General features: G+C 57.7%; 93 protein-coding genes and 3 tRNA genes (2 of these 96 only partly in view). 58 read left to right on the top strand and 38 right to left on the bottom strand.

Translation table 11 applies throughout. The features are described from left to right. The 9 genes from BMZ67_RS09310 to rluB form a co-directional block, all read left to right on the top strand. Positions 1-636, top strand: the final stretch of a protein-coding gene (locus BMZ67_RS09310) for a 2-oxoglutarate dehydrogenase E1 component (protein ID WP_092021859.1). It extends 2,202 nt beyond the left edge of the window; only the last 636 of its 2,838 coding nucleotides appear in the window; the start codon falls outside the window, past its left edge; its stop codon occupies positions 634-636. A 26-nt stretch (positions 637-662) separates the two neighbouring features. Next, positions 663-1,871 (top strand): 2-oxoglutarate dehydrogenase complex dihydrolipoyllysine-residue succinyltransferase, encoded by a 1,209-nt coding sequence (gene odhB / locus BMZ67_RS09315; protein WP_092021861.1) that lies wholly within the window; start codon positions 663-665, stop codon positions 1,869-1,871. Positions 1,872-1,907: 36 nt separating this feature from the next. Beyond that, complete coding sequence (lpdA, locus tag BMZ67_RS09320; protein ID WP_092021863.1) at positions 1,908-3,347, top strand: dihydrolipoyl dehydrogenase; 1,440 nt, start codon at positions 1,908-1,910, stop codon at positions 3,345-3,347. Between the two features lie 173 nt (positions 3,348-3,520). After that, positions 3,521-4,687: an ADP-forming succinate--CoA ligase subunit beta gene (gene sucC / locus BMZ67_RS09325; protein WP_092021865.1), complete on the top strand. Its 1,167-nt coding sequence runs from the start codon at positions 3,521-3,523 to the stop codon at positions 4,685-4,687. Further along, entirely contained in the window at positions 4,687-5,559 is an 873-nt protein-coding gene (gene sucD / locus BMZ67_RS09330) for a succinate--CoA ligase subunit alpha (protein ID WP_092021867.1), read from the top strand. The genes sucC and sucD overlap by 1 nt, the downstream gene beginning before the upstream one ends. Before the next feature lie 205 nt (positions 5,560-5,764). Further along, positions 5,765-6,979, top strand: coding sequence for a tryptophan--tRNA ligase (locus BMZ67_RS09335; protein ID WP_092021869.1), 1,215 nt, complete (start codon positions 5,765-5,767; stop codon positions 6,977-6,979). A gap of 22 nt (positions 6,980-7,001) precedes the next feature. Further along, on the top strand, positions 7,002-7,841 hold the full coding sequence (locus BMZ67_RS09340) for a segregation and condensation protein A (RefSeq protein WP_245749920.1): 840 nt from the start codon (positions 7,002-7,004) through the stop codon (positions 7,839-7,841). Positions 7,842-7,885: 44 nt separating this feature from the next. Further along, positions 7,886-8,560 carry an SMC-Scp complex subunit ScpB gene (gene scpB, locus BMZ67_RS09345; protein ID WP_092021873.1) on the top strand — a complete coding sequence of 225 codons (675 nt, stop codon included), beginning with the start codon at positions 7,886-7,888 and terminating at the stop codon, positions 8,558-8,560. Between the two features lie 61 nt (positions 8,561-8,621). After that, complete coding sequence (gene rluB, locus BMZ67_RS09350; RefSeq protein ID WP_092021875.1) at positions 8,622-9,578, top strand: 23S rRNA pseudouridine(2605) synthase RluB; 957 nt, start codon at positions 8,622-8,624, stop codon at positions 9,576-9,578. 39 nt (positions 9,579-9,617) lie between these two features. Here rluB and BMZ67_RS09355 read toward each other — a convergent pair whose 3' ends face one another. Further along, positions 9,618-10,550: a GGDEF domain-containing protein gene (locus tag BMZ67_RS09355; protein ID WP_092021877.1), complete on the bottom strand. Its 933-nt coding sequence runs from the start codon at positions 10,548-10,550 to the stop codon at positions 9,618-9,620. Between the two features lie 291 nt (positions 10,551-10,841). On the opposite strand from BMZ67_RS09355, the gene BMZ67_RS09360 reads away from it, so the two are divergent. From BMZ67_RS09360 to BMZ67_RS09380, 5 genes are all read left to right on the top strand, one after another. Further along, complete coding sequence (locus BMZ67_RS09360; RefSeq protein ID WP_092021879.1) at positions 10,842-11,525, top strand: GntR family transcriptional regulator; 684 nt, start codon at positions 10,842-10,844, stop codon at positions 11,523-11,525. Between the two features lie 61 nt (positions 11,526-11,586). Beyond that, positions 11,587-15,075, top strand: a complete 3,489-nt coding sequence (smc, locus tag BMZ67_RS09365; RefSeq protein ID WP_092021881.1) for a chromosome segregation protein SMC — start codon at positions 11,587-11,589, stop codon at positions 15,073-15,075. 112 nt (positions 15,076-15,187) lie between these two features. After that, the gene (zipA, locus tag BMZ67_RS09370) at positions 15,188-16,237 is read left to right on the top strand and encodes a cell division protein ZipA (protein WP_092021884.1); all 1,050 of its coding nucleotides are present in this window, start codon (positions 15,188-15,190) and stop codon (positions 16,235-16,237) included. 77 nt (positions 16,238-16,314) lie between these two features. Continuing rightward, positions 16,315-18,348: an NAD-dependent DNA ligase LigA gene (ligA, locus tag BMZ67_RS09375; protein WP_092021886.1), complete on the top strand. Its 2,034-nt coding sequence runs from the start codon at positions 16,315-16,317 to the stop codon at positions 18,346-18,348. 139 nt (positions 18,349-18,487) lie between these two features. Then, entirely contained in the window at positions 18,488-21,256 is a 2,769-nt protein-coding gene (locus BMZ67_RS09380) for a hypothetical protein (protein WP_092021888.1), read from the top strand. Positions 21,257-21,269: 13 nt separating this feature from the next. Here the strand turns inward: BMZ67_RS09380 and BMZ67_RS09385 are convergent, their stop codons facing one another. The 3 genes from BMZ67_RS09385 to BMZ67_RS09395 form a co-directional block, all read right to left on the bottom strand. Then, entirely contained in the window at positions 21,270-21,908 is a 639-nt protein-coding gene (locus tag BMZ67_RS09385; protein ID WP_092021890.1) for a CBS domain-containing protein, read from the bottom strand. 100 nt (positions 21,909-22,008) lie between these two features. Continuing rightward, a complete protein-coding gene (mnmC, locus tag BMZ67_RS09390; protein WP_092021892.1) occupies positions 22,009-23,925 on the bottom strand; it encodes a bifunctional tRNA (5-methylaminomethyl-2-thiouridine)(34)-methyltransferase MnmC2/FAD-dependent 5-carboxymethylaminomethyl-2-thiouridine(34) oxidoreductase MnmC1 in 1,917 nt (638 codons plus the stop codon). Next, positions 23,922-24,500 (bottom strand): peptidylprolyl isomerase, encoded by a 579-nt coding sequence (locus tag BMZ67_RS09395; protein WP_092022139.1) that lies wholly within the window; start codon positions 24,498-24,500, stop codon positions 23,922-23,924. Before BMZ67_RS09395 ends, mnmC begins: the two co-directional genes overlap by 4 nt. Before the next feature lie 306 nt (positions 24,501-24,806). Between BMZ67_RS09395 and BMZ67_RS09400 the strand changes: the two genes are divergently transcribed. After that, positions 24,807-25,556 carry a cyclic di-GMP-binding domain-containing protein, MshE-related gene (locus BMZ67_RS09400; protein WP_092022141.1) on the top strand — a complete coding sequence of 250 codons (750 nt, stop codon included), beginning with the start codon at positions 24,807-24,809 and terminating at the stop codon, positions 25,554-25,556. A 36-nt stretch (positions 25,557-25,592) separates the two neighbouring features. Here the strand turns inward: BMZ67_RS09400 and BMZ67_RS09405 are convergent, their stop codons facing one another. The 3 genes from BMZ67_RS09405 to flgA form a co-directional block, all read right to left on the bottom strand. Further along, positions 25,593-26,063, bottom strand: a complete 471-nt coding sequence (locus tag BMZ67_RS09405; protein WP_092021895.1) for a flagella synthesis protein FlgN — start codon at positions 26,061-26,063, stop codon at positions 25,593-25,595. Between the two features lie 8 nt (positions 26,064-26,071). Continuing rightward, positions 26,072-26,392 carry a flagellar biosynthesis anti-sigma factor FlgM gene (flgM, locus tag BMZ67_RS09410; protein WP_092021896.1) on the bottom strand — a complete coding sequence of 107 codons (321 nt, stop codon included), beginning with the start codon at positions 26,390-26,392 and terminating at the stop codon, positions 26,072-26,074. A 199-nt stretch (positions 26,393-26,591) separates the two neighbouring features. Continuing rightward, positions 26,592-27,293, bottom strand: a complete 702-nt coding sequence (gene flgA / locus BMZ67_RS09415) for a flagellar basal body P-ring formation chaperone FlgA (RefSeq protein WP_092021898.1) — start codon at positions 27,291-27,293, stop codon at positions 26,592-26,594. A 166-nt stretch (positions 27,294-27,459) separates the two neighbouring features. Between flgA and BMZ67_RS09420 the strand changes: the two genes are divergently transcribed. The 3 genes from BMZ67_RS09420 to BMZ67_RS09430 are packed head-to-tail and all read left to right on the top strand — an operon-like array spanning position 27,460 to position 30,443. Further along, positions 27,460-28,389 carry a chemotaxis protein CheV gene (locus tag BMZ67_RS09420; RefSeq protein WP_092021900.1) on the top strand — a complete coding sequence of 310 codons (930 nt, stop codon included), beginning with the start codon at positions 27,460-27,462 and terminating at the stop codon, positions 28,387-28,389. A gap of 38 nt (positions 28,390-28,427) precedes the next feature. Beyond that, a complete protein-coding gene (locus BMZ67_RS09425) occupies positions 28,428-29,255 on the top strand; it encodes a CheR family methyltransferase (protein ID WP_092021902.1) in 828 nt (275 codons plus the stop codon). 9 nt (positions 29,256-29,264) lie between these two features. After that, positions 29,265-30,443: an MFS transporter gene (locus BMZ67_RS09430; protein ID WP_092021904.1), complete on the top strand. Its 1,179-nt coding sequence runs from the start codon at positions 29,265-29,267 to the stop codon at positions 30,441-30,443. A gap of 16 nt (positions 30,444-30,459) precedes the next feature. On the opposite strand, the gene BMZ67_RS09435 is transcribed toward BMZ67_RS09430, so the two are convergent. Next, a complete protein-coding gene (locus BMZ67_RS09435) occupies positions 30,460-31,407 on the bottom strand; it encodes an AEC family transporter (protein WP_092021906.1) in 948 nt (315 codons plus the stop codon). A 115-nt stretch (positions 31,408-31,522) separates the two neighbouring features. Between BMZ67_RS09435 and BMZ67_RS09440 the strand changes: the two genes are divergently transcribed. After that, a complete protein-coding gene (locus tag BMZ67_RS09440) occupies positions 31,523-32,440 on the top strand; it encodes an ROK family protein (protein WP_092021908.1) in 918 nt (305 codons plus the stop codon). Between the two features lie 85 nt (positions 32,441-32,525). Here BMZ67_RS09440 and BMZ67_RS09445 read toward each other — a convergent pair. Together BMZ67_RS09445 and yccX are read right to left on the bottom strand one after the other, a co-directional pair. Then, positions 32,526-32,616 (bottom strand) — tRNA-Ser (locus BMZ67_RS09445). A gap of 132 nt (positions 32,617-32,748) precedes the next feature. After that, complete coding sequence (gene yccX / locus BMZ67_RS09450; protein WP_092021910.1) at positions 32,749-33,027, bottom strand: acylphosphatase; 279 nt, start codon at positions 33,025-33,027, stop codon at positions 32,749-32,751. Between the two features lie 189 nt (positions 33,028-33,216). Here yccX and BMZ67_RS09455 point away from each other — a divergent pair, with 189 nt between their 5' ends. The 12 genes from BMZ67_RS09455 to BMZ67_RS09515 all read left to right on the top strand — a co-directional run bounded on the left by BMZ67_RS09455 (position 33,217) and on the right by BMZ67_RS09515 (position 42,869). Continuing rightward, positions 33,217-34,827 (top strand): methyl-accepting chemotaxis protein, encoded by a 1,611-nt coding sequence (locus BMZ67_RS09455; RefSeq protein ID WP_092021912.1) that lies wholly within the window; start codon positions 33,217-33,219, stop codon positions 34,825-34,827. A gap of 45 nt (positions 34,828-34,872) precedes the next feature. After that, a complete protein-coding gene (locus BMZ67_RS09460; RefSeq protein ID WP_092021914.1) occupies positions 34,873-35,121 on the top strand; it encodes a YheU family protein in 249 nt (82 codons plus the stop codon). Positions 35,122-35,230: 109 nt separating this feature from the next. After that, positions 35,231-35,890 carry a UvrY/SirA/GacA family response regulator transcription factor gene (gene uvrY, locus BMZ67_RS09465; protein ID WP_092021916.1) on the top strand — a complete coding sequence of 220 codons (660 nt, stop codon included), beginning with the start codon at positions 35,231-35,233 and terminating at the stop codon, positions 35,888-35,890. After that, the gene (gene uvrC, locus BMZ67_RS09470) at positions 35,874-37,727 is read left to right on the top strand and encodes an excinuclease ABC subunit UvrC (protein WP_092021918.1); all 1,854 of its coding nucleotides are present in this window, start codon (positions 35,874-35,876) and stop codon (positions 37,725-37,727) included. The genes uvrY and uvrC overlap by 17 nt, the downstream gene beginning before the upstream one ends. 6 nt (positions 37,728-37,733) lie before the next feature. Beyond that, positions 37,734-38,330 (top strand): CDP-diacylglycerol--glycerol-3-phosphate 3-phosphatidyltransferase, encoded by a 597-nt coding sequence (gene pgsA / locus BMZ67_RS09475; protein ID WP_092021920.1) that lies wholly within the window; start codon positions 37,734-37,736, stop codon positions 38,328-38,330. Between the two features lie 107 nt (positions 38,331-38,437). Then, positions 38,438-38,513, top strand: a tRNA-Gly gene (locus BMZ67_RS09480). 99 nt (positions 38,514-38,612) lie between these two features. Then, positions 38,613-38,686 (top strand) — tRNA-Cys (locus BMZ67_RS09485). A gap of 568 nt (positions 38,687-39,254) precedes the next feature. Continuing rightward, the gene (locus tag BMZ67_RS09495; protein ID WP_175481877.1) at positions 39,255-39,653 is read left to right on the top strand and encodes a hypothetical protein; all 399 of its coding nucleotides are present in this window, start codon (positions 39,255-39,257) and stop codon (positions 39,651-39,653) included. Continuing rightward, positions 39,653-40,048, top strand: coding sequence for an HIT family protein (locus tag BMZ67_RS09500; RefSeq protein ID WP_092021926.1), 396 nt, complete (start codon positions 39,653-39,655; stop codon positions 40,046-40,048). The genes BMZ67_RS09495 and BMZ67_RS09500 overlap by 1 nt, the downstream gene beginning before the upstream one ends. Beyond that, on the top strand, positions 40,045-41,349 hold the full coding sequence (locus tag BMZ67_RS09505) for a protein NO VEIN domain-containing protein (RefSeq protein WP_092021928.1): 1,305 nt from the start codon (positions 40,045-40,047) through the stop codon (positions 41,347-41,349). Before BMZ67_RS09500 ends, BMZ67_RS09505 begins: the two co-directional genes overlap by 4 nt. A gap of 150 nt (positions 41,350-41,499) precedes the next feature. Next, the gene (locus BMZ67_RS09510; protein ID WP_139214355.1) at positions 41,500-42,162 is read left to right on the top strand and encodes a hypothetical protein; all 663 of its coding nucleotides are present in this window, start codon (positions 41,500-41,502) and stop codon (positions 42,160-42,162) included. Continuing rightward, the gene (locus BMZ67_RS09515) at positions 42,159-42,869 is read left to right on the top strand and encodes a hypothetical protein (protein WP_092021930.1); all 711 of its coding nucleotides are present in this window, start codon (positions 42,159-42,161) and stop codon (positions 42,867-42,869) included. Before BMZ67_RS09510 ends, BMZ67_RS09515 begins: the two co-directional genes overlap by 4 nt. Before the next feature lie 49 nt (positions 42,870-42,918). On the opposite strand, the gene BMZ67_RS09520 is transcribed toward BMZ67_RS09515, so the two are convergent. The 3 genes from BMZ67_RS09520 to BMZ67_RS09530 are packed head-to-tail and all read right to left on the bottom strand — an operon-like array spanning position 42,919 to position 47,788. Continuing rightward, on the bottom strand, positions 42,919-44,481 hold the full coding sequence (locus tag BMZ67_RS09520) for an FGGY-family carbohydrate kinase (protein ID WP_092021931.1): 1,563 nt from the start codon (positions 44,479-44,481) through the stop codon (positions 42,919-42,921). Next, positions 44,468-46,165, bottom strand: coding sequence for a glycerol-3-phosphate dehydrogenase/oxidase (locus BMZ67_RS09525; RefSeq protein WP_245749921.1), 1,698 nt, complete (start codon positions 46,163-46,165; stop codon positions 44,468-44,470). The genes BMZ67_RS09520 and BMZ67_RS09525 overlap by 14 nt, the downstream gene beginning before the upstream one ends. An 18-nt stretch (positions 46,166-46,183) precedes the next feature. After that, positions 46,184-47,788, bottom strand: coding sequence for an FAD-binding oxidoreductase (locus BMZ67_RS09530; protein ID WP_092021933.1), 1,605 nt, complete (start codon positions 47,786-47,788; stop codon positions 46,184-46,186). Positions 47,789-48,153: 365 nt separating this feature from the next. On the opposite strand from BMZ67_RS09530, the gene recC reads away from it, so the two are divergent. From recC to recD, 3 genes are read left to right on the top strand one after another with little or no spacing between them, the layout of a single operon-like run. Further along, complete coding sequence (gene recC, locus BMZ67_RS09535) at positions 48,154-51,768, top strand: exodeoxyribonuclease V subunit gamma (protein ID WP_092021935.1); 3,615 nt, start codon at positions 48,154-48,156, stop codon at positions 51,766-51,768. A gap of 1 nt (position 51,769) precedes the next feature. Continuing rightward, positions 51,770-55,522: an exodeoxyribonuclease V subunit beta gene (gene recB / locus BMZ67_RS09540; protein ID WP_092021937.1), complete on the top strand. Its 3,753-nt coding sequence runs from the start codon at positions 51,770-51,772 to the stop codon at positions 55,520-55,522. After that, positions 55,519-57,711 carry an exodeoxyribonuclease V subunit alpha gene (gene recD, locus BMZ67_RS09545; RefSeq protein WP_092021939.1) on the top strand — a complete coding sequence of 731 codons (2,193 nt, stop codon included), beginning with the start codon at positions 55,519-55,521 and terminating at the stop codon, positions 57,709-57,711. The genes recB and recD overlap by 4 nt, the downstream gene beginning before the upstream one ends. Before the next feature lie 17 nt (positions 57,712-57,728). Here recD and BMZ67_RS09550 read toward each other — a convergent pair whose 3' ends face one another. Continuing rightward, on the bottom strand, positions 57,729-58,385 hold the full coding sequence (locus BMZ67_RS09550) for a transglutaminase-like cysteine peptidase (protein ID WP_092021941.1): 657 nt from the start codon (positions 58,383-58,385) through the stop codon (positions 57,729-57,731). Between the two features lie 9 nt (positions 58,386-58,394). Further along, entirely contained in the window at positions 58,395-59,048 is a 654-nt protein-coding gene (locus BMZ67_RS09555; protein ID WP_092021943.1) for a type II secretion system protein N, read from the bottom strand. Between the two features lie 270 nt (positions 59,049-59,318). Here BMZ67_RS09555 and gspE point away from each other — a divergent pair, with 270 nt between their 5' ends. The 11 genes from gspE to gorA are packed head-to-tail and all read left to right on the top strand — an operon-like array spanning position 59,319 to position 69,225. Next, positions 59,319-60,830 carry a type II secretion system ATPase GspE gene (gene gspE, locus BMZ67_RS09560; protein ID WP_175481878.1) on the top strand — a complete coding sequence of 504 codons (1,512 nt, stop codon included), beginning with the start codon at positions 59,319-59,321 and terminating at the stop codon, positions 60,828-60,830. 6 nt (positions 60,831-60,836) lie between these two features. Beyond that, the gene (gene gspF, locus BMZ67_RS09565; RefSeq protein WP_092021945.1) at positions 60,837-62,048 is read left to right on the top strand and encodes a type II secretion system inner membrane protein GspF; all 1,212 of its coding nucleotides are present in this window, start codon (positions 60,837-60,839) and stop codon (positions 62,046-62,048) included. Positions 62,049-62,087: 39 nt separating this feature from the next. Beyond that, entirely contained in the window at positions 62,088-62,537 is a 450-nt protein-coding gene (gene gspG, locus BMZ67_RS09570; RefSeq protein ID WP_425434232.1) for a type II secretion system major pseudopilin GspG, read from the top strand. 12 nt (positions 62,538-62,549) lie between these two features. Further along, complete coding sequence (gene gspH / locus BMZ67_RS09575; protein WP_092021947.1) at positions 62,550-63,077, top strand: type II secretion system minor pseudopilin GspH; 528 nt, start codon at positions 62,550-62,552, stop codon at positions 63,075-63,077. Then, complete coding sequence (gspI, locus tag BMZ67_RS09580; protein WP_092021949.1) at positions 63,074-63,463, top strand: type II secretion system minor pseudopilin GspI; 390 nt, start codon at positions 63,074-63,076, stop codon at positions 63,461-63,463. Before gspH ends, gspI begins: the two co-directional genes overlap by 4 nt. Further along, the gene (gene gspJ, locus BMZ67_RS09585) at positions 63,460-64,251 is read left to right on the top strand and encodes a type II secretion system minor pseudopilin GspJ (RefSeq protein ID WP_245749922.1); all 792 of its coding nucleotides are present in this window, start codon (positions 63,460-63,462) and stop codon (positions 64,249-64,251) included. The genes gspI and gspJ overlap by 4 nt, the downstream gene beginning before the upstream one ends. Positions 64,252-64,259: 8 nt before the next feature. Further along, on the top strand, positions 64,260-65,249 hold the full coding sequence (gene gspK, locus BMZ67_RS09590) for a type II secretion system minor pseudopilin GspK (protein WP_245749923.1): 990 nt from the start codon (positions 64,260-64,262) through the stop codon (positions 65,247-65,249). Between the two features lie 20 nt (positions 65,250-65,269). Continuing rightward, positions 65,270-66,574 carry a type II secretion system protein GspL gene (gene gspL / locus BMZ67_RS09595; RefSeq protein WP_092021953.1) on the top strand — a complete coding sequence of 435 codons (1,305 nt, stop codon included), beginning with the start codon at positions 65,270-65,272 and terminating at the stop codon, positions 66,572-66,574. Between the two features lie 4 nt (positions 66,575-66,578). Then, positions 66,579-67,106 carry a type II secretion system protein GspM gene (gene gspM, locus BMZ67_RS09600; RefSeq protein ID WP_092021955.1) on the top strand — a complete coding sequence of 176 codons (528 nt, stop codon included), beginning with the start codon at positions 66,579-66,581 and terminating at the stop codon, positions 67,104-67,106. A gap of 53 nt (positions 67,107-67,159) precedes the next feature. After that, entirely contained in the window at positions 67,160-67,828 is a 669-nt protein-coding gene (locus tag BMZ67_RS09605; RefSeq protein WP_092021957.1) for a GNAT family N-acetyltransferase, read from the top strand. Positions 67,829-67,863: 35 nt separating this feature from the next. After that, positions 67,864-69,225 carry a glutathione-disulfide reductase gene (gene gorA / locus BMZ67_RS09610; RefSeq protein WP_092021959.1) on the top strand — a complete coding sequence of 454 codons (1,362 nt, stop codon included), beginning with the start codon at positions 67,864-67,866 and terminating at the stop codon, positions 69,223-69,225. A 39-nt stretch (positions 69,226-69,264) separates the two neighbouring features. On the opposite strand, the gene BMZ67_RS09615 is transcribed toward gorA, so the two are convergent. The 3 genes from BMZ67_RS09615 to BMZ67_RS09625 all read right to left on the bottom strand — a co-directional run bounded on the left by BMZ67_RS09615 (position 69,265) and on the right by BMZ67_RS09625 (position 74,344). Beyond that, positions 69,265-71,199, bottom strand: coding sequence for an ATP-binding protein (locus BMZ67_RS09615; RefSeq protein ID WP_092021960.1), 1,935 nt, complete (start codon positions 71,197-71,199; stop codon positions 69,265-69,267). After that, complete coding sequence (locus BMZ67_RS09620) at positions 71,196-72,191, bottom strand: ABC transporter substrate-binding protein (RefSeq protein ID WP_092021962.1); 996 nt, start codon at positions 72,189-72,191, stop codon at positions 71,196-71,198. The genes BMZ67_RS09615 and BMZ67_RS09620 overlap by 4 nt, the downstream gene beginning before the upstream one ends. Positions 72,192-72,271: 80 nt before the next feature. Continuing rightward, positions 72,272-74,344, bottom strand: coding sequence for a TonB-dependent receptor plug domain-containing protein (locus BMZ67_RS09625; RefSeq protein WP_092021964.1), 2,073 nt, complete (start codon positions 74,342-74,344; stop codon positions 72,272-72,274). 155 nt (positions 74,345-74,499) lie between these two features. Here BMZ67_RS09625 and BMZ67_RS09630 point away from each other — a divergent pair, with 155 nt between their 5' ends. Then, a complete protein-coding gene (locus BMZ67_RS09630) occupies positions 74,500-75,171 on the top strand; it encodes a hypothetical protein (RefSeq protein ID WP_092021966.1) in 672 nt (223 codons plus the stop codon). A 9-nt stretch (positions 75,172-75,180) separates the two neighbouring features. On the opposite strand, the gene BMZ67_RS09635 is transcribed toward BMZ67_RS09630, so the two are convergent. The 3 genes from BMZ67_RS09635 to BMZ67_RS09645 form a co-directional block, all read right to left on the bottom strand. Next, positions 75,181-76,176: a bile acid:sodium symporter family protein gene (locus tag BMZ67_RS09635; RefSeq protein WP_092021968.1), complete on the bottom strand. Its 996-nt coding sequence runs from the start codon at positions 76,174-76,176 to the stop codon at positions 75,181-75,183. A 22-nt stretch (positions 76,177-76,198) separates the two neighbouring features. Further along, a complete protein-coding gene (locus BMZ67_RS09640; RefSeq protein WP_092021970.1) occupies positions 76,199-76,879 on the bottom strand; it encodes a FadR/GntR family transcriptional regulator in 681 nt (226 codons plus the stop codon). Positions 76,880-76,988: 109 nt separating this feature from the next. Continuing rightward, positions 76,989-77,957 (bottom strand): beta-ketoacyl-ACP synthase III, encoded by a 969-nt coding sequence (locus BMZ67_RS09645; protein ID WP_092021972.1) that lies wholly within the window; start codon positions 77,955-77,957, stop codon positions 76,989-76,991. A gap of 215 nt (positions 77,958-78,172) precedes the next feature. On the opposite strand from BMZ67_RS09645, the gene BMZ67_RS09650 reads away from it, so the two are divergent. The 3 genes from BMZ67_RS09650 (at position 78,173) to BMZ67_RS09660 (ending at position 82,209) form a co-directional block, all read left to right on the top strand. Then, positions 78,173-79,675 carry a thymidine phosphorylase family protein gene (locus BMZ67_RS09650; RefSeq protein WP_092021973.1) on the top strand — a complete coding sequence of 501 codons (1,503 nt, stop codon included), beginning with the start codon at positions 78,173-78,175 and terminating at the stop codon, positions 79,673-79,675. A gap of 117 nt (positions 79,676-79,792) precedes the next feature. Further along, the gene (locus BMZ67_RS09655; RefSeq protein ID WP_092021974.1) at positions 79,793-80,710 is read left to right on the top strand and encodes a ribose-phosphate diphosphokinase; all 918 of its coding nucleotides are present in this window, start codon (positions 79,793-79,795) and stop codon (positions 80,708-80,710) included. 38 nt (positions 80,711-80,748) lie between these two features. After that, a complete protein-coding gene (locus tag BMZ67_RS09660; RefSeq protein ID WP_175481881.1) occupies positions 80,749-82,209 on the top strand; it encodes a TrkH family potassium uptake protein in 1,461 nt (486 codons plus the stop codon). A gap of 24 nt (positions 82,210-82,233) precedes the next feature. On the opposite strand, the gene BMZ67_RS09665 is transcribed toward BMZ67_RS09660, so the two are convergent. Next, positions 82,234-83,148, bottom strand: coding sequence for a pirin family protein (locus BMZ67_RS09665; RefSeq protein WP_092021976.1), 915 nt, complete (start codon positions 83,146-83,148; stop codon positions 82,234-82,236). Positions 83,149-83,461: 313 nt separating this feature from the next. On the opposite strand from BMZ67_RS09665, the gene BMZ67_RS09670 reads away from it, so the two are divergent. Continuing rightward, on the top strand, positions 83,462-85,045 hold the full coding sequence (locus tag BMZ67_RS09670; RefSeq protein WP_092021978.1) for an aldehyde dehydrogenase family protein: 1,584 nt from the start codon (positions 83,462-83,464) through the stop codon (positions 85,043-85,045). On the opposite strand, the gene BMZ67_RS09675 is transcribed toward BMZ67_RS09670, so the two are convergent. Next, positions 85,042-86,070 (bottom strand): AraC family transcriptional regulator, encoded by a 1,029-nt coding sequence (locus BMZ67_RS09675; RefSeq protein WP_245749924.1) that lies wholly within the window; start codon positions 86,068-86,070, stop codon positions 85,042-85,044. The genes BMZ67_RS09670 and BMZ67_RS09675 overlap by 4 nt on opposite strands. Positions 86,071-86,162: 92 nt before the next feature. On the opposite strand from BMZ67_RS09675, the gene BMZ67_RS09680 reads away from it, so the two are divergent. Together BMZ67_RS09680 and BMZ67_RS09685 are read left to right on the top strand one after the other, a co-directional pair. Further along, the gene (locus tag BMZ67_RS09680) at positions 86,163-87,224 is read left to right on the top strand and encodes a 2Fe-2S iron-sulfur cluster-binding protein (protein ID WP_092021982.1); all 1,062 of its coding nucleotides are present in this window, start codon (positions 86,163-86,165) and stop codon (positions 87,222-87,224) included. A 29-nt stretch (positions 87,225-87,253) separates the two neighbouring features. Continuing rightward, a complete protein-coding gene (locus BMZ67_RS09685; protein ID WP_092021984.1) occupies positions 87,254-88,453 on the top strand; it encodes an alkane 1-monooxygenase in 1,200 nt (399 codons plus the stop codon). On the opposite strand, the gene BMZ67_RS09690 is transcribed toward BMZ67_RS09685, so the two are convergent. Then, complete coding sequence (locus BMZ67_RS09690; RefSeq protein ID WP_092021985.1) at positions 88,440-89,333, bottom strand: LysR family transcriptional regulator; 894 nt, start codon at positions 89,331-89,333, stop codon at positions 88,440-88,442. The two genes, BMZ67_RS09685 and BMZ67_RS09690, sit on opposite strands and share 14 nt — an antisense overlap. Positions 89,334-89,542: 209 nt before the next feature. Here BMZ67_RS09690 and BMZ67_RS09695 point away from each other — a divergent pair, with 209 nt between their 5' ends. Continuing rightward, positions 89,543-91,867 carry an FdhF/YdeP family oxidoreductase gene (locus tag BMZ67_RS09695; RefSeq protein ID WP_092021987.1) on the top strand — a complete coding sequence of 775 codons (2,325 nt, stop codon included), beginning with the start codon at positions 89,543-89,545 and terminating at the stop codon, positions 91,865-91,867. 32 nt (positions 91,868-91,899) lie between these two features. Here the strand turns inward: BMZ67_RS09695 and fdhD are convergent, their stop codons facing one another. Continuing rightward, positions 91,900-92,739 (bottom strand): formate dehydrogenase accessory sulfurtransferase FdhD, encoded by an 840-nt coding sequence (fdhD, locus tag BMZ67_RS09700; protein ID WP_092021989.1) that lies wholly within the window; start codon positions 92,737-92,739, stop codon positions 91,900-91,902. 368 nt (positions 92,740-93,107) lie between these two features. Here fdhD and BMZ67_RS09705 point away from each other — a divergent pair, with 368 nt between their 5' ends. Further along, positions 93,108-93,413: a hypothetical protein gene (locus BMZ67_RS09705; RefSeq protein WP_092021991.1), complete on the top strand. Its 306-nt coding sequence runs from the start codon at positions 93,108-93,110 to the stop codon at positions 93,411-93,413. A 198-nt stretch (positions 93,414-93,611) separates the two neighbouring features. After that, a complete protein-coding gene (locus tag BMZ67_RS09710) occupies positions 93,612-93,941 on the top strand; it encodes a hypothetical protein (protein ID WP_092021993.1) in 330 nt (109 codons plus the stop codon). A gap of 3 nt (positions 93,942-93,944) precedes the next feature. Here the strand turns inward: BMZ67_RS09710 and pgaD are convergent, their stop codons facing one another. From pgaD to pgaA, 4 genes are read right to left on the bottom strand one after another with little or no spacing between them, the layout of a single operon-like run. Continuing rightward, the gene (pgaD, locus tag BMZ67_RS09715) at positions 93,945-94,436 is read right to left on the bottom strand and encodes a poly-beta-1,6-N-acetyl-D-glucosamine biosynthesis protein PgaD (protein WP_092021995.1); all 492 of its coding nucleotides are present in this window, start codon (positions 94,434-94,436) and stop codon (positions 93,945-93,947) included. Beyond that, positions 94,433-95,776: a poly-beta-1,6-N-acetyl-D-glucosamine synthase gene (gene pgaC / locus BMZ67_RS09720; protein WP_092021997.1), complete on the bottom strand. Its 1,344-nt coding sequence runs from the start codon at positions 95,774-95,776 to the stop codon at positions 94,433-94,435. The genes pgaD and pgaC overlap by 4 nt, the downstream gene beginning before the upstream one ends. Next, on the bottom strand, positions 95,773-97,782 hold the full coding sequence (pgaB, locus tag BMZ67_RS09725; RefSeq protein ID WP_092021999.1) for a poly-beta-1,6-N-acetyl-D-glucosamine N-deacetylase PgaB: 2,010 nt from the start codon (positions 97,780-97,782) through the stop codon (positions 95,773-95,775). The genes pgaC and pgaB overlap by 4 nt, the downstream gene beginning before the upstream one ends. A gap of 12 nt (positions 97,783-97,794) precedes the next feature. After that, the gene (pgaA, locus tag BMZ67_RS09730) at positions 97,795-100,272 is read right to left on the bottom strand and encodes a poly-beta-1,6 N-acetyl-D-glucosamine export porin PgaA (protein ID WP_092022000.1); all 2,478 of its coding nucleotides are present in this window, start codon (positions 100,270-100,272) and stop codon (positions 97,795-97,797) included. Positions 100,273-100,516: 244 nt separating this feature from the next. Here pgaA and BMZ67_RS09735 point away from each other — a divergent pair, with 244 nt between their 5' ends. Further along, a complete protein-coding gene (locus BMZ67_RS09735; protein WP_092022002.1) occupies positions 100,517-101,296 on the top strand; it encodes a response regulator transcription factor in 780 nt (259 codons plus the stop codon). Positions 101,297-101,325: 29 nt separating this feature from the next. Further along, positions 101,326-103,728, top strand: a complete 2,403-nt coding sequence (locus tag BMZ67_RS09740; RefSeq protein WP_092022004.1) for a hybrid sensor histidine kinase/response regulator — start codon at positions 101,326-101,328, stop codon at positions 103,726-103,728. Here BMZ67_RS09740 and BMZ67_RS09745 read toward each other — a convergent pair. The 5 genes from BMZ67_RS09745 to BMZ67_RS09765 form a co-directional block, all read right to left on the bottom strand. Beyond that, positions 103,698-104,981, bottom strand: coding sequence for an ABC transporter substrate-binding protein (locus BMZ67_RS09745; protein ID WP_217642477.1), 1,284 nt, complete (start codon positions 104,979-104,981; stop codon positions 103,698-103,700). The two genes, BMZ67_RS09740 and BMZ67_RS09745, sit on opposite strands and share 31 nt — an antisense overlap. Continuing rightward, entirely contained in the window at positions 104,965-105,909 is a 945-nt protein-coding gene (locus BMZ67_RS09750) for a diguanylate cyclase domain-containing protein (protein WP_217642478.1), read from the bottom strand. The genes BMZ67_RS09745 and BMZ67_RS09750 overlap by 17 nt, the downstream gene beginning before the upstream one ends. Continuing rightward, positions 105,896-108,277, bottom strand: a complete 2,382-nt coding sequence (locus BMZ67_RS09755; protein ID WP_092022006.1) for a response regulator — start codon at positions 108,275-108,277, stop codon at positions 105,896-105,898. Before BMZ67_RS09755 ends, BMZ67_RS09750 begins: the two co-directional genes overlap by 14 nt. A gap of 126 nt (positions 108,278-108,403) precedes the next feature. Beyond that, the gene (locus BMZ67_RS09760) at positions 108,404-109,321 is read right to left on the bottom strand and encodes an alpha/beta hydrolase (protein WP_092022008.1); all 918 of its coding nucleotides are present in this window, start codon (positions 109,319-109,321) and stop codon (positions 108,404-108,406) included. 3 nt (positions 109,322-109,324) lie between these two features. Then, positions 109,325-110,830: a flavin-containing monooxygenase gene (locus tag BMZ67_RS09765; protein WP_092022010.1), complete on the bottom strand. Its 1,506-nt coding sequence runs from the start codon at positions 110,828-110,830 to the stop codon at positions 109,325-109,327. A 133-nt stretch (positions 110,831-110,963) separates the two neighbouring features. On the opposite strand from BMZ67_RS09765, the gene BMZ67_RS09770 reads away from it, so the two are divergent. Continuing rightward, the gene (locus BMZ67_RS09770; RefSeq protein ID WP_092022012.1) at positions 110,964-112,007 is read left to right on the top strand and encodes an AraC family transcriptional regulator; all 1,044 of its coding nucleotides are present in this window, start codon (positions 110,964-110,966) and stop codon (positions 112,005-112,007) included. On the opposite strand, the gene BMZ67_RS09775 is transcribed toward BMZ67_RS09770, so the two are convergent. From BMZ67_RS09775 to BMZ67_RS09785, 4 genes are all read right to left on the bottom strand, one after another. Continuing rightward, positions 111,999-112,931 carry an NAD-dependent epimerase/dehydratase family protein gene (locus BMZ67_RS09775; protein ID WP_092022014.1) on the bottom strand — a complete coding sequence of 311 codons (933 nt, stop codon included), beginning with the start codon at positions 112,929-112,931 and terminating at the stop codon, positions 111,999-112,001. The two genes, BMZ67_RS09770 and BMZ67_RS09775, sit on opposite strands and share 9 nt — an antisense overlap. A gap of 501 nt (positions 112,932-113,432) precedes the next feature. Then, complete coding sequence (locus BMZ67_RS18835; RefSeq protein ID WP_139214356.1) at positions 113,433-113,546, bottom strand: DUF2474 family protein; 114 nt, start codon at positions 113,544-113,546, stop codon at positions 113,433-113,435. A 3-nt stretch (positions 113,547-113,549) separates the two neighbouring features. Next, positions 113,550-114,554: a cytochrome d ubiquinol oxidase subunit II gene (cydB, locus tag BMZ67_RS09780; RefSeq protein WP_092022016.1), complete on the bottom strand. Its 1,005-nt coding sequence runs from the start codon at positions 114,552-114,554 to the stop codon at positions 113,550-113,552. Between the two features lie 18 nt (positions 114,555-114,572). Then, a protein-coding gene (locus tag BMZ67_RS09785) for a cytochrome ubiquinol oxidase subunit I (RefSeq protein ID WP_092022018.1) crosses the window boundary here: on the bottom strand, positions 114,573-115,343 show its 3' portion. It continues 603 nt past the right edge of the window; 771 of the gene's 1,374 nt are visible here — the last part of the coding sequence; the start codon falls outside the window, past its right edge — the gene reads right to left on this strand; the stop codon is at positions 114,573-114,575.

Below are 115,343 nucleotides of genomic sequence, written 5' to 3' on the forward strand. Positions count from 1 at the left end.
CAGGGGCCAGAGCACAGTTCCGCTCGTCTGGAGCGCTTCCTGCAGTTGTGTGCCGAGCACAACATCCAGGTGTGTGTGCCGACAACGCCGGCCCAGGTATTCCATATGCTGCGTCGTCAGATCAAGCGCCCACTGCGTAAGCCGCTGGTAGCGATTACTCCGAAGAGCCTGCTTCGTCATAAAGAAGCGATTTCCAGCCTGGAAGACCTGACCGAAGGTACTTTCCAGACCGTTCTTCCGGAAATCGAACCTTCTGATCCGAAGAAGGTGACCAGGCTGATTCTGTGTAGCGGCAAGGTCTACTATGATCTGCTTGAGAAGAAGAAAACAGATGAACGTGAGGACGTGGCAATCGTTCGTTTAGAACAGTTGTATCCGTTCCCTGCGGACGATCTGGATGAAATTCTGGCGCAATACACCAAACTGAAGCATGTGGTTTGGTGTCAGGAAGAGCCGATGAACCAGGGTGCCTGGTACTGCAGTCAGCACCATATGCGTAATGCCCTGGCGCGCCACAATCAAAAGCTGTACCTCCAGTATGCCGGTCGTGAGGCCTCTGCGGCCCCTGCATGTGGACATACCTCTGTCCACATCGAGGAGCAGAAGAAGCTGGTTAACGACGCGTTTGAAATCTGACGAGCTACCGAACTTAAGGAATTGAAATGTCCATTGATATCAAAGCCCCTGTATTTCCAGAGTCGGTCGCTGAGGGCACCGTGGCGACCTGGCACAAGCAGCCTGGTGAAGCCTGTTCTCGTGACGAGCTGATTGTCGACATTGAGACTGACAAGGTGGTTATCGAGGTTGTTGCACCTGCGGATGGTGTCATCGAAGAGATTATCAAGGGTGAAGGCGATACGGTTGAAAGCGGCGAGCTGATTGGTCGCTTTAAAGAAGGCGCCGCAGCGGCAGCCCCGGCTGCGGCCAAGGCTGAGCCTGCCCAGGCGTCTGCGCCTGCAGCTGAGGCTGCGTCGGCCGACGTAGTGCTGAGTCCTGCGGCCCGCAAGCTGGCTGAAGAAAAAGGTGTCGATGTTTCTGCGGTTAAAGGGACTGGCAAGAGCGGCCTGGTCACCAAAGAAGATGTCCAGAACCACGTTGATGGGCAGAAAACCACAGCACCTGCGGCTGCTGCAGCGGCTCCGGCTGCACAGGTCGAGCTCCCGGCTGGCCAGCGCCCAGAGAAGCGCGTACCCATGACCCGCCTGCGTGCCAGCATTGCCAAGCGCTTGCTGAGTGCTCAGCAGAACGCTGCTATGTTGACCACCTTCAATGAAGTCAACATGAAGCCGCTGATGGACCTGCGCAAACAATACAAGGACGGCTTTGAAAAGCGTCACGGCATCAAGCTTGGTTTCATGTCCCTGTTCGTCAAGGCTGCCACTGAGGCGCTGAAGCGGTTCCCGATGGTGAACGCCTCCATCGACGGCAATGACATCGTTTATCACGGCTATCAGGATATCGGTGTTGCGGTGTCCAGCGACCGTGGCCTGGTGGTTCCGGTTCTGCGTGACACCGATTCCATGGGATTGGCCGATGTCGAGAAGAAGATCGTCGAATACGGCACCAAGGCTCGTGATGGTAAGCTGGGTATTGAAGAAATGACCGGCGGTACCTTTACCATCTCTAACGGCGGGGTATTTGGCTCTCTGATGTCTACGCCGATTCTGAACCCGCCACAGACTGCCATCCTGGGTATGCACAAGATCCAGGAACGGCCAATGGCTGTGAACGGTGAAGTTGTGATTCTGCCGATGATGTATCTGGCACTGTCATATGACCACCGTATGATCGATGGCAAAGAGGCTGTCCAGTTCCTGGTAGCCATCAAGGAAATGGTCGAAGACCCAGCACGTATTCTGCTGGACGTCTGAACCCGACACTCACTGACACAGGAAACAGGATAAAACATGTCTGACAAGTTCGACGTTATCGTCATTGGTGCGGGTCCAGGGGGCTATGTTGCTGCCATCAAGGCTGCTCAGCTGGGTCTGAAAACGGCCTGTGTGGAGTTCTGGACCTCGGCTGAAGGCAAGCAGGTTCTGGGTGGTACTTGCCTGAACGTAGGGTGTATCCCGTCCAAAGCTCTGCTGGAAATCTCTCACAAGTATGAGGAAGCCAGCCTGCACTTCGCCGAGCAGGGCATCGAAGCCACCGGCGTGGACATCAATGTTGGCAAAATGCTGGAGCGCAAGAACGGTATTGTTAGCCAGTTGACCGGCGGCATCGCCCAGTTGTTTAAGGCCAATGGTGTTACTTCCATCCACGGTCGTGGACGCCTGTTGGCGAACCGCCAGGTAGAAGTTACTGACGGCGAAGGCAAGGTGACGGTCTATGAGGCCGACAACGTCATCATCGCCACTGGCTCTAATCCGATTGAGATTCCGCCGGCACCGCTCAAGGAAGGCTTTATTGTCGACTCCGAAGGTGCCCTGGAATTTGAAGAAGTGCCCAAGCGTCTGGGTGTGATCGGAGCAGGTGTCATCGGTTTGGAGCTGGGTAGCGTCTGGGCACGTTTGGGTGCTGAAGTGACCATCCTCGAAGCGCAGGACACCTTCCTGCCAGCGGTTGACCAGCAGGTTGCCAAGGATGCTCTGAAGCAGTTCAAGAAGCAGGGCCTGAACATCAACCTGAAGGCTCGCGTTACCGGCACATCGGTCAAGCGCAACCTGGTCTACGTGAACTACGAAGATACCAAGGGTGAGCAGGAGTTGAAGGTCGACAAGCTGATCGTGGCTGTTGGTCGTCGCCCCAACACCGACAACCTTCTCGAAGCGGATTCGGGCGTTAATCTGGATGAGCGTGGTTTCATCTTTGTTGACGAGAACTGTCGCACTGATGCCCCGGGTGTCTGGGCGATCGGTGATGTGGTTCGCGGACCAATGTTGGCACACAAAGCGTCTGAAGAAGGCGTTATGGTTGCCGAGCGCATTGCCGGCCACAAGCCGCAGGTCAACTACGACTGCATTCCGAATGTGATCTATACCGCTCCGGAAGTGGCCTGGGTTGGCAAGACCGAAGAGCAGCTCAAGGCAGAAGGTGAAGCCTATAAGGTTGGCACCTTCCCGTTTGCTGCCAATGGTCGCGCTATGGCTGCCAATGCGGCATCCGGCCTGGTCAAAATCATCGCTGATGAGAAGAGCGACCGGATTGTGGGCTTCCATGTGACGGGTCCTCAGGCTTCCGAGATCGTTGCCCAGGGCGTGATCGCCATGGAATTCGGCTCAACGGCTGAAGATCTGGCGCTGACCTGCTTTGCGCATCCGACGCTGTCAGAGTCTGTCCATGAGGCGGCTCTTGGCGTCAACGGCGGCGCGATCCATATCGCCAACCGTCGCAAGAAGAAGTAACGCAGTCACGAAAGCAGGGGGCGCCAATGTGGGCGCCCCGTTGCCATAAAGTGGTAGCTTTCCGATGCGCTATGGCGTACTGAGGCGATCCCCGGTATGCCCAACGGAATTCGCAGTACGCGGATTCAAATTCCGTACATGGTTATCCTCCATCAAGAAGCGGGACAAAAACTATGAATTTGCACGAATATCAGGGCAAGCAGCTGTTCGCTGAGTACGGCCTGCCTGTATCCAAGGGCATTGCCTGTGATACACCTAAAGAAGCGGTTGCGGCTGCAGACGAAATCGGCGGCGACGCCTGGGTTGTCAAGGCTCAGGTTCACGCGGGTGGTCGCGGCAAAGCGGGCGGTGTGAAACTGGTCAAGAGCAAAGACGAGATTCGCGAGTTCGCAGAGTACTGGCTGGGTAAAAACCTGGTCACCTACCAGACCGATGAAAATGGTCAGCCGGTTAGCAAGATTCTTGTTGAGTCCCTTACTGACATCGATCAGGAGCTATACCTGGGTGCGGTTGTTGACCGTAGCACCCGCAGCATCGTTTTCATGGCCTCCACTGAAGGTGGCGTTGAAATCGAGAAGGTTGCAGAAGAGACTCCTGAAAAGATCCTCAAGGCGAGCATCGACCCGCTGGTAGGCGCCCAGCCTTACCAGGGACGTGAGCTGGCGTTCAAACTGGGTCTGGAAGGCAAGCAGATTGGTCAGTTCACCAAGATTTTCCTGGGCCTGGCGAAACTGTTTGAAGACTACGATTTGGCGCTTCTTGAGATCAACCCTCTGGTTATCACCCCTGCGGGCGATCTGCACTGCCTCGACGCGAAGATCAACGTTGATGGCAACGCTCTGTACCGCCAGAAGAAAATCCACGAAATGCACGATCCTTCCCAGGAAGATCAGCGCGAGGCAGATGCTGCCAAGTGGGAACTGAACTACGTTGCCCTCGATGGCAACATTGGCTGCATGGTTAACGGTGCTGGCCTGGCCATGGGCACCATGGACATCGTCAAGCTGCACGGTGGCCAACCGGCTAACTTCCTGGACGTGGGCGGCGGCGCTACCAAAGAGCGCGTGACTGAAGCGTTCAAGATCATCCTTTCCGACGACGCCGTACAGGCGGTTCTGGTTAACATCTTCGGTGGTATCGTCCGTTGCGACATGATTGCCGAAGGTATTATCGGCGCGGTTAAGGAAGTGGGCGTTAAGGTGCCTGTCGTGGTTCGCCTCGAAGGTAACAATGCTGAACTGGGTTCTAAAGTGCTCGCAGAAAGCGGCCTGAACATCATCGCTGCGACCAGCCTGACAGATGCTGCGGAGCAAGTCGTTAAAGCTGCGGGAGGTAAGTAATGAGCGTCCTGATCAATAAAGATACCAAAGTTATCTGCCAGGGTTTCACTGGTGCACAGGGTACTTTCCACTCTGAGCAAGCGATCGAGTACGGTACCCAGATGGTTGGCGGCGTAAGCCCAGGCAAAGGCGGTACTACCCACCTGGGGCTGCCGGTGTTCAACACCGTTCGTGAAGCCGTTGAGGCCACAGGCGCCCACGCGACTGTGATCTACGTTCCGGCTCCGTTCTGTAAAGATGCCATCATCGAAGCCGCTGACGCTGGTATTGAGCTGATTGTCTGTATCACCGAAGGCATCCCGACCATCGACATGCTGTACGCCAAAGAATACGTTGACCGTAAAGGCGTGCGGATGATTGGCCCGAACTGTCCGGGCGTGATCACTCCGGGTGAGTGCAAGATCGGCATCATGCCGGGTCACATTCACAAGCCTGGCAAAGTGGGCATCGTTTCCCGTTCCGGTACCTTGACCTATGAAGCGGTCAAGCAGACCACCGATTTCGGGTTTGGTCAGTCCACCTGTATCGGTATTGGTGGTGATCCGATTCCGGGTTCCAACTTTATCGATATCCTCAAGCTGCTGCAGGACGACCCTCAGACCGAAGCCATCGTGATGATCGGTGAGATCGGTGGTACTGCAGAAGAAGAGGCGGCTGCCTTCATCAAGGAAAATGTCACCAAGCCGGTGGTTTCCTACATTGCCGGTGTGACTGCACCTCCTGGCAAGCGTATGGGCCACGCGGGTGCCATCATCTCCGGTGGTAAAGGCACGGCGGACGAGAAGTTCGCAGCGCTGAACGACGCCGGCGTCAAGACTGTTCGCAGTCTGGCGGATATCGGTGCAGCCCTGAAGGAAGTGACTGGCTGGTAAGTTAGCCGTCGCAGTGCAAAACCCCCGATTCTGGTCATCCCGGAGTCGGGGGTTTTGTGTTTTGGCGCAGGGCGCCTTACTCTGGCGTTCGCATCGGTCTATAATGGCCGGTCAATCTCGCTTGGCGAGGTTGGATAAAGGCCTCGGACCAGTCATCTCGACCGGTTGGGTGGCCACCCATTGTTGAATAGAAGGAGTTCATGCTTTGAGTTCTGTAGATTCCCAGCAAAGAGTGCTGTCAGGAATGCGCCCCACTGGCAAGCTTCACCTTGGTCACTACCACGGTGTGCTTAAAAACTGGGTGAAACTCCAGCATGAATACGAGTGCTTCTTCTTTGTTGCCGACTGGCACGCCCTGACCACCAACTATGATGATCCGAGCCGGATTGAGGAAAGTGTCTGGGATATGGTCATCGACTGGTTGGCCGCAGGTGTCAACCCTGGCTCTTCCACTATGTTTATCCAGTCCAAGGTGCCAGAGCATGCGGAACTTCACCTGCTGCTTTCCATGATCACCCCGCTGGGCTGGTTGGAGCGGGTGCCGACTTATAAGGACCAGCAGGAAAAGCTGCGTGAGAAAGACCTGGCGACCTACGGCTTTCTTGGGTATCCGTTGTTGCAGAGTGCCGATATCCTGATGTACCGGGCCGGTCGTGTGCCGGTCGGGGCGGATCAGGTGTCTCACGTTGAAATTACCCGCGAAGTTGCGCGTCGCTTTAATCATATCTACGGACGCGAGCCCGGCTTTGAAGAGCATGCGGAAAGCGCCATCGTCAAGATGGGCAAGAAGAACGCCAAGCTTTACCGTGCACTGAAGAAGCGGTACCAGGAAGAGGGTGACCTTGAGGCATTGGAGACTGCGCGGGCTTTGCTGAAAGAGCAGCAAAATATTTCCCTCGGAGACCGTGAGCGCCTATACGGCTATATTGAGGGCGGTGGTAAGGTGATTTTGCCGGAGCCGCAACCGCTGCTGACGCCTGAGTCGAAAATGCCAGGTCTGGATGGTCTGAAGATGTCGAAGTCCTATCACAACACGATTGGGCTTCGCGAGGAGCCGGATAGTGTGGCTCAGAAAATTCGGACCATGCAAACCGACCCTCAGCGAGTGAGATTGACCGATCCGGGTGAGCCTGAGAAGTGCCCGGTCTGGGGGCTGCATGAAGTCTACTCAGATGAGGATACCAAGCAGTGGGTCCAGAAGGGATGTCGCAGTGCGGGTATCGGGTGCCTTGAGTGCAAAAAGCCTGTGATCGATGCCATTGTTGAAGAACAGCGGCCATTGCACGAGCGTGCCGCAGAGTATGAGAGCAGCCCCGACCTGGTACGCTCCATTATCGAGGAAGGGTGTGAACGGGCTCGTGATGCCGCAAGGGATACCCTTGAGGAAGTCCGCGAGGCAATGGGCCTGAGCTATCGTTAAGCTCTGAGGTGTTCGCCAGGAAATGATGGAAGACGCTGCCAGCAACGTGAATGTCGAGCCCCCGGAGGACACCGTGCCTGCCGGGGCATCGCCGTTGGCAGTGGTGTCCGGAAAGCCTCTGGTTGAAGTGCCAAAAGATCTCTACATTCCGCCCGATGCCCTGGCGGTTTTTCTGGAGGCGTTTGAAGGGCCTCTGGATTTGCTGTTGTATCTCATACGCCGCCAGAACATGGATATCCTGGATATCGATGTCAGCGAAATTACGCGCCAATACATGGATTACATCAACGCCATAGAGGCGATGAGATTCGAACTGGCTGCGGAGTATCTGGTGATGGCAGCCACCCTGGCAGAGATCAAGTCGCGAATGCTGTTGCCCAGACATGACAGCGAGGAAGACGATGAGTCTGACCCGAGAGCGGAATTGATCCGGCGGCTGCAGCAGTACGAGCGCTTCAAAAAGGCGGCGGAAGATATCGATGAGTTACCCCGGGTCGAGCGGGATACCTTTGTGGGCTCTGCCGCAATGCCGAAGCTTCCGAGCAGTCAGCCGCACCCCGACGTCGACCTGCGCGAGATGCTGCTGGCCTTGCAGGGGGTGCTGAAAAGGGCAGACCTGTTTACCAGTCACCACGTGGAGAAAGAGCGGCTTTCCACTCGTGAGCGCATGTCTTCCATTTTGCAGGCGTTGAGCGGCGACCGGTTTATCAGCTTTGAAAGCCTGTTTACGCCGGAAGAAGGGCGCCTGGGGGTTGTCGTGACGTTTCTGGCAACACTGGAGCTGGTCAAAGAGCAGCTGATTGAGGTCGTCCAAAGCGACGTTTTCGCGCCAATCCACATCCGCTCCCGCGCGTCCAGCTGACGCTCAGGACGCATACAGATACAGGTATCCGGGTAAACGCTGCTATGAGCGAAGAACGCATCCGTCATTTGCAGGCTATCGTTGAAGCGGCCTTGCTGGCCGCTGGCAAGCCGTTGTCGCTGGATCAGCTTCAGGACCTTTTTGATGAAAGTGGCCGGCCGCCAAGGCAGGTTATGGAGCATGTTATGGCCCAGCTTGAAGCCTCCTGTGAGGGGCGTGGCTTTGAGCTCAAAAAGGTTGCCAGCGGATACCGGCTGCAAGTTCGGGATGAATACGCGAAGTGGGTGGCCCGCTTGTTCGAGGAAAAGCCCCAGCGATACTCCAGGGCGTTGCTGGAAACCCTCGCACTGATTGCTTACCGTCAGCCCATCACCCGGGGTGAGATCGAGGAAATCCGCGGTGTTACGGTGAGCAGCAACATTGTGCGGACCTTGCTTGAGCGGGAATGGGTGAGGGTGGTGGGCCACCGGGATGTTCCCGGACGGCCGGCCATGTACGCGACGACCCGACAGTTTCTCGACTACTTCAATATGACCAGCCTTGACGAGCTGCCGCCATTGTCAGAGGTGCGCGACCTTGAGGATATTGGTCGTGAAATCGAAAAGAACATGCAGGGCGAAATTCAGTTCTCGGAGGGTGCTGCTGAAGCGCCGTCTGACCCTGGCGACTCGGTGGATGACGAGTCCGATGCTGAGCATCTCCCGCAAACTATACACTGAGCACCCCTGGGCAGTTTCCCAGTGCTGGTGCATTTAGCGAACGACTTTAAAGGATAACATCATGGGATCACATCGTTCCCGTCACGAACATTCACCGGCTGCAGAACATGGCGAGCCGGAACGCCTGCAAAAACTGCTGTCCAGGGCAGGGCTGGGTTCACGCCGTGCCATTGAGGCTCTGATCGATGAGGGGCGCATCAAGGTTAATGGCGAAGTGGCTGCCATGGGGCAGAAGGCGACGGCGGCGGATCGGATTGAAATGGATGGCCGTCGTGTACAACTTGAGGCAGCGGCGGAAGTGGTGCGCCGGGTGTTGGTGTACAACAAGCCTGAAGGTGAAGTGACGTCCCGTAAAGACCCGGAAGGTCGGCCAACGGTATTTGACCAGCTGCCGCGCCTGAAGGAGCAGCGCTGGATTGCGGTGGGTCGCCTCGACATCAACACCACCGGGTTAATGCTGTTCACCACGGATGGCGAGCTGGCCAACCGGTTGATGCACCCGTCCAGCGAAGTTGACCGTGAATATGCGGTTCGGATCTTTGGCGAAGTGGACGAGGCGATGATCCAGCGTTTGAAGGATGGTGTGCTGCTTGATGATGGTATGGGTCGATTTACCGACATCACGCCCGCTGGCGGCAGTGGGCTGAACCGTTGGTTCCACGTGACCTTGATGGAAGGGCGTAACCGCGAAGTTCGCCGCCTCTGGGAATCACAGGGGGTCAGGGTCAGCCGTTTGAAGCGCGTGCGTTACGGGCCGATCTTCCTGCCAAGCCGGTTGTCCATCGGACGCTGGGAGGAGCTTGACCAGAAAGCCACAGACGACCTGAGTCGCTCGGTTGATCTGGAGCCTGTGGCGATTCCGAATAAGACGCCGGGGGAGAAGACTGCCCAGGACCGACTGCGTAAAAAGCAGCCTCCACGGTCTGCCCGCAAGACTACCGGTTCAAAGTGGCAGGTGAGTGACGGACGCCCGGAAGGCCGGCAGCGTAAGCCTCAACAGAGGTCAACCAAGCGCTGATCTTCTGGAATTGCTGAGGGCAGGAGCGTTACCTGTACCTCAGCCGATTCGGTTGGCAATGCGGGTGCGGTTCCGCCCGGCTTTCTTGGCACGGTAGAGGGCCTCGTCTGCCCTCGCTGTCCACTGCTCTGGGGTTTCTGCCCGTTGCCGGGTGGCAATACCCGCACTGATGGTCACAGCCAGATCACTTTCGCCGCAGTTCACCTTGATCTCGGCAACCCGCTCACGAATACGTTCTGCAACGATCTGCGCGTCCCTTTCGCTGGTGTGCGGGAGAACGACAGCAAACTCCTCGCCGCCAAACCTGAATAGGGCATCGGAATTTCTGACCGCCAGTTCGATGGCCTTGGCGCAGGCTCTCAGCAAATGGTCTCCAATAATGTGTCCGTGGTTGTCATTCACCTGCTTGAAGTGGTCAAGGTCGCACAGAATGAGTGTGTAGTCTTCGCAATGGCGCTCGGCAATGCTGCACGCTTTAGTCAGTGCCTCATCCAAAGCGCGTTTGTTGGGGATGGCGGTGAGAGCGTCAGTCAGTGCGGTTTGTTCAATGGCCGCATATTGGCAGGCATTTCGTATATGACTGATGGCAACCGCCAGCATTTGCTCAATGGCCGTCAGCTCTTCCTCAGCAAACCTTTGACGTCTTGAAATCGTCATTGCTCCATAGCTTTCGCCTTGCAAGGTCAGACGGTATTCACAGCGATGGGGCCCGCCCATGCCGTGACGCAGGATCATCTCCTGCTTGCCAATCTGGTGCCGGTAGGTGAGCTGATCAAACGGGACCAGTACCTGAAGGGTCTCGGTAAAGAGGGCTATCTGCTCTTCAAGCACCAGGGTTGTGGCAAGTCGGCAAGCCAGGGTTGCAAAGGGGTTGGTGTTGTTTTGCCACTCCGCAGTCGCTTGTCGGATGTTGGCCAGCTGATTGGGGTCTTCACCGATTTTGGCGATGCCAGGTGTGTGCTTGCGAGACATGTTGCGGACTCATGGATAAGGATACAGAGGAATTAAGCACGCTCGATGCCACATTGATAAATGTCTTTTATAACAACGGATAAGGATTTTTTATTGCTTCTTTGACAGGTCAGATCAATTGAACGTGTCAAGAGTTTGACGGATCGCAGGAGGCCACGCTCCATTTGCCCGGAAACCCTGATTTTTGCCCTCCGAAGTCACGCGGACACGCAAAAGGCTGTGTTACACTTTGCAGCCTGTTTTGACCCGAAAATTCAGACGACTCCCAGTGTAAGGCAGGCGACACATTCCATGCAGTTCCAAGCTCCCGAAAGTCTATCAGAGCAAATTGCGCAGTTTGTGGGTCAGCGCATTGTCTCGGGGCTACTTACGCCCGGGGAGCGGATTCAGGAACTCAAGGTTGCCGGTGAACTGGATGTCAGTCGCGGGTCGGTGCGAGAGGCTTTGCTGATTCTCGAGCGGCGGCACCTGGTCGAAATATTTCCAAGGCGGGGGGCCGTTGTTTCTCAACTGACGCCTAACCTCGTAAACAGTCTTTATGACATCTATATCGAGCTGCTGTGCATGCTCGGGCGCAACCTGCTGGAGCGATGGACCGTTGCCGATCGGGCTGGGCTCAACCAGGAAATCGCCGGCTTATTGGCGATGCTGCCGGAAACAGGGAGCCAGGCGAAGGATTCATGGGAGAAGGCCATTGAAGCCGGCTTTTCCATCATGCGCTACGCCTATCGGATGGTCGACAATCCGTTCCTTGAAGAAACCCTGGAGAATTTCAAGCCTGCGATCAGCCGGACCTATTATGTCGCGATGCAGGCTTTTGACGGTGAACTGGTAGAAACCATCCGGTTTTTTCAACGGATTTCAAAGGCCAGCACCCAGGGTGATGCGGGCGAGCTGGATCGGGCCATACGTGAGTTTGGCGAACACCAGCGCCAACAGGTCCTGAAGGTGTTGGAAAAGGAACATTCAGTCTGAGTCCTGAGGGCCGGGCTGAGATGAATGTAGTGGACTGCTAAACCGGGCGAACTATCCAGATATGCGACTGAAATCGATCAAACTGGCAGGCTTCAAGTCTTTTGTCGACCCGACAACGGTGCCGTTCCCAACCAACATGACGGCAGTCGTTGGTCCCAATGGTTGTGGCAAGTCCAATATTATCGATGCCGTGCGCTGGGTAATGGGCGAAAGCTCAGCTAAATACCTCCGGGGCGAATCGATGACGGATGTCATCTTCAACGGCTCCAGCGCCCGTAAACCGGTTGGCCAGGCGTCCATCGAACTGGTGTTCGACAACGCAGATGGGTCAGCGCCGGGCGAATTTGCACGTTTTTCCGAAATCTCGGTACGCCGGCGGGTGTCCCGGGAAGGCCAGTCTGAGTATTTCCTGAACGGCTCGAAATGTCGTCGCCGTGACATCACTGACCTGTTCCTGGGAACCGGCCTGGGGCCGCGCAGCTACGCGATTATTGAACAGGGCATGATCTCACGGCTGATTGAAGCGAAGCCGGAAGAGTTGCGAGTCTATATTGAAGAAGCGGCGGGCATCTCCAAGTACAAGGAGCGGCGTAAGGAGACCGAAAGCCGTATCCGCCGTACCCAGGAAAACCTCGAACGCCTCACTGACCTCCGTGAAGAGCTTGATCGCCAGCTCCAGCACCTTAAACGCCAGGCCCAGGCAGCTGAGCGCTATAAGGAATACAAGCAGGAAGAGCGGCTGAAGAAGGCCGAACTGACGGTGCTCAAGTGGCAGTCCCTCGATAATGACCTGCAGGCATGGCGAACCAAAATCAGTGAAACCGAGCTTGAGCTTGAGAAACGGCTAACTGAGCGGGTCAGCATGGAGTCTTCCCTGGAGGCATTGCGGGAGAGCCACCACGATCGCACCGAACATTTCAACAAGGCTCAGGCCCGTTATTACGAGGCCGGTGCGGACATTGCACGGATCGAACAAAGTCTGGAACACCAGCGTGAACGAAGCCGGCAAAGTGCCGCAGAACTGGATCAGGCACTGGCGAACCTGAGAGAGCTTGCTCGCGAACTGGACCAGGACCGGGAAAAGCTGGCGACGATCCAGGAAGAGATCGACATGATGGAGCCCGAGCAGGAAGGCCTGAGCATCCGGGCTGAAGAGTCCAGTGAACGGCTGCAGCTTGCAGAGGACGCGATGAATGACTGGCAGCAGGGCTGGGAGTCGTTCAGCGCCAAGTCATCCGATGCCCGTCGCCAGGCGGAGCTTTCGCAGTCCCGCATCCGTTCACTTGAGGATTCCATTGAGCAGCTGGGCAGCCGGCACGAGAAATTGGCGGAAGAGCAATCCCTGCTGGAAAATCAGGTCGATCGTCAGGAACTGGACGAACTCACGGAACAGCAGGAAGAGGGCTCGATTCGGCGGGAAGAGGTGGCTGAGCGGATTGAGCAGGCTCTGGAGGGCGTGCAGGACGCCCGTACTCGTACCCGGGAATCCGACCAGACGGTTTCAGAGTGTCGCCAGCGTGTGCAGACGCTGAGAGCTACGCTGGAGTCGCAGCAGGCGTTACTGGATGAACAGCTGGGTTCACAGGATGACAACCTGCAGCAGTGGCTGTCGGATCATGAGCTTACAACGATGCCCCGGCTCGCACAGCAACTGGATATTGATGCGGGCTGGGAATTTGCGGTTGAACAACTGCTCGGACAAATGACCCATGGGGTCTGTGTGCCGTCACTGGGTGATCACCAAGACGCATTGTCCCAGGCACCGAGGGGAGCGGCACTGGTAGAGCAGGGAGAGGCCGCTGCGTCCGGCGGGTTGCTGGCGAAGGTTCGCAACCCCGGCGGTTTGGCGGGCATGCTGTCAACGGTCGAGCCTGTCGACACCCTGGCCGCCGCGATGGCGACGAGGCATCTGTTGAAGCCAGGCCAAACCCTGCTGACCCGAGAAGGAACGTGGGTCGGCCCCGGTTGGGTTCGCCTGCCGGATTCTGACAGCGGTCAAATGGGCGTGATTGAACGTCAGAAGCGCCTGGAACAGTTGCAAGCGGACTTTGACGCGGCGACTCAGGAACTCGACATCGCCAGTGACGCACAGGTTCAAGCCCAGGAGACGTTGGAGCGGGCGGAAGCAGAGCGCGAAGAAGCTCAGCGTTCAATTGGGGAAATCGAACGTGAACTGGCTGCGGTTGGCTCGCAAATCAGTGCCCTGCGGGCCCGCTCAGAGCAGATTGAAGCCCGCCTGCAGCGGATTACCGACGAAGGCGAAGAAGTTGCCGCCCAGCTGGCGGAACAGCAGGAGCTGCTGGCGGAAGAACGCGAAGCCTGGCAGATAGCCCTGGAAGCAACCGAAGAAAGCGAAGAAGAAAAAGAGCGCCTCCTGGAGCAGCGCGACCGGCTGCGGGAAGAACTCGATAACTTGCGTCAGCAGGCGCGCCATGACCGCGATCACGCCCATCAACTGCAGCTGCAGCTGCAAACGATGCAGAGCCAGCGGGACGGGCTGCGACAGACTCAGGACCGTATGGCGCTGCAAAAGGAACGGCTGGATGAACGGGTTGAGGTCTTGCAGGAAACCCGGGAAAGCGCCGAGGAGCCCATAGAAGACCTCCAGATGCAGCTTGAAGGGCTGCTGGAGCGCCGTATCGCCGAGGAAGAAAAGCTATCTAGGGCGCGGGATGCCCTGGAAGAGATTGACCGTGAGGTTCGTGACGTCGAGCAGGGGCGTGGCGGTACCGAGCACAAAATCCAGGAAGTTCGCGGTCGGCTTGAAAAGCTCAAGATGGAATCCCAGGCGCTGGAAATCCGTTCGACGAATCATGTCGAGCAGTTGCGTGAAATGAATGTTCAGCTCAAGGATGTGCTTGAGCAGATGCCAGAAGAGGCAACCGAGCAGGTTTGGGCTGAGGAACTGGAAAAAATTGCGGCCAGAATACAGCGCCTTGGCGCGATCAACCTGGCGGCGATTGAAGAGTATCAGGTTCAGAGTGAGCGCAAGACCTACCTGGACAGCCAGCACGAGGACCTCACCGAGGCACTGGAGACCCTGGATACCGCGATTCGCAAGATCGACCGGGAAACCCGGCAGCGCTTCAAGGAGACCTTCGATCAGGTGAATGGTGGGTTGCAGGCCTTGTTCCCGAAAGTGTTCGGAGGCGGTAATGCCTATCTGGAACTGACTGGGGAAGACCTGCTGGAAACCGGCGTGACCATCATGGCGCGGCCGCCGGGCAAGAAGAACAGCACTATCCACCTGCTTTCCGGTGGCGAAAAAGCGTTAACGGCCATTGCCCTGGTGTTCTCGATCTTCCAGCTCAACCCAGCGCCATTCTGTATGCTGGATGAAGTGGATGCTCCGCTGGATGATGCCAACGTGGGGCGGTATGCCAACATGGTCAAGGAGATGTCGAAACAGGTTCAGTTTATCTACATCAGCCACAACAAGATCGCCATGGAGATGGCGGACCAGTTGATGGGCGTGACGATGCACGAACCGGGTTGCTCCCGGTTGGTGTCGGTTGATGTTGAGGAAGCGGCCGCCTTGGCGGAAGCGTAAGTTGTGTTAAAAGATGACAAAAAAGCCATATGGCCTGCACACGCGTTGTATTCAAAGCAGGCTTTTCATAGAGTATCGACGTTAAGCGGAACGCACACAGGACAGCAACATTATGTCTCTTAGGGAATGGTTAATTGCCATAGGTACCCTTGTTATTCTTGGTATTGTTATTGATGGCTTACGCCGGATGCGCCGGGCTCGCAAAGAGTCGATGGCGATTTCTTCCGGAATGGGGGCCAATGATCTTCAGGACTCTCCGCTGGACGAGGATTACAACCCGGAGTTGCCCAACGGTGGCGCGCGAACAATATCCCGCGAAACCCTCGAAGAGCGAGGGTATGTCAAGAAGGCAGCCAAAAGCCGTTTTGCTGCGCCGGAGCCAAAGCCGACACGGCCGGTGGTGTCCGCAGAAACAGAGCGCGAGCCGCCAGTGGAAGAGGTTCATGAGAGCTTCGATGAGCCTGCCTTTAGCGAAGACGCCGGTTGGGGAGCGCTGGATAACGAGCCGGACAACGAGCTGGGTATTGAGGCCGGCGATGAAGGCATTGTCGGGGAACCCCGTGTTATCAAGCCTGCAGAAGATCTGAAACCACGCCAGGAACCGGAGGACGAGTCGGGCATTGAGGCGCTTGCTCCTGACCAGACGACAGACGTTGAGCAGGACACAGCGGCCCGCAGTAGAATTGACGATCAACAGAATCAGCCGCCTGCCGGAGCCAACCGCCCGGAAGCGCAGGAAGTGATTGTGATCAACGTCCTGGCCAAGCAGGGGCAGGATTTTCCGGGCCGAGCGCTGAAGCAGCTTTTCGAAGCCTGTGGCCTTTTGTACGGTGATATGGATATTTACCACCGCCATGAGGAATTCGATACCGTCAGCCCGGTTCAGTTCAGTGTGGCCAATGCCGTTGAGCCGGGGACATTCAGGCCCGATGATATTGAAACGTTGACGACGCCGGGGATCAGCTTCTTCATGAGCGTGCCAGGCCCTTCCAATTCAATGCAGGCTTTCGACTTCATGCTGGAAACCGCTCAGTGCGTGGTGCGCAACATGGGGGGTGAGCTGAAGGACGAGCGGCGTAGCGTCATGACGGCCCAGACCATCGAGCACTGTCGCCAGCGCATTCGGGAATATGAGCGTAAGCGCCGGTCACCGCGCCAGTAAGTCGCCGGCAATACAGACATTTTATTGAGCGCCCGGGAGTTCCGGGCGTTTTTTGTTCAGTTTCAGGATTCCAGATCATGCCCACAGGTACGCCTACCGTTCAACAGCAGGTCGACGAACTGCGCCAACAGATTGATGACCATAACTACCGTTACTACGTACTGGATGACCCTCAGATACCCGATGTGGAGTACGACCGCCTGTTCCGGGCGCTCAAGGACCTGGAGCTGAAACACCCTGAGCTGGTGACGCCGGACTCGCCGACCCAACGTGTTGGGGCCTTGGGAGAGACCTCGTTTGATGCGGTCACCCACCGTATCCCCATGTTGTCTTTGGATAATGTGTTTGATGATATCGAGTTGCGGGACTTCGAACGCAGGATTCACGACCGCCTGGAGTCTGACGAACCGGTCGAATTCGTGTGTGAGCCCAAACTGGATGGTCTTGCGGTCAGCCTGCATTACGAAGACGGTGTTCTGGTTAAGGCCGCAACCCGGGGCGATGGTTACATTGGTGAGGACATCACTGCGAATATTCGAACCATTCCTTCTATCCCACTGCGCTTGCGGGGTGACAGCTTCCCCGGCGTGGTCGAGGTGCGGGGAGAGGTTTACATGCCCAAGGCGGGGTTTGAAGCGCTCAATAAAAATCTTGGAAACCAGGGCGAGAAAACCTTCGTCAACCCAAGAAACGCGGCAGCTGGCAGCTTGCGCCAGAAAAATCCGGCGATTACCGCAAAGCGCCCCCTTGAGATGTGTGCCTACAGCGTAGCGGTTCCTGATGAGGGGGTGCTGCCTTCAACCCACTGGGACTGTCTGCAGCAGGTTCGGGAGTGGGGCTTTCGCATCAACCCGGAGATGTCATTGGTTGTGGGCGCGGACGGCTGCCTGGACGCTTACAATGATCTGCTCGCGAAGCGCGGGGAACTGCCGTATGAAATCGACGGCATTGTTTTCAAGGTAAATCGCCTGGATCTTCAGAGCCGTCTCGGGTTCGTATCCCGTGCGCCCCGTTGGGCCATCGCCCACAAGTTTCCGGCGGAAGAGGCGTTGACGGTGCTGGAGGATGTTGAATTCCAGGTTGGCCGTACCGGGGCCGTGACGCCGGTTGCCCGTCTCAAGCCGGTTTTTGTCGGTGGTGTTACCGTGAGCAATGCCACCTTGCACAACATGGACGAAATACGCCGCCTGGATATCCATATTGGCGATACCGTGTTTGTTCGCCGGGCAGGGGATGTCATCCCGCAGGTGGTCAAAGTGGTCACTGAGCAGCGGCCACAGGGGGCTGGTGAGATTCACTTGCCCGAGGCGTGCCCCGTCTGTGGTTCCGACGTCCTTCAGGTGGAGGGTGAGGCGGTTGCCCGGTGTTCTGGAGGGCTATTCTGCCCAGCCCAGAGAAAGGAAGCGATTCGCCATTACGCTTCCCGCAAGGCGATGGATATTGAAGGGCTGGGAGACAAGCTCATCGACTCCCTGGTAGACCGGGAGTTGGTGAAGACCGTGGCAGACATCTACCGGCTTCGGAAAGCCGATCTGGTCGGGTTGGAGCGCATGGGCGACAAATCCGCATCCAACCTCATTCAGGCTATTGATGGCTCAAAGGCACCGGAGTTGTGGCGTTTCATATACGCGCTGGGTATCCGGGAGGTGGGCGAAGCAACGGCGAAAGGGCTCGCGCGGCATTTTGGTACGCTTGAGGCGGTGTCCGAGGCCGACGAGGAGGCCTTGCAGCAGGTGCCAGATGTCGGCCCGATCGTTGCGGGCCATGTTCAGAGTTTCTTTAGCCAACCCCATAATCAGGAAACGATCCAGTCCTTGAAAGACAACGGCGTCGCGTGGCAGCAGGAATTGGTCAGCGAAAATGAGCAGCCGCTGTTGGGGGAGACCTGGGTGTTGACGGGTACCCTTACTACCATGGGGCGTTCCGAAGCCAAGGACATTCTGGAAAAGTTGGGTGCCAAAGTCGCGGGGAGCGTGTCCTCGAAGACCAGTTGTGTGGTCGCGGGCGAGGCTGCGGGCTCGAAACTGACCAAGGCCCAGTCCCTTGGCCTTAAAGTTATGACTGAACAGGAATTTATGGATTATATCGCGTCCCTTCAGCCCACGGGCTGAGGGGGCCATAGCGGAATCCCTACACGATTCTGAGAACTCGCGCAGATAGCCAGCATAGCAAATTGATTACCATGGGAAGGTTCTGTAACGGTGTGTAACCCACCGGCCCATAACAACAATTTTCGAAATGGACTTATGCATGCGTGTTGAATCGTTTCCTGCCTCGTTGCCCCGTGCCATATCGGTAGTCCTTGCTGTCGTCGCGGTTTCCGGACTGGCGGGCTGCAAAACCAAAAAGGCAGCGGACGATCCGACGGTTATCGGAATTCCGCCGGCCAGGGCCTATTTGGGCGTCGAGTACTACTACAACTTTGGCGCTGATGGTGGGGAGGGTATCCTCAGCTATTCACTGACCAACGCGCCTTCCTGGTTAGGTCTCGAAGATACCAGCAACAAGGCCCGTCAGGGCATTATCATGCGAGGCGTTCCTGGCATCACCGGCGGTGAACGCGGGGATGCCGACCTTGGCGAAACCAAGAACATTACCCTGCTGACCACCGACGGAAGCCGGGTGGGGCTCCAGCCTTTTAACATTACCGTTGAAACAAACGACATCACCTTGCTGGGCGCTGACCTGGTTGAAGGCAGTGCCGATACCGACAGCTATGACAGCGGCGCCGAGGACAGCTGTGAACTGCCACCAATGGGCGGGCCGGGTGAGCATACCTACACCGTAAACCTCTACGATGACGCCGGTGAGCAGACCGGGACGTCGGAGAAAACCTCTTCCACACAGCCAGTCCTCGTGCGAGTCACCCTGGACCAGCCTTCGGTTGTCGAAACCCAGTTGGCGTTTGAGCTTCGCAGTCAGTTCAATCCAGACGATTGTGAAAGTGGCGCTAACGTCACGCCCCCGCACCAGATGTGCGAGTACAGCTCCCAGAACCAGTCTCGGGCGACCCTCGGCCACGATGTTGTCGGTTGGGGTAATGGCAGTTTCGGTGATTTGCCGGTGCCCGAGTACCTGGCCTACCAGCTGGATGATAACGGGGTGGATTACACCAAAGGTGTCATCACCCTGGCGCCGGGCATTACCGAATGTTATATCCGCCTGGAAGTGATTGATGATGCTGTTGCGGAGGAGCCTGAGACGTTCACGCTGGCCTTTACCGACATTCGGGAAGGTATGGTCAGTTTCGGTAACGGCAAGAACGAGCTGGATATTGGTCTGGTCATCAAGGACAACGAGCCTTCGGCATCACTGGAGACGGTGCTCGGCCTGTCCCGGGATGCGATCAACGCAGAGCTTGCGCCAGCGAACCCAGCCGATATTCCCGAATACGTGGTTCGACTCAATGGCGAGCGTGAAGGCACGTTCAAGGCAAGGTTAGGCTCAACGCCTATCAGCAGCGCTATTGCTGGTCAGGATTACGAACTTCAGGTTCCGGCGGCTGGCGGCGGTTGGCAAGCTGGCAATGAACTGACGTTTCCCGACGGCGTTGACGAAGCCCGTTTCCGCGTTGTCACCCTGAATACCTTTGCCAACTTTCTCGACAACGACAAGTTTGTCGACATCATCATTGATGAAACGTTCCAGGCCGGCCGGGAAGGTTACGCTGGCAGTGAGCAAACCTCTCTCCACGTAGGGCTTAATGAGCTGACCTCCAGCCTGCTGGTGGGTAATGACGGCGGCTTTGTACCCACGGATATGAAGGTTGGGCACGACGGGCGTATTTTCGTCGCCGGCTATGACAGCGTTGGCGGTCAGGCTGAAATCCGGGTGTGGGATCGCCTGGGCGCTCCCAGCCTGGGGCCCATTGTGCTTCCTGCCGCGCCAGTTGTCGGTGGTGGAGAGCCTGTGCTCGCCTATGCCGAAAAGCTTGAAGCAGCGAATGAGTGGTCCCGTCGCCTGGTCATTTCCTGGGGAACCGATGGGAGCCTGAATGGTGCCACCAATGCGGGTGGAACGGACCTGGTGACGGTGTTGCTGAAATTTGACAGCGTTCCAGGAACCTATGTCCCGGTCTGGGAAATCCAAAGCGGGACATCCGGCAACGATAATCCACGCTGGGCCGGCCTGGATCCGACGTACACGGTGTTTGTCAGCGGTGAGACTTCCGGCGTATGGCCCGGGCAAATCGGCGCTGGCGGCGTAGACAGTTTTGTCCAGCGTATCGATGACCAGGAAGAAGGCGCCGACCTTGTGCCAGCCGTTGCCTGGACCCGTCAGGCCGGCTCTGGACTGGACGAGACCGTGGTTGGGGGTGGCTTGGCCAGCCAGGGAGCAATGGCTGCTGGAAACACCCGTGGTTCGGTCAATGGTGCGGCCCAGCTTGGGGAGGATGACATTTTCTTCTTCACTGCAACCAGCCGGGACCTTGACCTGAATGTCTATCAGCGGGGTACCCAGGCCGCTGACATCACGACGGCCGTTTCTGTTTCCGATAACCTGGTATGGCTGACCGGTAATAGTCAGGGCCGTTATTTTGGTTCACCGGTGATTAATGAAGATGGCGAGGAGACCTTTGCCAAGGCACTTACCCGCGAGGCAACAAACAGCCAGGCCGGGTTCCTCTTGAGGTACACGCCAGGCGGTGGCTTCACTGGGGCTAAAACCTTCAATGACGCTGATGATGTGTCGACGGAAACGCTCCTGACGAATCAGGTATTTGACCAAGCCGTGATTGTGGCAGGCTCAAGTGATGGCGATTTTTCAGGTGATGGTAGTAACCCAGCCGGGGAGCTTCGGCCAATTCTGGCCCGGGTTTCGTCCGCATCGCCGCTCAACGACCCGGAGTCTGAGGAAATATGGCGAAGCCAGCCCGCCGAGCCCAATGCGCGGATTGTGAAGCTTGCCAACTACCGTAACGATGAAATTACAGCCCTGGTTGAAATGGGCAGTGCGGGCAGTCGGACCTGGGCCGTGGTTCTGTTCAGTGGCGAGGGTCGCCAGCTCAACAGCTTCTGACCCGGTAGTGGGGTCAGACGCTGCTTTGCTGGCTTCTTGTGTCGGCGTAGAGCCGAAGGAAGTCTGTACTGGTGACGATGCCGGCCGGTTGACCTTCCCGGTTAATCAGGAGCGCGGCATCTAACCGGTGCGCCAGCATCAACCGCGCCAGCAGGTGGCTGTCGGTCTCTGGCGTGGCTGTCAGGAAGGGCGGTAGCTCGATCTGGCTAAAGGTAGTCTGATTCGCCGACCGGTTGGTTTCCAATAGCCAGGCAAGTATCCACTGGCGCTCCACCACACCGGCAACGTCGCCCTCTGCGACCACAACCAAGTGGTGGATGCCGTGGCGGGACATGTCACTCATGCCCTGAGCGAGCGTTGCTGAGGTGTCGACACTGAACAGCTCTTTCGTTGCCAGCTTCTTGGCCGGCAGGTACGGACGCTCGGGCTCAGGTTGCTCGGTCGAGCTTTGCTGGTACCGTTCAGCGGCCTGTTCTGGTGTATGGGCAGGCCATTGAGCATTCAACACTTCAGGGTCGATGGCATCGTTCCGGTTGGGATTAATGCGGTGCCCTTCGACCAGCTCCGTGACAGAGCCGACCGGCCGATCCTTGAACACTTCTGGAAGCCTTGTGCCAGTCGGTCGCCCGGGTTCATTCACATAAATAGCCATGACATTGCCGCCTCACCGTTTGTGCCTTATCCGTATTCGTTCTTCATTCCGCTGGTGTTGTAACTGGTTAACGGCGGATGGCGGCTTTTCTTGAGGGGGTTCAGGCCTGGTTGCGGCACCGTTCCGGTCGCAGGCGCCGGGAGATCGAGATGGGCAGTGCTTGGGGCTGGCCGGTGATAACATCAGCAAGATACTCCGCCAGCAGTGGGGCGTAGCTGAGCCCTTTACTGCCAAGACCGGTAAGTAAGTACGGTGCAGGCTGGCCGGGGTAGTCCTGAGCACCGAGCTGCCCGGCCACCGGTTGGTAGTCGTGGGTGGTGCAGCGAAACCCAACCCGGCCTGATAGTGGTTCGTCAGGGGAGGGACTGCGTTTGAAGACGCCGGGCAGCATGTCCATCAGCGAGCCGATATTTTCCTGCTGGCTGCCTGCCGACAGCTCCGGATTGTCATCTCTCAGGTCAAACGTTGCGCCGGTCAGGCAGGTACCCTGATCCGCGGGGTTAAGGTAACGGTTGCCACAGACCACGCATGACGGTGGGTTGATCGACTCCTCATCCACCAGCGTCACCTGCCCACGAATAGGTTTGAAGCGATACTGGTCTTTTGGCAGCAGTTCCTGGATCCGGTGACCGGCACACAAGACCAGCTCGTCTGCGACCAGCACTTGACCCTGCGGGTCGGCTATCCGCCATTGGCCATCCAGGTAATCGATAGTGTGGACGTGATAGCTGGCTTGAAACGAGATATGACGGTTTTTCAGGTATTGCTCACAAAGGCGTGCAGGCTTAAGCCATCCGCTATTGGCGAACCAAAGCCCAGATTGCGCCACTGGGACCCCGGCAAGCTTACTGGCTTGCTCGGGGGTTACAGGCCGAAGGACTGATCGTGGGTAGTCATTGTTGGCGAGGAATTTCTGGTGCCGCAGGCGCTCGGCCTCACTGTAGGCAATCTGCAATACCCCGCTGGGAAACCAGGCGTTGTGTTCAAGTGGGGCGTAGCTCCTTTGGGCGTGCAGCAGGGCAGACAGGGCAAGCTGGGTTTGTGGGCTGTAGTCCACGCCGAGCTTGACGTAGAGGGCGCCCTGGAGGTTGCCTGAGGCGCCGCTCCCTGGCTTGCTGGCGGAATCCACCACGGTCACGCGAACGCCCCGCTGTGCCAGGTTGTGAGCAAGCTGTGTTCCCGCGACCCCGGCGCCAACGATGATAACGGACTTGGCCGGTTGTTGGTCTGGTTGGGGTAATAGGGTGTCGGGAACGGGTACGGTTTCCGTTGGGCTGGTCGGGTTGCCTTTAAACGTGCCGGCCAGCATTTCACGCTTTCGGCCATAGCCGGGCACCTTCGCCATGTCAAAGCCGGCTGCAATCAACGCCCGCCTTACCCGGCCGACTGCCGTAAAGGTGGCGACGGACGTGCCTGGTTTGCTGTGTTTCTGAACGGCTGACACAACATCATCCACCCAGAGCTGGGGGTTTAGCGAGGGGGCAAAGCCATCCAGAAACCAGGCATCTGCCTTGAATTCAAGTTCCTGCCAGCCGTCAAGGGCGTCGCCAAAAAACAGCGTCAGGCGAACCCGCCCACCATCCAGGACAAGACGGTGCACCCCGCCCACCAATTCGGGGTAGTTTGCCTGAAGCTCTTGGGCGAGATCGGCCAGCTCTGGCCAGAGGTCATGGGCCTGTTTCAGGTCGTCGGGGGTAAGCGGGAATTTCTCAACACTGACAAAATGCAACGTGGCACCGTCGGCAGCGTTTGAGTCCCGCCAACACTGCCAGGCGGCCAGAAAATTCAACCCGGTTCCAAACCCTGATTCGGCGATCACGAACTGGCTTCCGTCGCACAGCGCCCGAAAGCGCTCGTCGAGCCGGTTGTGCTGGAGAAAGACGTAGCGGGTTTCTTCCAGGCCATTGTCACGGCTGAAATAGACATCACCGAAATCCGTGGATTCCGGAACCCCATCGTGCCAGGCGATGCTGGCCGGCGCGATTGAAACCCGCCGGTTTGCTCCCTGAGAACTCACTGAGCGGTTGGCTCCAGGCGTTCAATACGCTCAATGATGATGGGTTCCACGGGGACGTCAGCCATTCCGCCACTATAGCGGGTGGCTTTGCTGGCGATGGCATCGGCCACGCCCAGGCCATCGGTTACCCTGCCGAACACTGCGTACCCGGGGCCGCGTGCGCCCGCGTTAAGGAAGGCGTTGTCGACCACATTAATAAAGAACTGAGACGTCGCTGAGTGCGGGTCGTTCGTTCTAGCCATCGCGATAGTGCCACGAAGGTTACGCAGTGTGGGGGAAGCCTCGTTGCGAACCGGGTCGTTGGTGGACTTGCGGGCGAGGCCCTGATCGAAACCGCCGCCCTGGATCATGAAGCCGGGAATGACCCGGTGGAAAATAGTGCCTTCATAAAAACCGCTATCCACATACTCCAGGAAGTTCTTGACGGTTTCGGGCGCAACGTCGGGTCTCAGAGTAAGTACCATGGTGCCCTCAGAGGTCTGGATTGCCACCTTGGGCAGAACCTCGGCATCGTCACCGGCCCAGGAAGCTGATCCAGATATCAGGAGGGCAGCAAGGGTCAGTTGTCTGGTCAGGCTCTGGAATAGTTTTACCGAATTTTTCTTTTTGGCGGTCGTCACGCTGATGGGCCTCGTGTTTAATCAGGTAGGGAATAATGCAGTCACTGGTTAGGTCCAGAGTCTACCAGAATCAACTGCATTTACAGTAAGTCGTGCCTGGAAATGAAACGTTACAGGCGGGCCTTGGGTTGCGACGCGCCGACACCTGACGTTACGCAAACACGCCAACGGTTTCTGTACTAAAGCGACATATCGCATGATCATAACTTTGATAACCGGGCCGGGCTGTACGGTTTTTCCAGTTATTCAATGGGGGATTCTGTGGATATCAGTCACGGTCATCAGGAAAAATCCAGGCTCGGTCGACTCCTGGTCAATCGAGGGTACATCAGCGAAGCTCAGCTGGAACAGGGTCTGCGACATCAGCGGGAGTCTGGGCAACGGCTTGGGGAAGTGCTCGTCGGGTTAGGTTGCATCAGTGAACGGGACCTGCGGCGCGTATTGCGCCATCAGGCGAGGTACAGGAGTGCAGCCGCTTTGGTGACAATGGTCACCATGCCTTTTCAGCCGCTGGTTTCACTGGCAGCGACAAACACTCAGGTGACTCCGGCGGCGCAATCGGCCGGTCAGCTGTATGAAACTGCCGGACTGTCTCCGATGACGGACGAAGAGCTGTCTGCCTCAACCGGGCAGGACGCCGGGGACTTTTTAGCGAAGGTTCAAACCGTTCGTGCCATGGCGGAAGCTGCGAGGGACAGTGCCGGTGGCTCGTTAGCCGACGAGTATACCGATGCTATCGAGGGCCTGAAGTTTGCTGTCAGTACCTTTATTCCGGTGCTGAATTTCTTGCACTCAGACCTGTCCATAATTGGTGTGCATTACCGGGAAGGGGAACCCCGCTACCAGGTGTCGGAGAGCGGTGTGCTTGAGCTCGCGTTGCCAGAGCGTATCGAGCAGGTTGCCATGAACAATATCCGTGTCAGTGCGGGCGCCTCATCATCACTGGGCAATGTCACGCTGTCGGACATCCAGTTCCAGGCGGGGTCTCACATGCGGGTATACACGCGTTAATCGGGAATAGGCCGGTATAACCCTCAGGAATTTGCTTCAGGCGCTGGCCAGCACGGTGGTTTGAGTGACCGTGGTCTGATGCCCGCTGGCGCCATAAAGTTTCTGGTGTCCGGTTGTACCCCGGAAGATATCGCTGAGGCGGGCGAGGCGCTTTTGCAGATTGCCGACGACACGCTCATTGACTTGATTGAGCCGTTTGCATTCGCGGAGGCGTTGTTCTGCGCTCGACCAGCTTTCAATCAGGTCAGCGAGCCCGCTGGACTGGATAAACTGGGTTGGTTGGCCATTATCGGGGCGAAACCCCATATCCACCAACGCGTGGATTTTTTGTTTGGCACGTTCCCGTACCATCTGGAGTAAGGCGTTTTTTTTGGCAGTCAGTGCTTCAAGTGACTGGACGTCGGACTCTGCGAGTTTCTGCTTTTCCAGCTTGAGAAGCTCGGCCAGCTCGTCAAGCTGGCGGATGTCTTCGTTCAGCAGGTTCTTCAACGTATCGATTGCAGCCATCGTATTACTCACCCAAAAATGCTTTTATCCATATCAAGCATTTTCTGGGCCAGCTTTTCAGCATCCACTTTGTAAGAGCCGTCGGCGAGAGCGGATTTAATCTGCTCAATGCGCGCATCATCCATTTCTGGATAGGCGTTGAGGCGTTCCTCAAGCTGCTTCAGGTTTTTGGCCTGGGCACTGAGCTTAACGCTTTCGCCCCGTGCAGACTGGGTTTGAGCCTGCTCTACCGGCGACTGCGGTGTTTTGGCGCTGCCATCGGGCTTTGCCGCTGAGGCTTTCTGGCTGTTGACCTGGCCGGAGCCAATTCCATTGAAGTCAACTGACATGGCAATCTTCCTGCTTACGTAGTGTGTGAGCTGCAACCGGCACCACGGCCAGGTTGTGGGCATTTACCGGGTTATCGGCTGCCGGTTTACATTCTTTAGCAATTTTCCGGAGAAACTTTTCAGTTACTCCGAGGCGGCCACGGTTTGCCGGTTTCGGCATGCGATGTGGCAAGCCGTCGCCGCGTGCCCGTCGGCCCATTCACATCGGTATTTCAACCATACCGGGGCCAATGACACGTCCCCGGACCCTGCGCTGTGATGACAGGTTTTCCACCATGACCTGTTCGCCCTGTTGTCCGTTGGCGAGGGCTTTGCCACGGGTTCTGACGGTATAGTTGCCAGAGCGGGCGACGATCATAACATGGTCACCCCTTTGCACCGCGTCTGGCTCAACGATCAGGTCGGAGGTAAGTACTGTGCCGCGATTGACTGAGCGGGTCATTTCCTTGCCCACCAAATCCTCAATCCGGGAAACCGGTGCGCGGCGGCTGTTGTTCAGTTCGCCGGACTCCTGAGAGAGCATGAGTGCGGTAATGCGTTCGCCGCGACCCAGTGGACGAGCCGCCGTGTAGACCGCACCCTTGATGCTCAGGGATACCGGCAGAAAGATTCGCCAGGGGCGACTGGCGGTGCAGGTCACCAGCAAGGTTGGCTGGGACGATGCCCAAGGGTCGCTGTTGAAATCGGCGCTGATGGCCTGGGCGCAGGGCGCCAGGGTGAGTCGCGGGTCGAGGGTGCCGAGTTCGTACTCTACGGTATAGCCGGCACGGGACTGGGTTTCGCTGAACTGGCTCAGGAAGTGGTTCGCTGCCTCCCGGATTTCCCCAGTGGTATCATGGCCGCTGTCGGCCAACACCGCTGAGGTGGCGAGCAATGAGACCAGTAAAATGAGCGTACGCATTTGCCTTGGTTTGTCCTATGCTTTCGTTAACAACGGCCGGTGGTTAGCTAAAGAATTCCGGCGCTTGGCCGCTATTTAGAGTTTAGGGCCAAAAAATTGGCATTGATGGGTGTGACAGCAATAAGCGTGCCGGGTTGCCGGTATGGCTAAGCAGGAGATCGCAGTAATGGCCGGTGTACTGGACAGCGTCAACCAACGAACGCAACTCGTTGGTCAGAACCGACTCGAATTGTTGCTGTTTCGCCTGCGGGGGCGACAGGTTTATGGCATTAACGTCTTCAAGGTGAAGGAAGTGTTGCAATGCCCGAAGATGTCATCGATCCCGAACAGCCAGCCAGTTGTGCGAGGCGTTGCCCATATTCGCGGTGAGACCATACCTATCATTGATCTTGGGATGGCGATCCGGTTGCCAGGAATTCCTGCCGAGGACCTTTCAAAAAGCTTTGTCATCATTACCGAGTACAATCGCAAAACCCAGGGTTTCCTGGTGGCGGGGGTAGACCGGATTATCAACATGAACTGGGAGGAAATTCTTCCTCCACCTAAAGGGGCTGGGCGCGAAGTCTACCTGACAGCCGTTACCAAGCTAGATGATAAGCTTATTGAAATCATAGATGTAGAAAAGGTACTTGCAGAGGTTTCTCCGCTGAAGGAAGATGTTGACGAAGAGGTTCTCAGCAAAAACACCAAAGACAGAAGCACCATATTGCCGGTACTTGTTGTTGATGATTCGTCGGTGGCGAGGCGCCAGATTGAGCGTTGCGTTGCCGCGATTGGTCTGGATGTCATTACCAAAAATGATGGCAAGCAGGCACTGGAATACCTGCGGGAAATCACCGCCGATGGCTCCCGGGCATCGGATCATCTATCGCTAGTGATCTCTGATGTCGAGATGCCTGAAATGGATGGCTACACCCTGGTGACACACTGCAAGGGTGACCCGGCACTCTGTGATCTGTACATTATGCTCCACACGTCCCTCAGCGGCGTGTTCAACCAAGCCATGGTCCAGAAAGTCGGTGCGAATGATTTCATGGCCAAGTTCATTCCTGATGAGCTGGCTGAGCGGGTGATGGATGTCATTGACCGCCAGTAACGGCGCGGTGGCTTTAACGGATTAAATACAGAGACCTAATGAAAGCAGATATCACGCAACAGGAATACGAGGCGTTCAAGACATTCCTGCAGGATGCGTGCGGCATCCTCTTGGGCGACAACAAGCAGTACCTGGTGAAAAGCCGGCTGCGCCGGATCCTTGAAGAGCAAAAAATGGCGGGCATTGGCGAGTTGTTGGCCAGTATCCAGCGCCCGGGGCGTAGCAATTTGAGGGAAGTTGTCATTGATGCGATGACAACCAACGAGACGCTCTGGTTCAGGGATAACCATCCCTTTCGAATCCTCAATGAAAAACTGCTACCTGAGTTTGCGGAATCGAACCCCTCCGGTTCGCTCAAAATCTGGTCGTCGGCCTGTTCCACCGGGCAAGAGCCTTACTCTGTTGCGATGATCATTGAAGAATTTCGCCAGCTCCGGCCGGGTCGCCTGCGGGATGTGAAAATTACCGCAACGGACATTTCCAAGAGTGTGCTTGAGGTTGCCCGTCGCGGTGAGTACGAGATGATCGCCATTGGCCGGGGGCTGTCCCCAGAACGGCAGAAGGCGTTCTTTTCACCCTCACTGAACGGTGGCTGGCAGATTCAGCCCCAGATCAAGCGCATGGTGGACTTCCGGGAGCTGAACCTGCTTGAGCGCTACATGCTCGGAAAGTTTGACATCGTGTTCTGTCGCAACGTGCTGATCTATTTCTCCGCCGAGCTCAAGAAAGACATTCTGACCCGAATTCATGGCACCCTGAACCCGGGGGGCTACCTAATCCTGGGCTCTTCCGAATCCCTCAACGGGCTTTCTGACCTGTACGAAATGGTGCAGTGTCACCCCGGCATCATCTACCGAAAAAAATAGGTACCCGTCATGCCTCTGAGTGTCTGGACGCTCGTGGTGGCGCAGTCGCTGGCCATGTGTACAGCGCCTTTTATCGTATTCATTGGCAGTTTGCAGGGGCTGGCTCTCGCGCCATCCCCGGGTTTTGCAACGCTGCCGGTGGCTCTGGTGGTGGTCGGTACAGTCTTCGCTGTCAGACCGGTAACCGGCTTGATGGCGACCTGGGGGCGCAAGCCTGTTATGTTGCTGGGCGCGTTGGTCGGCGCCTTTGCGGCTGGACTGGGTGCTCTGGCTTCCAAGCAGGAAAGTTTTTTCCTGGTGTGCGCCGCTGCGTTCATTGGTGGAATGGCCCTGGCGGTGGTCCATCAATACCGGTTTGCGGCAATGGAAGCGGTGCCAGAGGCCCTTGCGGGTAGCGCTGCAGCCCGGGTGCTTCTTGGTGGCATGGTTGCCGCCTGGCTCGGGCCGGAACTGGCGGTGCTGGGGTACTCCGGGGATGGCGACTCTTTTATCACCGGCTGGCTGGCGCTGGCTGGTGTTCAGCTGCTGGCGGCCGTGGTTGTGATGGTCGGTTTCCACGACGGAGGCAAGGTATCCGGTAGTGGCTCATCCACCGGCGGGCGCCCCCTGGGGGAAATCCTGCTGCAACCGGTTATCTGGGTTGCGGTGAGTTCGGCCGCCATCGGCTATGGTTTGATGAGCTTTATCATGACGGCTACGCCATTGAGCATGACGGAGATGGCGGGTCATGGGGTTGAGGATGCCAAGCTGGTTATCCAGCTCCATATCCTGGCGATGTACCTTCCTTCACTGGTCAGTGGGTGGCTAACCCGGCGACTGGGACTGGCCTGGATGATGGTATGGGGGCTGGCGAGCTACCTGGCGTGCGTGGTCATTGCCACCAGCGGCGTTAGCTTTGCCCATTTTGTCAGCGCCCTTATATTGCTCGGGGTGGGCTGGAACTTGCTGTTCGTTGCGGGGACAACATTGCTACCGCAAGCCTACCAGGCTGAGGAGCGATTCCGGGTCCAGGGCATGAATGACCTGTTGATCTTTGGCGTACAGGCGGTCGCCGCATTGTCTGCGGGGAGCGTGCTTAGCGGCCTGGGGTGGCAGGGCGTGGTCTATCTGGCGATACCTTTCCTGATCGTCCATGGGCTGATCATGGTGCTGTGGCGTATGCGAACATCCCCGGCGCCGGTGCGCTGATTCGTCCGCGAAGGGCTTATGCGCCAGCCAGGGTTCGCAAAACGAAAATCCCAAGTGTAACGGTGATGCTGGCCAGCAGTGTGGTCAGGGCGATGATGTTGGCTGCCAAGCGGTCATTGCCGCCAAAGGCTTTAACCATGACAAAGCTGGCGGCGGCGGTTGGGCTCGCGAAAAACAGCATCATCAGTCCCAGCTCCTGGCCGCGAAAACCGGCGAACCAGGCGCCTAGCGTGCACAAGGCAGGCAAAACAACCATCTTCATCAGGCTGGCGCTGGTGGCAGCGCGCTGGTCTGAGCGTATGGCTTTCAGGGAGAGCGTTCCGCCGATGCACAGCAGTGCGAGCGGTAACGTGAGTGAGGCAAAATAATTGCCGCTGGTCATGACCCAGCCGGGGAGGCTGATGCCACTCCAGGCAACGGGGATGGCTGCCAGGACCGCCAGGATCAACGGGTTTTTAAGGATGTCTTTGCTCATATCCTTCAGGCTGGCCGAGCGGCCGGGCTGATAGGCGGACAGCGCGACTACCGACAGAGTGTTGTAGGTGATGATCACCAGCCCCAGAAGAATGCCCCCGGCTGATAGGCCGTAGTCCCCGTACAGGCTTGCCGCCAGGGCCAGCCCGACAATGCCGCAATTCCCTCGAAACGATCCCTGAATGTAGACACCGCGATCCCGGTAGGGAACTCTCCATGTGGCCCAAAGCCAGCAGAATCCAAATCCGGCGATTGTCGCTACCAGGTAGTAGGTCAGCAACTGCAGGTTCAGGGCGGTGGCCAGATCGGCGCGAATGATGCTCAGGAATACCAGGGTGGGCAGCGTGGCCTTGAAGACCAATGAAGAGGCCGTGTTGATGAAGTTTGCGTCTATCCAACCGACGCGGCGGAGGCCGAGCCCCAGAAATACCATTGCGAAGACGGGAAGGGTTGTCTCCAGGGTATGGAAAAAGATCTGGGTCAGGGTCATGATCTGGCCAATATGGACGGACGGGTCGGGCAGTGTGCCTGAATCCGGCCGACTGGGGAAATAGGGGATGGCCGCCGGTCCGGGGTATCAGGGGATGTTAGGAAGAGGAGTGGGTATGTTGCAACGGTGGATGATCGGTGTCGATCTGGGGGGGACTAAAACCGAGGTCATTCTGTTGGATCGTCAGAGCGAGGAGCACTATCGGGCGCGAACCGATACCCCTAAGGGCGACTATGCCGGTACGTTGGCGACTATTCAGAGCCTGGTCGAGGCTGCGGAGGCTCACGCCGGAGTGAGGGGGGTGCCGGTCGGGGTGGGCATTCCCGGCTCTGTGTCCAGGCTGACCGGGTGCGTCAAGAATGGTAATTCCACATGGTTGAATGGCCGCCCCCTGGGTGAGGATCTTCAGGCTCTCCTGGGCCGCCGCGTCACCCTGACCAACGACGCAAACTGCCTCGCGCTCTCTGAGGCGACCGATGGCGCCGGTCGTGGATATGACGTGGTGTTGGCGGTGATTCTCGGAACCGGATGTGGTTCTGGCATCAGCGTCTCGGGCAGTGTGTTGATGGGGCCGAATGGCGTTGCGGGCGAGTGGGGGCACAACCCGTTGCCGTGGACCCCTCAGGCTGACCTGGATAAACGACCTTGCTTCTGTGGGCAGTCCGGATGTGTGGAAACGTTTCTCTCGGGGCCGGGTTTTGCACTGACCCATCGGCTTCGCTGGGGGGATGCGCTGGCGCCAGCCGCCATCGTTGATGGAGCAAGGCGAGGCGACGAGGCCGCAAACTGGAGCCTGGAGACTTACCTCGGGCACCTTGCCAGGGGGCTGGCGTCGGTTATCAACGTGGTCGATCCGGATGCGATCGTGCTGGGCGGAGGGATGTCGAACGTCGATGAGATCTATGACCGCTTACCAGGCTATCTGTCGTCCTGGGTGTTTGGAGGGGAGTGTGATACCCCGATTTTGAAGGCGGTGCATGGTGATTCCAGTGGCGTCCGCGGGGCGGCCTGGTTAGGGGCGAAGATGGCTTGAGGGGAGGGGTGAGCCCTTTTGCCCCAAACTTGTCCCAAAAACGAAAAAAGCCTTGAGCTACGCGATGTAGATCAAGGCTTTATATTGGCGGAGAGGGAGGGATTCGAACCCTCGATACGCTATTAACGTATACACACTTTCCAGGCGTGCTCCTTCAGCCACTCGGACACCTCTCCTAAAACTGTGTCGATCCACTGATAATGTGTTCAAAATCAGTGTGCTGATTCGAGGGCGCAAACTTTAATGGTTTTGCCTTGTTTTGGCAACTCCGATTCCGGAATTTTTTCAAAAAAGTCTGGTGGGGGTCATTAGCGTCGAATTGAGAAGTCGGCGAACTCGCCGGTTGCCTCGCTTTTGCTGACGCTGACCCGCTCAACTCTGGCTGCTGGCGGGCCTTCCTTGCACCATTGGTGAAGCGCTTCCAGGATCTCGGTCTCTCCCTCGGCCACGACTTCTACACCGCCGTCCGGAAGATTGAAGGCATAGCCAGTCAGCCCCAGTCCGGCAGCCGTCTTCTGGGTGGTCGCGCGGTAGTACACCCCTTGAACCCGGCCCTGCACAATCAATGTCCAGCGTTTAATGGCCATGGTGAGGCCTCCCTGTCGTTCAGATCGTATGGAGTAATTACGTTACCCTGCGCCATCCTAGCTTGGGAAGAGTCTCGCTCTGTTAAACGGTGTTATTTCTTGTTTGTTTTAGGCCTCGATGAATGGGCTGAAACAAAATTGTCATGAAGGCTTCATACCCTGCCCGGACACATTTCTCGGGTAGGCGCCATGCTCAAGACCGTCCGCAGTCGCATTCTCTTCTTCGCAGCGCTTTCAACCGCTGCTGTTTCATTGCTCGCATTCACCGCCTGGGCGATCATGAGCCGAGCTGAGCAGGCAACCCATCAGGTCGTTTCCGGCGACCTCGCAGAGTCCTGGGTGCTGAGTGATCTTGACTCAGACCACCGGCGCCTACAGGGGTTGGCGTTCAAGATAAAAGCCCAGCTTTTGCTGTGGTCTGACATTCACGCGGAGTTTGGCGAAATCTCCGACAACCTCGTAAAGCACTGGGCGGCTGTAAGCGGCACCCCAGCGCTCGAAGGTTGGGCGAGTGAGCAGCAGGAGGCCTATGACCGGGTCAGTGAGCTGGTCTCAAGTATGTCGGAAGGCATTCAGGAGGAAAGCTACTACCGGGTTGGGCAGGTTGTTGATTTTCATTTGTTCCCTGCAATAGAACCCATGCTGGCGGCGATCAACGCACGACAGACAGAGAGTCGGCAGCAGCTAGAGGCGGAATCGTCGCTGCTGCTGGACTACCTCCAGCGTCGCCAGCAAGGCTTGGTCTTCGGGGCATCGTTGGCGCTGCTGGCCATCGTGATCATCACCTTCTGGCTGCGTAAAACCGTTATCGTTCGCTTGCAAGGCATTGAGCGGGACCTGCTGGCAATGGAATCCGCATCCGATCTGTCCCGGTTGCCGAGAGTGGGCGGATCGGACGAAGTGGCCAGTGTCGGTTCTGCTCTGGCGGGGCTGGTTTATCGGTTTGAGCAGTTTATCGATGATATCCGGGGAGCTGCGAAGCACGTGAGCGAACGCTCTGAAACTCTGGAACGGCAGGCCCACGAAGTGCAGGAAAGCTCGGTGACGACCCGGAAACAGATCGGGGACGTCAACCACTCCATGATGGAAATCGCCAGCCAGGCATCGGCTATTGAGCAAGCAACGGCGGACTCCGGGCAAACGGTGACCGCGGCCGTACAGCGAAATCAAGCGGTGCAGAACGAGCTTCGCAACAGTGAGCAGGCGGCTGAGCATGCGGTGGATGTGATTGACCGTGTCAGCGGCTCGATCCAGGTCCTTGATGAATCATCGACAAAAATTGAACGAGTCATTGGTGTGATTGCCGACATTGCCGAGCAGACCAACCTGCTGGCGTTGAATGCAGCGATTGAAGCGGCGCGGGCCGGAGACCAGGGGCGGGGCTTTGCGGTTGTTGCCGACGAGGTCCGCAATTTGTCCCGTCGCACGTCGGAATCGACTGAAGAGGTGCGTCAGTGGGTCAACGAACTTTTGAGGGGAGTTATTGATGTTGGCCAGCTGTTGTCGGAAATGCGCGAGGCAGGCGGGCAGAATCGGTCGAACCTGACGACACTGAAGCTCCATCTTGAAGGAATGAAATCGCAATTTGATGAACTTGAGGCCCATAGTGATGACATCAGCCAGGCCGTAGCGGCCCAGCGCGAGGAGATTGGTCGGGTTGGGCGTCGCGCCAAGGCGCTGGACTCGAGTGCTGAGCAGCTTATTGCCAGTGTTGACAGCACCCTTGCAGTAAGCGAAGCGTTGAGGAATGAGTCCCGTACCATGAACAGTCTCGCGTCGCGTTTTACCACGTCCCGATGAAGCGGTAGGATAGGCCGGATAAACAGGCTGGAGCCAGAGAATAGTATGGATAGTTCTGATGGGGATCCCCGCCAGGAGCGTTTTGTGGTCGATGCCGACCTGATTCCGGACGATCAGCTCATGGGGTTGGTGGAGGAATACTGTACCCGATACCATGGCCTGAACGACCTCGAATCCCCTATGGATGAGCGTGGCCGGGTCATGGCTGCCGTCAGACGGGGGGAGTTGGTGGTCTGGTTTGATCCGGCTGAAAATACGGCTGGACTTGGTCCAGTGGCCAGCGCAGCCAATTGATATTAATCAACTGGTCCCTACGATGCGCATCGACGTCACTACCCCTTGGTTGGCGTAGGGGGTACAATCCCTGTGTTTTTTGGCTAGTCGAACCCGCGAGAGGTGCGTGTTGATAAGGGTACTGGTTGTAGATGACCACGAACTGGTGCGGTCCGGAATTACCCGGATGCTGGCGGATGACCCCGACATCGAAGTGGTGGGGCAGGCATCGTCTGGTGAAGAAGCTATTGATACCGTTCGACAGCAGAGCCCTGATATTGTCCTGATGGATATCCGTATGCCGGGCATCGGTGGCCTTGAGGCGACCCGGCGTATCCTTCGGATCGACGATGCCATCCGGGTTATTGTGGTAACCGCCTGTGCCGATGATCCATACCCCACCCGAGTGATGCAAGCCGGTGCGACAGCTTATGTCACCAAGGGCGCAGACATTCGGGAGATGGTACGCGCCATCCGTATGGCCCACTCGGGCCAGCGTTATATCAGCCCTGAAATTGCCCAGAAAATGGCGCTCAAGAACCTGGGCGGTGATGTTGGCCCGGATGCCGGAGAGTCGGCCTTTGACCGCCTGTCCGAGCGGGAGCTTCAGATCGCCATGATGGTGGTCGATTGCCAGAAAGTTCAGGATATTTCCGACAAGCTTTGCCTCAGCCCCAAAACCGTTAACAGTTACCGCTATCGCATTTTTGAGAAGCTGGGCATTTCCAGCGACGTGGAATTGGCTTTGATGGCGGTCCGGCTCGGATTGCTCGATGCCGACAAGGTCTGAAGAGCAACGTCAGGGCTTTGACGCCTCCCGATTTCTGAAGCAGCTTACCGAGCGCCCTGGCGTCTACCGAATGTATGATGCCGACGGCGGCATATTGTATGTCGGCAAGGCGCGAAACCTGCGCAAGCGCGTCAGCAGCTACTTCCGCAAGAGCGGGCTGGCGCCGAAGACAGAGGCGTTGGTCGGTCGCATCCAGAGTATCGAAGTCACCATCACCGGCAGTGAAACGGAAGCTCTGCTTCTTGAGCAGAACCTGATCAAATCGCTGCGCCCCCCGTACAATATCCTGATGCGGGACGATAAGTCCTATCCCTATATTTACCTGTCGTCCCATGACGATTACCCCTCCCTGACGTTTCGCCGGGGGCGTACCAAAAAAGGCCGCGGTACCTGGTTCGGGCCTTACCCAAGCTCCGGTGCAGTCAAGGAAAGTCTTAATATTCTACAAAAGATATTCAAGATAAGGTCTTGTAATGAGGCCTATTTCAGGAATAGATCAAGGCCCTGTTTGCAGTACCAGATTCATCGCTGTACGGCGCCCTGTGTCGAGTACATTACCCCTGATGCGTATCAGCAGGACGTTCGCCATGCCACGATGTTCCTCGAAGGAAAGAACCCCGCGATCATCAATGACCTGATGGAGTCGATGGAGCGTGCGGCGAAGTCCCTTGAATTCGAGAAAGCCGGTGCCTACCGGGACCAGATCAACCACCTTCGTCATGTCCAGGAACAGCAGTCGGTCGATAGCGAGGGGGGCGATGCCGATGTGATCGCCCTGGCTCAGGATGCCGGTGTGGTGTGTGTTGTGGTTATTGTCGTTCGCGGCGGGCGTGTACTCGGTACCAAGGACTACTTTCCCCGCTACTCCATCGAGCAGTCCGATGCCGAGCTCATTGGTGCGTTTCTTGGTCAGTTCTATTTTGGCGGTGAGGTCAAACGGGACATTCCCAGGGACATCCTGATCGCGGGGGATGTTGAGGGACGGGAGCTGCTTGAGCAGGCTCTGGCAGAGGCGGCAGGGCGGGAGGTTCGTATCCGCGGCAACGTTCGTGGCGAACGGCGTAAATGGCTGGAACTGGCCGAAACCAACGCCCGCCAGACGCTACTTACGCATCTGGCCAGCAAGGAAACGGTCTATCGGCGGCTATTGGCGTTGCGGGATTTGCTGGAGCTGGATGCGACTCCGTCACGGATGGAATGCTTCGACGTCAGCCACAGCCACGGGGAAAATACGGTCGCATCCTGTGTGGTTTTCGATGAGAATGGCCCCCTGAAGTCGGATTATCGGCTATATAACATTGAAGGGGTGACTGCTGGCGACGATTACGCCGCCATGCGCCAGGTGCTTACACGACGCTACCAGAAGTTGGCAGCGGGCGACGGAAAGCGACCGGACCTGGTCTTTATTGATGGCGGTAAAGGGCAGCTCAACATCGCACGTGAGGTGTTCGAGTCGCTGAATATTTCTGATATTCCCCTGATTGGCGTCGCCAAAGGGGTAACCCGGCGTGCGGGCATGGAGCAGCTCATCGACGCGCTGACTGGTGATGTCTTCCGGGTGCCGGCGGATTCACCAGCATTGCACCTGATACAGCACATTCGGGACGAGTCCCATCGATTTGCCATCACTGGGCACCGGGCACGGCGAGATAAAAAGCGGCGCCAGTCTACGCTGGAAGGCATCGAGGGTGTTGGCCCAAAACGTCGCCGCGACCTGATACGGTATTTTGGTGGCATCCAGGAAATACGCAAAGCCAGCGTTGATGAAATTGCAAAGGTGAGGGGAATCAGCAAATCCCTCGCAGACAGCATCTATGCGGCGTTACACAACGAGTAAGATTGTATGAATTTACCCAATATCCTGACGCTTTCACGCATCGTGATGATTCCGGTTTTTGTGGTGGTGTTCTACCTCCCGGTTGAATGGCGTTACGTGGTCAGTGCCGCGATCTTTGCGCTGGCGGGGGCGACCGACTGGCTGGACGGCTACCTTGCCCGAAAGCTTGACCAAAGCACGCCATTTGGCGCCTTTCTCGACCCGGTAGCGGACAAGTTGATGGTGGCCGTTGCGCTGACCGTGCTGGTTGAAGAGCACCACAGCGTGATACTGACGCTGCCCGCCGTCATTATTATTGGCCGGGAGATCGTTATTTCCGCACTGCGGGAATGGATGGCTGAAATGGGCAGCCGGGCGAGTGTGGCGGTGTCCTATATTGGTAAGATAAAGACCACCGCACAAATGGGCGCGATCGTGATGCTGCTGGCATTTCCCCCCGGTGTTGCCTGGGCGTACGTTGGCACTGTGCTGCTTTACCTGGCAGCGGCCCTGACGTTATGGTCGATGGTGCTGTACCTCAAAGCAGCCTGGCCGGACCTGTTTCCGGCGGCAGGGCACGCACCTGCGCCTGAGTCTGCCAATGCAGAGGTGATCAAAGAATAATCAAACAGTTACGCGCTAATATTTATGAAAAAAGGGGTTGACTCTCAGCCGCGATCCATTAATATATGCGCCACTTCGACGGCAACAGCCAGTCGCAGTGACTCAGAGCGGGAATAGCTCAGTTGGTAGAGCACAACCTTGCCAAGGTTGGGGTCGCGAGTTCGAATCTCGTTTCCCGCTCCAATTTCTCTCCTGATCCAATCAGGAAGGAATGTAATATCAAGTCTCTCACTGTCCACCTGAGAGCACAAAAGTCCTCATAATCCTTCCGGACTTTTTCCAGGCGCGGTGGCAGAGTGGTCATGCAGCGGACTGCAACTCCGTGTACGCCGGTTCGATTCCGACCCGCGCCTCCAATTTTCTCCTTTTTTTATGCTCTTAAGTGATTTCACTTTAGTTTTTCCTGCTGGGAATTCACTGGAGTATATTCCGTAGTTTCCAGTCCAATTACGCACCTTTTCCGCCGATATATTTGAGCGTTGAGCGGATGCGTTTCGATGGTGTGGCCGCCTTTGTTGTCCCCCCCCTCCTGTTCCAGGAATTCTTTGGTCAGCACTTCTTGACGCGCCAATCTTTGCCCAGATTCAACGCACTGCAAAACCGGTGTAGGTATCTCAGCTATACCCGATATTCTCTGTGCCTTGAGAAGCCTGCTGAACCCGTAGGCGGGATAGCATTCAACTGCGTTCTGAAGGCTCGCAATCACCGGCGTATTCTTGGTGTGCCCAGACGATAGCGATACACGGAATCGTTTGTGACAGCGATCCTGCTACGAATTCTCGTCGAAAAGCTGGCTTTACGCTTCGCAAACTACGCAGGTGTTTAAATATTGGGGGAACGCTATCAGATTTAAAGGTAGGCTTACTCTAACTCAGGATAGAGCAACGCGATTTTTACTGATTAGACGTGGGGGAGCTCCCATTCATGCCGCTACAGAATCGAGTAAACCCAAAAGGCATCATTGAGTCCAATAGTGCCCGAGGGACTCTCATGGGCAACCGTGGAGTGCTGCACAATGCTTCCAAAGAGGTTACTCGCCTGTTCAAGACTAAAGCCTGGATTACCTGTGCACTTGAATTCAAGGGCCGACAAAGAACGCTAATGTCTCCAGGCGCCTATACAGAATTATTTTTCCTCGATGAAGTAGCTGCATTCGCCGCAGGACACCGGCCTTGTGTAGAGTACCGGCGGGCGCGGTATAACGAATTCCGCAATGCTTGGAGTGTAGCGAATAATTGGGAAAAGGGCTCGGTCGTTGCCACACTTGCCAATGGCTTCAGCCCCGAGTTTCATGCCAGCGGATTTCAAGCGGAGATTGAATAATGGATGACGCCTGCCCCTTCTGTTTCGCCGAGTCTGCATCACCGGACCGAGAATTGCCTTCGAACGAGCTGGCCTATATCCGCCTGGATGGTTTTCCGGTCAGCCCTGGGCATTTGCTCATTGTCCCTAAGCGTCACGCGGCCGACTGGTTTGATCTTACCGCTGAAGAACAGAAGGCGGTCATGGTGTTGGTAGAGGAAGGCAAGCGTTGGCTTGAGGTGAATTACCAACCTGACGGCTTCAACATCGGAATGAATTGCGGCGAAGCCGCCGGTCAAACGGTCATGCATATGCATTGTCACCTGATTCCCAGGTATCAGGGCGATTTAGAAGACCCCCGCGGAGGCGTGCGCTGGGTGATCCCAGGGAAGGCGGATTATTGGAGTAATCGGTGAGCCTGCTTGACTATGAAAGGCGATTTTCGGCCCTTCGCCTTAATGCCTCTGGCGGCAATAAGAGTCCTCATAAGGTCGCCATGTTGCTGGCGGTGATCGATCGCATCGAATCTGGCCAGGCGACCGATAACCGCTTTTACTTTGATGAGGGGTTAAGGCAAGGGTTTGGTCGGCACGTTCGGGAGCTGGCGGGTTCCTCGGATCGGAATAATCCCCACCTTCCTTTTTTTCATCTTCGTGGTGATGGGTTTTGGGACCACAAGGTTCGCCCCGGCCAGCGTGAAAGCTACGAGCGGCTGTCTACTGCTACGTCTCCTGGAATAATTGATTCGCATATCGAGTACGCCTTTCTGGACGAGGAGCTGTTCGAGTTATTGGGTAATCAAATAGTCCGGGAGCTCCTCAAGGCTGCGCTATTAACAAATCTGGATGAAAGCTCCAGGCGAGGGATCCTGCAGACACAAAGGGGATGGGATTGGCTCGAGTGTGAGTTCTTGATCGGTGAGTATATGGTCATGCTCGAGAAGCACCTGCAGGGCGTGCCTTACAGCAAGGCTGAGCATCGACGGAGCCTTCAACCTCGGCTGAACAACCGTTCGAATGGCGCGATCGAGTTTAAACATCAGAACGTCAGCGCCGTATTGCTTGAACTCGGCTTGCCATACATTCCGGGCTATAAGCCCGCTTTTAATTATCAGCAACAGCTCAAACAAGTTGTGCTGTCGTACCTGGCAGGTCATCAGAAGCTGCTGGACGATGTAAGTCTCAGTGCAGATAAGAAAATTACAGATCAAGATGGCGCCATCTTCACTTGGGATCGAGTGTTCGACCCCGATCCCCCCGAGCATATTCCTCGTGTCATGGAGGCTAAACCAAAGTATTTGGCCAGACAGGTGGATTACACCGAACGAGAATCCCGAAATCGACAGTTAGGTCGGAGTGCAGAGGCATTTATTGTGGCGTTAGAGAAACAGCGCCTGTCACTTGCCGGGCGCCCGGACCTGGCCGATGAGGTGGTGTGGTCAAGCGAAGATTATGGTGATGGTCTGGGCTATGACATTCGATCTTTCGACGCCCTGAGTGAAGAGGAGCGTTTCCTGGAGGTCAAAGCGACCAACTCGGGAAAATATCAGCCTTTCTTCATCAGTGAAAACGAGCGGGCTTTCTCCAATGATTTTGCATCGGCATTTCGATTGTACCGAGTCTATGAGTTTGAACAAGCTCCTCGGCTATTCGTGCTACCTGGTGCAATAGAGCGGCATGTGCAGCTGTCTCCGAAGGTCTATCAGGCGCGGTTTTAGTGGCGTGTAGAGCTATCAGTGATCTGATGGATGTATCGTTGTTGATTTGGTGCCGCGCCTAACAACGCGTCCTGGTCAATCTGGGTCTTGAATAAATTTAGATTGTGAGGGATTCTTGTCCTTTGTCCAAAAACAAAGGACGCAGCCTTTATGGATGGAATTAAGAGTCAAGACTTGGGTTTGTTGTTGAAGTTGGTTTCGCTACAGAAGCGGGAAGCTCAGGGGCAAGCTGACAACGGGCAAAAGGCGTGGCCTTACGACTGGCAGGACTGGGGCGGAGAAGGAGATGAATCTCTTGAATGGCAGATAAGAGACGATTTCAGTGATGAATTTTTTCCGGCAACCGTATACACCGTGCGGAGTCTCGAGTCGGAAACGGGCATTGGGAAGTCGCAGGTCAGTAATTCTCTACGGCGATGTTTGGATGTGGGCTTGGCTAAGAAGGATCGGAAATCTGGCGTGCCCCGCGTCAATGCGAAGCGGCTGTATGAGTTCATTGTATACGGCGCCAAGTACGTGTTCCCGGCCAAGCCCGGCCCACTGGTACGGGGTATCGGAACCTCATTTGCAGCTCCTGTGCTCGAGCATCGTCTTTTTAGTGCCGGTGAATGGCTGCCGGTATGGCCAGACGCACGGGGCAACAACAAAGGCCTGGAAATCAGCCCGCTCTTCAAAACCGTGGGCCACGCGGTGCGCCGTGACCCGGAGCTTTACGCCTTACTTGCTCTGGTCGACGCAATACGTATTGGCGGCTCCCGTGAGGCAAATTTGGCAAAGGATCTGTTGGAAAAGCACATGGACGTGAGTGAATGAGCATACCTGCATTACAAAAGCACATGGTCGGCAAGGTTGCCGAGGCGCTCGGTCCTGACCTGAGAGACCAGGTGGCCTTCGTGGGTGGCTGCACAACGGCTTTTTTCTTAACCGATCAGTTTGTGATGGAGCAGGTTCGGCACACGGAGGACGTCGATCTCATCGTCCACGTGATGGGCTATCCTGGGTTCCATACGTTACAGCAGACCTTGAGGGCAAAGGGCTTCAAGGATATGCCCCCGGATCCAAGCGAGAAAGCCCCGGTATGCGCTATGAGACTGGACGAATTGCGAGTGGATTTCATGCCGGATGATCCACAAGTCCTTGGGTTCAGTAACCGCTGGTATGCGGAAGCGCTGGAAACCGCCATACCCTATGAACTGTCTAGTGAACTTTCCATCTGGCTGGTTAGCCCACCCTATTTTCTGGCCACAAAGCTGGAAGCCTACAAGGGCAGAGGAAATGGCGATGCTTTGACGAGCCACGACATTGAAGACCTACTCACACTGATTGATGGTCGAGAGTCTTTGCTTGATGAGGTCAATGCCGCTTCAGGTGCGTTGCGAGGCTATCTGGCTGAGGAATTTGGGCAGCTACTTCATGACTCCAACTTTGAGTACGCGGTTAGCAGTCAAGCCGGTGGCAGTGCAGAGCGAGAAGAAATCCTGTTTGAACGGATTGAAACCTTGGCTCAGGGAAGGCCGTAGCTAAAGCAGTAATAGGCTGGCGGGCACAAAGCCCGCAACCTGTCCTCTCCTACCTCGGATACCCCGTAATCTCCCGAATCTTGTGATACAGCGGCTGAAGCTTTGGATACATGTCCAGGTAGACCTCCCGGTACAGGCGGTTGTATAGCGCGCTGGTTTCCGGGTTGGGGTGGAAGGTGTCACCTACGCGGGTCATGTTGGCGACTGCGGTTTTGAAGTCCCTGTGGAGCTTCAGGCCTACGGCGGCGTCGATGGCGGCGCCAAGGCCTGAGGTTTCGTAGGTATGGGGGCGTTCGGCGGGCAGTCCGAAGATGTCCGCCGTCAATTGCATGGCGGCATTGCTTTGGGAGCCGCCACCAGCCACACGCAGGCGCTGGATGGGCACACCACTTCGTTTCTCAATACGCTCTTTGCCTTCTCGCAGGGCATACGCCAGGCCTTCGAGAATGGCGCGATAGAGGTGGGCGCGAGTGTGGACATCGCCAAAGCCGATGATGGAGCCCTTGGCCTCAGGCCCGGGGTTCCGAACCCCTGGCGACCAGTAGGGTTGCAGCATCAGCCCCATTGAGCCTGCCGGTACCGCCTGCACCAGTTCGTCAAACAGCGCTTCTGGTTCAATCCCACGGGCTTCTGCCAATTTCTGTTCGCGCAGTCCGAACTGCTGCTTGAACCAGCTCACCATCCAGAACCCACGATAGATCATGACTTCCGTCGAGTAGTGCCCGGGTAGTGCAGACGGATAGGGCGGCATAAACCGTATGGGCTCGACATAGCGGCCGCTGGTGGTGTTGATGGTCGCGGTGGTGCCATAGCTCATGCAGCCGATGTTGGGGGTGAGCCCGCCGGAACCCAATATTTCGCAAGCCTTGTCCGAGGCAGCGGCAATTACCGGAAGCCCTGCAGGAACCCCCAGGTGGCTGGCGGCCTCAGGAAGCACCTGGCCGATGGTTGCGCCGGGCTGGACCAGTTCCGGGAGCATCTCCCGCGTTACCGGCATGGCCTGCCACTTGAAGTCCTTTGGTGAGGCCCAGCATTGTTTCTTGTAATCGAACGGAAGGTAGCCAACCTGGCTGCCTGTCGAGTCGCGAAATTCCCCGGTCAGCCGATAGTTCAGGTAGCCGGAGAGCAACAGGTAATGTTTGGTGTTTTTCCAGATTTCAGGCTGGTTCTGGGCAATCCAGTTGGCCTGCGTTTTTTCGCGGAAACGTGCGATGGTGTCTTCCAGGCGGAGCCCCTTGAACAGCCATCCCCACGGTCCTTTTAACGGGCCGTCGACGTGGGCGTGGCGTTGGTCCAGCCAGATGATGGCCGGGCGAAGGGGGCGGCCATCTTTGTCGAGGTTAACAACGGTTCCGCGCTGGGTGGTGACGGTGAGGCCAGCGACTTGCTCTGGACTGGCATCGGTTGATGCCCACAGCGACTGGCAAGCGATGCCGAGTTGTTCCCAGAAGTAGTCAGGGTGTTGCTCAGCCCAGCCGGGCTGCTCGGAGAAGTAGGGTTCAATTTCCTGCTTGCCCTTGCCAACCAGGTTGCCCCGGGTATCAAACAGCAGGGCCCGCACACTCTGGGTACCATTATCGATTGCCAGGATCAGGGGGTCAGTGCGACTCATTGGCTACCTCGCTGGTGTCCTCGCTGGCAAAGGGGGAGGAATCTGGTGACCCGACATTCGGGACGGGTGATTCTGGCGGTAGCGAGTAATGGCTTTGCCACAAAGCGAGATAGCGCTCGCGCTCTGCGGCCCAGGTGTCGCTATTCCAGCTGAGTGCGTGACGGCACTGGTGCTGGATGTCGTCCAGCCTGTGCCTGCCCCCATCGGGCAGCACCAGACCAAGCCGGGAGCGGCGCAGCATCAAGTCATCCAGGTGCACCACATCGGCATGGCCGGCCGCCCAGATCAATTCGCACCAGTAGGTCTCCGTGCCAGGGATGCGTGTCTGTGCTCCAGCGTCCAGAACCTGGGGCAAGGCTGGCCCATAGGAGCCCTGGAGTCGTTCCCAGTCGCTGTGACTGATGGATGCGGGCCGTTGGCCGCCTGGCTCGTGAGGGGCGGGCGGTGGGGTGAAGACCTTCAAACGCTCATCCGGTAGTTCCAGGTCGGGGAGGTACTGGCGACATTCGGCCAGAATTTCCCGGGCAATCTGCCGGTAGGTGGTCAGTTTGCCGCCGGCGACGCTGACGACTCCATTGGTGTCCCAGATCACATGTTCCCGGTTTTCTTTGGACGGGGATTTGCTGGAACCTTCGCTTACCACAGGGCGCACTCCTGCCCAGCTTGCGACAACGTCGTCTTTTCCGAGGCTGGTGCCAGGGAAAAGCGTTGTGGCGATTTTGAGCAGGTAATGCAGCTCCTCATCCGTGATATGGGGCTCAAGGTCCAGCGGTGCCGGGTGGTCAAGGTCTGTGGTTCCGAGAACGGTCATGCCGTGCCAGGGGAAGGCAAACACCGGCCGGCGGTCTTCCGGGTGAAGGAGGGATACCGAGCAGGAGACTGGCAGGGTGTCATAGGGAACCACCAGGTGACTGCCTCGCAATGGGCGTATGGTACGTCGTATCCCCTCATCGTTCTGGCTCGCCTGGCAGACGGCCGGTGACGTTGCCCAGGCGCCGGTCGCGTTGACAATGACCGCAGCGGATAGCTCAAAGCTGCTGTTTGCTGATGCTGCCCCGGAGGTATCGTGGAGGCGAACCAAACGGCTTGTACCATTACCACCGACAACGTCGGCTTTCAGGTAGTTGAGGCACCAGGCGCCGGAAGCTCTCGCTTCTTCAAGGATACGTTGGACCAGCCTGGCATCATCGGTCACCGCATCGGTGAATCCGCTGGCGCCAATCAGGTGTTCCTTGGCCAGGCCGGGCACCCAGTTCAGTGCCTCGGCAGGGTTGAGCCGACGGCGGGAGCGGCGTCCTGCGAACAGGTCGTACACTGCCAGCAGCAGGCCGAATATGCGCGGCCCCGGGAACTGCCGCCGGTAATGGGGCATAAGAAACTGCAGCGGGCGTACCAGGCCTGGGAGTTCCTCAAGCAGCCGCTGGCGTTCCCTGACGGCGTCCCGGGTCAGGCGGAACTGGCCGCTGCCGAGATAACGTAGCCCGCCATGGACCATTTTGGAGGAACGGCTGGAGGTGCCCCAGGCGAAATCCCGTTGTTCCACCAGGAGGGTACGAAGCCCGCTGGCGGCAGCTTCCCTGGCTACGCCGGCGCCAGTGATCCCGCCGCCGATTACAATGATGTCAAACGCCTGGTCGCCTGTTTGCAGGGCGTTGAGGGCGTCCATCCGAGCCGGTTGGCGCATGGGGAGGCCTCCGTTGCCTTAGTTGTTCCGGGACTGAATCAGGGTGCCGGGGTTTAACAGCTCGGCAGGATCGAACGTCTCACACAGGCTGCTGATGGCGGTCATGCCAAGTTCGCCTTTCTCGACTTCCAGGAATGGCGCGTGGTCCTTGCCGACACCGTGCTGGTGGCTGATGGTGCCGCCGTTCTCGACAATCACCTGAGAGGTGCTGGTCTTAAGCCGTTGCCAGCGGTCCTGGGTTTCCTCATAGCTGTCGCCGTTGCGGAAGACGTAGGTGGTATAGATGCTGCAACCCTGGCCATAGAAGTGGGACAGGTGGGTGAACACATGCAGGCGCTCGTTATTTTCCGCCAGCCCCTGACGCAGATTGTTCTCCATGCGGCTAAGCAGGTTGTCGACGTTGTCCCAATCGGTCGCGGTTTCCAGTGTGTCTACGGCATAGCCAAGCTGCCACAGGGCTTCCCGCAGGTACGGCATGGTAAAGCGCTTCTCGGCCCATTTGGCGCCCAGGTATTTGCCGGTATAGACCCCGCCTTGGGCGGAGCAGTATTTACGGGCTTCGGACAGGGCGCTGCGGCATTGGTGTTTGCTGCCGGTGACCCCAAAGGTCATCATGCACTTCTCGTCGTTCGCCCCTCGTAAGGACAGGAAGGTCTCGAGCAGGCGGATTTGTCCGGGGTGGCCAGCAAGCGCAAGCTGGGTTTCGGTTTCGATGGCATTGCTCAGGCGCAGCATGGACAGCTGAACGCGGTTCTGGACCAGTTCCCGGGCAGCGGCCTTGGCTTTTTCCCAAGACTGGAAGAACACCACATGGAAGCTTTCTTTCTCGGGCAACCGGGTGATGCGAACCTTGACCTCGGTAATGATCCCCAGGCGCCCTTCAGACCCCAGAATCATCTCACGGATATCCGGTCCGGCACTGGACGCAGGAATGGTGGGGATATCCAGAGTACCTTTCAGGGTTTCGATTCGCCCTCCGGCGAACAGTTGTTCAATGCGGCCATAGCGCAGGGACTGCTGGCCGCTGGACCGGCTCGCGACCCAGCCACCGATGGTGGATAGCTCAAAGGACTGCGGGAAGTGGCCCAATGTGTAGCCCTGTGCCCGAAGCTGGGACTCCACCAGGGGGCCTGGAGTGCCGGCGCCGAAGGTGGCGATCTGGCTGTCGGTATCGATATCCATCAGCCGGTTCATTGCCGCAAGACTGATGGTCAGCACTGGCTGGGAATCGGCCAGGGGAGTGATGTGGCCAGCCACGCTGGTTCCGCCGCCATAGGGGATGACTTTGACATTATTGTCCTTGGCGTAGGCCAGGAGCTCGCGGACCTCTTCGGTGGTTTTCGGCAGCGCGACGCCGTCGGGGAATACACCAAACTGACCGCTTCGCATCGCCAGCCAGTCGGCGAGGCTTTGGCCTCGGGCATGGCGTATGCGGACGTCTGCGCTGGTGTCGATCAGTTCATGGGGCGGCAGCCGCGATTCGGGCACCTGCTTGCGCACGGCTTCAAGGGTGGCGTCGGGCAGGGGGCGCGCTTCGCCGATGCGGTCGCTCAGGAACTGTTGGCCCTCATCGGGCAAGTTCAGATTGAAGTTTTCGTCTCCCCAGCCGTTCCAGCGTCGCATACCTGAAGCTCCTTTCTCGTTGTTTCTAGTCGTTATCGTCGTTGTTGATTCGCCAACTGGGTTCACTCAATCGTGACCTGGAAGGTTGGCTATCGAAAGTGCACCTAATGCATGTGCAGCTCGATTGAAGTTGCATCGATTGTAACGGTAATAGTTTGTTAGATTTTGACCAATGACGCCAAGGCAAAGGGACTTTGACGACATTGTTTTGATAATTGACGTCAAACGGGGTGTCTTTCCGGCGTTTGCTTGGCATCCGAATGATCAAAATTAAACCGGTAAGCCTTTGAAGTTCAGTAAAGTTTGGATAGGGGCTCGGCTAAGGCTATGCTCTGTCCGGACCCACAGCCAGGAATCGTTTTGCTATGACCACCCATCCAAACGGGGGCTCCCAGATACCATCGGCGGCATCATCGTTGCCGGTCGGTTTTCAGGTGATTCACGCCAATCGTCTTGAAGATCTGCGCTCACTGGTGGTTGAGGTGATCCGTAGCTACCCGCTGGGCCCGCTCGATGATGAGGTGTTTCTTGTGCATTCCAACGGGATTGCCCAATGGCTCAAGCTCGCGTTGGCTCGCAATGAAGACGATGAAGAGCTGGCGGGGCTGGGAATTGCGGCGGCGATGCAATTTTCACTGCCTTCACGATTTCTCTGGCAGGCCTATCGGGCGGTGCTGGGCGAGAACCAGGTGGCGACACAATCTCCTTACGACAAGGATCAGCTGGTGTGGCGCCTTTACCGGTTGCTGCCCGACCTGACCGGAGACGCGGTATTTGAACCGCTGGCCCGTTTCCTGGCGGGTGAAGAATCCGATCGCCGCCATTACCAGCTGGCAGAGCGTATCGCTGACCTGTTTGACCAGTATCAGGTCTATCGTGCCGACTGGCTGGAGGATTGGCGCCAGCAGCGGGACATTATTCGGGTCCGGGGTAGCCAGGAGCGTCCGCTGCCCCCGGAACAGCAGTGGCAGGCAGAGTTGTGGCGGCGAGTGGTTGCGGATATCGAAGCCCAATCCGGGGTGATGGGTGGCGATAGCCGTGCGGACATTCATCATCGCTTCATGGGCGCTGCCTCAGGGTTGAGTGCGGCCAACCGCCCCCATGGCCTGCCTAAGCGTCTGATTGTCTTTGGCGTATCTTCGTTGCCCCAACAGACCCTGGAAGTGCTGAGTCGCCTCGGGCAGTGTATGCAGGTTCTTTTATGCATCCACAACCCGTGCCGCTACTACTGGGCGGATATTGTCGAAGATCGCGACCTGCTGCGGGCCGCCAGTAAACGGGGCGCCCGGCGTAGCGGAATGCCTGAGGTTTTGGATGAGGGTAACCTTCATCTTCATGCCCAGCCTTTGCTGGCGGCCTGGGGTAAACAAGGTCGGGATTATATTCGTCTGCTGGATGAATACGACGACCAGGACAGTTACCGCCACCGTTTTGAGGCCATTGATCTCTTCCGGTCTCCCTGGGACGGGAGTGGGGAGGGCAATGGGGACAGAAAGGCGGATGCGGGGTCATGTCTGCTCGCGGCAATCCAGGATGACATCCTGAACCTGCGGCCTGTTGATGAGGCTACCCGGCCGCTTTCCCTCGCCGACATGGATGACTCCGTCGTATTCCACAGTTGCCATAGCGCCCAGCGCGAAGTGGAAGTCCTGCACGACCAGTTGCTGGCGGTATTTGAGAGTGATCCGTCGCTACGCCCCCAGGACGTTATCGTCATGGTGCCGGACATTGACAGCTACGCCCCTCATATCCAGGCGGTGTTTGGGCAACTGGAATCGACCGACGAGCGTTTCATCCCCTTCACGGTGTCGGATCAGGGCCAGCGCCACAAACTGCCCGCCCTGATTGCTCTGGAGAAACTGCTGTCGCTGACCGAGTCGAGGATTGCCGTCAGCGACGTTCTGGACATGCTGGATGTGCCAGCGTTAAGGGCACGCTTCGGTCTTGGAGAGGATGACTTGCCCCAACTCCACCAATGGATTCAGGGGGCCAATATCCGCTGGGGGCTGGATGGCGAACACCGGGCCAGCCAGGACCTCCCCGCAGGCATGGAACAGAATACCTGGCTCTTTGGGCTGCGGCGTATGCTCCTGGGCTACGCCGTGGGTGATGGAGACGCCTGGCAGGGCATTGAGCCCTACGGTGAGGTTGGCGGGCTGGAGAGCAGGGTGGCCGGCCAGCTGGAGCAGTTTCTGCGCTACCTGTCCGAACTCTGGCAGGCACTTCAGGAACCCAGGGTGCCGCAGCAATGGGCGGGACTGCTTACGGTGATACGGCAGGGGTTCTTCGCCAACATGAGCGAGGACGATGTTCTGGTGTTTACCCAGCTTGAGCAGGTGGTTGACCAGTGGCTGGCCGCCTGTCTTGCCAGCGGATTGGAACTGACTCCGTTACCCCTTGGAATCGTCCGGGAAGTGTGGCTCTCTGGTCTTGAAACCGGTGGGCTCAGCCAGCGCTTTATGGCGGGCAAGGTCAATTTCGCCACCTTGATGCCAATGCGGGCCATTCCGTTCAAGCATATCTGCCTGCTGGGCATGAACGATGGTGACTACCCAAGGTCCCAGGCTCCGGTGGACTTTGACCTGATGGCCGAGGACTATCGCCCAGGGGACCGGTCACGTCGGGAGGACGACCGCTATCTGTTTTTGGAAGCTCTTCTTTCAGCAAGAAAGCAGATGTATATCAGCTGGATAGGGCGAAGTGTTAAAGATAATTCTGAGCGACCGCCGTCGGTACTGGTGGCCCAGCTTCAGGACCATATTGACCTTATCCGACCCCTTAGGGTTGATGATGCCGTGCAAGTTGAAAACGTTCCGACGTTGTCCCAGTACCTGACGACGGAGCATCCCCTGCAGCCGTTCAGCCCGCTTTACTTTCCATCAAACGGCCGGAGCCAACCGGCCGGAAGATTGTTTACCTTTGCCCATGAATGGCGTGAAGCCCATGAAGGTCGTGACCGGGAACCTACGGATTCGACCAACCTGATGGGGGTGTTGCCAGCGGGGCTCCTCGACGAGCCGTTGACGCTCACCGGGTTAACCCGGTTCCTGCGGTCGCCTGTCGACAGCTTTTTCCAGCAGCGCCTGGGTATTCGTTTTTCCGAACTGGATGAACCGTTGTCAGACGATGAGCCCTTTGCATTGGATGGCCTCGAACGCTGGCACCTGACGGATGAGCTGATCCGGCGGGTTATTATCGAAGCGGGCGAGGGACCGGGTTTCGGTCCGGACGACCTTGAGGACCGGCTGAACCAGATCATACGTCGTCAGGCCGCCCGCGGAGAGTTTCCCCCGGGTGGGGTTGGACAGGTGATCCAGCAGCGCTTGAGGCAAGATCTGCCCGAGTTGTATCAGCGATACCAGGAGCGGCAGGCGGCGTTCCCAGACGAGGTGGATTTGCAGTTGTTCCGCTTTGAACGCGAGGTGGCGGGGCATCCGATTGTGATCGAAGACTGGATTGGCGGGCTAAGGGCATCCGCAGCTGGCGGTCGTGCCTGCATCACAGTAAGTAGCAGCAACCTGGTGGATGGCCGTAAGCGGTATCGATGGACTCCGGCGTTGGCTGCCTGGGTAAAGCACCTGGCGGCTTGCCTGGTGGGGGCGGAACCGCTGAGTACTTCGCTCCTCAGCAAGGTTGGGATAATGGAGTTTCCTCCTTTGTCCGCCAAGGACGCGGAAACGCATCTTGGGGCCTTGCTCGAGGCCTGGGTCGCGGGCTTGAAGGCACCGCTTGCGGTGGCACCGAACGCGGCATTTGCCTGGCTGACCTATGTGGAGAAAGGCGAAGAGCGGGCGTTGTCCGCAGCGCGGGAGGCCTACGAAGGCGGGTTTAACACCCGGGGTGAGTCGGACCAGAAGCCCGCATTACGGAGAGCCTACCCGAGCTTTGATGACCTGATCGCCGATGGTCAGTTCCAGCATTGGGTTGATGCGTTGTATCGACCGCTTTGGCAGGCCGTCAAGCAGGAAGGGGGAGCCTGAGATGACTGATCGGAACCAAGGCGTTGAGGTGTCCACTGGGGTGTCAGCCCTGAACCCGCTAACCCTGCCATTGCGTGGCAGTCAACTGATTGAAGCCAGTGCCGGTACCGGTAAGACGTTCACCATTGCCATGCTCTATGTGCGGGCGGTGCTTGGTCATGGTGAGGTGCCGGAGTGCGGTCGACCACTGACCCCACGTGACATCCTGGTGGTGACGTTTACCGATGCTGCGACCAAGGAACTCCGTGACCGCATCCGCAAACGATTGGCGGAAGCTGCGGCGGTATTCCGTGAGCCGCCAGGGCAGATGGGCGGCAGTGGGCCTTTGTATGACCTACGGAACGACTACCCCGATACAGAGAGCTGGCCCGGAAAGGCCCGTTTGCTCCAGCTGGCGGCGGAGTCTATGGACGAGGCGTCGGTACACACGATCCATGGCTGGTGCAACCGTATGCTGACGGAGCACGCCTTTGACAGCGGTGGCCTGTTCAACCAGAGCCTTGAAACGGATCACAGTGATCTGATGCTGCTGGTAGTCAAGGATTACTGGCGCAGTTATGTGGCGACGATGGACGCTGGGGTCGCCAATCTCTGGCTGGATCAGTTCCCGTCGCCAGACGCCCTGCGGGACAAAGTGTCGGGGCTGTTGGCCCTTGAGGGCGAGTTGCCCCAGGCCCCTGACAGCCCCGGTGCGCTTCTGGATGCGCGGGTAGAGTCCCTGCGGGAGGTGTTTGATCAGATCCGCCCGTCGATAGCGAGTGCAGCCGATGATTTTCTTGCGGTGTTGCGGGATGCGGCCAGTCGCAAGGAGTTTAACGGCAACTCCCTCAGGCTTAAAAACGTAGAAGGTTGGCTGGGTAAGCTGGTGGAGTGGGCTGCCAGCCAGGACCTGTCTGCACCTGAGCTGACGGATGCGGCCTGGGCAAGACTGTCGCCCACCGGAATCGAGCAGGCGTGGAAGAAGGGCGTGTGTCCAGCGGATCACCCCCTGATACAGCAGGTCGTTGCCCTGAACGAGGTCTGCCAGGAGCCGGTTCCCGTCAAGCAGATGCTGTTCCACGCGGCTCACTGGATAGCCGAACGCCTGGAGCGGGAAAAGCAACGCCGGGCGGAACTGGGATTTGACGACCTGTTGGTCCGTATGGATCGGGCCTTGTCCGGTGCCAGTGGCTCGCGACTATCAAACGCTATCCGCCAGCAGTTCCCGTTGGTGATGATCGATGAATTCCAGGACACCGATCCGGTCCAGTACCGTATTTTCGATACCATCTACCGACCGGAGGCAAACCGGCCCGAATCCGGCCTGCTGATGATTGGTGACCCCAAGCAGGCCATCTACGGCTTCCGCGGCGCCGACATCTATACCTACCTCAAAGCGCGGGTTGCCACGGCTGACCGGCAGGTGACCCTACCCAGGAACTTCCGCTCCGCAGCGTCCATGGTCGAGGCCACCAACCACCTGTTCCGCCACGGTGAGGCGAGCGGCGCAAAAGGCGCCTTCTTGTTCGGCCGGGGCAATGACACCCCGGTCCCGTTTATCCCTGTTGAGGCGAACGGCAGGGGAGAACACCTTCAGATTGACGGAAAGGCCTCCGCCGCATTGACCTTCTGGACCCGCGAATCCGAGGACAACAAATCGGAGGCCATGGCCGACGTCGCTGGAGCCTGTGCTTCTGAGATTGTGCGCCTGCTCAATCAGGGGCAGACCGGTCAGGCGGCGTTTGTGGGTGATAACGGAAGTCGGGAAGCACTCAAAGCCCGCGATATTGCCGTGCTGGTCAACAGTGGGACGGAAGCGGAGCTGGTGCGTACGGAACTGGCGCTGCGAGGGGTGAAAAGTGTGTACCTGTCTGACCGGCGGTCGGTGCTTGATAGCGCCGAAGCGCGGGACATCATCTATTGGCTTGAAGCCTGCGCAGAGCCGGAACGGGACGACTTGGTCCGGGCCGCCCTGGCGACAGCTACCCTGGCGGTGGACTGGGCAACGCTTGATCAGCTCAGGAATAACGAACTGGCTTGGGAAACCGAGCTGGAGCAGTTTCGGAGTTTCCGGAATATCTGGCGCCGGCAAGGGGTTCTGGCCATGCTGCGGCGGCTGTTGACCCATTTTGACGTGCCGGCCCGTTTGCTCGCGTCGAGGGCGGGAGAACGAACGCTGACGGATGTGTTGCACCTCGCCGAGCTGTTGCAGCAGGAGAGCCAGCAGGTGGATGGCGAGCAGTCCCTGATTCGCCGGTTTAGTGAGATGGTAACGGCGAGGGGGGAGCGAGCCGATGCCATGCAGGTACGGCTGGAAAGCGATGCCGAGCTGGTTCAGGTGATCACCGTCCACAAGTCCAAGGGGCTTGAGTACCCCTTGGTGTTTCTGCCGTTTGCGACCAGCTGCAGGCCAGCAAAAGGGCAAAGGCTGCCGCTGATCTGGCACGACGATGACGGTAACCAGCAGCTGGCCTTCGAGCCTCGCGACGAGATTATTGGGCGAATGGATGAAGAGCGCCTGGGCGAAGATGTGCGCAAGCTCTATGTCGCCCTGACCCGCGCCCGCCATGCGACCTGGGTGGGTGCGCCCGCGCTCAAAGGCGAAGAAGCCCGCAGCGCCCTGAGTTACCTGGTAGGGCAACAGCCCGGCCAGCAGGTGTCATCCGGGCTTGAACAGCTGGCCGGAACCTGCCCCGAGATCCGGGTACAACCGCTGCCGCCAGCAACTGATGCAGTCTATGCGGCGCCTGAGACCCCGGCGCTGGGGCATGCCCGTACCCGTACCGCGCCGGATTGGCATGACTGGTGGATCGCCAGCTATTCCGCCATCCGTTACCGGAGCGAGCAACCGGCACTCGGCGCCCAGGCGTCGCGCAATGAATCGGAGAGCCCAGGCGAGGAACGGATTCGGGAAGAATCGGACGCTGCCAACAGAGAGGCTCCACCGCCATTGCCGAACCCCGCGCCAACCACCCACGCTATCCACCGTTTCTACCGTGGGGCAGAGCCCGGCACGTTCCTTCATGACCTGCTGGAATGGGCGGCAAAGGAGGGGTTCCGGGAGACTGCGGACAACCCCGAAGCGCGGCTGGAATACATCACCCACCGTTGCCAGCTGAGGGGTTGGGAGCCATGGGCGGAGCCTCTGGGCCACTGGATGGGAGCCCTGCTCACCATGCCGATGTCGCTGCCGGTCCAGCCGACAGGGCATAAGCCGGAAGCCAGTCTTGCGACCCTGGCGCAGGCGGTGCCTGAAATGGAATTCTGGCTGTCCAGCCACGGTGTCGATGTTAGTGAGCTGGATCGCCTGGTACGTCCACAAACCATGACCCGCTGGAACTCGCAACAAATTCCGAAACGGCCCCAGGCCGATAACATGATGTTCAATGGCATGCTGAAGGGCTTTATCGACCTGGTGTTCGAGCATGAAGGGCGCTACTACGTCGCTGATTACAAATCCAACTTTATTGGCCCGGATGATGACGACTACAGCGAGGTGGCCATGGCGAAAGTGATTGCGGAAAAGCGCTACGACCTCCAGTTCACGCTGTACCTGCTGGCCCTTCACCGGCTCCTCAAGAGCCGTTTGCCAGACTACGACTACGACCGCCACATCGGGGGGGCGGTATACCTGTTCCTGCGCGGCAATAACGCGGATAGCCAGGGTGTCTACTGCGAGCGCCCGGATCGATCGTTGATTGAGGCGCTGGATTGCCTGTTCCGAACCGGGGATGCAGGGCGCACCGGCGAAATGACGCAGGAGGCACTGCTATGAGCCGGTTCCTGATTCCTGACGAGGCGAGGGCGCAACACGGCCAGGCCGCGGGGCTTGAAAGTCCGAGCGGCCTGCTGACACTGCTTGACCGCTGGGTTGAACTCGGCTGGCTGCGCGCCCTGGACAGTGCGATGGCACGGTTCCTGGCGGAACAGGCGGAGTTGGCTGGGCAGCCCGCCCATCCGCTACTGTTGCTGGTTGCTGCCTTCACCTCCCACCAACTGGGCCGAGGTCATGTGTGCTTTGATCTTGATGTCATGGCCCGTGAAGGGTTTAACGATGCACTGTCGCTGCCACCGGAAGATGAGAGTGTGTCGGAGCGGAGTCTGATGCCGTCCGACCTGTTGGCCGGGGTTAGCCGGGCCGACTGGATGAACGCCCTTGAGCACCCGTTGCTGATTGCCGATCCGGATCCGGTCGGTAGTAACTGTCCGATGGTCAGATCCGGGGCCAAGGTGTACCTGCGCCGGTTTTGGGATTATGAGCAGACGGTCTTCCACTGCATTTCAGACCGGCTCACGTCTTACCAGACCGAAGCGTCGGTTTCTCAGGATGCGGAGGGGCCGGCACTGGCTGCTGCGCTGACGGCGCTGTTTCCCGCCAACTCCGGTGACATCGACTGGCAAAAAGTGGCCTGTGCCAACGCCGCCCGCCAACGTTTCAGCGTCATTACCGGTGGCCCCGGTACCGGCAAGACCACCACCGTGGTGAAGTTGCTGGCTGCCTTGCAGCATTGTGCGATGTCGTCGGCGGCAGATGCCCGGACGCTGAGGATTCAGTTGGCAGCCCCGACGGGGAAGGCGGCTGCCAGGCTCAATGAGTCGATCTCTGGCGCCGTGAAAGGGCTGGATCTTGGGACTTTGCCAGATTCCGACAGGCTCCGCGCAGCGATACCGACACAGGTAACGACCATTCACCGCCTGTTGGGGGCGATACCCGGGTCACGTCAGTTCCGCCATAACCGCCAAAATCCGCTATTAGCCGATGTGCTGGTGGTGGATGAGGCCTCTATGGTGGACCTGGAAATGATGGCCCGGTTGTTGGAAGCCTTGCCTGGCGATGCCCGGTTGATTCTTCTGGGCGACAAGGATCAGTTGGCGTCGGTTGATGCCGGGGCCGTATTGGGTGAACTCTGCCAGCGTGCGGGTGCAGGGCATTACTGGCCAGGTACCAGCCAATGGTTGGCGTTACGCGCAGGCTACCCGATTCCCGAACATCTGGTTGATGAACAGGGCAAGCCGCTGGACCAGGCCATTACTTTGCTACGCCGGAGCTATCGCTTTGACCAGCGCAGCGGTATCGGGCGGCTGGCGGCCATAGTGAACCAGGGCGGAGTGCGCGCAGGGCAGCAGGCCCGTGAGGTGTTTGCTGCAGGCTATGCGGATGTGGCCAGGGTGCCGGTTGCGGCATCCGATGCCGAATCCGTTATCCAGGCACACTGCCTGGACGGCGGCCCGCAGGGATTTGTCGCGGGTGGGCTGGGGCGTGTTGACCATGGTCGTGCGGTCGCGCCGCCGGCGGGTTATCGGCATTACCTGTCCATGATGGTGGCACAGCGTCCTGACCGTGGGGACAGCGTGACTGTCTGGGATCAGTGGGCATCGTCGGTTCTTGCGGCGTATGGACGTTTTCAGGTGTTGGCAGCGGTGCGCCGGGGCGCCTTCGGGGTCGAGGGGGTGAACGAGCAGATTGCCGCCAGCCTCAAGACGGAGGGACTGATCGCATCAACCGAAGGCTGGTATGCCGGGCGACCGGTGCTGGTCACCCGTAATGACTATGGTCTCGGCTTGATGAATGGGGATATTGGCATCGCCCTCACCATTCCGGCGCGGCAATGGACCGGGAAGGAAGAGGTTATTGACCCGGACAACCTGGTGTTACGGGTCGCCTTCCCTGCGGGTGATGGCTCTGGCGCCATTCGCTGGGTGCTACCGAGCCGGCTCCATCATGTCGAAACGGTGTATGCCATGACCGTTCACAAGTCCCAGGGCTCCGAGTTTGAGCATGCCTGCCTGGTGCTTCCATCGCGAATGAGCCCTGTGCTTACCCGGGAACTGGTGTACACCGGCATCACCCGCGCCCGTTCCTGGTTCAGTCTCATACTGCCGGACGAAAGGGTGTTCGATATGGCGTTGGAGCGGCAGGTTGACCGGAGTTCCGGTTTGGGCGAGCACCTGTTTGGGCGGTAATCGCAAACGCGGGCGGATTACTGCATAGACTCAAGAAGGCGCCGGTTGAGGTCCTGCCACCGGCTGAGGCGCCCTGGGTCTCCGATCCGCTCGTTACCGGCGCCCACCCGGTTAAGCCAGAGTCCGTCGCCGTTGAAACTGTAGACCGGTTCGAGATCGACTCGTTCCGATGCGGGCTTGATGTCATTGATCAGGTTATCAAGAATCAGCGGGTCTGCATCCGGGGTGGGGTACCAGGCCAGCACCATATGGGCCTGGTTGAGCTCAAGTGCCTTGACGTAGGTGATGCGAAGTTGGGCGTCCGGGACCCCGAGGGATTTCAGGGTGAGGTACTTGGCAATGGAGAAGTCTTCGCAATCCGCGCCGTTCGTTGCGAGCATTTCGACCGGCGTGGCCCAGTAATCCTCTTCGCCCCAGTGCTTGATATCGTTGACGAACGTCACCCGGTTGAAGAAGGAGTTGACCAAAAAGAGCTGGCGTTCAACGGGAGCGTTGGCCGCGAGTTCCTGCAGGTTTTGCCAGTTTTCGAGCCGTGCCACGGCTTCGTCGCCAAACTCCTGCTGCACGTAGGTCAGCACCCGATCGCTTACCTCAAAGGCCGACACGATCGTCACCAGGATGATCGCCGGGAGCAGGGTAATACCTCTGGCGTAGGGCCTGGTCCCTGATTCCATGGTGTGGCCTCAGTTGCTGTTGTTGCGCAAACGCTCTCTCAGTTCTTCAAGCCGTTGCCGGATTTCCTGTCGGCGTTGTTCCGTAGCCTCTGATGTAACCGGTTGCGGCGTCACAGCCGGCTGCTGAGCGGCATCTTGCTGGGGGAGCTCGGTATACTGCTCGTTGGCGGCGAACTCCATGCCGTCGCTCGCGGTGAGCTCCGGGAAATACAGGTTCTCAAGTTTTCCGGATCGGTTGATGATTACACGGTTTGAGTGCACCGACCGTAAGGTGGCATTGCCCGGTAACTCATCACCGACCAGATAGACATCGGTATTGGCGCTGGTGTCTTCAATCAGCGCGCTCCCGGGAAAATCGCCTTCGGCTGCCATGACTCCGCGAAGAACCAGGCGAAGGTTGGTTTCCGGAAGATTTTCAGTATCCACCGGCTGTTCGGTGGCTGACTGACTGGCGGAGCCGAACAGGGCCACTTCCGATGCCTTGATCTGCGGCTCGTTCTGGGCCGGGCCGGCGGGGCTGATGATCGCCGGATCAACTTGCCCTGTTGGTGCCTGGGTCTCCTGTTGCCATTGCGAGTACCCTTGCCAGCCGAGTGCAGCCAACATCAGTAAGGCCAGTAACGTTGCCAGCACGAGTGGGAGCCGGGTACTAAAAGAAGCCATTTAGTTCCTTAATCGTCTTTAAATTGTGTAGGTCGGGTTAAACACTGATCTATCATAGTCTTTTTAGGCGAATTTAGGTGCTGATTACAGCAACTTCATTACATTCGGTATCAAGCGTGATTTCGCATGTGATGAAGGTCGCTTAACGTTCCTCGGCCTACCCAAATTCGCAGTATAGTGTATAGAGCTGTTCAGCGGTTCCATATCCTATGGTAGCCTTTCAGAATTATTTGAATAACAAGGAAAACCTTGTTTAGGGACACAACGGGGATGAGCTTGAACACCGACACCGCAATCCAGTCTCAGGACGAACCGCTGGGGCGTTTGCCTTTTGCGTTTGCTAAGCGCAACGGCGTCATTCTGACGCGGGATGAAAACGGCGACGCAATCATCCTGGTGCGCCCGGGTGCTTCCCACTCAGCATTGGCGGAAGCCAACCGTATCAGCGGTGGCAGTGCCCGTTTTACTCCGATTGAAACGGAGCTGTTCGACAGTGCGCTTAACCAGGCGTACCAGGCCGACTCTGCTGAAGCCATGCAGATGGTAGAGGGCATCGGGGATGACATGGATCTGGCCTCATTGGCGGACTCTGTGCCCGAAACCGAAGATCTGTTGGAGCAGGAAGACGATGCGCCGATCATTCGCCTGATCAACGCCATCCTGACCGAAGCGGTTAAGACAAATGCGTCTGACGTCCATATTGAGACCTACGAAAAGCGTCTGGTGGTGCGATTCCGGGTTGACGGCGTACTCAGGGAAGTGGTCCAGCCCAAGCGGGCGCTGGCGCCATTGCTGGTGTCGCGGATCAAGGTTATGGCGAAACTCGATATCGCCGAAAAGCGGGTTCCCCAGGATGGCCGGATTGCACTTCGGGTGGCCGGGCGTGAGGTGGATCTTCGGGTTTCGACCATGCCATCGGCCAACGGCGAACGGGTCGTTCTGCGTTTGCTGGACAAGCAGGCGGGTAATATCCGGCTGGAATCCCTGGGTATGTCTGGGGCTGACCTCAAAATTCTTAGGAAGCTGATCTACCAGCCCTATGGCATCCTGCTGGTTACCGGTCCCACCGGTTCCGGTAAGTCCACCACGCTGTATGCGTCTCTGCTGGAAATCAACGATCGCAGCCGCAATATCCTGACCGTCGAAGACCCGATTGAATATAACCTCCCAGGCATTGGCCAGACCCAGGTGAACACCAAGGTCGATATGACCTTCGCCCGCGGTTTGAGGGCGATTCTTCGTCAGGATCCCGACGTGGTGATGATCGGTGAGATTCGTGACCTGGAAACGGCAGAGATCGCCGTGCAGGCCAGTTTGACTGGCCATATGGTGTTGTCGACATTGCACACCAATACCGCCGTTGGCGCGATCACCCGGCTTATGGATATGGGTATTGAGCCGTTCCTGATTTCCTCCAGTCTGGTTGGCGTGGTTGCCCAGCGATTGGTCCGCGTCCTGTGTGACGAATGCAAGGAGCCGACGGTAGCTACCCCTGAGCATTGTGACTTCATGCAGCAGGACTCCGCTAACCCACCAACGATTTACCGACCGGTAGGGTGTGAAAAGTGCAATCAGTTAGGCTATCGGGGACGGGTCGGTATTTATGAAATTGCGGAGATTACCGATGAACTCCGGTCGCTGATCCACAAGCGGGCGGGGGAGCTCGACCTTGAGCACGAGACCCGCAAGCGTAGCCCGAGCATCCATGCAGACGGCGTTGATAAAATCCTGCGTGGCATTACCTCGGTGGAAGAGGTTCTACGGGTCACCCATCGGAGTTAATGCGTCATGCCAGCCTTTGACTACAAAGCACTGGATGCCCGGGGCAAACAGAAACAAGGGGTCCTGGAGGCCGATAGCGCCCGGGCTGTTCGTCAGCAATTGAGGGAAAAAGGGCTCGCTCCCCTCGAAGTGACTCCGGCGGTCGAAAAGAGTGCCAGATCTAACCCGCTGAGTAACCGGGGTGGGCTGAGTGCCGCTGAGCTTGCCTTGGTTACGCGCCAGTTGGCGACCCTGATCCAGTCTGGAATACCGATTGAACAGGCGCTTTCAGCCGCTGCCCAGCAGTCCCAGAAACCCCGAATGAAAAGCATGATGATTGCCATCCGGGCCAAGGTCATGGAAGGTTATTCGCTGGCGGAAAGCCTGGGCGAGTTTCCCCGTGCCTTTCCCCGACTGTACCGCTCCACGGTGGCGGCAGGCGAACACGCCGGGCATTTGGACCTGGTGTTGAACCGACTGGCTGATCACACCGAAAACCGTCAGGAGGCCCGTCAGAAGATCCAGTTGGCGGCGATTTACCCGATCATCCTGAGCGTGGTGGCGATTGCTATTGTCATTTTCCTGCTGACCTATGTGGTTCCCGACATCATCGAAGTCTTCCTCAAGCAGGGGCAGGAATTGCCGGCGCTCACTCAGGCAATGCTGGGCATTTCCGACTTCCTGTCGAGTTATGGGGTGTATCTCGCCGTTCTGATTGTTCTTGCGGTGGTTGGCTTCCGCCTCGCCTTGCGAAAGCCCGAGAACCGATTGCGTTTCCACCGGTCTCTACTGAATATGCCCCTGTTCTCAGGCATGGTGCGTGGGGTCAATACCGCTCAGTACGCCAGTACCTTGAGCATTTTGACCACCAGCGGCGTGCCGTTGGTGGAGGCGATGAGAATTGCCGGCGAGGTGTTATCCAATGACTATCTGCGGCAGGAGCTGCGGGGGGCGGCGCAGAAGGTCAGCGAGGGTGGATCTTTGCATCGATCACTGGATCAGACCGGCTATTTCCCGCCGATGATGCTCCACATGATTGCCAGCGGCGAAGCCAGTGGCGAACTGGACAGCATGCTCGAACGGACCGCGCGGATGCAGGAGAATACCCTGCAGGCCAAGATTGCAGCCATTGTCGGGCTCTTTGAGCCCATGATGCTACTTGTAATGGGTGTTGTGGTATTGATTATTGTCCTGGCTATCATGCTGCCCATCCTGAACATGAGTAACCTGGTCGGTTGATCACGGCCGAAAGAACACTATCCATCAAGGAATATGAACATGACGAAGATGACGAACGGAAAACGAACTGGCCAGCGGGGGTTTACCCTGATCGAGATCATGGTGGTTATGGTCATTCTCGGTTTGCTGGTCGCCATTGTTGCGCCCAATATCATGGGGCGGGGTGATCAGGCCAAGATCACCATTGCTGAAACCCAGATGAACAACATTGCCAATGCGCTGGATCTGTATCGCCTGGACAACAGTCATTACCCGTCCACCCAGCAGGGGCTTGAGGCCCTGGTGACCGAGCCTTCCGGCAGCCCCGAGCCCCGGAACTGGAACCCGGACGGTTACATGAAGAGTGTTCCGGAAGACCCCTGGGGAAATCCGTTTGAATACTCCAGCCCAGGCGCTGAAGCTCCTTATGACCTGATCTCGTTTGGCGCTGATGGCCAGCAGGGTGGCGATGATGATAACGCCGACATCAACTTCTGGGACATCAAGTAATAAGAAGCGCCCATGATGCCAAGGCCATTACCCCGGGGATTTACCCTGATCGAGATTCTCGTTGTCATCATTGTCGTTGGGCTTCTGGCAGCCCTGGCGGTGGTGAATCTCGGAGGGAGCGGCCAATCCCGTGAAATGGAAAAGGACATCCGCGAACTGTACCTGCTGATGCAGACTGCCTCTGAGCAGGCCATTCTCAACAACGAGGAGATTGGCCTTCGATTGCTTGAAGACGGCTATCAGTTCGTGGTCTTCGATGAAGAAAGCCGCGAATGGACCGAGCAGGTTCAGCGGCTGTTCCGACCGAGATCTTTGCCAGAGTGGCTGGTGGTCACGCCGCTGATTGAGGACGGCTTGCCAACGCTCGCTGGAGAGGAAGACAAGCTGGAGCCAGACATGGTGTTTTTCTCCAGCGGCGAGGTTACCCCCTTCGAGCTTGAGTTCACTGCCGGCTCCGAGCGTGATCGTATGCATCGCCTGACCTCAGACGGAGTCAACGGCATTGAGTGGCAGTCTCCGGGTGATGAGGATGAGTCTTGAGAAGGTCCGCCGGATTCACCCTGATTGAAGTTCTGGTGGCCTTGCTGGTATTTGCCCTGGTGGCTACTGCCGCAACCCAGGTGGGTAGTCAGTATATCTCCAGCTACGAACGCATCCGCGACAAAACCATGGCGACCTGGATTGCGGACAACAGGATGAATGAGCTTCGTCTTTCTGAAACCTATCCCGGTATCTCTGAATCCACCGACGACCTCGATTTCGGCCCCTACCGCTGGCGGGTGCTGACTGCGATCAAAGGCACGGAAGACCCGTTGATCCGGCGGGTTGAGGTGACGGTGTACCGGTATATCGAGGAAAGGTCTGAGCCTCTGTCCATCTACACCCTGACAGGCTTCGTCGGCGAGCCCCGGGGGAATGGCCAGTGACAGCCCATAAGCATCCTTTGCGCCGTCACTCGTCACAGGGTGGCTTCACCCTGATGGAAGTGTTGATTGCGGTCACCATAACGGCGGTGATTGGCCTCGGAATCTGGCAGGTTGTGTCTGGCATCATCGTCGCCCGGGATCGGGTGGATGCAGTCGCTGAACAGTTTGACCAGGTCCAGCGGGCGTTTTTGCTTATGGAAAGGGATATTTCCCAGTCGGTCTACCGTCCGGTCCGCAACCTCTACGGCGATACGGAGCCTGCGTTGACCAGTCGCAGCGACCAGCTTTCTTTAACGTTGACGCGCCAGGGGTGGAGAAACCCCATCGGTCTGAAACGCTCGACCTTGCAGCGGGTTGGCTATGAGTTCACCGGCGACGAACTACGCCGACGTTACTGGCCGGTCGTTGACCAGGGGCAGGATGACAGCAGCCGTGACCAGTTCCTGATCTCGGATGTAAAAACCTTTGATGTGGAGTTTCTCGACCGGGAACAGCGTTGGGTGAGTGACTGGCCTTCACAGGAAGCAATGAATGCCACTGCTGAGTCGGGCATTGGCAGTTTGCCGTTGCCATTGGCGGTGAGAGTCCGCCTGGAACACGATGTGTTTGGGCTCCTGGAGCGGCTTTATGTACTGCCGCCGTTTGACCATTCTGCGGTTCAGCGCGCTATGACGGAGCATGCACAAGCTCAGAGCGAAACGGAGGATGAGACCGGTGAAGGTGAGGAAGCTGAGCCGGGCGAGCAACCGCCTGAGGCGGGACGTGGGCAGGGTGAGTTGACCCAATGACGGCCTCAATGAGCATTAAGCGGCAAAGGGGTATCGCCCTGATCATGGTCTTGCTGGCCATGGCGCTGGTGGTGCTGTTGAGTTCCGGCATGACTCAGGAACAAAGTTTGAGGGTATTCCGCGCGGGCCACCTGCTGGCGCAACAGCAGGGTTACAGCGTCGCTCTTGGCGCAGAGGAGTTTGCCAAGCAGATCCTCCATCGTGATTACGAGGATGACAAAGAAGATAACGCCCTGGTCGACAGCCCCGATGAGGAGTGGTCACAGTACTCTGCCATTCTCCCGCTGGACGATAACGGGGTGATCGAGGTTCAGCTTGATGACCTGAGTGGACGGATTAACCTCAACGACCTGGTGAAGAGCGATGGAAGCGTGGACGAGGTCACCCGGGGACGGTTGGAGCGGTTGCTACAGATCGCGGATGTGAGCTCCATCCATGTTGACGCTCTAATTGACTGGGTGGACAGCAACGATGAAACCGTCAGCGCCCGTGGCGCCGAAGATGGTTCCTACCTGATCCAGGACCCGTCTTACCGGGCGGCCAACCAGAACTTCGTCAGCGTGTCGGAGTTATTACTGATCGATGGCATGACGCGGGAGGATTATTGGAAACTGCTCCCTTACGTGGCGGCCCTACCGGTGTCGGGGGTTGGCATCAATGTTAACATGGCGCCGCCTGAGGTTATCCAGTCGCTTCATGAGAAGCTGACGAAGGCGGATGCAGACGCTATCCTTGAAGGAATTGAAGAAGAACGTTTTGAAAATGTGCAGGATTTTCTTGCGCTTTCGCAGTTCGCCGGACTTGGCCTCAAGGCTGAAGGTTTAGGTGTACGCAGCTACTTTTTTGAAGTGGTTTCCCGGGTGACGTTCGCGGACCGCCAGGTCAATCTTGTTAGTTTGCTGTATCGCGCACCGGACGGAGCGTTAGACATTGTCAGTCGTGATTCCGGCCAGAAAAACCGGATTACCAAAAAGCCGTTTACGGTTTCTGAAGATTAATAATAAGGACGCCTAACCCTATGAGTTACCGGCTTTACGTCCACTGCGACAGAATGATCACGGACGAATCCCTGGCCAGCCGTGACGTCGTCTTCAACTGGGTCCTGGTGGATGCCGGGGGGGATGTCCAGGCCAAAGGCAGCGACGACACCAGGGATGCAATTGAGCAGATCCTGGTGCAAAACGCCCTTGATAACGTCAATATGATTGGCCTCATCCCCGGGGACGAAGTCCTGTTCTGTCTCGCTGACATTCCAGCCAAGCAAAGCCGTTATATCCGTCAGGCCCTGGCATTTTCAGTTGAAGAACAGCTGGCTCAGGATGTTGAGTCCATGCACCTGGCACTTGGTAAGCGGGGTGACGAAGGCCACCGGGTGGCAGCGATAGATCGCGGCGCTATGACCCGCTGGTATCAGCTGCTCAATGATTGGGAAAATACCCGCCTCACTGCCATTTATCCCGACGCCGCCTTGTTGCCGGTTCAGGGTAGCGGCTGGTCAATCTGCCTTGCGGGTGAGTCGGCTTTGCTGTCCAGTGCACAGGGTGAATGGTTGCGGATGAAGTCGGCCAACCTCGCCATGTTTGTCGGGACATTGGCGATGCCCCGTGAGGACGAGGTGATCGCTGAGATCAGCGTAGCTCTGTATGCTGACCAGCAAAGTCTTGATGATTACCCGGCGGTTGAAGCGGAGTTGAGTTCGAATGGTGTTATTTCGCTCAATCGTGAGGTGATTGACATTACCCCGGTCGAGCTTCTGGCTCATTCGCATTTCCGGCATCTGTGCGAACCTGTGAACCTATGTGAAGGTGACTTTGCTACTGATAGCAGAAAAACCAGTGCACTTCGCCCGTGGCGACCCCTGATCGCAGTCGCATGCACCTGGTTTGTGCTTCAGGTTGGCCTGGAGATTGGCCTTGGCTATTACCAGCAGCACCAAGCTGAGCAGCTGCGGGAACAGGCGATGGCGATCTATCGCCAGCACTTTCCCGATGACCGGAGAGCCCATGCTGGCAATATCCAGCGGGTGCTCCAGGGCCAGCTCAGGGTGGCGGGTAATCAGGGTGGAAGCTCCGATTTCCTGTCACTGATCAAACAGACCGGGCAGCAGTTTGAGGCGCTGCCAGGCAAGGAAGCGGTGACGTTCTCGTCACTGAACTACAGTCAGTCCAGAGGGGAGCTGATCGTGGACCTTCGGGCGGACACGTTTAACAAGTTGAGTGCGCTTAGAAACGGACTCGTTCAGCAGGGGCTGGATGCAGACATCGGTTCTGTCGTCAACGAAGCCAGCGGCGCTCGTGGCCGCCTGACGATTTCAGGAGGTTGATGCGGTGTTTGACAAACTGAAAGAAAACCCCGCCGTAGGGAAACTGATCGCACAATATGACCACCTTCCGAAGAGGGACCAGCAGGCGCTGACGGTTCTTTTGGTCGCCCTGGTGATTGCGGTTATCTACTTCGCTATCTGGCGCCCTGCCACGGAGTTTCACGCTGCTGCGGAGGCTTCTCGGGAAAATGCCGAAGAATTGCTGGCCTGGATGTCTGCCAACCGTCAGGGCATTCAATCTTTGGCGCAGTCCAGTGCCCGAGGCACCGGTAATAACAGCCAGATTACCGACGGGCGGGCGTTGATGTCGACCGTTACCCGTAGCGCCGGGGAATCCGGGCTGTCGCTGAACCGTTTTGAACCCAGTGGCGACAGCGCCATCAGGGTCTGGCTGGAGGATGTACCCTTCCAGAGCGTTGCCTCTTGGATCGAACGCCTCAACGATGAGTTTGGTGTTGTTGTGGAGCAGGCATCCTTTGACCGGCAGGACAGTCCCGGCATCGTTACGGCGAGGCTGACCCTGTCGATATAGAAGGCTCTACCCGAGTGGGCGGGAATCCCATAATTCACGAGGGGAGTTCAGTAATGGCAACCGGTCATCAAAACAATAACAACTCACCAGAAGCTGTTGTAGTACGACTCGATGAAGCTTCCATCAACGAGGCCAAGTCCATTCTGTTTCAGGCCTATCGGCATGAGCCGACGTTTCAGTACCTGTTTGACCACCGCCGTCCGGGCTACGAACAGAGGGTCAGGGCCACGATTCGTGAGCTGATTAATCTTTATTTTGAGCTTAATCAGGAAGCGGTTGGTGTCATGGTCAATGAAACCCTGGTGGCCGTGGCGTTTATCGGCGAGCCGGAGCTCAGGCTCAACCTTGCCGACCAGTTCAGTTGGCGTATCCGGATGATGCTAACTGCCGGTTTTGCCTGTACCCGAAGATACCTTGATTACCATGAGAAGATCCGTTCGTTACTTCCTCAGCCCCAGGCTCATCAGCTTCCGCTGATGGGGGTCAACCCCAAATACCAGAACCGGGGTTATGGTCGAGTGCTGCTTGAGGCGGTGATTAGACTATGCGCAGACAATCCCCGTGGTAGTGGGTTGGTACTGGACACCGGAAATAGCCGTTATCTCCAGTTCTATGAGTCCGAAGGGTTTAAAAGTTTAGGCAAGATCCAGTTGGGGAGCTTTGAGGATTACGTGCTCTTCCGTCAAATTGAGCCTAGAAGTAAAGTTAACAATATAGCGTAACCATAAGAAAAATAGCATTTATACCGGGAGTGTTTGTGTCCGACATCCAACAGTATGACTTGATCGTTATTGGCGCTGGCTCCGGCGGTGTCCGGCTTGCTCGTATGTCTGCCCAGCGAGGCGCGCGGGTGGCGGTTGTTGAGTCCCGTTATCTTGGTGGCACCTGCGTGAACGTTGGCTGCGTCCCCAAGAAGCTGTTTGTTTATGGTGCTCACGTAAGTGAAGAGCTGGAGGATGCTTCCGGCTACGGCTGGCAGGTGCCCCAGGACCAGGTGGCATTCAACTGGCCGACGCTGGTCGCCAACAAGAATGCGGAAATTGAACGCCTGAATGGTGTCTATCAGCGTTTGCTGGTCAATGCTGGCGTCACGATCATTGAGGGCAGTGCCAGCCTGCTGGATGCGAATACAGTTGAAGTCGGCGGGCAGCAGTATCACGCTGAACACATCACGATTGCGACAGGCAGTTGGCCCGTGGTACCCCAGATTCCTGGGCGGGAGTTTATTCTGACCTCAAACGAGATGTTCTATCTGCCCCAGCTTCCCCGCCATGCGGTCGTTTGGGGCGGGGGGTATATTGCTGTTGAGTTTGCCGGGATTTTAGCGGGGTTGGGTGTTGAAACCACGCTGATCTATCGCGGCGACCTGTTCCTCCGTGGGTTTGACGATGATGTCCGCCAGTTCATGGTGGATGAAATGAAGAAAAAGGGTATCCGCCTGAAATTTGGCGTCACGATTGAGTCTGTCGAATCTGAAGGCGGGCATTATCTGGCACGACTGTCTGATGGCAGCACCCTGAGTACCGGACTGGTCATGGCCGCGACTGGGCGCAGGGCGCTGACGGACGGCTTGGGACTTGAGGCGCTGGGGGTTGAGTTTCAGCCCTCCGGACATATTCAGGTGGACCAGGACTTCCGGACATCGGTGCCGAGCATCAGTGCGCTGGGGGATGTTATCGGAACACCTCAATTGACGCCGGTTGCCCTGGCCCAGGCCATGGTTTTGTGCCGCCAGCTGTTTGGCGACGGTGAGGGTGAAATGGACTATGACAACATCCCCACAGCGGTATTCTGTCAGCCAAACATTGGCACGGTGGGCCTGACAGAAGCGGAGGCGCGGGATCGCGGCTTTGACGTAACCATTTTCCGCTCTGAGTTCAAACCGATGAAGTACGTGCTGACCGGACGTGATGAGCGTTGTCTGATGAAGCTGGTTGTCGACAGCACAACGGATCGTGTGCTCGGTGCCCACATGGTCGGTCCGGATGCAGGGGAGATTACCCAGGGCCTCGCTGTCGCCATCAAGTGCGGGGCGACCAAGGCTCAGTTCGACAGCACCATTGGTATCCACCCGACGTCGGCCGAAGAATTTGTGACCATGCGTGAACCGGTCAGCTGACCGGTTCGATACTTGGGCTCGATGTGGTGAGGGCGCTCGCTAAATAGAGAGCCAGCGGCTGAGAGTCGCGCGTAGCTGCTCTCTACGCACAGGCTTGGAGATGTAGTCGTCCATGCCTGCGGAATGGCAGGCTGCCTGGGTTCCTGGTAGCACGTCGGCCGTTAATGCAATGATCGGAATTCGGGGATGGCCGTTCTGGCTTTCCCACTCCCTGATAGTCCGCGTGGCTTCGTACCCGTCCATCACCGGCATCTGACAGTCCATGAGAACAACCTGGTAGTTAAACTGACCAGAGCAGAAGCGCTGTACCGCGTCGTGACCATTGCTTACGGCATCGGTTTCAAACCCTAAGCGGCTCATCAGTGCGCTGGCCACTCTCTGGTTGACGTGGTTATCCTCAACGACCAGGGCCCTGACGGCTTCCAAAGACCGTTCTTTATTGCGTTGTGGGGAGGGAGGGGCTTCGGGTTCAACTGGCTCAGGCAAGTCCAGCTCGAACGGAATCTCTATGCTGAAGGCCGACCCGATGCCGAAGTCTGTCTCAAGGTTGACGTGCCCGCCCATCAGCTCAACCAATTTCTGCACCAGCGCCAGGCCAATGCCCGTTCCCCCGTGTTGGCGGCTGTGGCTGCTATCCAGCAGCTCAAAGGGTTTGAAAATCTCAGACAGGCGGTCTTGGGGAATGCCGTTGCCAGAATCCTGAACGGTGCATTGCAGCACCATGCAGGTATCTTCCAGGTATTGCCATTCTGCCAGTACGGTAACGCCTCCTTGTTCGGTAAATTTGATGGCGTTGTCCAGCAAGCCCGCCAATATCTTGCGGAAGCGTGCCGGGTCGCCCTGGACCCGGGCCTGTTCCGGCCAACTGCCGAGGAACCGGAGGACCAGGGTTAACCCATGTTGTTCAGCCACGTGGCGGTAGGTCGCGACGCAGTTCTGGATGAGCTGGCGAACGTCGAACGCTGAGTTATCGAGTGCGAGCTTACCGCGATCCATCCGGGAGATGTCGAGGATGTCACTGATGACGGTCAACAGGTCCTCGGTAGAACGGCGGGCTGTTCGTAAATAGTCTTCCTGCTTGTCGCTCAACGGCTCGTCGGCAATCAGTTCCAGGTTGCCCAGCATGCTGTTGAGTGGGGTCCGCAGTTCATGGCTCATAACAGCGAGAAACTCGGATTTAGCGCGGTTTGCCGCTTCAGCCTTTTCTCGGGCGTTTTCGGTGGCTGACAGCACCTGGTCTCTGGATGACTTCAGCGATTCAAGGTGGCGGGCGAGGGCATTCAGCTGGTTCTCAAGCTTGGCGACTTCAAGGGTCTTGGGGCTTGTTGATTCGGGTTGTTGGTGGTATTCGCCTTTGCTCAGTGCCTCGATCCGCTGGGACAGCATATGGATGGGTTCCACCAAGCCGGTAAGGGTTCGCCGGGAGACCAGCATCGTAAACAGCAACAGGGAAAGGCCAACAATAATGGATGACCAGAGAATGTCGTTCTGTCGGGCCGCTATGACCCCGGGGGACACACCGACCTCAACAGTGCCCAATCTCAGGGTGCTGTTTGTGAAGCCAAAGCTCGGCTCAAACCAGCTACCATTGCGGGGGTCAGTCATGTCGAGCGGCTGCTGAAGAATGTCAGCTTTGAAGACGTCAAGCGTGGCGCCTTCCGGTGTGACATTGCGGCTAATCGACCCCATCACCCGCCCACCGATATCGGTCACCCGAATCCACTCGGCGCTACTCTTGTCCAGCGCGCGTTCAATGATCTGGTTCAACAGCCGGGTGTTCCCCGAGACGACGGCATATTCCACCGCCGGTGCCAGGTTTTCAGCCAGGAGCTGACTGCTGCGCGCGAGCTCCTTCTGAGCGTCAGCGATTCGAGCCGAGGTAAAGAAAAACAGCAGCATCAGGAACATCAGCAGCGCTGGCACAACGACCAACCCTAAAAGCTTCCTGCTTAGAGGCCGATGACGGGCTTTCATGGCCGTCCTCCTTGCTCTGACGGCTGATATTGCAGCTTCAGGCCGTCAATTAGAGCGTCCTTGTCAGGCACCGGAATGTTGAGGGAGTGGGCGACCTGCTGGTTGATTTCGACATCGAACTCGATCGGATGGCTGGGGGGGAGCAGTTCACCGGTATCGTGGTAGTGACTGATCTGCAGGGCGGCGGCCCTGGCCATGGCTTCCAGGGGTGGAAAGGTGGAGGCGAGGACGCCGGCCCTGACAAAGGCCCGGCCGGGCCCGACCACAACCCGGTTCTTTCGGTAGGCCGTCAGCAAAATGTGTTTGATTGTTTGCGGGTTGAAAATAACCGGATCGGGAACCGCAAGCAGGAAATCACCGTAGCTGAGGGCCCGTGACAGCGTGCCAATCAGGCTTTCCTCATCTCTGACGGTAAACACTCGGGCTTCAAGGTCGTAGCCCTGTAACTCGCGAATAAGCTCATCGTAGTGGGTTTCATAGCCTGGTTGGACCAGCAACGCTACGCGACTGGCTTGCGGCAGTATCAATTTCCCAAGCAGGGCCTGGCGGACTAGCGGTGCGTCGTAGTACACCGAGGAAATCGGCGTCTCACCGCGTTCAGCGTAGCGGGAAAACTGGTCTTCGGTGACCATCAGCGCCAGTGTTGGCGGCCATGATGAACTCTGGTGAGCCTGGGCGAGTGCGGAACCGCCCAGGGTAATCACCAGGCGACCAGGATCAACGGCGGCTTCAGCGTCGGAGTAGGGAACGATATCCACCTCATCCCCAAGGTAGCGCTTGAGCAAATCAATAAAGCGAAGATTGAAGGTGGTGTTGTCAGAACCCACGAGCAGGACCGACTGTCGGTGTGGCGAGCTGTCATTGTTGTTGCCGCCATGTTCCGCTGTGGCTGGCAGGCTAACGAAGGTGCAGAGTGCTATGAAGACCAAGGACCACAGTCGTTGCCAGCGATTGTCTGCTCCATTGTTTACTGTACCGTCTGTGCTGGTCATTACCTGCCTTGGCAATTATTAAGTCTGCAAGCCACCTGGGGCGTTGATGGCGCGACGATGTCCGTCATTGATCTGGAGTACTAGAACCTCAGACCGGCTTCAATGAAGACTTGATTGGGGTCCTCAATGTTGTTCTCCCGACTGACGGGGGGTGTATCGTGAAAATAGTGCTGGAAGATGACGGCCACATCGTAGCTAAGTCTAGGTGTATATACGGCTTTTGCCACTCGGAGGTCTGCTCGTTTAAAGGGGCCGCGGGCAAACTCCTCGACATAGTAAAAAGCGGTGGCTGAAGAAAGGTCCCAGGCATAATCCTGAATCCAGACAAAGCTGCCGGAATGTTTCGCGCTTAGCCGGCTTTCGAGTCTGATGAACCGATGGGTTTCTTCAGGGGTGGGCGGTCCGGTGTAACGGCCATCCTGATCAAGGTAGGCATACGTTAGGCGCAATTGGGTGTCGGGATACTCCAGAGAGGCCTCCAGTTCAACGCCTTGCTGATCAAGCGCCACATTATTGCCAATGGTCCACTCTTCGACATTCAGAACCCCAGCGATGACATCTCGCAGGTCATCGTTGAAGTATTTAACCTCAGTCGATAGCAGGCCATTGCCGAGCCGGAACTGGCCGAAATAACTGATCTCGCGGGACGTGATTTGTTCTTCAGTCAGGTCTCCGGAGCCCTGCACGGACGGGCCTACCCGCTGTTCTTCCAGAAACGCGAAGGCGTCTGGTGACAGGTTGGTAACCCGGTAGCCCCAGTCAGCTTCCTGCTCGAAGGCATCCGGGGTGCGGACCGCTTCTGAGTAGACAAACCTGAGCGTTTGGTTATCGGTAAGGTGGAAATTGGCTGCGACCCGTGGGGACAGGAAGGTCTCATCCACGGTTGTCGTCGTCTCCCAGTTCGCACCGGCATTGAAGGTGACCCAGTTGACCGGGGTGTACTCGAAATTGCCGAAGACCCGGGACTGGTAGTTTGCGCCCTTGCCGTTGAAAAAGGTGTCTGATTCAAAGCGGTCTTCCCGGTAGCCCAGGCCTGAGACAATACGGAAGTCTGGCGTGATGATCAGGGTGTCCTGAAGCTCCAGCTCAAGGCGGGATTCGTTCAGGTTCTGATTGACGTCCGCACAAAAATCGACGCCAAGTCCTTGGGGGCAGGTTCTCCACGCCTGGGTACGGTCGTAGTCCTGGTAGCTTGTCATCAGGTGCAGGAAGTGGTTTTCCGATTGGGTATACCGCCAGGTTGCCTGCAGGTAGTAATCCCGGACATCGACATCGGGGTCGTTGAGAGCCCCAAACTCTTCGCCGATTCGCCGCCTGTCGTCCTCATCCGTACCATCGGTAACACCGGCGCGAACTTCAACCGCGTTTCGGTTGTTCAGCGTCGCGATCGCGTCATAGGAGAAGAAGTTCAGGGCGTAGCCATCGTGGAAGGAGACTTTGTTGTCGTTGTCGTCGAAGCGGTAGTCAAAGCCGTCGGACCCCCTTCGCTCGTAAGACAGGCGCCAGTCATAGTCATCCCCGGTATTTCCGGTGGAGCCGAACAGCTGCTTGTGCCCAAGTCCGCCATAGGAGCTGTGGAGGTTGACGCCTTCGGTGTCCGCTGGTGACTTGGTGATGATGTTGATGGTGCCAAGGAATGCGTTGATGCCATAGGCTGCCGCATTAGGGCCGCGACTGACCTCTATCCTCTCAATGTTTTCAATGGCGACCGGCATGGTATTCCAGTCGACGTTAGACAGGTTTGGCTGGTACGCCGTGCGTCCATCGATCTGCACCTGCAAGCGACGTTGTTCATAGGCGACGGTGCCATGGTAGCTGGTCACCGGGCTGTTACTTCCCACGTGCCCGACGGTCATACCAGGTACCAGGCGAAACACCTCGGCCAGATTCAGGATGCCCAGGTCCCTGATCAGACTGCCGCGGATAACCGTCGTGGAGCCGGGCACCCGTGACTTGGGCTGGCGCAGCTTGGTGGTGCTCAGAACTTCCGGAACCGGCTCTTCAAGCAGAAAGCTGTAGTCGGCTTCGAACGAGTCGGAAAGGTCCAGTGAATCGCCGCTGAAATCGTCATTGGCAACTGCCGGCGTCAAGGTACAGCAGCTGAGTAGGATCAGTGTTTGGAGCTTGGCGGTATCTTTGCGGTCTGAGGGCATAAGGCAATCTTTGTATACGGCGCCAGGTCTTGGCATTATGGCGCAAAGCCGGAACGATTGGGCGAAAAGAGCCTAGCTGGATAATAAGCCACATAGCTATGGCTTGTCTGCCGTGACGGGAAAGAATGTACAGCATGATGCCTGGAGTGAAATCGATGAGCTGTTGGGATGTCCTGGGAATAGAACCGACACGCAATGCCTCTGCCATACAGGATGCCTATAGCCAGCAGGTGAAGTTTGCCAATCAGGATGAAGCTGAAGCCTTGCAGCGAGCGCTGAATGAGGCCTTGGCCGAAGCGGGGTTCGATCAGCCGGCGGCCGTTGGCCGTTCTGAAGCGGTTCCTGTCCAGCAGGCGGATGAGTCGAACGTCGATGCAGCGCTCTCAGCGCAGGAACACCAGATTGTCCGGGAGGTTGTCCTGCAGGTTCGCGCCTTGCTGAATGATCCGGTCAGGGCAAGTGATGTTGCTGTCTGGCGTGCCGTGTTGACTGAGCCGCCCGCGGATCAGCAAGCGATGAAAGTTGAACTGGGTGCCCAGCTTGAAGGGCAGTTGCGGCCGATGGCAAAGCAGGGCGGGCTTCCGACTGATGTGGCGGGCTTTCTGGGCCATTGGTTTGGCTGGGAGGAGTTGAGTCCGTCTGCCGACTCTGTTGCTCAGCCCGGGCAGCAGGGAGTTCGAGGTGACCTGGGCACAGCTGAGGAAGAACTGGATCCTGTGAGCGCCGCTGAACGGGAATCCATGAAAAGCTTCTGGCCGGCGGTTATCGGCTGGATTGTGGGCCTGGTGGTGCTGACCAGTCTGTTCAGCACCATAACGGGTCAGTAACCCAAACGCTCAGGTTTCGGGCTGAACAGGCTTGTCCTGGGCGGCCTCGATCCGGCGTCTGTACCGTTGCGCCAGGATAGCGCCAACGATCACCTGTATCTGGTTGTAGCACATGATCGGCAGAACGATCATGCCGAAACCGGGGTGGCCTGAGAACAGAACCTTGGCCATAGGCAGCCCGGATGCCAGACTTTTCTTTGAGCCGCAAAACACGATAGCTGCTTCATCCTCCAGGCTAAACCCGAATGCCTTCACGGCCACCCTGGCCACCACGATCAACAGCGCCAGCAATGCAACGCAAAGAACAATGGCAAAAACAATTGCGCTGGGGGGAAGGTTTTGCCACAGGCCGCTGACCACTGAGTGTGAAAACGCAGAGTATACGATCAGCCAGATAACGCACTGGTCGTAGCGGGACGCCAGTTGTTCGTTGCGGGCCAGAAACCCGCCGAGCCAGGGGCGAATGCCGTGGCCAATAGCAAATGGCAGCAGCAGCTGCAGGAAAATATCCCGTAACGCCTCGGCAACCGAAAAATTACTTTCGCCTGATGTACTGACCAGCAGGATCAGCAGGAAAGGGGTCAGCATCATGCCGAACACATTGGAGGCGGCTGCGCTGCAGATGGCGGCGGGAACGTTCCCCCTGGCCATGGCCGTGTAGGCAATGGATGACGACACCGCAGAGGGGAGGGCGCCCAGGTACAGAAACCCAAGACCAAGGTCTGCGGGGATCCAGGTAGGAGCCATTTCATTAATGGGCAAAACCACCAGCGGGAAAAAGACAAACGTCAGCGAGGTGACGACCAGGTGCAGCCGCCAGTGACTGGCACCCGCAATGACCTGCTCGCGGGAAAGTGCGGCGCCGTGGAGAAAGAACAGCAGGGCGACGGCGGCAGCGCCAACAGTGGACAGCGCGTCGGCAAAGCCACCTTGAGCCGGAAAAAGTGAGGCCAGGACAATGGCGCCCAACAGCAGTAGGGTGAAAGGGTCGATGCGCACGGTTATGGGCCTGTTTCAGTCTTTGAGTTCAGTCTGTTGAGTTAAGTGTGTCGATGCTGGGTTGCAGCAGTGCTGCGGCGAGACTTTTTGCCCGCTCGCTATCTCGTCGCCGAATGGCAGCCAGCAGGATTTCATGATCCTCCTGTGAGGGCTCGGGGAGGGATTCGTCCATTTCTGTTCGTTCGATGGTCCTGGTGATGGCGTCAGCGAAGTAGTTGTAGAGTTCCACCAGAGCGGAGTTGTGGGTGGCGCCGACCAGGGCATGGTGAAACTGCTCGTCAAAACGGATGCGCTCGGCAACGTTGTCCCCGGCGCTGGCGCGAAGGTCCAGTGCCCTGGACATCACCTTGACCTCTTCTTCTGTTCGCCGTTCTGCTGCGAGCTTGGCAGCTTCGGCCTCCAATAGCTGGCGCACTTCGAGCTGGTCTTTCAGTTGGGCCTGTTCAATGCGCCGGAGACTTTCCCCAGTGTCCCGGTCTGCCCGCACATAGGTGCCATCGCCCTGGCGTGTTTCCAGAATTCCCATGTGAACCAGAACCCGTACCGCCTCACGAACCGTGTTCCTGCTAATGCCCAGGGATTCCGATAAGTCGGCTTCTACGGGTAGGCGGTCACCAATCCGCCAATGGCCGGCTTTAATGGCTGAGCGAATGGATTCAATGGCGGTATCTACCAGCGAGCCTTTGGCAATGCGGCGAAGTGCGGTCATGGTTAAAGATCCTTAGTCCCTATGATCCAATCATCCTATGAATGTGATTAAAGAGCAACCCGAGGGCGATCGGGTTGCTCATGGCGTTTTGTTTGGCTTCAGGGTTGCGTTAAAGGCGAAGAAGCGCTGAGCCCCAGGTAAAGCCGCCGCCAAAGGCCTCAAGCAGAACAGTGTCGTTTTTCCGGATACGGCCGTCACGAACGGCGACGTCCAGCGCCAGGGGGATGGATGCGGCAGAGGTATTGCCATGCTTGTCCACCGTGACCACCACCCGATCCATTGGCATATCAAGCTTCTTCGCGGTGGCCGCAATGATTCGGAGGTTGGCCTGGTGAGGTACCAGCCAGTCGATATCAGACTTCTTCATCTGATTGGCGGACAGCGTTTCATCGACAATTTTTCCAAGGGTGTTGACGGCAACCTTGAACACCTCGTTCCCTTTCATCTCGATAAAACCGCCGGTCTTCCTGAATTCGTCAGGGTTGTTTGAGACACCGCAGGGGACATGCAACAACTCTTCATACTGCCCGTCGGCGTGGATATGAGTTGAAAGAATGCCGGTCTCCTCGCTGGCTTCCAGCACCACGGCACCGGCACCATCACCAAACAGCACGCAGGTGCCCCGATCGTTCCAGTCTACAATGCGGGAAAAGACTTCAGCCCCGATCACCAGTGCCTTTTTGCTGGCACCCGTCTTGATGAACTTCTCCGCGGTGGCGAGTGCGTAAACAAAGCCGCTGCAGACGGCCTGGATGTCAAAAGCCGGGCACCCGTGAAGATCGAGGCGAGCCTGGAGGATACAGGCGCAGCTTGGAAAGACTTTGTCCGGGGTAGAGGTCGCAAAGACGATCAGGTCGATGTCTTGAGGGGTAATGCCTGCGGCCTCGATGGCCCTTCTTGCCGCAACTTCCGCCAGATCGACGGTGGTCTGGTTGTCTTTGGCGATGTGACGTTGCTCGATACCGGTTCGTTCCCGTATCCACTGGTCGGTGGTGTCGACCTTTTGTTCAAGGTCGGCGTTGGTCACGATGTTGTCTGGCAGGTAAGAGCCGGTGCCAGTAATGCGAGCATAGGTCATTGAGGATGTCCCCGGGATAAGGCGAAATCTTGTGTTGTAAAGGGACCATGCTACTCCTCCTTGGTGGGCGCTGGTTATTAGCCGTTTGTCAAAGAACGGGTAAGCCTTTAGTCGGGGTGAGGTCGGAGGCGCTGACGGGTTTCCTGACTCGATTTCTTGCGACCTTCGTCAATTGAGCGGATTATTGTCTGCTTTCGTCCCTGATGTTGTGGAATATGACCAGTCACTACACCTTGAAAGCGCTCGATATAGGTATAAATACTCACCAGGAAGCCGTCGCTTATATGCGGGAAGACTGTCATGTCTGTCGCGCTGAGGGATTTACGGCCAAGTCGAGAGTCAAAATTAACCATGGCAGTCGGTCGGTGGTGGCCACGGTAAACGTGGTCGACAACGACGTACTTCCGGAAGGGCACGTGGGCTTGTCCAAGGTGGCGATCCAGCGCCTGGGGGTAGGGCTTGGCGACGACGTGGTGATTGGTCACGCCGATGTGGTGGCGTCGCTCGCGGCGGTGCGGAAGAAGGTGTTTGGTAACCCGCTGGACGGCACCGACATGCAGGCCATCATTACCGATATCAGTGATCACCTGTACAGCGATATCGAGATTGCGACGTTCCTCAGCGTTTGCGCCGGTGGGCGCCTGGACACCGACGAAATCGTCTACCTGACCCAGGCCATGGTTAATGCCGGCAAGCGACTGCATTGGCCGGGGCGTGAGGCTGTCTATGACAAGCACTGCATCGGCGGGCTGCCGGGCAACCGGACCACCCCCCTGGTGGTATCGATTGTCAGTGCTGCGGGGCACGTTATGCCGAAAACGTCGTCACGGGCGATTACGTCCCCTGCGGGTACAGCCGACACTATGGAGGCGCTGACTAACGTCAACCTGGAGCTGGCGGATATCCGGCGAGTGGTTAATGAGACCGGTGCCTGCCTGACCTGGGGAGGCGCCGTCAACCTGAGCCCAGCGGACGACGTGTTGATCCGGATTGAGCGGGCTCTGGACCTGGATGGCGAAGGGCAGATGATTGCCTCCGTACTGTCCAAGAAAATTGCGGCGGGTTCAACGCATACCCTGATTGATATTCCCGTTGGCCCGACGGCCAAGGTTCGCAGTGGCGTCGATGCTGGCCGCCTGGCCAGCCTGTTCACCCAGGTTGGGGCAGCTTGCGGGCTCAAGGTTCGCTGCGTGCTGACGGACGGCAGCCAGCCGGTCGGTCGCGGCATCGGCCCTGTCGAGGAGGCGAGGGATCTGCTGGCGGTGCTGCGTTGTGAGGAAGATGCGCCGTCTGACCTGCGTGAACGCGCTTTGCTTCTGGCAGGGCACGTCCTGGATATGGCCGAGCACAGCGGGTTGGAAATTGCTCAGCAAAAAGCCATGGAGTTGCTGGTCAGCGGCGAGGCTTATCGTCAGTTCCTCAGGATTGTTGAATCCCAGGGGGGGCTGAAAACCCTTCAAGACGCCCGTTTTCAGCATGCAGAGACAGCCCTGCTTGGTGGGACACTGCGCAGCATCGACAACCGAAAGCTGGCCCGGTTGGCCAAGCTGTCTGGCGCGCCATCCAGCCCCGGCGCGGGCTTGAGACTCTATGTCAAAGTTGGCGACCAGGTTGCCACCGGAGCACCCCTGTTTACCCTGTACAGTGAAAGCCAGGGGGAGCAGGACTACGCGCTGGACTATTATCGCCAAAATGCCGACATGTTTGTTTTTGAATGAGTTGGGTGTAGCCAGCATCGTGCTGTGTTGCATCGGGGCAGTTTGAAACAAAAGAACCCGTTTAAACCTGAGAGCTCGGAGACACCGGCGAGCTTATAGAAACAAGAGGGTACCAACATGCTCAATGAGCGCGAGGTTGTGTTTTTTTCCCTGACGGAACATCCATTGACCAGTCAGCTGGTTGAACTGGTCGGAGGGCGTCCTGGAGAAATCAGCACACGGCGCTTCCCGGATGGGGAAACCTACCTTAGGGTTATGACGCCGGTTAGTGGCCTGCACTGCGTGATCGTTGCAGATATGACCTACCCTGATGATAAGTTCCTGGCGCTGATCTACCTTGCGGACACGTTGAAGGAGCTGGGGGCCGCATCGGTCGGGCTGGTGGTTCCGTATCTGCCGTACATGCGTCAGGACGTTCGGTTTCAGGACGGAGAGGCGGTTACCTCCCGGCTGTTCGCCAGACTGATTTCCCAGCACTTGGACTGGCTTGTAACTGTGGACCCACATCTGCACCGGTACCACTCGCTTGATGAAATCTATTCGATCCCCAGTCGCGTCGTTCAGGGAGCGCCAGCGCTGACTGAATGGCTTAAAGGGCAGACCAACCTTCTGTTGGTGGGCCCGGATGCTGAAAGTGAACAGTGGGTGTCGGGCATAGCCGCGTTGAGCGGGCACCCGTTCGTTATTGGTGAGAAACGCCGCTACGGCGACCGCCAGGTTGAAGTCAGCCTGCCGGACATGGAGGCGTTCACCGATCGTACAGCCATGGTTATCGACGATGTGATTTCCAGTGGACACACCATTCTGGAGTGTGTGGCTAGCCTCAAAGCGCGGGGAATAACGCGCATCCAATGTGCGGCGATTCATGGGATTTTTGCCGATCAAAGCGATGCCCGCTTGCGCCAGGCTGGATTGGACGCACTGGTTACCTGCAATACCGTTGTGCATAACTCCAATCGGGTGAATGTCGCGCCGTTACTGGCGCCGCCGATTAACGAGTTGCTGGCGGCGATGGCAAACAGGCAGCTCCTTTAACCCTTCTGCTGGACTCGCGATAAAGGGTACTTCGCCCCATGAGCATTACACCCATCATCCAGATACTTGGATTCCTGTTAATCCTGCTGAGCCTGATGATGACCCTGCCGGTCAACCTGCTGGCTTTTGGAGGTGGGGCGCAGGACTGGTGGGCGTTTGTACAATCGGCGCTGGCCTGCCTGACGGTTGGGCTGATTTGCTTTTTGATGACCCCCCGAAAACGGCGCGGGCTGAAGCAACGGGAGATGTTTCTGCTGACCGTGTCGGCGTGGATTGTGATACCGCTGTTCTCGAGCCTACCCCTTCTGCTCAGCGACCTTGACCTGACAATCACCGACGCCTTTTTCGAAAGTATCTCTGGCATCACAACCACCGGCTCCACGGTTTTGGTGGGGCTGGATTACCTGCCGGCGGATATCCTGCTATGGCGCTCCATTGTGCAGTGGATGGGGGGGATAGGTATCATTGGTATGGCGGTTGCGGTGCTGCCATTCCTCCGAATTGGTGGCATGCGGCTGTTCGCAACCGAGTCGTCGGAATGGACGGAAAAAGCAGTACCCCGCACCAATCGGCTGGCTCTTGGTCTGGTGGTCAGCTACCTGGTGCTCACGCTGGCCTGCATCGTGGTGTACTGGGTGCTGGGCATGGATCTGTTCAACGCGATCAACCATGCATTGACAACGGTTTCCACCGGCGGGTTTTCGACCTCAGACAGCTCCATGGGGCAATTCCAGAACTTGCCAATCCTGGCGGCGTCCACCTGCTTTATGATTCTTGGCAGCGTGCCTTTTTTCCTGTTTGTTCGTTTACTTAATGGCGATTCCAGGCCGCTACTTATTGATCGTCAGGTGCGTTTTTTCGTTCAGTTCCTGTTGGTGGTTGCACTGATCATCTGCAGTTACCGCCTGCTGACCAACGATCAGGCCGCCATTGCAGGTTTTGTCGAAACGTTCATCAAAACGCTGTTCAATGTCACGTCGGTGGTGACCACCACCGGGTTTGCCTCCGAGGACTATACCCGGTGGGGGGCCTTGGCGGTGGTGTTGTTCTTCTTCCTGACATTCGTGGGCGGATGCTCCGGGTCGACCAGTGGTGGGATGAAGATATTCCGTTTTCAGCTTTCAATCCTGATGCTCAGGGAGCAGATGCGGCGGTTGCTTCACCCCAATATTGTGATGGCGCGATACTACAACGGTCGTGTGATCGGTGATGAAATCGTAACCTCCGCTGTCGCCTTTTCCTTCCTGTTCCTGACGACGCTGGCGGTGGTCGCTGCCGTGTTGGCCACCCTGGGACTGGACTTGGTTACCAGTCTGACCGGAGCAGCCACGGCTTTGGCCAATGTTGGGCCGGGGCTTGGGGAGGAAATCGGACCTGCGGGCAACTTTGCGGCACTCCCCGATGCCGCAAAGTGGGTGCTGATGATGGCCATGCTGCTTGGTCGTCTCGAGCTGTTAAGCGTGTTTGTGCTGTTTTCCCGCCATTTCTGGCGGAGCTAGCCGACCATATGCATTGGCGATGATCTACTCGGGGAGAGGAATAAACTCGTCCTCATCTCCTACAACCCTGGCAAACCGGCCTGCTTTCCAGTCCTCTTTGGCTTGCTGGACTCGTTCCTTGCGGCTGGATACGAAATTCCAGTCAATGAAACGCCGGGCGAAACGTTCACCGCCAATCAGTGCAAGCCGGGTATCCTCAACTGCCTCGACAACAATGCCTTCCTGTTCCGACAGTACCGCCATCGAATGTCGGGGAATGTCACTTTCACGGGCCTTCAGGCGCCCCTTTGCCACATAGAGTGCGCGCTCCTGTGCGTTCGGGAGTTGCAACCGCTGTCCGGGTTTCAGCCAGGCCTCTAGATAGAGGGTTTCCGAGAAAATTTTGACGGGAGACGTGACTCCGTAGGCGCTTCCCATCATCACCCTTACCGCAACACCGCCCACGTCAATGGCAGGGACATCCGTGCCGGGGTAGTGATAAAAGGCTGGGGCGGTTTCTTCCTGGTCGATGGGAAGAGCGAGCCAGAGTTGCAGTCCGTCCAATACATGCGCCTGGGCGGTTACCTCTGGCCGTTCACGCTCCGAATGGGCAATGCCGCTTCCTGCGACCATCAGGTTGATGTCGCCAGGTTTGATGGGCTGCAAGCTGCCGAGGGAGTCCCTGTGAAGGATCTCGCCTTCAAAAAGGTAGGTGACGGTGGCGATCCCAATGTGGGGATGAGGGCGAACGTTAATGCCGTCGCCAGCCTCAAAGTGCGCTGGCCCCATGTGATCGAAAAAGATCCACGGACCTACCATTTTGCGACGGGCGGTCGGCAGTAAACGGCGAACTGAGAACCCGCCGAGATCGCGGTCCTTGGGGGTCAGCAAGAGATCAATGGCACTGCAGATCTCGGTAACCAGGCATTCCTGCTCGACATCGGGATAGATATTGCTCATGGACAGGCTCCAATTTGTAATGCGTTGCCCCCGGAATCAGAATAGTCGCCGATCCATAAAACCGCTTCAGTTCTCCGCGACCGACACCTCCTGAGGGCGACTATAGCCGACAGTATAGGCGTTGCAGATGGCTTTGTTCCCCCGGAGTAATGGGGCATGGACTCTGTGCAAGGCGTGTGGATGTTCCCGAGGTGACTGGGCCTCGCGGCGCCGTTTGGTGGTATTTGGTGCCAATGTTGATGCTTGGGTCTGTCCGTATTCTGACGGGCATTACGAAGCAACTTACAACAATTGCCAAGCCAGGATGTTGACCATGAATACCGTCACCCCATTGCCGATCGATGCGCAAACCCACGCCTACAATCCCGCAACCGGAGTTCGGATCGATGCCGTCGCAAACACCGCGCCTGAGGCTATTCCTGCGATCTTTGAGCAGGCAAGGAAAGCCCAGGCGGTATGGGCAGCGAAGTCGTTTGCCGAGCGGCGCCGCCACGTTCTGAAGATGCGCGACTATATCCGGGATAATGCCGATGAGCTGGCGCGAATCGTCAGTGATGGCAACGGCAAAACCCGTCTGGACGCCCTCGCCACAGAAGTACTGCCTTGCCTGCTGGCTTGCAGTTGGTATGGCAAACATGCCGAAAAGGTGCTTAAACCGGAAATTCGTGAACCTTCCAGTCTGCTGTGGGTTGGCAAACGTTCCGAGGTTCGCTACGAGCCGCTGGGTGTTGTTGGCATCATCAGCCCCTGGAATTACCCGTTGTCCATTCCGTTTGGCGAGATCGTGATGGGCCTGATGGCCGGGAATGCCATCGTCCTGAAGGTGGCGGCGGCAACGCCACTGGTGGGCAAGGCGATTGAAAAGATTGTGGCTGCTGGCAACCTGCCGCAAGGGCTGTTCAGCCACATCGTGGGCTCGGGCGGTCAGGTGTCCAGTGCCATGTTTGAGAACGGTATCGACAAGCTGTTCTTTACCGGGTCGGTGCCAGCCGGCAAGCAGTTGATGGCCCAGGCCTCCGAAACCCTGACCCCGATCTCACTGGAGCTAGGCGGCAAGGATCCCATGATTGTTCTCGAAGATGCCGACCTGGAACGGGCGGCCAACGGAGCTGCCTGGGCCGGGTATCAGAATGCGGGCCAGTCATGCGGGGGCGTGGAACGTATCTATGTTCACGACTCAGTCTATAAACGTTTTGTAGATTTGTTGGCGGCGAAGACCCAGGCGCTGAAGCACGGGGTTCCCAATGATCACTGCGGCGTGGATCTGGGGTCCATGACCACCCCCAAGCAGCGTGATACCGTTGCCCGTCAGCTGGCCGAAGCCATTGCCGACGGCGCAAAAATTGTCGCCCAGTCCCAAGGCGTTGGGAGCCAGGATGGCCATTTCCACCCGGCTACGCTGGTGACTGATGTCCATCATGATATGACCTTGATGCGGGAAGAAACCTTTGGGCCGATTATCCCGGTGATGTCGTTCAGCACCGAAGATGAGGCGGTTGCCCTGGCCAATGATTGTACAATGGCGCTGACCGCATCCATCTGGACCCGCAATACCGCCAGGGGCAAGAAACTGGCAAACCGCGTCCGGGGCGGTGTGGTCGCTATCAATGATCACCTGTACACACATGGTATGTCAGATCTACCTTGGGGCGGGCCTGGAGAGTCCGGCATCGGGCGTACCCATGGCCCGGAAGGCCTGATTGAAATGAGCAAAACCAAGGTCGTGAACTGGGATTGGCTGCGCGCAAAGAGGAACCTCTGGTGGTACCCCCAGGACAAGCAGAGCTACGACGCCATTCGCCACGCCATGCATATGGTTGCGCCGAAGTCGCCGGCTGACCTGCTGAAGGCGGCAGGGAAGGTGGTTCCGGTGATGATCCGGAAAATGTACTTCTAATCAGCGCGGGAGTGTCGGTTGTACTCGGTCGGGGGAACCGACTCCCAGCGCTTGAAGGCTTTGCGAAAGTTGGCGATATCGGAATAGCCCAAGGCAAAGGATATTTCCTGAACGGTCATCCGGCCGGTTTGGAGATACCGGATGGCAAGCTGGTGCCGCACCCCTTCCAAGACCTCGCGGTAGGATGTGCTTTCATCGATAAGGCGTCGGTGCAGGGTGCGTGGCGTGATGTGGAAGCGCCTGGCGGTCATTTCCAGTGAAGGAAACCCTCGTCGGTTCTGGAGCATCAGGCGTCGTACCCGGGCCGACCAGGTATGTTCGGTGGGTAGTTTATCCAATTCCTGCCGGCAAACCTTCAGGGCCTCCTGATAGCTGACCGTGTTGGCCATTTTCAAGGGCTTGTCGATGCTGGTGAGGGGCAGGGTGAACCCCGCGCATTCCTGGTTGTAAGCGACGGGGCACCGGAAAACGGCCTCGGCCAGCTTTTCATCGCCGTCAAAGGGGAAGGTGACGCTGCGGATGTCGCAGGTTCCCATGGTGGTGAAGTCGAGGATGTTCCGGATGGCCAGTACGATGGCTTCAGTCACCGGGCGCTGAACATCTTCAAGCGACCCGTTATCGTCAAACCTTACCTGAAGACAGTCTCCCTCCTCGGCCGTGTCCATGGTCAGCAAGTCGGTCCTCAAAACCATGTACTGTTCCAGTAGGTCAACGATCTGACGGGTAGTGCCGCTGCTCATCGCGGCGTACCCCAGCGTGCCATGGGTGTTGATCAGCAGCCGCTCACCGATCATCAGGCCAAGGGCCTTGTCCTTGGAGAAACGCCCGGCATCCTGCAGGAAGCGCCGGAAGGTTGCCCAGGGCATGGTCACAAGGCTCTCTTCTTCTTCTTTGTCTGGCTCGATGCCCAGGTGGCGTAACCAGCCCTCGGCACTGACGCCCGCATGCTCAACGATTTCAATGATCTGGAGAATGTAGTGGTTCGGTAGGGTGACGTTGCGTTCGCTCATACTGGCGATTGTCAAAAAATCACCCTCCCATGTCAATAAATGACCCCGCTTTTTGCCCTGGCCCCCAGTAGCATTTACCCGGTGAAAACAAAAAAGGGGAGCCTACGATGTTTTCGTTCTTCAAAAAAAATCCTGCAACAACCCATCTTGCTGAAATCAATGGCAAGCCGGTGGAGGTGTTACCGAAAGAGACACTGCTGCACGCGGCCCTGAGAGAGGGGATTGATTTTCCTCATAGCTGCCGTGTCGGAGGCTGCGCCTCCTGCAAGTGCCGACTGGTGGATGGGTCGGTAAAGGAGTTGACCGACATTGGCTATATCCTGAGTGATGCCGAACTGGATCAGGGCTACATCCTCGCCTGCCAGAGTGTACCAACCAGCGATGTCACCATTGAAGTCAGCCTGTCGGAACAGGCTCAAAGGACCCGGGTGTCAGCGCGGGTTGTTCAACAGGAGCGTCTGACGCATGACATTACCCACCTGAAACTGCAGTTGCTGGAAGCCCTGGATTACAGGGCTGGACAGTACGCAGACCTCACCCTGGATTCGTTGCCAGGTGTCTCCCGCAGCTATTCGTTTGCGACGCCTCCCCAGCCGGATGGCACCTTGTCCTTTTTTGTGCGCAAGGTTCCGGGTGGCGTGTTCTCAACCGAGGTCAATGACCGGGATTTGCTCGGACAGTCGGTCACCGTAACGGGGCCGTCTGGTGATTTCTGGTTGCGGCCGTCTGACGCGCCTATCGTCATGATCGCTGGCGGTAGTGGGCTTGCCCCGATACTGGCGATTCTTCGGGGCGAACTGGCCCGGTCGAGTCGCAGGCCGGTAACGCTGTTGTTTGGTGCCCGGAGCCAGCAAGACCTGTATGCACTTGACGACATTCGGGAAATTGCGCAGCAGTGGGGGGCGCCATTTATCTTCACGCCCATCCTTTCGAATGAGGCGCCTGATACGGAGTGGCAGGGTGCTCGCGGGTGGGTGACAGACCTGATCCCCACGCTATCGCTGACAGGCTCTGAAGCCTACCTCTGCGGCCCGCCGGCCATGATCGACTCCGCCGTCGTGCACCTGAGTGTCGCGGGCATCGAGCGGGGCTCAATTTTTGCCGACCGGTTCACCACGATTGGTGATGTCGTAAAGGCTGAAGACGTTGTTTCAGAGTTAATAGATTAATTGAATAGTCAAAAGTAAGGTCTTGAAAAATGAATCTTTTACACTACCTGAAGTTTTTCTTTTTCCATGTGATTGGCTTGCTGGCTCTTGTCTCCCTAATGGCGGGTGGCGCCTGGATCTCAGCGGGCCTGGCCGCCGTACTGGTGATCTATATCGTTGGTGATGCGGTGTGCGGTGACGACACCACCACCCCGGTGTTCAAGCACCCCAAGATACTGACCGTACAGCTGTGGATGGCATTGCCGCTGCTGAGCCTGATTGTCTTTGCCGCAGTCTGGAGTGTCAGCCCAACTGACATTGGCGGGATTGGCGCCCTGGTGACCGAGCTCACCGGTTACGATGTGGTTGCGGCGCGTGATGCCACCGCTTTTGGGCACCACATTGCAGGCGTCGTACTGACCGGTCTGCTGATTGGCATCATCGGGACCATTACCGGCCACGAGCTGACCCACCGAACCTGGGACCCGATCTCCATGCTGGTTGGTCGCTGGCTGCTGGCATTCAGCTTCGACACCGTATTTTCCATTGAACACGTCTACGGCCACCATCGTTATGTATCCACCACTGAAGATCCTGCCACGGCGCCTCGTGGCCGCAACGTTTATTTCCACGTGGTTGCGTCAACCCTTAAGGGTAACCTTAGCGCCTGGAATATCGAAAAGCGCCGGCTCAAACGAAAAGGGACGTCCGTATGGTCCTTCAACAATGCCATGATCCGTGGCCACCTGATGAGCTTGCTGCTGGTTGCCCTGGCCTTTGTTGTTGGCGGTCTGGGCGGCATGGTGTACTTCATCGCCTGTGCGTTGTGGGGTAAAGCGCTGCTGGAAATCGTCAACTACATGGAACATTACGGCATGGTCCGTAACCCGGAAACGCCGGTGCAGCCACGGCACTCATGGAATACCAACAAGCGAATCAGCTCCTGGACCATGTTCAACCTGACCCGCCACTCCCATCACCACGCCCAGGGGGAAGTGCCTTATCAAGACCTGAAGCCGTTTCCTGATGCCCCCATGATGATCAGCGGCTATCTCACCACCATCGTTGTCGCCATGATTCCGCCCCTATGGCACCAGCTCATGACGCCGAAGGTGCTGGAGTGGGATGAGAAGTATGCGTCGGACGAGGAGCGCCTGCTGGCAGCTCAGGCCAATGCCCGCAGCGGGATTCCTGCCCTTATGGCTGCGACTCGTCCGAGCAGTAGCGGAACGAACTCTACACCGACCTGAGTGCGAAGATGGCCTTTGCTTCTTCGAAGCATTGTCGCGCCAGCGGGGATTGAGGTTCGGTCTTGCGCATCAGCAGGCCCATGGGGGCATTGGTGCTGCCGTCGGTGATCGGGGTCAGACGCAGATGGTCGCTCAGGGAATCCACGCCGCTCTTAAGGGGCATGATGGCGCAACAGATGCCCGAACTAACGGCTTGCACCAACTGAAACGTGGAATCGCTTTCCAGTACCGAATTGACCTCAAGGCCCAGGCTCCGGAACCTGAGGGCAATGGACTGTTGGAAATGCATGATTTTGGTCAGCGTGCCCAGTGGCACGGCATCGAGGTCTTCCCAGGCGATTTCCGGGGCGTCGAAGGTGAAGAAGCGCTCGTCGTGAAGCAGGCCCATCCTTGAAGGACCCAGTTCGACCACCTCAAAGTGTCGGGTGTTTTGTTGATCGAGGTAGCACATGCCAAGGTCAAGCTGGTTGCGGCTCAGGCCGTCAAACACTTGTTCCGAACTCATCGATGAGATCTGGAAGCGCAGTTCCGGGTAGCGTTCAGACAGGGGTTTGACCAGCTCCATCGGGCTCATGCTGGACAGAGGCACTGTGCCCAGTCGCAGGGTGCCTACCAGCTGCCCCCGGCAATTGGCCGCTTCCGCCTGAAGCCCGTCATAGGCCGACAGTATGGTCTTTGCCCAGGCCAGCACCCGCTCGCCGGCCTCTGTGAATCCTTCGAAGCGCTGCCCCCGTGCCACCAGGACCAGGTCCAGCTCCTCTTCAAGGCTGCGAATGCGCATGGACAGGGTGGGCTGGGTGACATGGCACAGTTCGGCCGCCTTGCCAAAGTGTCGGGTTTGGTCAAGGGCAATCAGAAACTTCAGTTGTTTGATATCCACTACGCCGTGTGTCTCCCAGGTTTAGGCATGGGGGTAGCACGAGAGTGTAGCAAAAGAGCGTCGCATATCGTTGCCGGGGTTTGATAGAGGGTGCTTATTGACTGTTCAGGGGTTTCAATTGGACGGTATCTGGGCAGGGCCTTAGTGTGTTCGGGGTATAACCATCGACTTTGAACCGCCAGCCGGTAAGGGCGCCAGGGAGCTCCGCAATGAACGACAAGATTCGGATTCGACCGTACGCGGGACCCGCTGCAGGCTGGGGTGCTTTAAAAAGTGTGGCGCAAAGCTGGTTAGCCAGCGCGAATGGGATCAAGAGCCTGAGGGCGCTGCTTAAAACCAACCAGCAGAACGGATTTGATTGTCCCGGCTGTGCCTGGGGCGACTCGCCGGACAGCGGTCTGGTCAAATTCTGCGAGAATGGCGCCAAGGCGGTGAACTGGGAGGTGTCTGCGCGATCGGTCGATCCGGCGTTTTTTGCCCGCCATACCGTGACCGAGCTGGCAAAGCAGTCTGACTACTGGCTTGAGTATCAGGGCCGCCTGACCCACCCGATGCGGTATGACGCTGAGTCCGATCGCTATCTGGAAACGTCTTGGGATGACGCCTTTGCCCTTGTCGCCCGTCATCTCCAAGAGCTGGACTCGCCCAATGAGGCCGAGTTCTATACCTCCGGGCGAGCCAGTAACGAGGCCGCCTTCCTGTACCAGCTCTTTGTCCGCGCCTACGGAACCAACAATTTTCCCGATTGCTCCAACATGTGCCATGAAGCCAGCGGTATTGGCATGGGCGAAAGCCTCGGGGTTGGCAAGGGTACGGTGGTTTTTGATGATTTTGAAAAGGCCGATGCCATCTTCGTGATTGGCCAAAACCCGGGAACCAACCATCCACGAATGTTGGAGCCCTTAAGGGAAGCCGTCGAGCGTGGTGCCCAGGTTGTCTGCATCAACCCGCTTCGGGAGCGTGGGCTGGAGCGGTTTCAGCACCCCCAGCACCCATTGGAAATGCTGACCAACGGTTCCGCGTTGACCAATACGGCCTATTTTCGCCCGGCACTGGGGGGCGATATGGCGCTGATGAGAGGGATTGCGAAATTTCTCCTGACTTGGGAGCGCGAGGCCACTGAACAGGGCCTGGAGCCGGTGTTTGATCACGCCTTTATCGAGACCCACACCTCGGGCCTTGGCGACTACCTGGCTGCTGTCGACGCCACTCCGTGGGAACACATCACTGAACAGTCCGGCCTTGCCCTGGATGAGATTGAGCTTGCGGCCAAGATGTATCGTCGGTCTGAGCGCGTCATCATGTGCTGGGCGATGGGGGTTACGCAGCATCGGCATTCGGTGCCGACCGTGCAGGAAATTGTCAACGTCCAGTTGTTGCGGGGAAATGTTGGCAAGCCGGGCGCCGGTTTGTCACCGGTTCGCGGTCACAGCAATGTTCAGGGTGACCGCACCATGGGGATCAACGAGCAGCCCCCGGAGTGGTTCCTTGATGCCCTGGAACAACGTTTCAGGTTTTCGGTTCCGCGTGATCCGGGGGACAACGCCGTCCAGGCCATCAAGGCGATGGAAGAGGGGCGTGCCAAAGTGTTTGTGGCTCTGGGTGGAAACTTTGCCCAAGCGACGCCTGACACCCCGCGAACCCATGCTGCGCTTCGCCAATGCCGGTTGACCGTTAACATTGCCACCAAACTGAATCGCTCGCACCTGGTGACCGGCCAGGACTCGTTGATCCTGCCGTGCCTTGGGCGTACCGAGATTGACCGGCAGGCCACTGGCCCCCAAGGGGTGACCGTAGAAGACAGCTTTAGCATGGTGCATATCTCCTACGGCCAGATCGAGCCCCATTCCCCGGCGTTGCGTTCAGAGCCCGCGATCATCGCAGGTATGGCAAAGGCAGTGCTGGGCAATCACCCCATTGACTGGGATCACGTTGTTGGCGACTACGGGCGGATCAGGGTCCTGGTGTCGGACATCGTCCCAGGCTTTGAGGACTTTAACGACCGGATCAGGCACCCGGGAGGCTTCCATTTGGGAAATGCCGCTGCGCAGTGTCTTTGGAATACCGGCAGTGGCAAGGCCCAGTTCAGTGCCAGTCAGCTGCCGGTTTCCCTAATCCACGATGGGATGCATAACGGGGCCGGTAAACCGGATCTGATCCTTCAAACCCTTCGTTCCCATGATCAGTACAACACCACGCTCTATGGTCTTGATGATCGCTATCGGGGGGTGTTCGGTGCGCGGGACGTGATCTTTGCCAATGAGGCGGACATTCGGCTTCTGGGATTCAAGCCCGGTGACAGGGCCGACCTGGTGTCGTTGTGGGAAGATGGTCGTGAGCGCCGTGTATCCGGCTTTATGTTGGTCGCCTATGACCTGCCAAGGGGGCAGGCTGCGGCGTACTACCCGGAAACCAACCCGCTGGTGCCGCTGGACAGCTATGGTGACCGCTCCTATACGCCCACATCAAAATTCATAGCGATCAAGCTGGAGCCGGCGTCGCCCACCGGAAGAATTCCGGCACAATTATCCTGACTGGCGTTCAAGCGTTCCGGTTGCCGGCGAAGTTAACGGCTTTCCGGAGCCGGGCTGTATACACGTGCAGGGCTGTGATGGGGAAGGTGGATCAGGTTGAGTCCGTGATCTCGCGCCGTGTTTGTTGCCAGCGCCGTGGGGGCAGACAGTGACACCAGGGTTCCGACGTTTGCGCGGACGGCTTTCACAATCAGTTCCAGGCTGCAGCGACTGGTTACCACCACAAATCCCTCTTGTGCATTGCGGTCAGCAATCGCCATGGCACCGATCAGCTTGTCGAGTGCGTTGTGGCGCCCAATGTCTTCCCTGCCCATGACGACCGCGCCAAGCGAATCGATATAGAAAGCGCCGTGAAGGGCGCCACTTCTCTGCGCCAACACTTGGTGAGATGAGATGCGTTGACGCAGTGCATGAAGCGTCGCCGGCGCGGGAAGCTTAGCGTGTGGCCGTTGCTCCAGCTGAGGGATGGCCTGGTCCAATGCCTCGACACCGCAAATACCGCAGCCGCTGCTACCCAACATGCTCCTGCGGGATTGCTTCAGTACCCAAACCGCCCGATTGGAAACCTCGATATCAGCCTGTACAGAGTTGCCCATATCGGCGAGATTGATTCGGTAAATTTCACCCGGATGCTGGATGATCCCGCTGGCCAAACTGAACCCGATAATGAAGTCCTCGTAGTCCAGCGGTGAAACCATCATGACGGCGTGGTTGATGCCGTTGTAATTAATGGCAAGAGCGACTTCGCCGGCGAGCCTGGATTCCGAGAGATTGAGGGCGTCATCGATTCCGGCGTACTCAAAGGTGTCCGGCCGCGCTGACAAGGCACCAGCATCGGAGGCTGGGGCAGGCAAATCACCGCACAACGTCATACGGACACCTATGGCTATGGAAAGACAACACAAGATGGTTAAAGCCTAGGGCCGCCCGTGGGGAATGTCCAATTCGCACTTTCTATGGCGTGATCGAACGCATTGATCGGGGTTGTGCCAAAGATTGGCTTGGCAAAAACGCTGAGCCAGTTTCTGGCTGGGCCAGAATGTGGCCTGGCCAATATGCTGTGCCGGAAAATGGCGTGGGTTATGGCTTGTGTCAGAAGTTGGCGTGGCTATAATTGCCCGCCCTAAATCATCGTGCGTTATTGCCGGGCCAGAAACTGGCGCGACCTGTTACCTGTGCCGGTTTTTGGCTCGGGCCTGGGTGTGTGTCGAAATCTGGCGTGGCGACTATCAGAGCTGTTATGTACCGCGACTTTAAAACCACTCTTGAAATTATCACGGCAGTGCTGGATGACGGCGGACTGACGTCTGACCAGTTGAGGACTCGTTTCGGTGGTATGCCAGACCGAACCTTTAAACGTCATATGGCGACGGCGCGAAAACACGGCGCCCAGATGGAAAGCTGTCTTGAAGCGGGTGGTCGCTACGTGTGGATATGCCGAAACCGGCGCCAGGTCGAATCCCGGGTCCGGGCCTGGCTGGTGTTTGAGCGGGAGCGAACCCTGGTCGGTGAGTCTCAGCTTGATTTGCTTCACCAGTCGCTTTAGAGCTCTGCCACCAACCCGTTTCTGGCTGAAAACTCGTTCCTTGGTCGTAGTGCCAAAAGACGCTTCTTAGCCACCATTTGAAGAGTTCGCTTAGGGCGCGGGCGCGCTATGTTAGCGAAGAGGTGCAAAATTTGAGTAATTTTTGCGCAGCTTGAGGGTCTGTAAAGAAAGCGGTCAGTTTTCTGGTAGGTGGTCGAAATGAATGCCCAGCAACGCCCAGCCTTTCTGGTGAGTGAAAATGAGCGGTTCGCCGGAACCGGCGGTGTCAGTGAACTTAATGCTCATCATCGTTTTGTGCCGGCGTTCAAGGATTGTTGTACCGGGCAGGTCGAAATTGCCCGGTACCGGGATGGCCGCCCGGCGCCGTGCCATATCGTCGACGGATTGCCCGAAGACTGGGTGCTGAATCGGGGCGCGGACGGGCAAGCGCTGGCCATCAAGTCAACCATCGTATCTGGTTTTGTCCGCCTGGGCCGGTTCTTTACCCGGCAGGAAGCGTCCGACTACCTTGCCCAGATGACCAGCTGATTCCTATACCGCGAGAAGCTCGGTTTCCGGTAGGGGTGCTTGCGTGCTTCGAACGTCGAGGTTATGGCAGTCCTGGCGAACAAAGGAAGCTTCTGACAGCCGTCCTTCGCCATCGTTAAACAGCACCAGGACCTGTTCCTGCTGCATCATCTTTAGAACCTCCACGCTCACTCCGAAGCTGGCAGCGAGCTGCGCCTCGGTAATGTCGGGCATGCGCTTGCGACGATGGTAGCGGGCGGCCCGTCGTTCATTGTATTTGGCCCACCCGAGGAGTACTGCTGAAAGTGCTGCGGCCATCACCAGGTACCACAGCAGGCTATGCAGGGTTGCAAAGAACTCCCCAGGCAGCGAAAACTCCTTCGGACGAGGCCCGCCATGAAGCAGCGTGTTGATGCCATCAATCATCAGGTAGGCGAAAGCGGCCCAGGCGAGCAGGGTGAAAATAATGTTCAGCAGGCGCGGGAGCCAGTGTTGTTGTGTCTGAATAAGCATCATGATGATGACCTCTTGATTCCTCGGTCCGGGCTGGTCCAGGTTGCAAGTTGTTTGCGGCGTTTGAGCATGACCTTGGGGAAGCTGACCAGGGTGGTGAACAGCGTGATCATCCAATAGGCCGCGGGATACCAGATGATCCAGAACACCCAGCGGTGCAGATCTCGCTCGTAATGGCGTTCAATCAGCAGGCTGACGGTGAACTGGGTCAGGCACACGCAGGCCAGCAACAAGCCGGTAAAGCCTGGGGGCACGAGCTGGATGATGCGCAGGCTCTCGGGCAGTACAACGAACTGGCCCAGCACCCAAAGCACAATCGTCAATGCGAAGGTGAATGCCCAGATTGCTGACAGGCAGAATTCAAACAGCAGTGGCCACATGTAGCGCCAGCGCCATTTCCAGATAGTCCGCACGTTCTTGAGTAGCACTTCCGCGCCGCCCTGGGCCCAGCGCAGCCGTTGCTTCCACAGGCCACGCAGGGTTTCGGGCATCAGGATCCAGCACAGGGCCCGCGGTTCGTAGAAAATGGACCAGTGGTCGAGCTGGAGCTTCCAGCTGATGTCGATGTCGTCGGTAATCATGTCGACGCTCCAGTAATCGACCCGGTCGAGTGCCGTACGACGGAAGGCGGCGATCACGCCGGACACCGTAAAGACTCGCCCGTAGACCCGTTGGGTTCGCTTGATCATGCCAATGATCGACGAGAACTCGCCCACTTGAATGCGGCCGATCAGCGTTGAGCGGGTGCGGATGCGGGGGTTTCCGGTGACTGCGCCCACGCGGGGGTTGTTGATCATCGGGGCCACCATAAAGGGGACGGCATCCGGGTCGAGCAATGCGTCCCCGTCAATGCACACCAGAAACTCACTTCGGGCGGCCAGGGCCCCGCTGCGCATGGCAACGGCCTTGCCCTGGTTTTTGGCTAAGTGGACCACTCGCAGGCGTGGTTCCGACTCAGCCAGCTGGTTGAGGACGTCGGCGGTGTTGTCGCTAGAGCCGTCGTTGATGGCAATCACTTCGATGTTGCGGTAGTTCTGGTTAAGCGCGGCCGCCAGGGTGTCGCGGACATGGTCACCCTCGTTGAAACAGGGAATCAGTATCGATACCAGCGGCTCGCCCTTGAGCTCCGGTACCTGTAGCGGTTTGTCTTTGTGGCGCCAACTCCAGCGGCGTTCCCAGTGGAACCAGAAGTAGGTTGCCCCCGAGATCCAGAGTGCAGACATCAGAAGCGGGTACAGGAAGACGAAGTTGAGAAGTAGTTGGCCGGTGAGATTGAGAGCAAAGCCCAGCGGGCCGGCCAGTACGATCAAGAGAATAACGATGGCAATGATCCGGTCTTTCATGGCTTCGGCTCCCAGGCGTTGGACAGTGACGGGCGAATAACGGAAAGCGCCGGCTGGTCGTTGTGGAAGTCGTCCGGGTAGTAGCCGAAGTGGCGCACTCCATGCCATTGCAGGGTTTCAATCCACTCCAGCAAGACCTTATCAGGCACCGGTGTTGCCGGTATGCTCCGCCAATCCCGGGCCTGGAGCTCGAAAATGGTGCGGTTGAGACCATTGGGGCGTTTGCCCACTTCCTGAACCAGACGGGCTAGCCACTCGCGGGCTTGGTTGTCGGGTACGGACTCCATCAGCGGCATGGCCATCGGGGCGGTCCAGTCGTAGGCCTTCAGGAAGTCGTCCAGGTTCTGGGCGAACCAGGTCTCGCTGTAGGGATTCAGGACGGGCTCGGCAAACAGGTTGCGGGCAGTCTTGATCTGCGGCCCCCGGACAGCACGAGTGCGCTCGGTCAGTTCCTGGGTGAACGCAACCAGGTACTGGCTCTTGAAGCGACTCCAGTCCCAGAACCGGTTTTCATTGTCGCGGATGGTGAGAATATCATCGCCAAACCCGGCCTCCCGGTAGGCTTTGAGCGCCGGCGGGCTGACGTCTTCGTAGTCGGAGAGCAGGGCGTCGTCGTGGAACAGCAGGCCGTTGAAATGGCTGCTGGCGGCCAGGTCTTCGTAGATTTCACCAATGATCCGGCGATTCTCGGGATCAAACGGAGACAGTCGCTGGTACTGGTCAGGGTCGGTTTCAATGTTGCCAGTCTGCGGGTTAAGGCGGCGAACCCGCGGGCGATCAGGTGACAGTTCGTAGCTCAACACCGGCATCCAGGCGTAGAGGTTGTTGACGCCTGCCCGGGTTTTTAACTGCCAGGCCACTCGGTTGAACAGATCGGCCCTGACCGGCAGGTGGCGGTTGGGGAAATACAGCTCCCGTACAGTGCCATCGCCTTTGGGGTCTGCGTAGGCCTGAAGGAAGACCGTGTTGATGCGCATGTCGGCGATGCGCTGGACTAACAGGTCCAGGTTGGCCTGCAGCGCGTTCGGGTCAGGGTCGTAGACGTAGTCGAGGTCAATATGGATGACCCGCTGGGGCGGGGTGTTTTGAACCTGGTTGACCTGGTTGGCGAAACTGGGCAGATCAGGATCGGCATCCAGCAGGATTCGGGCGCCGGTGGACAGGTCCGTCATGGCACTGAGGCCAGGCTCCAGTGTCAGTGCCAGTTCGTAGCCATGCTCGCCGACGAGCTCAAGGGTGGTGCCGCTGGCCGATCCGTAAGGCCACACCCAGACCCGGGGCGACTGCCCGGTGATCTGGGTCAGTCGCTCGGTGATCTGGCCGATGTCCTGATTGAGTCGCGCGCGGTATTCCTCGTCGGTTTCGTAACCCTGCTGGTCTGAAAACAGTCGTGATGACGCAGCTGGTTGAAGATTGCCCTGCGGGTTGGCGAGGGTGCCAAAGTGCAGGTTGTAGGTGTGGGCGCCAAGCTCGACCAGCCCGGACTCGGAAATCTCACGGAGCTGCTGCTCGTTGGCGAAGTGGAGGCGGTCTACCGCAACTCCGCCGAAATCGACCTGCTGATCCGCCGGCGTGTCGAGCCAGGCGCCGACGGGGGCCAGGACGGCCGGCCACTGATAGGCTCGAAGGATGGGGAGCACCCGCGAATGGAAGCTGCTGAAGCCATCATCAAAACTGAGCAGTACGGCTTTGTCGGGCAGGGCCGGGCCGCCGTTACGGGCAGCCAGGATCTGGTCGACGGAAACCGGCTGGTAACCGTTTGCCCGAAGTAGCGCCAACTGGTCAACCAGGTTGGCCGTGCGCACGGTCATAAAGGTGTTGTCAGGGTTGCGGTCCTGGATGTCGTGGTAGGCCAACCCCATGACGTGACCGGCTGGCCAGGGCGATTCGCTGGCGGCTTGCGGTCGGTCATCGGGGGCAACAAAGGGTGGTTTGGCCGGGGCGCTGCAGCCCAGGAGTAGTGCAAGGGCCAGCAATGGCCCAGACAGCGAAAGGCATTTGGTCATTGTCGGATTCCCTTAAAAGCGATACGTCAGGTCAAACAGAAGGGCCAGGCCCAGTTCCCGTTCCCCGTCGTAGGGGCGGCTGGAGGCGCTTAGCATCAGGCCGGTGTTGAGCTGTTCGTTCCATAGCCAGCGCTGACCGTAGCTGGCGCTGATCATGGCACCGGTGCCAAACCCGTTCTGGCTGTAGGTGCCGAGCCCGAGGTAGGCCTGTTGGCTCCAGATCTGTTGATATTCCCGGTCGATGATGTGGTTGAGGGACAGCCCGGGCAGAAGAGTCAGGTCGGATTCCGGGTTGAAATACAGCCCTGCATTGCCCTGGCTGTTCCGGCTGGTGGTTACCTGCAGGTTGGCGTCCAGGGTGAGGTAGGGCTGGGTGATCAGGCGTTCCTTGCCGCTGATGCCCGCCTGCAGGCGCTCATTGCCGTCGCTGAAAGCCATGGCGGAAAGATCCAGTTGCCATTCGCGTCGCTCATGGGCACGCCAGCGCACGTAGACGGCTTGACGGTCGGCGTCGGTGTTTGAGTTGAGCGCGCGCAGAGGGGTGTGGCGGGATAAACCTTCCAGCTCCCAGCCATATTGCCAGTAGTCGTTGAATTCGTGGTCGCCGCTGAGCTTCCAGCCCGCCTTGGCGCCGTGGCCATAGTGGTTCGCGGACAACTCTGCGCTGACGGTGTGATCCCGAATTCGCCACTCCAGCCCCGCCCGTTGCCAGTGGTAGTTCGCTCGACCTTCCTCGAACTTGCCGGTGGCATAGCCCAGCCCGCCGAATACCCGCCAGTCCTGATGCAGGGGCTGGCTGTAAAGCAGGGAGTCGATGCCGAACCCGCCGCTGCCGTTAACGCCGTCACCGTTATTGGTATCGGTGTAAGCCGTGATCTGCAGTTCGTACATGTGGTGAATCTGGCGCTGTCGCTGAACCCGCTGATTGGCCAGGATTTCCGGGTATCGCTGCGCCAGGTCGTCCGCCAGTATCTCGAAGGGTTCCCAGTCCTGGAGGGCGAGGGCGTTTCCGGCCTGGGTTGCGAGTACGCCAAGGTTCACCGGGTCTGTGGATTCGGCAATTTTCAGTTCGCGCTCTGCCCGGCGTGGCCATCCTCGCAGTTGGTAAACCGAGGCGAGGCTGGTTCGCAACCCGGTATTGCCCGGCGCGTCCGATACCAGGTCGGCAAAGGTGCGCTCGGCCGCAGGCATGTCGTCGCGGTAGATGTGGTTGTTGGCCGATAGTACCTGTGCATCCAGCCAGCGGCCGTTAACGACCTGGAGCAGGGTGCCTGGCACGGGTCGGTAAGCTGGCTGCTGGGTGCTCAGTTCGTGGCTAAGGGCGTCTGCTTCGTCCAGCATTTCTGCTTCAACCAGGGCGTAGTAAAGCTGCTGATGATCCGAGATCCAGCTGGCATCCCTTGGATTGCTGTGGGCGATCAGTTCACGGTAGATGTCAGCGGCGCTCTCGGGGTTGCGCAGGTAAAGTAATGCGTCGGCGTACCAGCGTTGCGCATAGCCGGGCAGGTTGGTGCCCTCACTGATCAACTGCTCCGCTTCGCTCTTCAGCTGGTGCATGGCAAGGCGGCTGCGCAAAGCGCCAAGCCGGTCCAGCCGGATGCGGATGCTCTCCTGCGGTGGCAGGTTCTGCCACTCGGCGAGTAAAGCCTCCGACTGCGCCAGCGCACGATCTGTGAGTGTATGGCGGTCGCGGTGGGCGCCCATCGGTATCACAGACAGCCGGATTTGCTCGGAAAGCTGGTCCGCTTCCAGTCGGCGCAGTTCGGTCTCGCTCATGAGTGAGTCTTGGCGAGCGAGGGCCAGGGCCGGGGTGCTCAATCCTGCTCGCTGCAGCGCAAAGATGTATTCGCGGCGAACGTCCCGCCGATCAGGGGCCATTTGCAGGGCTTGGTCGAACTCAAATAGGGCGGCAAAGGGCGCTTCGGCGCGCATAAGTGCGTAGCCGTATCCCAGTCTCGCTTCAATAGAGGTAGGTGCTTCGGAGGTCCAGCGTTTGCCTTCGTCCTGCGCTCGTTGGGTCTGGCCGGCATCGGCGAGCGTCATGATCAGGGCAAGTCGGTAGTCGATATGCCCGGGGTGCTGGTCGTGCAGCGATTCCAGCAGCGCCAGCGCCTGGGGCCACTGTTGGAGGTTGCGTCTGGCGCGGGCTGCTATGAAGGTCGCATCGGGGAAGGCGGACAGTTCGCCGGCGTGATTGTCATAAAGCTCAGCCGTGGCTTGATCTTGCCCATTCCAGCTGGTGATGATGAGCTGGTCGAGCCGCTGGCTTGCGGTCAGCTCCTGGCGCTGGCTGAAATAATCCAGAGCTGGTTGGTGCATGCCGTTTCTGGCCTGCGTGATCAGCGCGTTATAGTCGCTGGGGGATGCCATGCCCTGGGCCAGGGCATGGCCGCACAGGGACTGTGTTGCGAGAACGGAAGCGCCAAGAAGGTTTTTGAATGATCCATTGAAACAGTTGAACGGCTGGCAACTGCGAAATATGCCTGTCAAATCTGATCCCTCAGGTAGTGTCAGGGCGGCTTTCGCCTAATGAGTGATTTTTGAACGATATCGCGCTTTGGTTGTGCGAACTTGTGGCTGAGGAGATGAATCTTTTGGTTGAGTGGACGTTGGCCAGTTTCGCCTTGTGCTGAATTGTTAACTGTCGTAAAAATGTCGGGCCTTCGGGGTCGCCCCCTCTGTTTCTGGGCGTGTAGGCGTTACAAATGAGGCGAGGGGATTAAGGGAGGCATTTGTGAGAGAAGTATCGACATTAACGGGGCATGTTCTGTTGGTGGATGATCGGCCGGAAGAGTTAAGACCCTTGGTTCGGGTGTTAACCCGGGAAGGGTTTCGATTGTCGGTGGTTTCTGCGGCACGGAAGGCGGTTTATCAGGCGCAACTGGTTAAGCCAGACATTATTGTGCTTGATCTTCATATGCCGGACATGGACGGGTTTGCTGTCTGTCGATTGTTGCGGGAGTCACCAGCCACCCATAAGGTGCCGATCATCTTTCTGTCCTCGTCCACCTCTGTTGACGACCGTCTCGCTGGCTTGAAATGGGGGGCGGTTGATTTCGTGGTAAAGCCCTATACTGCGGAAGAGGTGTTGGCTCGGCTTCGTATTCACCTGAGTCTGGCCTGGCGGGCTGCGGGGCGGGATGGCTCTGATGACGAACCTGCACAGGAAGTGCTGGGTCCGGATGAGCTGGTGCTTCGCGCGGCTTCCCGTCTGATCTTTGACGATCTGGCGAACCCTCCGTCCTTGCAGGATATAGCCAAGGCATCGGGAACCCATGAAAAACGACTCCTGAAAGTATTCCGGGAGCGCCTCGGGATGACTGTGTTCGCGTACATCCGGCAGGCCCGGCTTCAGCGTGCGAAAGAGCTGCTGTCTGAAGGTGTGGTCTCGATTGAAGATATTGCGGCATTGGTTGGCTTCAGTGGGGCAGCTAATTTTGCGACCGCTTTCAAGGCACAGGAAGGCGTCACCCCCAGGGCTTACCGGCAGCAATCCCAGTTATCCAAAGTCTAGAGTCTCAAGGGGCTGGAGGAAGCCAACCCATGAAGTTGTTTGTTGTCTTATGGCTTTTGGTGGCGTCCTCCGCGCTTCAGGCTGGCGAACTGCTTTCCGTTCTTGATGAGCCGCCTGCCTGCGGGCAGCCTGATTATGCGCAAGGGCTCGAAGTCAGCTTTCTGGAAGATTCTGACAAAGCCCTCTCAGCAAGTCAGGTCGCCGCCATGCAGGTCGAGGCATTTGCCCGCCTGGGCCGTGACGGCTGGCGACCGCGGTTCAGCCAATCCGCCTATTGGTTTCAGTTTGTGCTGAATAATGTGGGTGGCGAGGCTTGCCAACGCGTGCTGACGGTCGGCAGCCCGCGGCTTGAAAAGGTTGAAGTGTTTACCCGGCAGGGAGAAGTGCTTGAGCGCCAGCTGGCAGGGAGTGATGTGCCCCTCGAAGACTGGTCGGTTAAGGCGCGCCACCCCCGGTTTTTGATAGACCTGCCAGAGAATTCCCTTTACCCCGTTTGGGTGCGTGTCGAGAGTGAAAGCCTGATCGTGCTGGGGCCTGAGTTGTGGTCGGAGGCCGAGCTGGATAATCGCATGGCTGCCCTGCAACTGGAAGAAGGGCTTGTGTCGGGGGCCACCCTCGTCGTCGCGATTTCCGGATTGTTGGCTGCGATTATATTTCGTTCTTACCTTTTGGTGGCCAGCTCCCTGGGTCTGCTTGGCTACCTGATGGTCACCCTGGTTGTGAATGGGTACCTGTTCTACGTTCCGGACCTTCTTCCCCGGGCCCGCTCCGTGGTGGCCATACTGACCGCCGTGGTGTTTGTGCTGTTCTACAGTTATGCCTACCTGCTGTTTCGGGTCGCCAGGCTGCCGGTGTGGGTGAAGGCCCTGGTTTCCGGGTATCTGGTGGTCGGTACTGGCTTGCTGCTCTGGGGATTGGTGGGCGACTTTTCCGAATCCCGTTTTTTGTTCAACCTGTTCCGTTACGGCACCTACCTGTTGATTCCGTCGCTGTTGGCGGTTGCGCTGATCTACCGGGTTCGGCTGAGTGCGCTGGCCTGGGGACTGGCTGCGTTCATGCTGTTTCAGGGGGTGTCGATTGTGACTCAAAGCCTGATCAGTCCGTCTCTGCACTATGGCGAAGATCTTTTCGAGGTGAGTTCAAATCTCATGATGCTGGTGTTGGTGGTGATGACGGTGGTGTCGTTAAGCCTGGCCAGTCGAAAGCGTGAGTTGGCGACCCGGAGCGAGCTGGCGGACGTTCAGGAGAGCAGTCGCAGGCGCCTGCAGCAAATGGTCGAACTGCGCACGGCCCAGCTCCAAAAATCGCTGTCTGCGAGGGAGTTGATGGTTGCCCGGGTCAGCCACGATCTGCGGGCTCCGCTTGTGGGAATAATCCATCAGGCACAAGTGATGGGGGATAGCGATCAGGGGCGACACATTGAACGTCAGGCGCGACAGCAACTGGCGTTGCTGGATGACCTGATCCTGCTGTCGGGGAAAGAACTGGCGGTAACCGAGCAGAACCTGCAGGCCGGGTTTCTGTATGCGTTCCTTGATGAGATTGAAGTGGATGGCCGCATGCTGGCGGAACGGGGCGGCAACCGTTTCCAGGGCGAGATCTCGTCGCATTTGCCGCCCCTTGTTCAGATTGACTTCCGGCCGTTGCGCCGGGTGTTGCTTAACCTGTTGGGTAACGCCGCCAAATACACCCAGGGTGGCGTCGTGACCTTGCGGGTTGAGCGCCTGGGGCGGGAGCTGGATCGGGTTCGGGTACGTTTTGAGGTGGTCGATACCGGGGTGGGGGTTCCTGAAGAATTACGGGCCCATCTGACTCAACCGTTCACCCGGGGCAAGCAGGTGTCGTCAACCGAAGGGTTTGGGATTGGCTTGTCGGTGGTGGAGGAGCTGCTAGGGCAGATGGGGAGTCACCTTGAGCTCTACGACAACCAGCCAGCTGGCAGTGTGTTTGGGTTCGAGGTTGCCGTGCCTGTGGCGGAGGAGTCGGAGGTTGCCGCCGTCATGGAGGAGACCCATGCCCGTGAAGTTGATGGTGAGGGGTTCCGTGTCGTGGTTGTTGATGATGTGGAATTAACCCGGGCCTTTGTAGGAGAGATTCTCGGAGGGTATGGCTTCGACGTGGATGCTGTGCCGAGCGGGCGTGAGGCGTTGGAGTTGTTGGAAGAAGAGGGTGTGGACTTGCTGGTGACCGATCAGCTGATGCCGGACATGGATGGCTGGGGGCTGTTGGCAGAGGTGCGCAAGCACCACCCGAAACTGCCGGTGCTGCTGTATTCCTCCATGCCGCCGAGCCCCGTCGCCCGGCTGTATGGAGTGGCGTTTGATGCGACGCTTCTGAAGCCTGCTGCGAGCGATGAGTTCCTGGCTCTGGTTGAGCGCCTGTGCCGGGAGAAACGTTTTGATCAGTCCGATTTGGAATCGGTCAGAACCTGAACCAGTTGCTCACTTGCTTGCCGGTCATTAATGTCGCCTTGGAAGTGCCTGGCGACGATGCGGTAAACCGCCTCCTTGATCGGGGCGGGGTGGGCGTTGCCCATGGCCACCGAGCCCATCAGGGTGCGCCGCATATTGGCATTGCGCATGTCGCTGATTGCCTTTTGCCCACAGTCACCAAAGGCGCTTCTTGTGGCGTCCACCCGCGCAGGAATTGCGCCTGAGGCCAGATTCACGTCACGCTGAAGGTCGCTGTCCATCAAAAGGCTTGCGAGCTTCCGGCGGGTGTCTGCCGAAGCATCGCTTTCGTTGAGAAGCATGTACTGGTCGGCATTGAACAGCACCATGCCCTGGGTGTCGGGAAAGCGGAAACATTGGTAGTCGGTTCCGGGCTGCTGGTTTTCGGCGGTGAACTCGCCATCGACCCAGGAACCTTGTACCTGAAGCAGGGCTTCACCGTTGTGGACCTGCTGGGTCGCATCGCTCCAGACCATTCGTGTGTATTCATCCCCCACGAATTCCTGCAACTTCCTCATTCGTCCAAAGGCCTGCTCGAACGTTTCCCGGTCGCCTGACTGGGGTGCCAACTCAAGGAAATTTCGTCGGTAAAATGGGACGCCTCCAACGCCTGCTGCGACGGATTCGAACAGCAAGGTTTGTTCCCATGGTTCATTGCCGATGGCCAGGCCGATGATTCCCGCTTGCCTGGCCTTTTCCAGTAGTACGATAAAATCGTCCCAGGTGTCGGGTTCCTGACCGCCAATGGCCTCGAGTTGATGCTGGTTTACCCACAGCCAGTTGGTGGAGTGGACATTGAAAGGTGCGGCATACCAGTGGCCGTCATACATCGAAAGCTGCTGAATAGCGTAGGGTATAACCTCGTTCCACTCTTCTTTCCGGGCAACGTCATCCAGCGACACCAGGCGCCCCTGGCGAGCCCAAAGGTGGATATCATAACCAATCACCTGCGAGGCGGTCGGCGTGCTCCCGCTTGCAAGCAATTGGTTGAGGGTCTGGTAGTAACGGGCAGTCCCGCTGCCGGGGATGGCGGTGTCGCTGAAATGAAGGTCTGCACGCTCAATGTATTCCCGGATGACCGCGATACCCGCCTGTTCACCAGGGGATACCCACCAATGGGCAAGATGAATGTCGCCGTCGGTGTGAGCCGCTACTGGAAGGCTGCAGCTCAGAAAGCCGGACAAAAGGCCGGCTAAGTACGGCTTTGGTCCGGTGGCGTTAGCAATGGACAACACGGTTCCGCCCTGCCTTCTTGGCTGAATAAAGTCGTTGGTCTGCAAGGGCGGTCAGGCGCTTGAAAGAATCAGTTTCTTTTGGGAGGACGCTTGCGCAGCCAATGCTTACGGTCACGTAGGGGCTTGCGGGCGATGCCGAGTGACGGATTCGCAGGTCCCGTACGGCGGCGCAGAGTTGATCGCCAATAACCCTGGCGCTGCTGTTATCGGTGTGTGGCAGGATGCAGGCGAATTCTTCGCCGCCATAACGGGCCACCAGATCCCCTGAGCGCTTAAGGGTCTGTTCCATGCGTTGGGCAATCAGCTTGAGGGCGCGGTCGCCGGTCACATGGCCGTACTCATCGTTAAAGGACTTGAATGCGTCGACGTCAATCATCAGCAAGCCAAGTGGGTGTCGCAATTCTTTCATGCGCTCCCACTCCCGGTGGAGTGACAGATCAAAATAGCGTCGGTTGGCAATGTCCGTCAGTCCGTCACGGTTGGACATCTTTTCGAGAGTCCGCCGTTGTCTCTGGAGTTGGAGTTGGTTTCTGACCCTGGCTTTGAGGATGTCCGGGTCGAACGGCTTGCGTATGTAGTCCAGCGCGCCAAGTTCAAGCCCTTCCTTTTCGAAAGCGGTGTCGGTCATTCCAGACACAAAGATAATCGGGATGTCTTCGGTGTGTGGATTGGACTTCAGTTGATGGCAGACCTCGAAGCCGTCAAGGCCCGGCATGTTGATGTCCATTAAGATAAGGTCAGGCTTCAGGCGGTTGGCCAGCTTGAGTGCTTTGGCGCCGTTCTCGGCGGAGACCGGCGTGCAGAAATCTTCAATTTCCGCGGCGACAAAGGCGCGGTTCAAGACCTGGTCATCAACAATCAGGACTTTCTGCTGATGCATGGCGATTGGGGTATCGGATAGCCTGTTTGCAAGGTTAGAGCGAGCCATCGTTCAACTCCAGGGTCTTGGTGTTCGCGGGTGTCAGATCATCAAAGTGATGTTCCAGTGATTGAATGCTGTGGTGGATGGTTGGTCGCAGTTCTTCGGCGAGAGCGAACGCTTCGTCGCCAAGGTTGCGCCTTAGCATCTCCGTGACCTCCTCGCACAGCGATGCCAGCCGGGTAAGCCCGGATTGGCCGGCAATGCTGATCAGGTCGTGGGTGTGCTGATGCAAGCTCTCACGGTCACCGGCGTGAAGAGCGTCCTTCAGTTGGTTGCTGCGACTGCCAAGCTCTCGCAGTAACAGGTCGATGATGTGGCTGAAGCGGGCCGGGGTCATCAGTTTTTGCATCCGGTTCAATGGCTCCAAGTCAATCAAGTCAGCGTGATGATTTGGCGCGGGCGGTGCCTGTGCGGCTTCGGCTTCGGCTTCGGGCAGGTTGGTTGCCCCGGACAGGGTGTCCAGAAGCATTCGCCAAAGCTGCTGCTCATCGATTGGTTTGGCGAGGTGGCCATTCATGCCTGCGCTGAGGCAAAGTTGGATGTCATCCGGCTGGGCGCGCGCCGTCATCGCGATGATGGGGATGTGTTTGAAGCGCTCGTGACGGCGAAGCTCCCGTGTGGCTTGCAAACCGTCCATCTCGGGCATCATCAGATCCATGAGAATGGCGTCATAGGTGCCGTCATCGCTGTGCAGTAATTTCTCTAGCGCTTCCAGCCCGCTGCAAGCGGTATCAACTTCGAGGTTGGCCTGTTCCAGCATTTCGGTGGCCACCATGCGGTTCATTTCGTTGTCATCGACAAGGAGCACTCGCAGGCTTGCGAACCGAGGTGGCAGGATGACATCCCCTGGTGTCGCTGGTTCGGAGGTGTTGATGCCGACCCTTACGCGGAACCAGAAGGTGCTGCCCTTGCCAGGCTGGCTGGAAGCGCCAATTTCCCCACCCATGAGTTCGGCGAGCTGGCGGGATATGCTGAGACCAAGCCCGGTGCCGCCATACTGGCGAGTGGTGGAGGCGTCGACCTGCTCGAAGGGCAGGAAAAGCCGTTCCAGCTGCTCTGGTTCGATGCCGATACCTTGGTCACCAACCTCGCCATAGAGATAGCTTTCTGCGTTTGACGGCGTGTCGAGCCGAAGAAAGACGTAGATGTTGCCGGAATTGCTGAACTTTATGGCGTTGTTCAGAAAATTGATAAGAATCTGACTGACCCGCAACGGGTCGCCGATCAGTTGCGGCAACTCCGGTTGCGGCGCCTGTACCAGTGTCAGGTGCTTTTCCCGCGCTCGTTGTTCGACCAGCAGTGTGACCTCGCTCAACAGTTGTTGCGGGCAAAACGGGGTGTGTTCAATGCGGAGTTTTCCGGCATCGATCTTGGAAAAATCGAGCAGGTCATTGATGGTTTCGAGCAGGTGTTGTCCGGCTCGCTCCACTTTTTCCACGCGGCTGCGTTGATCCTCGCTCAACGGGTGTTTCAGGGTCAGGCGAGTGAGTCCCATGATGGCATTGAGTGGAGTTCGGACCTCGTGGCTGACGTTGGCGAGGAATTCTGATTTGGCCTTGACCGCCTGAGCGGAGGCTTCCAGTTCCTCTGATCGTTGCATGGTGTCTTTGAATACCTGCAGAGCCCGGGCCATCAGGCCGACCTCATCCTGGCGGTCAAGGTAATTGATGGTGTCGGTGTAGCGGTGTTGGGTGAGCCGGCTCATGACTTGCGTGAGCTGGCTGATCGGGCGTGCGATGCGAGTTGTGGAGAAGTAGGCCGCCAGCGCGATTCCGGACAGCAGGACAAGGGTTGAGAACAGGGTGGTGGCGCTGAGTGACGCCTCGGTTGTGTTGCTCAGTGACCGTGCGGAGCTTTGGTAACGATTGATCGTGCTGTTGCGTAAGTCCGCCATACTGGTTTGCAGGGCGGTTAGCTGAGGGGTGAACTCCTGGTGGAGAATGTTGAGTGCTGTGTCGCCCCGCCACCGTGTTGCGGCGTCCACGATCTGGTTGGATAGCTCGAACAGTCCGCGTTGCTGTGTCGCAATGTCGGTGATCTGAGCCTGTTGACCTTCGATCGGGGTTAAACGGCTAATGGTTTCCGTCAGTTGCATCTGGACCTGGTTGAGCCGGTGCCGGGTGCTCTCCATCGCGGCTTCTGTTTGCTCTGTCAGAACCGAAAACGCGAGCAGCCCCGCCTCGCTGAGTTGCATGGATGCCTGCCCGATCAGAATGGCATTGCGGGCATCCTGATTCAGCAGAATCCGATAATTTCGGTCAACTGAATTAAGGGTGTATTGGGATAGTGCTGTCAGGCTCAGGGCCAGCACACCCATAAGCGAGACCAGGATGACGCTTTGCAGTGTGATCGAAAGGTTCTGGACTTGGCGCACGGGCAGCTCCGGCAGGACGGGGTTGTTAGTAAGCCCTATTCTGCAGCTCTGTTCCAGGAGTGCCTTTTATCAAGCGGACAATAGTTTTGCGGCGCAGCCCGGAATGCCCAGGCTACGCCTCCGCATTCAGGTGGACTGGTTGGTGTGAGATGGCTCGGGAGCAGTCTGCTGTTTGATGAATTTGCCTATGTCGTGGACGGCGTTGGTGGCCTTTTCAAGAACCCGGTAATGCAGTTGGAATACGTGCCAAAGGCCTTCGTATTCGTTCAGTGTGCAGTTCAAGCCCGTTTTCATCATTCGTTGGTACAGGCTCTGGGCATCAGAAAGCAAGACCTCTTCGGTCCCGACCTGGATCAGAGTCGGGGGCAGGCCCGTTAGGTCACCGAGAAGCGGGGAGCACTCGGGGTTTTGAGGAGAACTCAAGCGCGAGTAGCTGTCCGCGGCCCAGCGAAGCCAGTCCTGGGAGATCATGGGGTCTCGTTTTGCGTGGGATGTCATTGTGCGGCCGCTGAGGGTGAGGTCAACCCAGGGCGATATCAGCACCAGCGAGGCGGGCAGGGGTAGATCGGCGTCGCGGATGGCCATCAACAGGGTCAGGGCGAGGCCGCCTCCGGCGGAGTCCCCGACAATGCTCAGCTTGCCAGGATCCTGGCCTTCGTCCAGCAAAGTGCTATAGATCGTCAGCACGTCTTCGAGTGCAGCCGGGTGTGGGTGCTCCGGCGCCAGTCGGTAATCCGGTAACCAGACCTGGGCGCCTGCCGCTTCGCCGACGGCGGCAGCCAGCTTTCTGTGGCTGCTGTAGCCGCCAATTACAAAAGCCCCTCCGTGAATAAACAGGACTCCGCGACCTTGCTCCTGTGATAGTGGCGTGATTGCCATTGTCGGCACATTGGCTTTGCGGTCTGGCTGGTATTTAGTACCCTTGGGACCCATTAACGTGAGTCCGATGGTGCCACCCCAGGCCCGTTGAACGCCAATCGGGACGCCGGGTGACAGTGCCGGTTTAAGGAAAAGTCGGACAGTTGCAGAAAGTAGTCGACGCATGGCCTATTCCCCGCTTCCGTTCGGTGCTGGTTGCAGGTCGTAGTCTTGCAGGTCCAGGGTTCCAGTCAGAAAACGGTAGTTGAAGGTATAGCCTGGCCAGTTGTTGGTGTTCTTGCCGGATGCTGTCTGATACCAGGATGTGCAACCTGACGCCCAGACGGTCTTCTTCAGTTTTTGCTGGATCTCGTTGGCATAGTTGCTCTGGGGTGATTCCTTGACGTCCATATAGTGCAGGCTCGGGTCGAGGAGCAGCTTTACGCACTGAGTGATGTAGCGGATTTGGGACTCAAGCATGAACACAATGGAGCTGTGCCCAAGGTTGGTGTTGGGTCCATACAAGATGAACAGGTTAGGGAAGCCGGAGACGCTGATTCCTTTATACGCTTCGGCACCATCTCGCCAGGCGTCATTCAGGTTCAGTCCGTTCAGGCCGGTAACGTTCATGGGGGCAAGGAAATCGGTTGCTTTGAAGCCGGTGCCATAAATGATGATGTCGACTTCATGCCTGGTGCCATCTTCGGTGATGATGGCATCCTCCTCAATCCGTTCGATGCCGTTGGTGACAACATCAAGGTGGTCCTGATTGATGGCGTCGTACCAGTCATTCGAAAGCAGGAGCCGCTTACAGCCAACCGGGTAGTCGGGGATGATTTTTTGGCGTTTGATCGGGTCTTTTATGTTCTTGCGGGCGACACGTTTGGCTTGCCATTTGAACGCATTCAACAGGAATCCGAAGCGGGTGAAGGCCAGGGCGCGGCTCTCATTCTTCCAGTAGATGCTTGCGCGATAGATTCGATCCACCAGCGGCATTGCATCGAACAGCCATTGCTCAAAGCCGGTGAAGGGGCGGTCCGGTTTTGGGATAACCCAGGCGGCTGAGCGCTGGAAGAGTTTGAGTTCGCTCACCTTACCCACGATTTGCGGAACAAACTGGATGGCGCTGGCGCCGGTGCCGACCACGGCAACTCGCTTGCCCTCCAGGTCGCATTCATGGTCCCAGCGTGCGGAATGGAAAACCTTTCCCTTGAAACGGTCGATACCTTCGATGTTGGGGTAGGCTGGCTGGTTAAGCTGGCCGGTGGCGGACACGACGGTGCGGGCCCTGAGGGTGTCGCCGTTTTTGGTGGTTAGGATCCAGAGGCCTGCGTCTTTGTCAAATACGACGGATTCGACTTCCTGATTGAAGCGGATGTGATCCCTGAGTTTGTATTTGGTGACGCAGCTTTCCATGTACGAGCGAATTTCCGGTTGCAAGCCAAACTTGCGGCTCCAGTCGCTCTTGGGCTCGAACGAAAAGGAATACAGATGCGATTGAACATCGCAGGCGGCGCCGGGGTAGGTGTTGTCGCGCCAGGTGCCTCCGACGCTGGATGCTTTTTCAAGAATTGTAAACGAGTCGATCCCGGCGTTTTTAAGCTGGATGGCCATGCCCAGTCCACCGAAACCGGTCCCGATGATGGCGATGTGAAGTGGGTTTTCCCCGGTGTCTGCGCTGTGTTTTCTGTTCATGCTTGTGCCTTAACGATGCTTTGTTTTTATCAGTTAAGGCCAGTGTAAGAGCAGGGTTCTTGCCACACGATCATTTGCTGGGACAAAATATCAATAAAAAGGGACAAATTCCGAGCGAGGCGGGAGGGTGTTTATGCCGTTGTGGGACTTTTACCGTACTGTGGACAGCATGCGCCTGTTGGCCGAGCTGGCGGTTGAGTATGGGGTGGCGGAGTCTCAGGTGCTTGAAGGGACAGGGGTTTCGGTTGACCAGTTGTATGTGCCGGACCTTGTTGTGGAAGCCCGCCAGGAGCTGCGGTTGATCAGTAACCTGGTCGAGAGGCTGGGGCATGTGCCCGCACTGGGGGTGATTGCCGGTCAGCGGTACCACTTTAATACCTTTGGGGCGCTGGGATTTGCCCTTGTCAGCAGTCCCACGTTCGGCGCGGCCCTTGATGTCGGGCTCAGGTACGTGCAGCTAACATTCGCGTTCTGTCAGCTCTCGATCCGGGAGCAAGGTGAGCTGACCTGTATTGATTTCGATGCCTCGGAACTGGCCCCAGGGCTGCGGCAGTTCATCATCGAGCGCGACAGCTCTTGCCTGATCACGTTGCAACGGGATGTCTACAATAAAATTTCGCCCCTCAAGTCTCTGTGTTTCTCCTTTCCCGAGCCGGAATCCAAAGATGTGTACCGGGAGTTCTACCGGGTGCTTCCGGAATTTGACGCCCCTGTGACCACCTTGACCCTCAGTCGGTCGATGCTTTCAGAAATTATGCCGCAAGCCAGTGAGCAGGCGTTGCGGTCGGCAGAGCAACAATGCGAGTACCTGCTGAATCAGCGCCTCAAGCGAGGTGGGCTGTCAGCGCAGGTTCGCCAATACCTTGCCGCCCGGGCCTCGGAAATGCCGGGCATGGACGACGTTGCGCTGGCAATGAACACCATCCCCAGAACCCTACGGCGAAAGCTGCAGCAGGAAAACACCACCTTCGCCGAGCTTCGCGATGAAGTTCGTCAGGCGCTTGCCGACGAATACCTCGCTGGCCCGAGGTTGTCGGTGGAACGGGTTGCTGAGCGCCTCGGGTATTCCGGGCCCACAGCCTTCATTAACGCCTACAAGCGGTGGTATGGCACAACGCCAGCCAATCGCCGCTCACAGTCAAGCCGGGGCGTCGGTTTGGGGCGGCGCTCAGAGTGATAGCTGCTCATCCCGAATCGTCTTGAGCCCTTCTTCAAACGTGGTCACTCTGAACTCCGGGAACCGCGTTTTAAACTTGTCAGAGACAAACAGGTTGTCTGACTTATAGCGGGGCAGCAACTCTGCAGCATCCCGAACGGTACGGTTGAATACCCCCGCCAGCGTTAATTGCCATTGCCTGAGCACGGTATGGCTTGGCTTCTGATTGAATGTGCGTGCGGCCAGGTCTACAAACTGCTGGCAAGTCAGTCGATTGTCATCGCAGGGTAGGTGCCAGGTCTGGCCGTAGGCGTCCGGTGTATTGCCGAGCAGGGCCATGGCACGACTGGCGTCTGGCGTGTAGATAAGGCTCCGCAGGGTGTCGTCGCGCAAAAAGACCTTTGCCGGTTTGCCCGCGAGCAGGTTGTCGATCACCGTTGTGTTGGTGATGCTTTGGGTCTTTCCGGGTCCGTAGAACTCCGGAGCCCGGCAGATCATCGCCTGAATCTTTCCCGAATTCATGGCATCCAACAGTTCCGTAGCAATGGCTGCGCGCACCTGCCCCTTTCTGCCGTTCGGCTGAAACGGTGCGTCTTCGGTTTGTGGTGTGTCGGTCTGTGGGTACATGTAGGTGTTGTCGAAGTACACCAGTTTGGCCTGGTGAGCGGCGCAGGCATCGATCACATTGCGCATGATAACCGGCCACTGTTCCACCCATAACTGGGTGTTCATCGGGAGCCCGGCAGTCAGGTAAACGATGTCCGATCCCTCAACGGCCTTCCGTGTTTGCTCGGCGCCCAACAGGTCTGCGCTGAGCAATTGGTCGGTGTCATTGACCTTTTGCGGGCGGCGGCTCACCAGGCGGATGTCGCTGGTGAAGCCGTTTTTCAGACTGATTGCCAGTTCGTGCCCAATCTGGCCGCTTGCGCCAAGTATGGTTTGCATGAGTGTTGCTCCGGGGTGCAATGGATAGGTGCAGAGGTCATCGTAAGCTTAAATCCGCCTTTAAGGTCAAGTGGCGGATTGGCATTGGCTTCCTGCTTCCGGAGGTGGTGTGAAGAAGGGAGGGTTGCGGGGTGTTGGCAGGGGTGTAGTGGTTTCTAAGCATCGGTTTCAAGGGAAGGGGAGGCGTAGAATATCTCCCTAATGATTGACCGGAGTGCGGGCATGTTGCCTGCCTCAAAATTGATTAGGTGAAACCATGAAAACCGCTGCTACCTGGCTTAAAGGGTGGCGTATGAAGCGCAGCTTTGTACGCCTCGTAGAGAGTACTGAACCGCGCTTGCTTCTGGATGTTGGATTTTCTCCGGAGGTGGTTGAAGCAAGGCTTCGTACGCCATTCTGGAAATTCTGAAGTGGCCCTGACCGGCGGAAGGCGTTGTTCCGGCCGCCGGTACGGATCTTGAGGGTTGGTATCTCTCTCGGGGTCGTCTCAGTGCTCAATGGTCAGAGCATTTGCATGGCCGCTTTTAACACAGCAAGTACTAAATAAGTGGCACTTACGCTTGCGGCCCAGATAGCGGCCAGCCAGGCTAACCTTCTGAATGCTTGTCCTTTCATTGTTCAGTGATACCCGTCTTCTAAGTTTACTTTCCCCCGGAAAACGTAATACGACCAGGCTGTGTAGGTCAGTATGACCGGAATAATCAGCAGTGCCCCAACCAGCGCAAATCCCTGGCTTGAAGCTGGAGACGACGCCGCCCAGATATCGATCGACGGTGGAATGACGTTTGGCCATAAGCTGATGCCGAGTCCGAGAAACCCAAGTCCCATCATCGTCAGTGCCATAATGAAGGGCGAGCTCTCACTCTTTGGCAGTGAGCGAAGCAGGATGAGCCAGGTGACGCCTGACAATATTGGCAGCGGCGCCAGCCAATAGAGATTTGGCAGGCTGAACCAGCGCTCAGCAATGGCGGGGTGGGTCAGCGGTGTCCAGATGGACACTGTCAGCATGGCGGCCATCAAGAGCCAGGAAAGTGGGCCGGCCAGCGCGCGCATTTTGTCCTGGAGAGGGCCGTCAGTCTTCAGGATCAGCCATGTGCAACCCAGCAGGCCATAAGCGGTGGTCAGCGATATCCCGCAGAACAGGGAAAACGGACTTATCCAATCCCAGGGCCCCCCGCTGTAACGCCCCTCCTCAACTTCAATACCTGACAGGTATGCGCCAAGAATGATTCCCTGGAACAGGGTTGCGAGTAGTGAGCCGCCAAAGAAGGCGTTATCCCAGCGGTGGCGGCTGCGGTCCCGGGCCTTTGCCCGTGCTTCGAACGCTACGCCGCGGAGTATCAAGCCAACCAGCATCAGAAGTATCGGGATATACAAGGCGCTTAGTACCACCGAATAGGCAAGGGGGAATGCCGCCATAAGGCCAGCGCCGCCGAGTACCAGCCAGGTCTCATTGCCGTCCCAGATCGGAGCGACACTGGCCATCATCCTATCGCGATGTTGTTCGTTCGGCACGGAGGGGAATAGCAGACCAACCCCCAGGTCAAAGCCGTCTGCAATTACATACAGCATCGTGCCAATAAGTATGATCACGGCCCAAATCAGTGCGGTATCAACGCCCATATCAGTCTCCTCGGAATTCTATTGCTGGCGGATTGGTGGGATGGGGTGAGCGGTCGATAGCGTGGTCTCAGAAGTCCCGTCTGGGCCTTGCTTGATCAGGCGCAACATATACCGAATGCCAGCGCCGAAAATGATGAAGTACACGATGATGAACACAGCGAGCGATAGCCCGAGTTCGGTGGCTTCATGAGGGCTCGCGGCATCGGCGGTTTTCATGACGCCGTGAATTATCCAGGGTTGCCTTCCCAATTCAGTTGTAAACCAGCCAGCGAGTAGGGCGATCAGGCCGGAGGGCCCCATCAATAGAGCGAAGCGCAAGAACCGTTTATTGGTAAATAGTTGCCTCCTGTGCCAGGACCACAGCCCCCAGAGGCCGAGTGCGAACATCAGCAAGCCAAGCCCAACCATGACCCTGAAGCTCCAGAAAACCGCGGCTACATTCGGGCGCTCGTCTGCGGGGAACTCAGTTAGCCCCTGGAATGTGCCGTCCCAGCTATGGGTGAGAATGAGGCTGCCCAATCGTGGGATTTCCAGGGCGAGATGGTTTGTTTCTGTCTCACTGTCCGGCCAGCCGAAGAGGATTAGGGGTACCCCTTCACCTTCGTTACCGTTGCGCCAATGGCCTTCCATGGCGGCCACTTTGGCGGGTTGGTGTTCGAGGGTATTCAACCCGTGAAGGTCGCCGGCCAGTATTTGCAGTGGTGTGGTAACCGTCAGCATTCCCAGCGCCATTTTCATCATGGTTCGGAAAATCTCGTCGTCCCGGCCTTTTAGCAGGTGCCAGGCGGC

Source organism: Marinobacter zhejiangensis (assembly GCF_900114775.1).
Classification (GTDB): domain Bacteria; phylum Pseudomonadota; class Gammaproteobacteria; order Pseudomonadales; family Oleiphilaceae; genus Marinobacter; species Marinobacter zhejiangensis.

Excerpts from the sequence above, each read along its gene's own strand:
- scpB (WP_092021873.1), top strand. The coding sequence starts at position 7,886 with ATGAGCGAAGAACGCATCCGTCATTTGCAGGCTATCGTTGAAGCGGCC.
- sucD (WP_092021867.1), top strand. The coding sequence starts at position 4,687 with ATGAGCGTCCTGATCAATAAAGATACCAAAGTTATCTGCCAGGGTTTC.
- BMZ67_RS09385 (WP_092021890.1), bottom strand. The coding sequence starts at position 21,908 with ATGGCTATTTATGTGAATGAACCCGGGCGACCGACTGGCACAAGGCTT.
- recB (WP_092021937.1), top strand. The coding sequence starts at position 51,770 with ATGACTGATCGGAACCAAGGCGTTGAGGTGTCCACTGGGGTGTCAGCC.
- BMZ67_RS09620 (WP_092021962.1), bottom strand. The coding sequence starts at position 72,191 with ATGACCAGCACAGACGGTACAGTAAACAATGGAGCAGACAATCGCTGG.
- BMZ67_RS09655 (WP_092021974.1), top strand. The coding sequence starts at position 79,793 with ATGCTCAATGAGCGCGAGGTTGTGTTTTTTTCCCTGACGGAACATCCA.
- smc (WP_092021881.1), top strand. The coding sequence starts at position 11,587 with ATGCGACTGAAATCGATCAAACTGGCAGGCTTCAAGTCTTTTGTCGAC.
- BMZ67_RS09775 (WP_092022014.1), bottom strand. The coding sequence starts at position 112,931 with ATGCAAACCATACTTGGCGCAAGCGGCCAGATTGGGCACGAACTGGCA.
- BMZ67_RS09495 (WP_175481877.1), top strand. The coding sequence starts at position 39,255 with ATGCCGCTACAGAATCGAGTAAACCCAAAAGGCATCATTGAGTCCAAT.
- BMZ67_RS09645 (WP_092021972.1), bottom strand. The coding sequence starts at position 77,957 with ATGACCTATGCTCGCATTACTGGCACCGGCTCTTACCTGCCAGACAAC.
- BMZ67_RS09420 (WP_092021900.1), top strand. The coding sequence starts at position 27,460 with ATGGCCGGTGTACTGGACAGCGTCAACCAACGAACGCAACTCGTTGGT.
- BMZ67_RS09355 (WP_092021877.1), bottom strand. The coding sequence starts at position 10,550 with ATGTCTCGCAAGCACACACCTGGCATCGCCAAAATCGGTGAAGACCCC.
- BMZ67_RS09625 (WP_092021964.1), bottom strand. The coding sequence starts at position 74,344 with ATGCCCTCAGACCGCAAAGATACCGCCAAGCTCCAAACACTGATCCTA.
- cydB (WP_092022016.1), bottom strand. The coding sequence starts at position 114,554 with ATGGGCGTTGATACCGCACTGATTTGGGCCGTGATCATACTTATTGGC.
- pgaD (WP_092021995.1), bottom strand. The coding sequence starts at position 94,436 with ATGATGCTTATTCAGACACAACAACACTGGCTCCCGCGCCTGCTGAAC.
- flgM (WP_092021896.1), bottom strand. The coding sequence starts at position 26,392 with ATGTCAGTTGACTTCAATGGAATTGGCTCCGGCCAGGTCAACAGCCAG.
- BMZ67_RS09650 (WP_092021973.1), top strand. The coding sequence starts at position 78,173 with ATGACCAGTCACTACACCTTGAAAGCGCTCGATATAGGTATAAATACT.
- BMZ67_RS09740 (WP_092022004.1), top strand. The coding sequence starts at position 101,326 with ATGAAGTTGTTTGTTGTCTTATGGCTTTTGGTGGCGTCCTCCGCGCTT.
- lpdA (WP_092021863.1), top strand. The coding sequence starts at position 1,908 with ATGTCTGACAAGTTCGACGTTATCGTCATTGGTGCGGGTCCAGGGGGC.
- BMZ67_RS09750 (WP_217642478.1), bottom strand. The coding sequence starts at position 105,909 with ATGGCTCGCTCTAACCTTGCAAACAGGCTATCCGATACCCCAATCGCC.
- BMZ67_RS09405 (WP_092021895.1), bottom strand. The coding sequence starts at position 26,063 with ATGGCTGCAATCGATACGTTGAAGAACCTGCTGAACGAAGACATCCGC.
- BMZ67_RS09525 (WP_245749921.1), bottom strand. The coding sequence starts at position 46,165 with ATGCGCCAACCGGCTCGGATGGACGCCCTCAACGCCCTGCAAACAGGC.
- BMZ67_RS09760 (WP_092022008.1), bottom strand. The coding sequence starts at position 109,321 with ATGCGTCGACTACTTTCTGCAACTGTCCGACTTTTCCTTAAACCGGCA.
- BMZ67_RS09550 (WP_092021941.1), bottom strand. The coding sequence starts at position 58,385 with ATGGAATCAGGGACCAGGCCCTACGCCAGAGGTATTACCCTGCTCCCG.
- BMZ67_RS09630 (WP_092021966.1), top strand. The coding sequence starts at position 74,500 with ATGAGCTGTTGGGATGTCCTGGGAATAGAACCGACACGCAATGCCTCT.
- uvrC (WP_092021918.1), top strand. The coding sequence starts at position 35,874 with ATGCCGACAAGGTCTGAAGAGCAACGTCAGGGCTTTGACGCCTCCCGA.
- pgaB (WP_092021999.1), bottom strand. The coding sequence starts at position 97,782 with ATGACCAAATGCCTTTCGCTGTCTGGGCCATTGCTGGCCCTTGCACTA.
- yccX (WP_092021910.1), bottom strand. The coding sequence starts at position 33,027 with ATGGCCATTAAACGCTGGACATTGATTGTGCAGGGCCGGGTTCAAGGG.
- BMZ67_RS09455 (WP_092021912.1), top strand. The coding sequence starts at position 33,217 with ATGCTCAAGACCGTCCGCAGTCGCATTCTCTTCTTCGCAGCGCTTTCA.
- BMZ67_RS09500 (WP_092021926.1), top strand. The coding sequence starts at position 39,653 with ATGGATGACGCCTGCCCCTTCTGTTTCGCCGAGTCTGCATCACCGGAC.
- BMZ67_RS09605 (WP_092021957.1), top strand. The coding sequence starts at position 67,160 with ATGGCAACCGGTCATCAAAACAATAACAACTCACCAGAAGCTGTTGTA.
- zipA (WP_092021884.1), top strand. The coding sequence starts at position 15,188 with ATGTCTCTTAGGGAATGGTTAATTGCCATAGGTACCCTTGTTATTCTT.
- sucC (WP_092021865.1), top strand. The coding sequence starts at position 3,521 with ATGAATTTGCACGAATATCAGGGCAAGCAGCTGTTCGCTGAGTACGGC.
- rluB (WP_092021875.1), top strand. The coding sequence starts at position 8,622 with ATGGGATCACATCGTTCCCGTCACGAACATTCACCGGCTGCAGAACAT.
- flgA (WP_092021898.1), bottom strand. The coding sequence starts at position 27,293 with ATGCGTACGCTCATTTTACTGGTCTCATTGCTCGCCACCTCAGCGGTG.
- BMZ67_RS09705 (WP_092021991.1), top strand. The coding sequence starts at position 93,108 with ATGTACCGCGACTTTAAAACCACTCTTGAAATTATCACGGCAGTGCTG.
- BMZ67_RS09765 (WP_092022010.1), bottom strand. The coding sequence starts at position 110,830 with ATGAACAGAAAACACAGCGCAGACACCGGGGAAAACCCACTTCACATC.
- BMZ67_RS09665 (WP_092021976.1), bottom strand. The coding sequence starts at position 83,148 with ATGAGCAATATCTATCCCGATGTCGAGCAGGAATGCCTGGTTACCGAG.
- odhB (WP_092021861.1), top strand. The coding sequence starts at position 663 with ATGTCCATTGATATCAAAGCCCCTGTATTTCCAGAGTCGGTCGCTGAG.
- BMZ67_RS09640 (WP_092021970.1), bottom strand. The coding sequence starts at position 76,879 with ATGACCGCACTTCGCCGCATTGCCAAAGGCTCGCTGGTAGATACCGCC.
- gspH (WP_092021947.1), top strand. The coding sequence starts at position 62,550 with ATGATGCCAAGGCCATTACCCCGGGGATTTACCCTGATCGAGATTCTC.
- BMZ67_RS09670 (WP_092021978.1), top strand. The coding sequence starts at position 83,462 with ATGAATACCGTCACCCCATTGCCGATCGATGCGCAAACCCACGCCTAC.
- pgaC (WP_092021997.1), bottom strand. The coding sequence starts at position 95,776 with ATGAAAGACCGGATCATTGCCATCGTTATTCTCTTGATCGTACTGGCC.
- pgsA (WP_092021920.1), top strand. The coding sequence starts at position 37,734 with ATGAATTTACCCAATATCCTGACGCTTTCACGCATCGTGATGATTCCG.
- BMZ67_RS09680 (WP_092021982.1), top strand. The coding sequence starts at position 86,163 with ATGTTTTCGTTCTTCAAAAAAAATCCTGCAACAACCCATCTTGCTGAA.
- BMZ67_RS09695 (WP_092021987.1), top strand. The coding sequence starts at position 89,543 with ATGAACGACAAGATTCGGATTCGACCGTACGCGGGACCCGCTGCAGGC.
- ligA (WP_092021886.1), top strand. The coding sequence starts at position 16,315 with ATGCCCACAGGTACGCCTACCGTTCAACAGCAGGTCGACGAACTGCGC.
- BMZ67_RS09555 (WP_092021943.1), bottom strand. The coding sequence starts at position 59,048 with ATGGCTTCTTTTAGTACCCGGCTCCCACTCGTGCTGGCAACGTTACTG.
- BMZ67_RS09360 (WP_092021879.1), top strand. The coding sequence starts at position 10,842 with ATGCAGTTCCAAGCTCCCGAAAGTCTATCAGAGCAAATTGCGCAGTTT.
- recD (WP_092021939.1), top strand. The coding sequence starts at position 55,519 with ATGAGCCGGTTCCTGATTCCTGACGAGGCGAGGGCGCAACACGGCCAG.
- BMZ67_RS09430 (WP_092021904.1), top strand. The coding sequence starts at position 29,265 with ATGCCTCTGAGTGTCTGGACGCTCGTGGTGGCGCAGTCGCTGGCCATG.
- BMZ67_RS09340 (WP_245749920.1), top strand. The coding sequence starts at position 7,002 with ATGATGGAAGACGCTGCCAGCAACGTGAATGTCGAGCCCCCGGAGGAC.
- BMZ67_RS09380 (WP_092021888.1), top strand. The coding sequence starts at position 18,488 with ATGCGTGTTGAATCGTTTCCTGCCTCGTTGCCCCGTGCCATATCGGTA.
- gspE (WP_175481878.1), top strand. The coding sequence starts at position 59,319 with ATGAGCTTGAACACCGACACCGCAATCCAGTCTCAGGACGAACCGCTG.
- fdhD (WP_092021989.1), bottom strand. The coding sequence starts at position 92,739 with ATGACGTTGTGCGGTGATTTGCCTGCCCCAGCCTCCGATGCTGGTGCC.
- BMZ67_RS09510 (WP_139214355.1), top strand. The coding sequence starts at position 41,500 with ATGGATGGAATTAAGAGTCAAGACTTGGGTTTGTTGTTGAAGTTGGTT.
- BMZ67_RS09685 (WP_092021984.1), top strand. The coding sequence starts at position 87,254 with ATGAATCTTTTACACTACCTGAAGTTTTTCTTTTTCCATGTGATTGGC.
- gspL (WP_092021953.1), top strand. The coding sequence starts at position 65,270 with ATGAGTTACCGGCTTTACGTCCACTGCGACAGAATGATCACGGACGAA.
- BMZ67_RS09615 (WP_092021960.1), bottom strand. The coding sequence starts at position 71,199 with ATGAAAGCCCGTCATCGGCCTCTAAGCAGGAAGCTTTTAGGGTTGGTC.
- BMZ67_RS09425 (WP_092021902.1), top strand. The coding sequence starts at position 28,428 with ATGAAAGCAGATATCACGCAACAGGAATACGAGGCGTTCAAGACATTC.
- BMZ67_RS09660 (WP_175481881.1), top strand. The coding sequence starts at position 80,749 with ATGAGCATTACACCCATCATCCAGATACTTGGATTCCTGTTAATCCTG.
- BMZ67_RS09515 (WP_092021930.1), top strand. The coding sequence starts at position 42,159 with ATGAGCATACCTGCATTACAAAAGCACATGGTCGGCAAGGTTGCCGAG.
- BMZ67_RS09530 (WP_092021933.1), bottom strand. The coding sequence starts at position 47,788 with ATGCGACGCTGGAACGGCTGGGGAGACGAAAACTTCAATCTGAACTTG.
- BMZ67_RS09520 (WP_092021931.1), bottom strand. The coding sequence starts at position 44,481 with ATGAGTCGCACTGACCCCCTGATCCTGGCAATCGATAATGGTACCCAG.
- recC (WP_092021935.1), top strand. The coding sequence starts at position 48,154 with ATGACCACCCATCCAAACGGGGGCTCCCAGATACCATCGGCGGCATCA.
- BMZ67_RS09440 (WP_092021908.1), top strand. The coding sequence starts at position 31,523 with ATGTTGCAACGGTGGATGATCGGTGTCGATCTGGGGGGGACTAAAACC.
- BMZ67_RS09460 (WP_092021914.1), top strand. The coding sequence starts at position 34,873 with ATGGATAGTTCTGATGGGGATCCCCGCCAGGAGCGTTTTGTGGTCGAT.
- BMZ67_RS09710 (WP_092021993.1), top strand. The coding sequence starts at position 93,612 with ATGAATGCCCAGCAACGCCCAGCCTTTCTGGTGAGTGAAAATGAGCGG.
- gspK (WP_245749923.1), top strand. The coding sequence starts at position 64,260 with ATGAGCATTAAGCGGCAAAGGGGTATCGCCCTGATCATGGTCTTGCTG.
- BMZ67_RS09435 (WP_092021906.1), bottom strand. The coding sequence starts at position 31,407 with ATGACCCTGACCCAGATCTTTTTCCATACCCTGGAGACAACCCTTCCC.
- gspG (WP_425434232.1), top strand. The coding sequence starts at position 62,088 with ATGACGAAGATGACGAACGGAAAACGAACTGGCCAGCGGGGGTTTACC.
- gspF (WP_092021945.1), top strand. The coding sequence starts at position 60,837 with ATGCCAGCCTTTGACTACAAAGCACTGGATGCCCGGGGCAAACAGAAA.
- BMZ67_RS18835 (WP_139214356.1), bottom strand. The coding sequence starts at position 113,546 with ATGAAAGGACAAGCATTCAGAAGGTTAGCCTGGCTGGCCGCTATCTGG.
- BMZ67_RS09770 (WP_092022012.1), top strand. The coding sequence starts at position 110,964 with ATGCCGTTGTGGGACTTTTACCGTACTGTGGACAGCATGCGCCTGTTG.